General features: G+C 42.3%; 80 protein-coding genes and 5 pseudogenes (1 of these 85 running past the window's edge). 34 read left to right on the forward strand and 51 right to left on the reverse strand.

Annotation, left to right across the window (positions count from 1 at the left end; translation table 11 throughout):
* A pseudogene (locus DPF90_RS09840) lies at nucleotides 1-434 on the reverse strand (transketolase); the annotation flags it as partial.
* Between the two features lie 79 nt (nucleotides 435-513).
* Nucleotides 514-1,464, reverse strand: coding sequence for a transaldolase (tal, locus tag DPF90_RS09845; RefSeq protein ID WP_114786171.1), 951 nt, complete (start codon nucleotides 1,462-1,464; stop codon nucleotides 514-516).
* A gap of 445 nt (nucleotides 1,465-1,909) precedes the next feature.
* On the opposite strand from tal, the gene DPF90_RS09850 reads away from it, so the two are divergent.
* Both DPF90_RS09850 and DPF90_RS09855 read left to right on the forward strand, forming a co-directional pair.
* The gene (locus DPF90_RS09850; RefSeq protein ID WP_114786172.1) at nucleotides 1,910-2,890 is read left to right on the forward strand and encodes a sugar-binding transcriptional regulator; all 981 of its coding nucleotides are present in this window, start codon (nucleotides 1,910-1,912) and stop codon (nucleotides 2,888-2,890) included.
* Between the two features lie 255 nt (nucleotides 2,891-3,145).
* On the forward strand, nucleotides 3,146-4,207 hold the full coding sequence (locus DPF90_RS09855) for a hypothetical protein (RefSeq protein WP_114786173.1): 1,062 nt from the start codon (nucleotides 3,146-3,148) through the stop codon (nucleotides 4,205-4,207).
* Between the two features lie 176 nt (nucleotides 4,208-4,383).
* On the opposite strand, the gene DPF90_RS09860 is transcribed toward DPF90_RS09855, so the two are convergent.
* The 3 genes from DPF90_RS09860 to DPF90_RS09870 are packed head-to-tail and all read right to left on the reverse strand — an operon-like array spanning nucleotide 4,384 to nucleotide 8,897.
* The gene (locus tag DPF90_RS09860; protein ID WP_114786174.1) at nucleotides 4,384-5,229 is read right to left on the reverse strand and encodes a hypothetical protein; all 846 of its coding nucleotides are present in this window, start codon (nucleotides 5,227-5,229) and stop codon (nucleotides 4,384-4,386) included.
* 9 nt (nucleotides 5,230-5,238) lie between these two features.
* Nucleotides 5,239-6,582 carry a hypothetical protein gene (locus DPF90_RS09865; RefSeq protein WP_114786175.1) on the reverse strand — a complete coding sequence of 448 codons (1,344 nt, stop codon included), beginning with the start codon at nucleotides 6,580-6,582 and terminating at the stop codon, nucleotides 5,239-5,241.
* Nucleotides 6,582-8,897 (reverse strand): type VI secretion system Vgr family protein, encoded by a 2,316-nt coding sequence (locus DPF90_RS09870; protein WP_114786176.1) that lies wholly within the window; start codon nucleotides 8,895-8,897, stop codon nucleotides 6,582-6,584. The genes DPF90_RS09865 and DPF90_RS09870 overlap by 1 nt, the downstream gene beginning before the upstream one ends.
* Before the next feature lie 555 nt (nucleotides 8,898-9,452).
* Here DPF90_RS09870 and DPF90_RS09875 point away from each other — a divergent pair.
* From DPF90_RS09875 to DPF90_RS09895, 5 genes are all read left to right on the forward strand, one after another.
* Entirely contained in the window at nucleotides 9,453-10,040 is a 588-nt protein-coding gene (locus DPF90_RS09875; protein ID WP_114786177.1) for a ComF family protein, read from the forward strand.
* On the forward strand, nucleotides 10,040-10,594 hold the full coding sequence (locus DPF90_RS09880; protein WP_114786178.1) for a hypothetical protein: 555 nt from the start codon (nucleotides 10,040-10,042) through the stop codon (nucleotides 10,592-10,594). Before DPF90_RS09875 ends, DPF90_RS09880 begins: the two co-directional genes overlap by 1 nt.
* Before the next feature lie 185 nt (nucleotides 10,595-10,779).
* Nucleotides 10,780-11,679 (forward strand): hypothetical protein, encoded by a 900-nt coding sequence (locus DPF90_RS09885; protein ID WP_240314499.1) that lies wholly within the window; start codon nucleotides 10,780-10,782, stop codon nucleotides 11,677-11,679.
* Nucleotides 11,672-12,145 carry a hypothetical protein gene (locus DPF90_RS09890; protein ID WP_114786179.1) on the forward strand — a complete coding sequence of 158 codons (474 nt, stop codon included), beginning with the start codon at nucleotides 11,672-11,674 and terminating at the stop codon, nucleotides 12,143-12,145. The genes DPF90_RS09885 and DPF90_RS09890 overlap by 8 nt, the downstream gene beginning before the upstream one ends.
* A 253-nt stretch (nucleotides 12,146-12,398) precedes the next feature.
* Complete coding sequence (locus DPF90_RS09895; protein ID WP_114786180.1) at nucleotides 12,399-12,629, forward strand: hypothetical protein; 231 nt, start codon at nucleotides 12,399-12,401, stop codon at nucleotides 12,627-12,629.
* A 78-nt stretch (nucleotides 12,630-12,707) separates the two neighbouring features.
* On the opposite strand, the gene DPF90_RS09900 is transcribed toward DPF90_RS09895, so the two are convergent.
* Both DPF90_RS09900 and DPF90_RS09905 read right to left on the reverse strand, forming a co-directional pair.
* The gene (locus tag DPF90_RS09900) at nucleotides 12,708-13,265 is read right to left on the reverse strand and encodes a PhnA domain-containing protein (RefSeq protein ID WP_114786181.1); all 558 of its coding nucleotides are present in this window, start codon (nucleotides 13,263-13,265) and stop codon (nucleotides 12,708-12,710) included.
* A gap of 79 nt (nucleotides 13,266-13,344) precedes the next feature.
* Entirely contained in the window at nucleotides 13,345-14,133 is a 789-nt protein-coding gene (locus DPF90_RS09905; protein WP_114786182.1) for a M48 family metallopeptidase, read from the reverse strand.
* Between the two features lie 83 nt (nucleotides 14,134-14,216).
* On the opposite strand from DPF90_RS09905, the gene DPF90_RS09910 reads away from it, so the two are divergent.
* The 4 genes and pseudogenes from DPF90_RS09910 to DPF90_RS09925 all read left to right on the forward strand — a co-directional run bounded on the left by DPF90_RS09910 (nucleotide 14,217) and on the right by DPF90_RS09925 (nucleotide 16,931).
* Nucleotides 14,217-14,666, forward strand: coding sequence for a hotdog fold thioesterase (locus tag DPF90_RS09910; protein ID WP_114786183.1), 450 nt, complete (start codon nucleotides 14,217-14,219; stop codon nucleotides 14,664-14,666).
* Entirely contained in the window at nucleotides 14,667-14,900 is a 234-nt protein-coding gene (locus DPF90_RS09915; RefSeq protein ID WP_114786184.1) for a DUF3389 domain-containing protein, read from the forward strand. It begins immediately after the preceding gene.
* 76 nt (nucleotides 14,901-14,976) lie between these two features.
* Complete coding sequence (locus DPF90_RS09920; protein ID WP_114786185.1) at nucleotides 14,977-16,698, forward strand: SgrR family transcriptional regulator; 1,722 nt, start codon at nucleotides 14,977-14,979, stop codon at nucleotides 16,696-16,698.
* Nucleotides 16,682-16,931: pseudogene (locus DPF90_RS09925) on the forward strand (hypothetical protein). The gene DPF90_RS09920 and the pseudogene DPF90_RS09925 overlap by 17 nt, the downstream one beginning before the upstream one ends.
* A 360-nt stretch (nucleotides 16,932-17,291) precedes the next feature.
* Here the strand turns inward: DPF90_RS09925 and DPF90_RS09930 are convergent.
* Complete coding sequence (locus DPF90_RS09930) at nucleotides 17,292-19,427, reverse strand: TonB-dependent hemoglobin/transferrin/lactoferrin family receptor (protein WP_114786186.1); 2,136 nt, start codon at nucleotides 19,425-19,427, stop codon at nucleotides 17,292-17,294.
* Nucleotides 19,428-19,704: 277 nt separating this feature from the next.
* Here DPF90_RS09930 and DPF90_RS09935 point away from each other — a divergent pair, with 277 nt between their 5' ends.
* Nucleotides 19,705-20,577, forward strand: a complete 873-nt coding sequence (locus DPF90_RS09935) for a LysR family transcriptional regulator (RefSeq protein WP_420855749.1) — start codon at nucleotides 19,705-19,707, stop codon at nucleotides 20,575-20,577.
* Between the two features lie 8 nt (nucleotides 20,578-20,585).
* Here the strand turns inward: DPF90_RS09935 and DPF90_RS09940 are convergent, their stop codons facing one another.
* Entirely contained in the window at nucleotides 20,586-23,255 is a 2,670-nt protein-coding gene (locus DPF90_RS09940; RefSeq protein ID WP_114786187.1) for a bifunctional acetate--CoA ligase family protein/GNAT family N-acetyltransferase, read from the reverse strand.
* 220 nt (nucleotides 23,256-23,475) lie between these two features.
* On the opposite strand from DPF90_RS09940, the gene DPF90_RS09945 reads away from it, so the two are divergent.
* The 4 genes from DPF90_RS09945 to yciH all read left to right on the forward strand — a co-directional run bounded on the left by DPF90_RS09945 (nucleotide 23,476) and on the right by yciH (nucleotide 26,086).
* Nucleotides 23,476-24,015: an SPOR domain-containing protein gene (locus DPF90_RS09945; RefSeq protein ID WP_114786188.1), complete on the forward strand. Its 540-nt coding sequence runs from the start codon at nucleotides 23,476-23,478 to the stop codon at nucleotides 24,013-24,015.
* A gap of 157 nt (nucleotides 24,016-24,172) precedes the next feature.
* Nucleotides 24,173-25,168, forward strand: a complete 996-nt coding sequence (locus DPF90_RS09950) for a D-alanine--D-alanine ligase (RefSeq protein WP_114786189.1) — start codon at nucleotides 24,173-24,175, stop codon at nucleotides 25,166-25,168.
* Nucleotides 25,169-25,387: 219 nt separating this feature from the next.
* Nucleotides 25,388-25,768 (forward strand): DUF3319 domain-containing protein, encoded by a 381-nt coding sequence (locus DPF90_RS09955; protein WP_114786190.1) that lies wholly within the window; start codon nucleotides 25,388-25,390, stop codon nucleotides 25,766-25,768.
* A 6-nt stretch (nucleotides 25,769-25,774) separates the two neighbouring features.
* A complete protein-coding gene (yciH, locus tag DPF90_RS09960) occupies nucleotides 25,775-26,086 on the forward strand; it encodes a stress response translation initiation inhibitor YciH (RefSeq protein WP_114786191.1) in 312 nt (103 codons plus the stop codon).
* 212 nt (nucleotides 26,087-26,298) lie between these two features.
* Here the strand turns inward: yciH and DPF90_RS20260 are convergent, their stop codons facing one another.
* Both DPF90_RS20260 and DPF90_RS09965 read right to left on the reverse strand, forming a co-directional pair.
* The gene (locus DPF90_RS20260; RefSeq protein ID WP_162814016.1) at nucleotides 26,299-26,469 is read right to left on the reverse strand and encodes a hypothetical protein; all 171 of its coding nucleotides are present in this window, start codon (nucleotides 26,467-26,469) and stop codon (nucleotides 26,299-26,301) included.
* A gap of 123 nt (nucleotides 26,470-26,592) precedes the next feature.
* The gene (locus DPF90_RS09965) at nucleotides 26,593-27,015 is read right to left on the reverse strand and encodes a hypothetical protein (RefSeq protein ID WP_114786192.1); all 423 of its coding nucleotides are present in this window, start codon (nucleotides 27,013-27,015) and stop codon (nucleotides 26,593-26,595) included.
* Nucleotides 27,016-27,460: 445 nt separating this feature from the next.
* Here DPF90_RS09965 and DPF90_RS20265 point away from each other — a divergent pair, with 445 nt between their 5' ends.
* Nucleotides 27,461-27,613, forward strand: coding sequence for a hypothetical protein (locus DPF90_RS20265; protein WP_162814017.1), 153 nt, complete (start codon nucleotides 27,461-27,463; stop codon nucleotides 27,611-27,613).
* A 78-nt stretch (nucleotides 27,614-27,691) separates the two neighbouring features.
* On the opposite strand, the gene DPF90_RS09970 is transcribed toward DPF90_RS20265, so the two are convergent.
* Complete coding sequence (locus tag DPF90_RS09970; RefSeq protein WP_114786193.1) at nucleotides 27,692-28,417, reverse strand: DUF429 domain-containing protein; 726 nt, start codon at nucleotides 28,415-28,417, stop codon at nucleotides 27,692-27,694.
* 168 nt (nucleotides 28,418-28,585) lie between these two features.
* Here DPF90_RS09970 and DPF90_RS09975 point away from each other — a divergent pair, with 168 nt between their 5' ends.
* Nucleotides 28,586-29,128, forward strand: coding sequence for a hypothetical protein (locus tag DPF90_RS09975; protein ID WP_114786194.1), 543 nt, complete (start codon nucleotides 28,586-28,588; stop codon nucleotides 29,126-29,128).
* A 28-nt stretch (nucleotides 29,129-29,156) separates the two neighbouring features.
* Here the strand turns inward: DPF90_RS09975 and DPF90_RS09980 are convergent, their stop codons facing one another.
* From DPF90_RS09980 to DPF90_RS10030, 11 genes are all read right to left on the reverse strand, one after another.
* Nucleotides 29,157-29,621: a GNAT family N-acetyltransferase gene (locus DPF90_RS09980; protein WP_114786195.1), complete on the reverse strand. Its 465-nt coding sequence runs from the start codon at nucleotides 29,619-29,621 to the stop codon at nucleotides 29,157-29,159.
* A 481-nt stretch (nucleotides 29,622-30,102) separates the two neighbouring features.
* Nucleotides 30,103-30,255 (reverse strand): YoaH family protein, encoded by a 153-nt coding sequence (locus tag DPF90_RS09985; RefSeq protein ID WP_114786196.1) that lies wholly within the window; start codon nucleotides 30,253-30,255, stop codon nucleotides 30,103-30,105.
* Between the two features lie 79 nt (nucleotides 30,256-30,334).
* Entirely contained in the window at nucleotides 30,335-31,549 is a 1,215-nt protein-coding gene (locus DPF90_RS09990) for a conjugal transfer protein TraF (protein ID WP_114786197.1), read from the reverse strand.
* A 59-nt stretch (nucleotides 31,550-31,608) separates the two neighbouring features.
* Nucleotides 31,609-32,481 carry a DUF2861 family protein gene (locus DPF90_RS09995; RefSeq protein WP_114786198.1) on the reverse strand — a complete coding sequence of 291 codons (873 nt, stop codon included), beginning with the start codon at nucleotides 32,479-32,481 and terminating at the stop codon, nucleotides 31,609-31,611.
* On the reverse strand, nucleotides 32,481-33,140 hold the full coding sequence (vxrB, locus tag DPF90_RS10000; protein WP_114786199.1) for a response regulator transcription factor VxrB: 660 nt from the start codon (nucleotides 33,138-33,140) through the stop codon (nucleotides 32,481-32,483). Before vxrB ends, DPF90_RS09995 begins: the two co-directional genes overlap by 1 nt.
* Nucleotides 33,115-34,590, reverse strand: a complete 1,476-nt coding sequence (vxrA, locus tag DPF90_RS10005) for a sensor histidine kinase VxrA (protein WP_338062873.1) — start codon at nucleotides 34,588-34,590, stop codon at nucleotides 33,115-33,117. Before vxrA ends, vxrB begins: the two co-directional genes overlap by 26 nt.
* 124 nt (nucleotides 34,591-34,714) lie before the next feature.
* Nucleotides 34,715-36,091 (reverse strand): Re/Si-specific NAD(P)(+) transhydrogenase subunit beta, encoded by a 1,377-nt coding sequence (gene pntB / locus DPF90_RS10010; protein ID WP_114786201.1) that lies wholly within the window; start codon nucleotides 36,089-36,091, stop codon nucleotides 34,715-34,717.
* A 12-nt stretch (nucleotides 36,092-36,103) separates the two neighbouring features.
* Nucleotides 36,104-37,642, reverse strand: coding sequence for a Re/Si-specific NAD(P)(+) transhydrogenase subunit alpha (locus DPF90_RS10015; protein WP_114786202.1), 1,539 nt, complete (start codon nucleotides 37,640-37,642; stop codon nucleotides 36,104-36,106).
* A 245-nt stretch (nucleotides 37,643-37,887) separates the two neighbouring features.
* Entirely contained in the window at nucleotides 37,888-38,169 is a 282-nt protein-coding gene (locus DPF90_RS10020) for an HlyU family transcriptional regulator (protein WP_114786203.1), read from the reverse strand.
* A gap of 10 nt (nucleotides 38,170-38,179) precedes the next feature.
* Complete coding sequence (locus tag DPF90_RS10025) at nucleotides 38,180-38,551, reverse strand: late competence development ComFB family protein (RefSeq protein WP_114786204.1); 372 nt, start codon at nucleotides 38,549-38,551, stop codon at nucleotides 38,180-38,182.
* Between the two features lie 248 nt (nucleotides 38,552-38,799).
* Complete coding sequence (locus DPF90_RS10030; RefSeq protein ID WP_114786288.1) at nucleotides 38,800-39,732, reverse strand: GGDEF domain-containing response regulator; 933 nt, start codon at nucleotides 39,730-39,732, stop codon at nucleotides 38,800-38,802.
* 173 nt (nucleotides 39,733-39,905) lie between these two features.
* On the opposite strand from DPF90_RS10030, the gene DPF90_RS10035 reads away from it, so the two are divergent.
* Nucleotides 39,906-40,340 carry a DUF3069 domain-containing protein gene (locus tag DPF90_RS10035; RefSeq protein WP_114786205.1) on the forward strand — a complete coding sequence of 145 codons (435 nt, stop codon included), beginning with the start codon at nucleotides 39,906-39,908 and terminating at the stop codon, nucleotides 40,338-40,340.
* Nucleotides 40,341-40,377: 37 nt separating this feature from the next.
* Here DPF90_RS10035 and modC read toward each other — a convergent pair whose 3' ends face one another.
* Genes modC through DPF90_RS10055 form a run of 4 tightly spaced genes read right to left on the reverse strand, consistent with a single transcriptional unit; the run spans nucleotide 40,378 to nucleotide 44,409 of the window.
* Nucleotides 40,378-41,484: a molybdenum ABC transporter ATP-binding protein ModC gene (gene modC, locus DPF90_RS10040; RefSeq protein WP_114786206.1), complete on the reverse strand. Its 1,107-nt coding sequence runs from the start codon at nucleotides 41,482-41,484 to the stop codon at nucleotides 40,378-40,380.
* Complete coding sequence (gene modB / locus DPF90_RS10045; RefSeq protein ID WP_114786207.1) at nucleotides 41,484-42,170, reverse strand: molybdate ABC transporter permease subunit; 687 nt, start codon at nucleotides 42,168-42,170, stop codon at nucleotides 41,484-41,486. Before modB ends, modC begins: the two co-directional genes overlap by 1 nt.
* Before the next feature lie 11 nt (nucleotides 42,171-42,181).
* Nucleotides 42,182-42,940: a molybdate ABC transporter substrate-binding protein gene (modA, locus tag DPF90_RS10050; RefSeq protein WP_114786208.1), complete on the reverse strand. Its 759-nt coding sequence runs from the start codon at nucleotides 42,938-42,940 to the stop codon at nucleotides 42,182-42,184.
* Nucleotides 42,937-44,409: a cobyric acid synthase gene (locus DPF90_RS10055; protein WP_114786209.1), complete on the reverse strand. Its 1,473-nt coding sequence runs from the start codon at nucleotides 44,407-44,409 to the stop codon at nucleotides 42,937-42,939. Before DPF90_RS10055 ends, modA begins: the two co-directional genes overlap by 4 nt.
* A 162-nt stretch (nucleotides 44,410-44,571) precedes the next feature.
* Between DPF90_RS10055 and DPF90_RS10060 the strand changes: the two genes are divergently transcribed.
* The gene (locus DPF90_RS10060; protein WP_114786210.1) at nucleotides 44,572-44,937 is read left to right on the forward strand and encodes a YgiW/YdeI family stress tolerance OB fold protein; all 366 of its coding nucleotides are present in this window, start codon (nucleotides 44,572-44,574) and stop codon (nucleotides 44,935-44,937) included.
* Nucleotides 44,938-45,034: 97 nt separating this feature from the next.
* The gene (locus DPF90_RS10065; protein ID WP_114786211.1) at nucleotides 45,035-45,553 is read left to right on the forward strand and encodes a hypothetical protein; all 519 of its coding nucleotides are present in this window, start codon (nucleotides 45,035-45,037) and stop codon (nucleotides 45,551-45,553) included.
* An 81-nt stretch (nucleotides 45,554-45,634) separates the two neighbouring features.
* Here the strand turns inward: DPF90_RS10065 and DPF90_RS10070 are convergent.
* From DPF90_RS10070 to rtxH, 4 genes and pseudogenes are all read right to left on the reverse strand, one after another.
* A pseudogene (locus DPF90_RS10070) lies at nucleotides 45,635-48,568 on the reverse strand (chitinase C-terminal domain-containing protein); the annotation flags it as partial.
* A gap of 331 nt (nucleotides 48,569-48,899) precedes the next feature.
* Nucleotides 48,900-63,716: pseudogene (rtxA, locus tag DPF90_RS10080) on the reverse strand (MARTX multifunctional-autoprocessing repeats-in-toxin holotoxin RtxA); the annotation flags it as partial.
* An 82-nt stretch (nucleotides 63,717-63,798) separates the two neighbouring features.
* On the reverse strand, nucleotides 63,799-64,260 hold the full coding sequence (gene rtxC, locus DPF90_RS10085) for an RTX toxin-activating lysine-acyltransferase RtxC (RefSeq protein ID WP_114786213.1): 462 nt from the start codon (nucleotides 64,258-64,260) through the stop codon (nucleotides 63,799-63,801).
* Between the two features lie 25 nt (nucleotides 64,261-64,285).
* Complete coding sequence (gene rtxH, locus DPF90_RS10090) at nucleotides 64,286-64,645, reverse strand: protein RtxH (protein ID WP_114786214.1); 360 nt, start codon at nucleotides 64,643-64,645, stop codon at nucleotides 64,286-64,288.
* A gap of 542 nt (nucleotides 64,646-65,187) precedes the next feature.
* Between rtxH and DPF90_RS10095 the strand changes: the two genes are divergently transcribed.
* The 4 genes from DPF90_RS10095 to DPF90_RS10110 all read left to right on the forward strand — a co-directional run bounded on the left by DPF90_RS10095 (nucleotide 65,188) and on the right by DPF90_RS10110 (nucleotide 72,137).
* A complete protein-coding gene (locus DPF90_RS10095) occupies nucleotides 65,188-67,251 on the forward strand; it encodes a peptidase domain-containing ABC transporter (protein WP_420855750.1) in 2,064 nt (687 codons plus the stop codon).
* Entirely contained in the window at nucleotides 67,248-68,609 is a 1,362-nt protein-coding gene (locus DPF90_RS10100) for an HlyD family type I secretion periplasmic adaptor subunit (RefSeq protein ID WP_162814018.1), read from the forward strand. Before DPF90_RS10095 ends, DPF90_RS10100 begins: the two co-directional genes overlap by 4 nt.
* Before the next feature lie 2 nt (nucleotides 68,610-68,611).
* Nucleotides 68,612-70,759, forward strand: a complete 2,148-nt coding sequence (locus tag DPF90_RS10105; RefSeq protein WP_114786216.1) for a type I secretion system permease/ATPase — start codon at nucleotides 68,612-68,614, stop codon at nucleotides 70,757-70,759.
* Between the two features lie 229 nt (nucleotides 70,760-70,988).
* The gene (locus DPF90_RS10110; protein WP_114786217.1) at nucleotides 70,989-72,137 is read left to right on the forward strand and encodes an iron-containing alcohol dehydrogenase; all 1,149 of its coding nucleotides are present in this window, start codon (nucleotides 70,989-70,991) and stop codon (nucleotides 72,135-72,137) included.
* Nucleotides 72,138-72,173: 36 nt separating this feature from the next.
* Here DPF90_RS10110 and torS read toward each other — a convergent pair whose 3' ends face one another.
* On the reverse strand, nucleotides 72,174-75,062 hold the full coding sequence (torS, locus tag DPF90_RS10115) for a TMAO reductase system sensor histidine kinase/response regulator TorS (RefSeq protein WP_114786218.1): 2,889 nt from the start codon (nucleotides 75,060-75,062) through the stop codon (nucleotides 72,174-72,176).
* Nucleotides 75,063-75,142: 80 nt separating this feature from the next.
* Between torS and torT the strand changes: the two genes are divergently transcribed.
* Together torT and DPF90_RS10125 are read left to right on the forward strand one after the other, a co-directional pair.
* Entirely contained in the window at nucleotides 75,143-76,141 is a 999-nt protein-coding gene (gene torT / locus DPF90_RS10120; RefSeq protein ID WP_114786219.1) for a TMAO reductase system periplasmic protein TorT, read from the forward strand.
* Between the two features lie 10 nt (nucleotides 76,142-76,151).
* Complete coding sequence (locus tag DPF90_RS10125) at nucleotides 76,152-76,607, forward strand: methylglyoxal synthase (protein ID WP_114786220.1); 456 nt, start codon at nucleotides 76,152-76,154, stop codon at nucleotides 76,605-76,607.
* Between the two features lie 18 nt (nucleotides 76,608-76,625).
* Here the strand turns inward: DPF90_RS10125 and DPF90_RS10130 are convergent, their stop codons facing one another.
* Nucleotides 76,626-77,129, reverse strand: coding sequence for a flavodoxin (locus DPF90_RS10130; RefSeq protein WP_114786221.1), 504 nt, complete (start codon nucleotides 77,127-77,129; stop codon nucleotides 76,626-76,628).
* Nucleotides 77,130-77,282: 153 nt separating this feature from the next.
* On the opposite strand from DPF90_RS10130, the pseudogene DPF90_RS10135 reads away from it, so the two are divergent.
* The 3 genes and pseudogenes from DPF90_RS10135 to DPF90_RS10145 all read left to right on the forward strand — a co-directional run bounded on the left by DPF90_RS10135 (nucleotide 77,283) and on the right by DPF90_RS10145 (nucleotide 81,182).
* A pseudogene (locus DPF90_RS10135) lies at nucleotides 77,283-77,754 on the forward strand (CreA family protein).
* Between the two features lie 109 nt (nucleotides 77,755-77,863).
* On the forward strand, nucleotides 77,864-79,168 hold the full coding sequence (locus tag DPF90_RS10140; RefSeq protein ID WP_114786222.1) for an inosine/guanosine kinase: 1,305 nt from the start codon (nucleotides 77,864-77,866) through the stop codon (nucleotides 79,166-79,168).
* 250 nt (nucleotides 79,169-79,418) lie between these two features.
* A complete protein-coding gene (locus tag DPF90_RS10145; protein ID WP_114786223.1) occupies nucleotides 79,419-81,182 on the forward strand; it encodes a methyl-accepting chemotaxis protein in 1,764 nt (587 codons plus the stop codon).
* Nucleotides 81,183-81,253: 71 nt separating this feature from the next.
* On the opposite strand, the gene DPF90_RS10150 is transcribed toward DPF90_RS10145, so the two are convergent.
* From DPF90_RS10150 to nrdD, 7 genes are all read right to left on the reverse strand, one after another.
* Entirely contained in the window at nucleotides 81,254-82,165 is a 912-nt protein-coding gene (locus DPF90_RS10150; protein ID WP_114786224.1) for a LysR family transcriptional regulator, read from the reverse strand.
* 909 nt (nucleotides 82,166-83,074) lie between these two features.
* Nucleotides 83,075-83,914, reverse strand: coding sequence for a DMT family transporter (locus tag DPF90_RS10155; protein WP_114786225.1), 840 nt, complete (start codon nucleotides 83,912-83,914; stop codon nucleotides 83,075-83,077).
* A gap of 2 nt (nucleotides 83,915-83,916) precedes the next feature.
* Nucleotides 83,917-85,128 (reverse strand): aminotransferase class I/II-fold pyridoxal phosphate-dependent enzyme, encoded by a 1,212-nt coding sequence (locus DPF90_RS10160; RefSeq protein WP_114786226.1) that lies wholly within the window; start codon nucleotides 85,126-85,128, stop codon nucleotides 83,917-83,919.
* 650 nt (nucleotides 85,129-85,778) lie between these two features.
* Entirely contained in the window at nucleotides 85,779-86,324 is a 546-nt protein-coding gene (locus tag DPF90_RS10165) for a hypothetical protein (protein ID WP_114786227.1), read from the reverse strand.
* Nucleotides 86,321-91,885: an RHS repeat-associated core domain-containing protein gene (locus tag DPF90_RS10170; protein WP_114786228.1), complete on the reverse strand. Its 5,565-nt coding sequence runs from the start codon at nucleotides 91,883-91,885 to the stop codon at nucleotides 86,321-86,323. The genes DPF90_RS10165 and DPF90_RS10170 overlap by 4 nt, the downstream gene beginning before the upstream one ends.
* Before the next feature lie 351 nt (nucleotides 91,886-92,236).
* Nucleotides 92,237-92,710 (reverse strand): anaerobic ribonucleoside-triphosphate reductase-activating protein, encoded by a 474-nt coding sequence (gene nrdG, locus DPF90_RS10175; protein ID WP_114786229.1) that lies wholly within the window; start codon nucleotides 92,708-92,710, stop codon nucleotides 92,237-92,239.
* Between the two features lie 3 nt (nucleotides 92,711-92,713).
* Nucleotides 92,714-94,834 carry an anaerobic ribonucleoside-triphosphate reductase gene (gene nrdD, locus DPF90_RS10180; protein ID WP_114786230.1) on the reverse strand — a complete coding sequence of 707 codons (2,121 nt, stop codon included), beginning with the start codon at nucleotides 94,832-94,834 and terminating at the stop codon, nucleotides 92,714-92,716.
* Between the two features lie 277 nt (nucleotides 94,835-95,111).
* Between nrdD and DPF90_RS10185 the strand changes: the two genes are divergently transcribed.
* Together DPF90_RS10185 and DPF90_RS10190 are read left to right on the forward strand one after the other, a co-directional pair.
* Nucleotides 95,112-96,008 (forward strand): endonuclease/exonuclease/phosphatase family protein, encoded by an 897-nt coding sequence (locus DPF90_RS10185; protein WP_114786231.1) that lies wholly within the window; start codon nucleotides 95,112-95,114, stop codon nucleotides 96,006-96,008.
* A 168-nt stretch (nucleotides 96,009-96,176) separates the two neighbouring features.
* Nucleotides 96,177-96,809: an SDR family oxidoreductase gene (locus DPF90_RS10190; RefSeq protein ID WP_114786232.1), complete on the forward strand. Its 633-nt coding sequence runs from the start codon at nucleotides 96,177-96,179 to the stop codon at nucleotides 96,807-96,809.
* A gap of 53 nt (nucleotides 96,810-96,862) precedes the next feature.
* Here DPF90_RS10190 and DPF90_RS10195 read toward each other — a convergent pair whose 3' ends face one another.
* Together DPF90_RS10195 and DPF90_RS10200 are read right to left on the reverse strand one after the other, a co-directional pair.
* Entirely contained in the window at nucleotides 96,863-97,855 is a 993-nt protein-coding gene (locus tag DPF90_RS10195; RefSeq protein WP_114786290.1) for a HEAT repeat domain-containing protein, read from the reverse strand.
* Nucleotides 97,856-97,939: 84 nt separating this feature from the next.
* Nucleotides 97,940-99,262, reverse strand: coding sequence for an anaerobic sulfatase maturase (locus DPF90_RS10200; protein WP_114786233.1), 1,323 nt, complete (start codon nucleotides 99,260-99,262; stop codon nucleotides 97,940-97,942).
* Nucleotides 99,263-99,436: 174 nt separating this feature from the next.
* Between DPF90_RS10200 and DPF90_RS10205 the strand changes: the two genes are divergently transcribed.
* Complete coding sequence (locus DPF90_RS10205) at nucleotides 99,437-100,225, forward strand: formylglycine-generating enzyme family protein (RefSeq protein ID WP_114786291.1); 789 nt, start codon at nucleotides 99,437-99,439, stop codon at nucleotides 100,223-100,225.
* A gap of 132 nt (nucleotides 100,226-100,357) precedes the next feature.
* Nucleotides 100,358-101,338: an HAD family hydrolase gene (locus tag DPF90_RS10210; protein ID WP_114786234.1), complete on the forward strand. Its 981-nt coding sequence runs from the start codon at nucleotides 100,358-100,360 to the stop codon at nucleotides 101,336-101,338.
* 45 nt (nucleotides 101,339-101,383) lie between these two features.
* Here the strand turns inward: DPF90_RS10210 and DPF90_RS10215 are convergent, their stop codons facing one another.
* The 9 genes from DPF90_RS10215 to DPF90_RS10255 form a co-directional block, all read right to left on the reverse strand.
* Nucleotides 101,384-102,289, reverse strand: a complete 906-nt coding sequence (locus DPF90_RS10215) for a LysR family transcriptional regulator (RefSeq protein ID WP_114786235.1) — start codon at nucleotides 102,287-102,289, stop codon at nucleotides 101,384-101,386.
* Between the two features lie 406 nt (nucleotides 102,290-102,695).
* Entirely contained in the window at nucleotides 102,696-104,876 is a 2,181-nt protein-coding gene (locus DPF90_RS10220; protein ID WP_114786236.1) for a TonB-dependent siderophore receptor, read from the reverse strand.
* 192 nt (nucleotides 104,877-105,068) lie between these two features.
* Nucleotides 105,069-107,444 (reverse strand): GNAT family N-acetyltransferase, encoded by a 2,376-nt coding sequence (locus DPF90_RS10225; protein WP_114786237.1) that lies wholly within the window; start codon nucleotides 107,442-107,444, stop codon nucleotides 105,069-105,071.
* Nucleotides 107,441-108,631 carry an MFS transporter gene (locus tag DPF90_RS10230; protein ID WP_114786238.1) on the reverse strand — a complete coding sequence of 397 codons (1,191 nt, stop codon included), beginning with the start codon at nucleotides 108,629-108,631 and terminating at the stop codon, nucleotides 107,441-107,443. The genes DPF90_RS10225 and DPF90_RS10230 overlap by 4 nt, the downstream gene beginning before the upstream one ends.
* Entirely contained in the window at nucleotides 108,628-109,938 is a 1,311-nt protein-coding gene (locus DPF90_RS10235) for a lysine N(6)-hydroxylase/L-ornithine N(5)-oxygenase family protein (RefSeq protein ID WP_114786239.1), read from the reverse strand. The genes DPF90_RS10230 and DPF90_RS10235 overlap by 4 nt, the downstream gene beginning before the upstream one ends.
* Nucleotides 109,938-111,518, reverse strand: a complete 1,581-nt coding sequence (locus DPF90_RS10240; RefSeq protein WP_114786240.1) for a pyridoxal phosphate-dependent decarboxylase family protein — start codon at nucleotides 111,516-111,518, stop codon at nucleotides 109,938-109,940. Before DPF90_RS10240 ends, DPF90_RS10235 begins: the two co-directional genes overlap by 1 nt.
* A 249-nt stretch (nucleotides 111,519-111,767) precedes the next feature.
* A complete protein-coding gene (gene fhuB, locus DPF90_RS10245; protein ID WP_205395184.1) occupies nucleotides 111,768-113,765 on the reverse strand; it encodes a Fe(3+)-hydroxamate ABC transporter permease FhuB in 1,998 nt (665 codons plus the stop codon).
* Nucleotides 113,766-113,770: 5 nt separating this feature from the next.
* A complete protein-coding gene (locus tag DPF90_RS10250) occupies nucleotides 113,771-114,661 on the reverse strand; it encodes an iron-siderophore ABC transporter substrate-binding protein (protein WP_114786242.1) in 891 nt (296 codons plus the stop codon).
* A gap of 25 nt (nucleotides 114,662-114,686) precedes the next feature.
* Nucleotides 114,687-115,343 carry the 3' portion of an ABC transporter ATP-binding protein gene (locus DPF90_RS10255; RefSeq protein WP_114786243.1) on the reverse strand. The gene runs 111 nt beyond the window's last position, so the window shows 657 of its 768 coding nt (coding positions 112-768); the start codon falls outside the window, past its right edge; it ends in the stop codon at nucleotides 114,687-114,689.

Consider the following 115,343-nt stretch of genomic DNA (forward strand, 5'->3'; position numbering starts at 1 on the left):
GTCGTGGCGTCGTGGCCTGACTTGTTAAACTGCGCCGCTAGCGTTTTTTCCGCAAGGGCCATACCAACTGCATTGGTAATACCTTGGCCAAGAGGACCTGTAGTTGTTTCAACACCTGGCGCGTAACCATATTCTGGGTGACCTGGCGTTTTGGAATGCAATTGGCGGAAGTTTTTCAGCTCATCAATCGACAACGCGTAGCCTGAAAGGTGCAGCAGAGAGTAAATCAGCATAGAGCCATGGCCGTTCGACAGTACGAAACGGTCACGATCGGCCCATTCAGGGTTTGCTGGGTTGTGATTTAGATGTGAACGCCAAAGAACTTCAGCGATATCCGCCATGCCCATTGGGGCGCCTGGGTGACCAGAATTGGCTTGTTGTACGCCGTCCATGCTAAGGGCACGAATAGCGTTAGCTAGGTGTTTGCGATCCATAATTAATACCGAATATTATGTTTTTCTTAAAAAGGAAAAATAACAGGGAAGATAGTGTCTTCCCTGCTGATAATTTAAATTAAAGCTTAGCTTCGATCATGGCTTCGAGTTTGCCTTGGTCAACCGCGAAGTTGCGGATACCTTCTGCCAATTTCTCTACCGCCATTGGGTCTTGGTTGTGCTCCCACAGGAACTCAGCGTGAGTCATTGCTGCTGGACGCGCTTGCGCACCTTTAGAATCAACCAATTTTTCAGCAACGTGACCTTCAGCTGCTTCTAGCTCTGCCAATAGAGCTGGTGCGATAGTAAGACGGTCACAACCGGCAAGCTCAAGGATTTCGCCGATATTACGGAAGCTTGCACCCATCACTACTGTGTTGTAGCCATAGTCTTTGTAGTAGTTGTAGATTTTGCTGACCGATAGTACGCCTGGATCTTCTTCTGGAGAGAAATCACGGCCTTCTTTCGCTTTGTACCAATCCATGATGCGACCTACAAACGGGGAGATAAGGAACACACCAGCTTCTGCACAAGCGCGAGCTTGAGCAAACGAGAATAGAAGCGTGAGGTTACAGTTGATGCCTTCTTTTTCCAAGATCTCAGCCGCGCGGATACCTTCCCAAGTTGAAGCTAGCTTAATTAGGATGCGATCATTAGTAATGCCTGCGTCGTTGTACATTTTTACTAGCTGGCGAGCTTTTGCAACACTGCCTTCAGTATCGTAAGAAAGACGAGCATCAACTTCAGTAGAGATACGGCCTGGAATGGTTTTTAGGATTTCTTTACCAATGTTTACCGCCAGCATGTCGCAGGTATCTTGAATTTGCTGTGCTTTGTCGCTGCTTTGAGTTTTTGCGTAGTCAATGGAAGCATTGATAAGAGGGGCGTATTCTTCGATTTGAGCGGCTTTAAGAATCAGAGAAGGGTTGGTAGTGGCATCTTCTGGTTGGTATTTCTTGATAGCATCTATCTCACCAGTGTCTGCGACGACAGTCGTTAGTTTACGAAGTTGCTCTAATTTGTTGCTCATTTCGGTCATCCTATATCATGGGCTTTCACACTAAAACCATAGTGTGATTAGTACAATGTCAAACTCGTTAGCCAGCGTTTAAGCCAATGGAAATTGTGCCAACTCCGCTAACGATTCTCAATTATGTGGCGATAGAGCATCTGTAATGAACATTTGCTCTTTCATTGAGTAAATGATGGGTTCATATTTATCTCTTCGACGCAGAATGTCAATCGATAATTACCCTTCTACAGCAGGTTTGTGCGGGTTTTTTTTCCGGCATGAAACTAAGCGTGTAAATCAAACGTTTGCTATCGTCTGGCGGGCGTTCAACAGGGTTTTAGACAGGCTGATTTTTGGCTGAGAATTTGTAATGCAGATGAGCAAATGTTGCATTATTTTGTTAGCCTGACATATGCTACGTCTCTGAGCACATGTTTAGTCCTTGTTTAGGAGCTTGATTACAATGAGTAAGTCGCCCAATGATATGTCTGACGATAGCGCTGATCTGTTAACGGAAATTTCCGTTGCTTACTACCAAGATGGTGCGACGCAGGAAGAAATCTCAAAAAAATTTGCCGTATCGAGAGCGAAAGTAGGTCGTATGCTCAAGCAAGCGCGAGACGAGGGCATTGTTGAAATCACGGTTAAATACCACCCTGTATTCAGCGCCAAAATAGAACAAAGGTTGGTTGAGCGTTTTGGTGTTAAGCGCGCTTTAGTCGCACTTGATCAGCCAAGCGAAGAACAGCAACGCCTGCAAGTGGCAGGCTTGGTGTCCAAATTTATGGCCAGCTCAATTCAAAATGGCTCTGTCGTCACTGTGGGTCAGGGCAGAAATGTATCGGCTGTGGCGCACCATGTTGGTGTGATCCCGCAAAGAGACGTGAAATTCGTCTGTGGCATTGGCGGCATTCACCCTAGAGGTGGCATGTTCAACGCCGATCATATTTGCCGTCAGTTTGCCAAAACCTATGGCGGCACCTCCGAGACACTCTATGCGCCAGCCTACGCAGAAAACCCAGAACAAAAGCGCGCCTTTATGCAAAACGCGACCGTCAAACAAACCTTAGACTTAGCACGTAAAGCTGATGTCGCATTAGTGGGCATAGGGGATATGAGTGAAAACAGCTATATGGTCGATCTGGGCTGGTTTACCGCCAATGAAGTAGTGCAGTCGCGAATGAATCAAGGCGTAGTGGGCGACTTTGCTGGATATGACTTTTTCGATATTCATGGTAAATCCGCCAAAACCGTTATGAGCGATAGAGTAATAGGGTTGGGCATTGAAGAGTTTCGCCCGATCTCTCAAGTCATCGCCATTGCCGCCGAAAACAGCAAACCCCTCGCCATGCTTGGCGCACTAAGGACAGGCGTGATTGATGTGATCGCCACCAGTGTTAGCAACGCCTTGACCGTATTAAACCTTGACGAACAGATGAAATAACAAACATGTGACGGTGTAATGAAAGTGATTGGTTACCTTGTCGAGTTACCTACCAAATATGGAGGTAGAACTCTTCACCTGAAGGTCTATGAATGAGAGCAGTGGCAAAACAGTTTAATTACGGGCTGTCCAACGTTCTACGAGCTAAAGCGTATTTTTTGACAAGTTAGTTAGGTAAATGACCTTTACAATTTTGGTAGAAAATGGCACTAATAATAAAATTATAATCTAGACAAAGCGACATAGGGAAAAACCATGGTGTCTTCGATTACTAATATGCCACCCAATAGCTCGATTTATAGCGAAGGTGAGCACAATATAGCTATCAATAATTTAATTGCTTCAGCTACCCAAAAAGTGCCATTAAATGAAAGTCAAAAAAACGATTTGGATGCGCTGTTTACACTGGCTAAAAGCAATGTTCAAGATAGTATAGAATTACTTCAAAACTTATCAGTAAGCGATGGAGAAGTTTCTTCATATGCACAACATCTTTTATGTAAACTAATTGCTAAGGAAGATGGAGCATCATATGACGCAGCATGCTCTGCGCGTTCTGGCTGTCAGAGCATGATTACCAATTTTTCTGATCGCATCATTACTAATAAAATGTTAGAAGATAACCCCAAATTATTGCTTGTCGCTGGCTCTAAAATCGAAGGAGATGGTCCGTATCGAGAACCAATTCCACTGCAAGTCAAATCAAAAATCGTAAGCTTCGATGAAAAAGATGTTAAACCACAGTGGTGGCACGAGACAAAGCTGGAAGATGGTCAATTTGAAACCCCAAAGCCTTCAACCATCAAAGATAAAGATTATTGGGTAAAAGAGCATAAGTTACCTGATGACGGTGCTTGCCAATTTAGAGCCGCATTTACTTTAAGGGACAAGGATGCTAAGTGGTTATCTGCATCGAAAGAAGACATTCGTGATGAAATAGAAAAGAAACCAATGTCAGTAAAAAACGCTATATATGATTCTGTTACTTTCTTAAAAGAAGTAGACTTAATTCCTGACCGATTTAAACGTTTTTTTGATGAAGAAGGGTTTAAGGATCGTGTTTATGATAAGACCATCAAGTCTGGAGATTTCAATCTCTATTCCCCGCGAGGTATAGAGTCTGCCTTAGGTGAATTTACGACACTAACTAGTGAAGAGGAAGAGTTCTTATCAACTTTGGCTGACAGTATTGGTGAAAATTTAAAAAACGTTTTTAAATTGCCATTAATTTCTGATGGCTCAAGAGCATATTCAGTTCCAACGGGTAACCACTATAACTTAATCACACCAGTTGATTTTTTCACGAAGATTGATTAATTGATTTTCTTTTATTCGTCATTTTCGAGGGTTCTTCCACAGGCCCGCTTGATGGACAGATGAAATAGCACTCATGTGACGGCGTAACTAAATTCGTAGTTACGCCGTCACTTATAACCGATTCAAGCGAGTGTTTTTAGGGGCTAATGTTAGTGGTCATGACAAAAAGTCTATGTTTATCCGTTAGCATTAGAGCCTGACTCTGCCATTATCTCTTTAATCTTCTTATAGGATTTCTTTTTGGAGTTAAAGATTATCTTATGTTCACCATACTCTTTATCTATGCTTGCGACTAACTTACGCCATTCGGATAGGTATGTCATCATTGCATATACAATTACACCAAAGGTAAATAGAACAGGCACACCAAAGATAAAGAATAGGACACTATGAGTATCTAGATCTGGGCTCAGAATGTCAGAACGTGTAAGCAGCTCAGCGATGCCCATGGCAATACCTGCGCCACCGGTGCCCACTATACATGCTAATACAACGATAGCATTCTTAGCTTTTGTCAAAGGCTTTCTCAGGAAAGGCATTTTGGAAAAACTAAGACCTTCTACAATATCTACTTTTCTTATTTCAATTTCATTACCTCTTACCTTAATATTGTCATTCCTGTCAGAGAAACTGTCTTTAGTATGGAAAAAGCAACCAATAAAAATACCCATAACTAAGGATAAAATTAAAAAAGAGAACATATAGAAATTACTATCAAAAAATTTATTAGAATGAGTTATTACCGATGTTAATATTAACATCGTAGGAATAAAGATAAGATAAGAAAAGAGTGCTATTAGCATATCTGTTCTTTTGGATAGTAAGTTTTGGCCTTGTTTAGAAAAAAGGTAGGCTGGAAAGAAAAAGGTCACCAATGCTGTCAGCCCACAGACTAGCCTAGAGAAGAAAAAAATATCTGAGAATAAATATACTAACTGGAATGGTGCAAAGAAAATGGAAATAATAATAATTCCAAACCTAAGACCTTTAGGAGCGTATTCGTTGTCTGAGTAGATTTCCATTCAAATTTCCTAAAAACCGTAAAAGCCTGAATTTTGCATTGCGCTAGAACCAATGTAGCTGTCTACTTTGCTTTGGTTTCTTTCTATCTCTTTTTTTACCATAGATTCTACGGTTAAGTTAGGGAAAGCACTTTTTAAAAATTGCTTGACAGAATCTTTAACGCCCAGAATAGTGTCAGCCGAGTCAACTGCCCAACCGACTCCAAAGGATATACCAGCGATACTTATGAATAGAGTTGTAGCACTGATTGCTACACCACCTAAACCCAATGCCAGCGTAAGTAAGCCGATAAACAATGCTGTAAATAAACCAGCTATGAAAAGTTTGGCTACGGTCACACCAAGTGCTCCCAATAATTCAGCAATGTTTTGTTCGCCTATGTCTTTTTTAAAAAACTCATAGAGGTCAAATGAAGCGACAAATATAAAGGAAATCATATTTGTGCCTTTAAATGGATTTGCACTACTAACAGTATTTTTCACCAAGCTTCCGGCATTAGCTGACTTTAGGTCATCTGAAATTTGTATGGCGGAGCTTAGCATTTTCATCTTATCGCCATGAATGCCGTAATTGATGCCGGTTAAAAAGGTTCTGCTGGTGCGATCGCCTTTAAACACAACCCCGAGTTTATTACCCCACTGTGACATTGTTTTTATTGTGAACTTCCCTTTAACAATAAATTCTTTTAGGTATCCCTTTGCTGCCTCAATTCCGTATTTGGCTTTGTAATAGGCGTAAGCTTGTCCATGTTCTGTCGCTTGCACCATGGCGGTGGCCATGGCATTTTGGTCGCGGTTACTGTTTTGCAGATGTTCGTAGAATTCCAGCAAGGAATTTTCTGCTAGCGTATCAAACAAAGCAGAAATAACCGATTCGTCCATATCATCAATGTTATAGACCTCGCCAATAGGATTTGGAAGAAGCATCAAGCTATCACTGGCTTTGAGAATGCCAAGCACTTCATTGCCGTTGTCCCTGGGTCGAATCAAGGATTTTCTTGGCAAAGGATCAATAGGGCAGGTCATTATCGCGGCTCTTAAATCGCCAGGGGCTGTGATGGCTTCTGTTGGGATGCGATCCAATAAGGTAAAATTTTGGCCATTTACATACAGCTCTAATGAGTTACAGGTTTCGTCAACCGTATTGGGGATCAAGGTGGCCCTTGGCGTAAATTCTTTAGGCAGAGAAGGGCTTTTTTTGCCATTGACCGCAAATTGAATATCAAGATTTTGCCCGCTTTGATCATCGGCCCAAAACATATTGCCGGCAGGGGCGTGCATCACTACTGGTTCTTTATCTTTGGCATCGGTAGTTTGGGCATTGCCAGCGTAAATCCATAAATCGTCGCTCATTAAATTTCTCTCCAGTAAATATCAAATGAGGATTGTAAATCTTTGGTATTAATCAAGGATGTTTCCCCTTTAGCATTGGTCTTACCGTAGATTTCTTTACCATCTTCAAACACGAGTTTGTACGCTTTGTTGGCATGAACCGCCCCTGTGGTTTGGTCTTGCAACACAATGCGCTGGTTGTAACGCATAAAAGACTCATAAGGCGGCGCGACATTGAGCCTAGCACTTCCTTTATCTGGGTTTATTGCCACATTGCCGCCGTTGATTGTGGTTTGCGCTGCGCCGTCAATGGTAATTGAAGAGCCGTAAAGCTTTATATTACCACTACTTTTTAGGATTAATCCCGCGTAACCGACCTGAACTTTGATTTCATCTCCAGAAATAATGGTGGTTTCACCATCGGCGCGAAAAGAGGTGTTGCCTTGTACATCGACATTCAAATTACCGCCCACTTGCAATGAGTCATCGGCACCTATATTGGCCGATAACCCCTCAAGCACCGCAAGGCTCGCTTTGCCACCAATTTCGACAGACAGGTTTTGGCCTATTTTGGTTAGGCGGTTTTCATCAATCGATCTGTGTTGATCTTTTGCGACTTGCTTTTGCTCATTGGCGTTGTAGGTAACGGTTACGTCTTGGTCGACTTGCTCTTTAAACGTTTGTTTTGTCTCTGAAGTTTTATGGCCATGAATGGTTTCTTTGCGATCGCCATGGACGTTATTTTCTTGGTTTCGGCCCACTTCAAGCTCTTCATCATTCCCTATATCTCGGTAGCGATTATTCAGTACCTTGGTTTTCATGTCTTTTTGCGCGTGAAAATGCACCATTTCTTGGTCATTTTCGTCTTCAAAGTGCATTTCGTTGTAACCGTCTGCCTTATGGCTTTGGGTGCGAAAAACAGTGCGAGTTTTATGTTCGGGAAGTTCGTAAGGTGGGGTGTGTAAACCGTTATACACAGCGCCTGTAACAAGCGGCCTATCAGGATCGCCTTCTAAAAAGGTTACCACCACTTCGTGGCCGATGCGCGGCAGATACACGGCGCCCCAGTTCGGCGCGGCCATTGATTGGCTGACTCGCAGCCAGCATGAGCTGTGTTCGTCACTTTGTCCGTAACGGTCCCAGTGAAATTGCACTTTAATTCGCCCAAGTTCATCGGTGTAGATTTCTTCTCCCGCAGGTCCAACGACGACCGCCGTTTGCGGACCATCAACTACAGGGGAGGCCATTTTTGGCGCGCGATAAGTCACATCACGTGGCAGACAAACAAACTGATTTTGGTAGTGGGTTGGGGCATCGGCACCTTCTTCTTCGTGCACGCGAGGGTTTTCACCAAGATGCATCACAGAGAGCATTAGGTAATCACGATTGACCGAGGAGCGCGGATGTTCGCTTATCTCAAAACTTAAGCCTGAGGCCAAACGCATAATATTACTAGAGGCATGAATTTGATGGCTATCGACTCTGTATTCTGACATCCATTCACTGCTGCGCTGAGCGCCAAAGTCAGGAGAGGTGTAGCGCCCAGGGTAATCGAAGCGTTTTAAATCTGTATTTACGCCATCTTGGGCGGTTTTGTTTTGCGGTATTTTCGGGGTGAGGTAGTTGTAATCGCTATAACTGACATCACTGGTGAGAGCGCGATGTACCTGCTCTAAGTCGAAAATGTGCTCTTTGTCAGACACACCGCCACCTTGAGAGTGATACAGCATAGGTCCAAGATAAGAAGCGTTGAGCGGCGTGCTGACAAGCTCTGGAATCGCGTCGTTACTATCAACAATCACCATGGTATGTGCGGCATCGCTGTGCTCAAAGTAAAACCACATGCCATGCTCGGCTAAAAGACGCTGAACAAAATGGTGGTCATTTTCGCGGTATTGTAACACGTAGTCTTTTTCTTGATATTGGCCTGCCAGTTCAAAGCGGTAATCGCTCATCCCCGCATCATCAAAAACATGGCGAATAATATCTGGCGCGGTTTTGTTTTGGAAAATGCGGCAATCTTGGCGCTGGGTCAAAAACCAAAGTTGAGGCACCAAAGTGATCTGGTAACGAGAGTAGCGCCGACCAGAGCCCATATAACTTAGCTCTGAAATGCTGCCATTAAACTGGCGAGCCGCCGCTAAACCTTGACCATAAACACTCAGCACGCCGGTTTTTCTGCTCAGCGCCTCGAAGCTAATGTCATCATTGTCAGATAAGACGGTCAGGTTCATTTCAAACGGGGCAGACAGGGCTTCCGTCACCCGAAAACTTTCTACTTTGAACGACCCTAAAAACCCAGAGACTTCAAAGCTAAACTCAATATCATTCGCCATACAGCTTCACTCTTATGACCCAACCACTGCGGGTAATCAATCTACATGCATATTAAATGGCTGAACTGTAACAAGTTATGTGGAAATCATCACTGTGCTAAACCACTGAGTGAACGATAAAAGAGGCTGGTAAAGTAACTGGCTCAATAGTGTATTTGCCTAGAAGGGTATGTAAGGAGACCGCGAGGATAGTGAAAGTGTCGGTTTCTTCCCTCAGCAGAAATTTGTGGTTTTGTGATGAGGTTTGCAGTGTGGAGTGGTAGGGAAGTCTGTTAGTGGATACTTCTTTCTACCTTCGTAGTTTTTTTGTCTAACAGCGGAACCTTGAGTCTAGGAAATAGGTTAGGTTTGATATAGGAAAATTAATGATTAGTAAAGTCAAACCTTGAATATGGTGGCTTTGTGTTTGTTATTGAATTCAATCTTTATCCGTGAATTAAAATAAAACTGGCCATGCTAGATGGTGAAAAGTTACGACTTAAACCACTGTAAAAGTTGGCTTATAACTAGTAATACCTCTCAAATGATGACGAAAGTTAAGCTAGGATTGTAATTATGGATGTAAAAGAAATTATAGGAGTGTGGGACTTTGGTTATTCTCTTGATAAGCACTCTGTACGTAGCGTATATATAGGTGAAAACGCATGGGGCCACCCAGAGTTTGAAACCGTAAGAACAGATGTAGGTGAAGCCGTATTTCGTTTGAAGTATCGAAATGACTTAACCAAGTGTACTTATATTGCTCAAAAAATAAATGACTATATTTTATCGAAACTACCTTTTATATCTTTCATTGTGTCTATGCCACCCTCCAAAAAACGAACCAAGCAACCAGTACAAGAAATTGCCTCGGAACTCGCGCAGATCACTGGCAAGCCCTGCATTGAAGGTTTGTTAATTAAATCAAAGTCAACACCACAGATGAAAGATATTTCTAATAGACAGGAGCGCATAGATCTCCTAATGGATGCATTTGAAATTGATGAAAGAGTAGCAGCGAGATTGACGGAAACAGGTTATAACGTACTGATAATCGATGATTTATACGATAGTGGCACATCTTTAGAAGCTGCCACACAAACATTGCGTAAATGTGATAAAATTAAACAAGTGTTTGTTGCTACAGCTACTAGGAAAAAATAATGACTACGGTTTTTATTTCGGGCTCAATGAGAATTAAAAATTTAGACGATAATGTACGATTTCGCCTGAAGCATATCACGGAGTCTGGGTTCCATGTTCTAGTCGGTGATGCCAATGGTGTGGACGCCTCGATACAGGAACTCCTGCACCAATATTCCTACCAAAACGTTACAGTGTATTGTACCGGTGGACAGCCTAGAAACAATTTAGGTTGTTGGACAGTAAAGAATATCGTTAGTACTGCTCCTTCCGGTTCGAGGGAATTCTTTACCGCCAAAGACTTAGCCATGGCCAGAGAGTGTGACTATGGGTTTATGGTCTGGGATACTAAAAGCACAGGAACTTTGAGTAATGCTGTTGAGCTTTTACAACGTGAAAAAAAGTCTCGCGTATACGTAAACAAGGAAAAATCATTTGTGACGATAAGTGATGTACAAGACTTAGAGCACTTAATTACTTTCATGAGTGGATTTTCTCATAAAAAAGCAAACGAAAAGATTCGGCTAGATGACAAAATTGAATCTATTAAATATAAGTCCCTCGAGCTCTTTTAACCACTCCCCTTAAATCTTAAGACAGGTGCAAAGAATTTATTATTAGTGAATAAATTCAGGGGCACTTACTTTCCTCGACTCTACTGCTAGACTTATTTATCATCACTGTATAAAATAACAGTATAAACATAGAAGATATGAAGTTGTACACTTATGTTTTTTATATGTTAGGTAGTATAACGACAATGAATTTTTATGCTTTGAGAGTCTCTTTGGTAGCTAAAGAGCCACAGCTGTTTGTTGGTAAAAATATGTCAAAAGACATATTTGCTTTCGAGAATGCTCTTTACTGTTCTGTTGATAATCCGCCAGAAACCGAGCGAGGTGAGAAGTTGTTCTCGATAAAGATTATGATTGAAGGTAGAGACGAAGGGGTAATGGCTGGCATGGTTGCCAAAGCTAAAAGTATACATGGGCATGATGCAGACTTTAATGAGTACAGTGTCGAAGATTTCCCACCGATGGTTTGGCTTTGGGATCGTGAACAACAAGTTTTATTAGTAGAAAAGAAAACCAGCGTTTTTTCCACTCCAACTGCTGCTTGTAAAGCTTTTCAAGCTTTGTCCAATAATATTGAGTTGGCGGAGTTGAACTTGAGAGCAGAGATCGAACCAGTATTGAACACATTAGACAATACTTTTTGGGAAGAATACGATAAGTTCGAATCGGTTCAGTCAGTAAGATTTGATTTAAATCCACCAAATCTTTTCGGTGATACAGAGAAAGAAATGAAGAAGGCGCTTAATGATACATCCGCTGCTACCAATGCAAATACAGTCACCACAACATTCGAAAATAAAGACTCTACACTTAAGTTAAAGAGTGATGGCTGGCTGTCTAATCTCATAAGCTGGTGCAGGAAGGGGGGCGGGAACTGGATGATGAAAGGCCGACTTCGAGGGCATAAAACTAAAACTACTAGTATTAGTAGTGAGCGCACTGCAAAGATAGTTACAATGCAAGGCAAAGGTATTACAGAGATTGAACTTCATAACTATCAAGTTCAAGATGTTGTGCAAGTTATAGAATATTATCGATCCGAGTATGATTATCATGATGAGGTAGAAAATAACAAAGATGATTAAGGCTGTAATTATTACAGGTATTATATTTCTCATGTGCTTAGGCTTTGCTACTCCAAATGAAAGTGGCTATAAGCTCATTGAGTCTGCAACTCCGGGAATTTTAGGGGCACTTCTTGGTGGGCTTACCGCTGGCGTATCTGTAATTTTTAGTGTTTTAATCACTGTGTCGAGTAATGTAGGTTCTACTCATAAACTTGCAAACTTTTTTGTGTTTTTAAGAAGGCTCAAACATGACTTAGTAGCATTACTAATCTGCTTGGTTGCTTCACTCTTGCTTCCATACATGAGATTAGTCGGAATACCGCTTATTGTGTACCCTCAGCATGAACTACTACCGATGAGGGATACATTTTATACTGCATTAGAGCTAACTAGTATTGTAGTATCAGTAGCCGTTGTTTTTGAAGTGGTTAGCGTGATGTTTTTGTTGATTAGCAACTTTCCAAAGTTGATGGCCGACAAATAGTGTCCATATTTCGAAAGCAGCTTTGGTGCAGTGAGTAAAGCCCAATCAATCCATGTAAATATCGCATTTTATCTAAGTGAGCACATAGAAGTGCCATCTCAACCCCTCTAGCACGATAATTCCCCCTTTCTGGGCTGGGTATCTAACTTTAAACAAAGAACTTAGGAACTTATTTGATATAAAAAAGCAATTAGTTAGTATGGCAAAATCTCAGTATCGCATTGTTTTTAAAAAGATTTGAAGGGGTTTTGCTATGATTGTGGGCAAAGTTGATTGTAAGGTATACCCATATCACCCAGATTGTCGGGGGATTAATACCAATTTAACTGAAGGGGTTGAAGGGTTAGGCGCTGGTTATGATCAGGCTTTATCTTTGTTAGCCGATGATAAAGCGCAGGTTATCAGTTTTATTTCAACTCATATGAATACAGAGCTTATGTCTTCACTGCAAAGTTTGGTGGCGTCTTTTGGGTTAATCGGCTAACACTTTGGCTTGAATGCTTAAAACAACCAAGGCGCTCTAGTGAGCGCCTTGGTTATATCTGTCGAAAGTAACTTGTGATTACTTCTTACGGCAGAACTCTGCGATAACATACATAGATTGGCCGCCGTTGGCTTTGCCTGAAACAAGCTTTGGATCATCGCCAATACTGATGCCGCGAATCACAGTGCCTTGTTTGATGACTTGGTTGGTGCCGCGAACAGGCAGATCTTTAATTACCGTTACGTCGTCACCTTTTTTCAGTTCTACACCATTGCAATCAAGCGGCTTATCATCGTCCGACATGCCTTGCATGGCCCAGTTCATGGTTTCTTCTTCCATGTACATCATGTCTAGTGCATCTTGCGCCCAGCTTTCGCTGTTTAAGCGAGTCAGTTGTCGCCAAACGGTAACTTGAACGGCAGGGACTTGACTCCACATGCTGTCATTAAGGCAGCGCCAGTGGTTGATGTCTTCAGGGCTGTCTATCTCGCCAAGGCATTTATCACACGCCATTAACGCCTGATCAACGGTAACATGGCTGTGGGGCGGAACTGGATAAGCGGTAAGAGGGGTATCACTGCCGCACAGTTCGCATTTTGATTGGCAGCGTTCCAACATTGTCGCTTCTGAAGACATAATAGGCTCACATAATATAGGTAATTAATGAAGGGCGTTATTATCCATGTTATGGCTTGAAAATAAAGGCCTATGCTGATTATGAGCAGTTAGGCCGTTTAATGTTGTAATTGGGTAATGACGCTATTTTCGCTGACAGATCTTGAATGCGCGTGCTGTGCGATGGGTGAGTTGATAGCAGCTCGGGCGGTTGGCTGCCCCCAGAAGCTTTGGCCATATTTTTCCAAAGCTCAACACTTTGTGTAGGATCAAAACCCGCTTTTGCCATCAGTTCTAGGCCGACTAAATCAGCTTCAGATTCTTGGGTTCTACCATAAGGAAGCAGCACACCATATTGAATGCCAAGCCCTAAGGCGGCCATAGTGGCACTTTGATATTGGGCGTATTGCGAGGAACCAAGCGCGGCGCTGGTAATTTGTAACCCTGCATTGGCAAGTTGTGACTGTGATAGGCGCTCATTACTGTGATCGGCTAACACGTGAGCAATTTCATGGCCAATGACGGTGGCCAACTGGTCTTGGTTTTTCGCCACATCAAGCAGGCCGGTGTAAACACCAATCTTGCCGCCGGGCAGGGCGAAAGCGTTGACCTGTTCACTATCAAATACCACCACTTCCCAATCTTTAAACCCAGCCTGAGCGGGTACATGCGAAGTGACCGCCTTGGCTACACACTGGACATAGGCATTGGTTTTACGATTAGTACTGATTTTTTGATCTTGTTTCATTTGCTCAAAGGATTGAGCGCCAAGCGTGCTCATGTCTTGGTCTGAAAAAAGCAGCAATTGCTGACGACCTGTTGGTGATGAGCTGCACGCCATCAAGCCGATTGCACTCAATAAAGTGAGGCGTTTCAATGAATTATACATAAGTTATTCGGTATGATTGTTATTATTCCTTTAATCATATCATTTGACTAAAATGCTGTGTAATGAATCATGAGAGAACTTGTATGACAATCTGGAAACAATCGTTTGATCTCGATGGCTTAAATGCGACCTCAGAAAACACCTTAATGCGTCATCTGGGTATAGTGTATACCCAATTTGGTGATAACTTCATTGAAGCGACCATGCCTGTCTGCCATTTTACCCATCAACCCTTTGGTATGTTACATGGCGGTGCATCTGTGGCGCTTGCTGAAACGCTGGGTTCGATAGCGGCTAACATGTGCGTCAGCGAAGACTCCTATTGCGTCGGGCTAGACATCAACGCCAATCATGTGCGTTCAATGCGAGAGGGCACAGTTACTGGTCGCGCTGAGCCTGTGCATTTAGGGATCTCGACCCAAGTGTGGCAAATCGATATTCGTGATGACAGAGAACGGTTAGTGTGCACCAGTCGCTTAACCATCGCGGTAAAAAAGAAGCGTAATGCCAAGCATTCGTTTAAGGAAAGTTAGATGGTGATTGATTTCTCGGCGGGTAAAATCATTGTTACCCCTCATGAGCTAGTCATTAAACTGGCGTCTGAGCATATGATTACTCTGCAAGCTCAAACCGATGCGCTGCAACTGATTGGTCGAGGTGCCAATGTGGTAGCCGCTCATGGCGCGGAAAATAAATGGTCGATCAAGCTTGATAACGAAGCGCAACTCAGTCTTATTGCTGAACAAATGGGGCTAAAACTTCAATAACCTTATCCTAAGCTTGCCTAATTGCTCATAAATAAGGAAACTTAACAGAGTTCACTTTGATTGAGATTTCCTCTTTATGAGCAGTCCTAGACTACGCGTTCAATTTGAAACCTTGTTTGAACACTACAATGGTCAAAATTGTGGTATTCAATTAGAAGAGATCACTGATATTTTGTTTTGCACTAGGCGTAATGCACGGATTGTATTAAACAAAATGGAAGAGCAGGGGTGGATTGAATGGCACCCTTCGCCGGGCCGAGGTAAGCTTTCGCAGCTCAACTTTAAACGTAGCCGAACCGATGTAAGTGAAAACCTCGCCAGACGATATCTGGAAGAAGGCAAGATCACTCAAGCGCTTAATGCATTAGATCAAGACGCAGCTAAATTAGCGCAAATAGTCGAAAATTATCTAGGTGTGCAGCAGCAAGAAGGCGAGCAAGTGCTGCGTCTTCCGTATTACCGAGCGCTCTCAATGCTTAACCCGCGCAAGCCAGTACGCCGCTCTGAGCAACATATCGCAAGGCAAATCTTTAGCGGCTTAACCCGTTTGGATGAGAATGAATCGCTTAGTCCAGATTTAGCCCACAACTGGGACATGCTTTCACCCACACATTGGCGCTTTTATTTAAGGCCCAACGTGCGCTTTCATAACGGTGAACAGCTGACCACTGAAATAGTCGTCGACTCACTATATGAACTTAGAGGTAAACCTCTTTATCGGCATATTTGCGATGTAAGGAGTCCTAGCCGATATGTGGTGGATATTTTTCTCGATAAGCCCAATTATCATCTGCCTTTGATGCTGTCTGAGTCTGACGCCAAAATTTTGCTTCCTGAAAGCAGCCGGTCTGCGGATTACGATCAAATGCCGGTCGGGACTGGGCCATATAAAATCGTCAGCAACACCAAAACACACCTTGTTTTGCAAGCTTTTGATGGATATTTTGGGTTTAGACCTTTGATTGACAGAGTGGAAGTTTGCGTCATCAATGATATTTATGGGTCTATCTTATTTCCAAGTATGGAAAACACCATAAAACAAACCACTGAAAAACCCACATATGTCGAGTTAGACCCAGGCTGTACCTATTTCTTACTTAATCGTCGAAGTGGTCTGGCTAAATCCGATCAATGGGCAAACTACTTCAGCCAGCGGCTAGGGTCTTTAAATCTTTATAATCTGTTGCCGCAAGAAAAGGTGGTTGAGTTAGGCGTTCTCCCAGCACATGGCCTAAAGCCGGGCTGGTATCATCACACCGCTCAAGGGCACTATACTTCTCCGCCTTCTTATCGCAAGGTGACGATTGCTTATCACGGCCAACATCCGACATTTCCGGTTTTAATTCCAAGTGTTGAAGCGCTTCTCAAGCAAGATAATCTTGAGGTTGAACTGGTGAAATACGATGTTTCTTTACCCAACCCCGAGCAAGTGGATATTTGGTTAAAACCGATGGGAATTTCTACTCATCGCGACGATGGTTTGGCAGGTTGGCTGCTTAATTACAGTGATATCGAACAGTTTTGTAACCCTGAAGATTTCGACGATTGGCTCAAGTTAGTGCAAACATGGCAAGGGCAAGAAAATAGCCGCTTTCCAGCAAGAGAAATTGGTAAATCTTTGGTTGATCGTATGCAGATCATACCCATATTTCACTGTTGGCTCGGTATAGGTAGAGAGCAATGCGGCGCGCTGCAAAATGCCAAATGCAATGCGTTGGGTTGGTTTGATTTCAGTCAGGTATGGCTCAAACCTGAGCAGGTAATAGAAAGAGAGCAAGTAAATGGCGAAGCCGAATAAGAAGCAACCGAGCAAAACTGTCGATATTTATTGTGCCAAATGTCGCTGTGAGCTTTAAGTACCGAAAAGGTGGAAAAGGGGCCTTAGTGAAATGCTTTAAAGAGCGAATCGTGGCAGATTTTACCTCTACACCCTGTCATTGCCCTCAATGTGATGGGGAGTTTGCGCGCGATACTTTGATACGAGGAACGCCAGCATTCAAAATGATTGGTGGTAAGGTGGTTTTTAAATAAAAAGGCGGATAGGACACTAATATCATTTAACACATTATGGTAAAAATCAGCCTAATCAGGCTTTTTTACGGCGTGAGCCACAAAAAGTATAAAATTGTCATTTCGGGGTATCATTGATTTTTAAAAGTGATAGAATCGTGCTGTCTAAATTTTACTCCACTTAACTGTAACCAAATAGGTACTCCCAATGGAACTAGGTCTTATCATCGCTTTCATCGTCGCTTCCGCTGTAATGGTCAAGAAAGAGATGGCAAGTTCGAAATAAGTGTAGGTTCGTTCACAACCGTTTTTGATGTCCTTTTGAACGAATATAAGAAAAAAGCTCCCAAATGGGAGCTTTTTTAGTGGGTTAGAATTGGTCTAGAATTCATATTTTGCAGTGATGGCCCAGTTGCGACCTGCCTGAGTCTGGTCATCATATAGCTCGGTTTTACTCCTTACATCACTCCATTTCCAGTACTTGCGGTCCGTTAAGTTAAACAGGCCTGCCGACAAGGTTAGATCTTTAATTGGTCGATAGTAGGCGGTTAAATCTATCACTGTTGCACTCGGAGTAGCGGCTTGAACACCATTTGGTGAGGTGGTGAGATCTGCGCTAGGGTTTATGTCTGACATCTTTTTCTCAGCATAATAGTTGAGTGCAATGCTGCTTCCCCAAGTATTGTTCGGTGAGTCATAATCGAGAGACGTGACTGCATTCCATGGGTTAACCGAGTTAAGTGGCTGTTTGTCGCCATCTTCACCTTCTGTGTAACTGGCGGCAAAGCGGGTTGATATCCCCTCAGGAAGCTCAAAAACATCACTGACCATAACACGGCTCGAGAACTCGATTCCCTTAATGTTTGCTTTGCCAATATTCTGATATTGATAAGTATTGCTATCAATAGTCACTCGATCAATAAAGTCGCTGTAGTCACTGTAAAACACCGAAATTTCAGACTTAGAATAGCTATTGGTGAAGCGATAGCCCATTTCGTAAGTGATACTGTCTTCGGCTTCTAAGTTAGGGTTAGCTAGATTGGTATAACTTTGGTGTCCTCCTACCGAAGAGTATGAGTAATACAACTCTTCAAAAGTTGGCGCTCTATGACCTTGGCTTATTTGGGCAAAGACTTTAGAGTTGTCAGTTATCGAGTAAACAGTGCCAAGTCTTGCGGTTAAGGCAGAACTTGTACTGGTTTGATAATTGTCACTAGAGCTACCAGCGGTGTTGTTGTCTGGTTTGGTTTGAAACCTATCCCAGCGCAATCCTGGTGTGACAATAAGCTTATCTTCCAAAAGGGATATTTGATCTTGCAAGAATAAACCTACGCGAGTTTCTTTTGCATCGGGTTGATAAAAGTTCAGTGAGGCTTGATTGTTGTTTAATCGATCTATGTTCTTATTGGAATTTTTAATATCCTTATAAGAAGCGGCCATACCGTAGGTGACAAAATGTTCCGTATTGTCTGTCGCTAAATATTTATTAAACTCGAAGTCAGTTTGAACTCCTTGATCTTCATAAGAGTAGTCTTTTATTTGGTCCACTGGGCCACCAAATGATGTGCCTTGGCGGTCGGTAATATTGTTCTGTTTATGAGAAAGCCAAGTGATTTGACTATCAATCGAGTCTGCTAGTAAGCTTGAACCCTCCCAAATATGTTTAACACCTAGTTTGGCCCTTTCCGTAGTGTCATCAAGTTCGTATTTTGTGTATGAAGAATGCGCGACATTTCCGGTGCTGTTTTGATTGATCATCTCGCCAATCAACTCAATGCGGTTAGCATCATCAACTTGATACTGAAATTTGACCAACAAATTGTCTGCTTTGGCATCCAAATCTTTGACGGAGTTGTTCTGATAGTCACCATTGGCGAAATTTTCAATAAGACCTGAGTCATTGCGCGTGTAGGCAACCATAGACTCTAGACCTCCACTGCGATTGGCAAGAACAACATTTTCAGTGAAAGCGTCGTTTCGCGAGGCAAATCCGAGTTTAATCTGGCCACCAAATGTTTCGCCTTCTTTTAGGAAATCACTGGGATCTTTAGTTTGAAAGGCAACGATACCACCAATGCCATCAGAGCCATATAAACTCGACGCAGAACCTTTGACAACCTCAACTGATTTGATCATATCAATATTTAAGGCAAGACGCCCTGATGAGATAAAGTCATAAGTCTGGTCATATAAGTACGGCTGTGCAACCCCATCAACCAAAATATTAACTCGGTTACCTTCCATTCCTCGAATATTAATTTGCTGGATCCCCATGCGTCCATTAGACACTGCGTCAACACCAGGAGTGTATTTGAGGACATCGTCTACATTGGATGCGAGCGTTTTTTCAATCTGTTTGTCAGTAACGACAGAAACCGAACCAGCGACTTCTTCAAGTTGTTGCTCATTACGTGTGGCTGTGACGACCACTTCGTCGAAGAGGGCATAGTCATCCGCATAAACATTTGATGAGCAGGCCAAAAGTATAGAGGCTGACAAAAAGGATTTGTTATACATTTGCATTTACCTAAAGTACGTCTTAAAAATGATGCGGACTGAACTCTATAGGATCTAAATGATAATTACTATCGTTATCATTTCTGTTTTTGTGGTTTTTTTTTGCATTTTAATGCTATCGAAAAATGAGAAATCATCTAAAATACAGTAAGATATGAATTATTTGTCTAGCTTTTAAATAAAGTTGGTTTGGGCCAATAATGAGATCTTGATCTGTATTTGAATTTAACAATTAATCGTGGTGATAAATGTGAGAAATCCAATTACTCTTGAAGCAATGCATATTCTCGATGCTATTGACCGTCGAGGCAGCTTTGCGGCTGCAGCTAATGAGCTTGATAGAGCACCATCGTCTCTGAGTTACCAAATCCAAAAGTTAGAGCAAGACTTGGATGTCACCATCTTTGATAGATCTGGGCACAAAGCTCGTTTTACCGAAGCAGGGAAGCTTATTCTTGAGCGTGGTCGTATGATTTTGGCGGCAACAGAAAAGCTGGTTAATGATGCGAGTGTGCTTGCGAACGGTTGGGAGTTAGATATCACAATCGCATTGGATGGCATTTTATCCGTTGAGGACTTTTTTCCTATGGTGGAAGAGCTGGGTAACATCAGTTCTACCCGCATTCGTTTACAAGAAGAAATACTAGCTGGATGTTGGGAATCGTTAGAGCAAGGACGCGCTGATCTGCTGGTTTGCCCTAAGCCTGAAAGTATCCCTCAAGATGTAAAAGCGGAACCAATTGGATCAATGACAATGGTGTGGGTTGCGTCGCCTAAGCACTATGTCCATAAACGAAGTGGTGTGCTTGATGAAGCAGCCAGAGCAAAATATCGCGTTGTGGCAATAGCAGACTCAGCAAGAGAGCAACCAGCGATGACGGTCAATATTTTACACAAACAGCCAACATTAACCGTGTCTAATTTGGCAGCAAAAGTGTCGGCACTCAAATCAGGGCTTGGCATAGGAACGCTTCCACGAACTGTTGCTGAGCCTCTTATTCAGCAGGGAAGTTTGAAAAAGATCGCAGACACCCATGATCTTAAGATTGACATACTTTTGGCTTGGAAGCGAAATCAAATGGGTGAAGCCAAGTCATGGTGTATCCAATACCTTAAGAAAAACTGGCCTTTGAACAACCATAACAACTAAAGAGCGTCTTATTCGCTCAATTTTAAAACCATGTCAGCAGTGCCATCCTCGAATTGTACATCTAATTCGAAGCCTAGTTTTTGCGCCAGCATAAGCATGCCTCTGTTGGTTGGCATCGTCATACCGGAAATTTGCTTAGTGTCTTTTTGGCGACAATAGTCGATGATTTTTTGTAGCAACAGTTTGCCAAGACCCATTCCTTTAAGATCTGAGCGAACTAAGATTGCAAATTCAGCATCGGTATTGTCTGGATTAAGCAGAGCACGTGACACGCCAATAATTTCGGGGTTTGAGCCAGAGTTGGTAATGGCAATGAAGGCCATTTCTCGGTCGTAATCAATTTGGGTGAGATTGGCTAATGCTTCATGATTGAGTTCGCCAACATCACTAAAAAATCGATTATATAAGTCTTCTTTAGACACCTTACTCACAAAATGTGCATGGTTAGGTTCATCTTCTGGAAGAATAGGGCGCATGATAATGCTTGAGCCATCTTTAAGCTGGACTCTTTCTTCATATTCAACTGGGTATGGCCTAATTGCTAGGCGTTTTTGGGCTTCTCCCTGACTTTGTTTAAGAATCATGTCCGCATCAATCACTGTAAACTTGTCACCTGCGGCAAGCAGCGGATGAATATCTAATTCATAAACTTGCGGGCAATCAACGATCATCTGGGATATTCGCACCAATAATTCAGAAAGCCTGGTAATATCCATAGGTATTGGTAATCGTTGAGGGCGGATCTTTCCTTCCTTGATGGCGCGGGTAACTAGGTATCTTGCCAGCGCCATGTTTAGTGGCGGTAAGGCACAGGTCGCATCAATAGATTCATCCCACTCAGCCCCTCCTTGACCAAGCAGAATAACAGGGCCAAATGTGTGATCGGTTTTTACCTTAATACGGATTTCTTCCCCTCCGGCGAGCTTAGCCATTGCTTGGATCAACAGCCCATGTATGTTTGCCGATGGGTAATGGACTTCTGCGCGATCTAAAATCGCTTCAGCAGCGCTTGCCACTTCGTGATGATTGCGCAAATTGAGCATGACACCTTGGATATCTGACTTGTGTGCAATATCTGGTGATCGCAACTTAACTGCCACAGGGTAGCCAATCTGCTCTGAAATATGGACAGCTTCACTGGCATCAGAAGCGAGCCAAGTTGGCAGTACGTTAAAGTTGAAAAACTTTAAAAAAGCACCAATCTGATGAGTGTCTAACTCTAGGCTTACGTTATCCTGTAACTTATTCTCAATCCACTGCTTGGCATCACTGAGTTCACTGACATGCATGGGCTCGGCATTGGTTGGGGTTTCCATTAGTTGTTTTTGATTTCGCCGGTACTCGACTAAATGCATGAAACCAATGACAGCACTTTCCGGGGTTCGATAGGTGGGGATGCCAGCATTGGTAAAAATCTGACGAGCAGGTTTGACTGTATTCTCTCCCGACCAATTAGTCAGTATATTGAAATGTTGCCGGCGAGGGTGCTTGTTTATCGCTTCAACAATAGCTTGAGCGGTTTGTTGATTGTCTGTGCTCGCCGACGGACTGTGCATGATGAGTATCGCATCTGCGCAATCGCTATCCATGACAGCCTTGATGGCTTCAATATAACGTTCTTGTCCTGCATCACCGATTAAGTCTATGGGGTTATTGTGACTCCAATTGTCTGGCAATACTTCACTGAGCTTATCGATAAGGCTTGGTGGCAGGGAGGCTAACTGACCCCCCTTCATTAATAGTGTATCGACCGCAATGATGGCAGGGCCACCGCCGTTAGAGATAATCGCGAGTCTTTCGCCTCGTAACGGAATGGAATGCGTCAAGGTTTCAACGGCAGCAAACAACTCGTGAGAGTTATTAACTCTCAGCATTCCTGAGCGCTGAATAGCAGAGTCATAGATAATATCGAGGCTATCAAGTCCGCCAGTATGAGCATGCGCAGCGGTGCGACCAGCCTGTGTTTTGCCGCCTTTGAGCACTAAGATGCGCCGATTTCGCGAAGCCGCTCGAGCTGCCGACATAAAACGTCGGGCATTTTTTATCGTGTCCACATAAAGAAGTATCGCTTCGGTTTTCGAGTCCATACTTAGATAATCAAGCAAGTCGGCAAAATCGATATCCAAAGCATTTCCCAAAGAAATGATGGCTGAAAAGCCGATGTTTTTATCGTTGGCCCAATCCAAGATTGTGGTGCACATGGCGGCTGATTGGGAAACAAATGCAATTTTTCCTTGTTTAGCATTGATGGGAGAACAGGAAGCGTTGATCTTCATCCATGGCATGATAATACCGAGACTATTTGGGCCAAGCAGTTGTGTGGCGCTTCCTTTTGTTATGTCATTAAGTGGGACATTGTTTTCTTTCGTTAATCTAGTGGCGGACAGAAGGATAACATGTTTGACTTGACGAGCTACAAGCTGCTGCATGAGAGCTTCATTCCTAGAAGCATTAGTACATAAAATAGCGACATCAGGCGTGATTGGTAGTGAAGATACATCTGGATAAGCTAATACACCACATACCGAGCGATGTTTGGGGGTAACAGGCATGACGACACCTTCAAAACCCGCTTGGAGAAGGTTCGTCATAACAATATTGCCTGCGCTGCTCGGTTTAATCGAAGCTCCTACAACGGCAATGGATTTAGGTTTAAGTAGGGCACTAAGATTATTCATGGCAGGCTTTCCCAAAATATTTTTACTACCAGTCTAACGGACCTATCCGACGAAACCAGAATGAAATAAGTGTTGTTATACGCTGATCACCTGACACGCATCTGACTTTGTGTATTATGTCACAATGTAGGGGTAGATATTTCCAAAGTGAGCTTGATTATCAGACTTTCTAACGGCATGATTTACAGTAACTTCTACAAAAGGCATGTGAAGAATCCCCATGAAAAGAATCGCAATAGTTAGCTTACCCTTAATACTGTCAGCTTGTGTGTCGAGTGACTACGTCACTGATGTATCTTCTGAAAGTTACCATGAAGATTATAAAACGGCAGCAATGCAAGAACCACTGATGGCCGAACAAGACATGGGCAAAGGCATGATGGAAGAGGCGACTATGACAGTTAAGCCTATGAACAATAAGGCTAAGCCTGCAGTTGCGATCGTGGCACCTACAGAGAAGCAAAAAGCCATGAGCTCGCGATATGGCTTCACCATTCAAGTAGTTGCCGTAGGTACCCAAACAAAAGTGGATAAACTTGCACGCAAGCTACCAAAAAATGGTGAGCCTATCTGGGAAAACTACAAAGTAGTGAATGGCACTAAGTGGTACACCATCCTTTATGGTGATTACGCGACGCGGATGGATGCGAAAAAAGCGATCGCCAAGCTGCCTAATGAGCTGCAAGATATGAAACCTTTCGTAAAAAGTATTGATGCGATTAAAAAATCCCAATATCCAACACTTAACAAGCTGAACTAATTATTCTCAAAGGGGGCACTAGCCCCCTTTTTTACGCATAAAAATTGACCGTTTGAATTGTCAGTAATGACATACTTTAGTCAAATCAATGAATCTTTTCTGATTTTTGATTACTATCGGTTTTTAATACCTCTGTTATATCACGGAAAAATTTCTCATGGCGAATACAACGATTTTACTACTTTGTGGCGGTGGCTCTGCGGAGCATGAAGTATCACTAGTTTCTGCAGACTATGTTCAGGCCAAGTTGGAGTCCATTGAGAGCTTTGATGTCATTAGAGTTGAAATTAAGAAAGAAGCTTGGTTTTGCAGCGATGAGATAGTGTATCTAGACACCAATAAAGGCACACTGAATTTTGGTCATCGCGCTGTTAAGGTCGATTTTGTCGTGCCATGTATTCACGGCTACCCAGGTGAAACAGGGGATATCCAATCAATGCTGGAACTCGCTGGTTTGCCTTATCTTGGCTGTGGTCCTGAAGCGAGCACAAATTGCTTTAATAAAATCACATCAAAATTATGGTACGACACACTGTCTATACCCAATACGCCATACATCTTTTTGTCTGAGAACAGCCCGCAATCTTATGAAGACAGCCTAGCAGCATTTGATAAGTGGAGTGAGGTATTCGTTAAAGCTGCTCGCCAAGGTTCTTCCGTTGGTTGTTACAAGGTCACAGATAGAGAGCAACTTAAAGCGGCGATTGATGGTGCCTTTGGCTATTCCGATCAAGTGTTGGTTGAAAAAGCGGTTCGACCACGAGAGTTAGAGGTCGCTGCGTTTGAATTTAAAGGAAAACTACACATTACGCCTCCTGGAGAAATAAAAGCGCCGGAAGATGCGTTCTACTCGTATGATGAAAAATACAGCTCAACCAGCCAATCGATTACTGATGTCCAAGCGTCTGATTTGGGCGAGGAACAGCTTAGTATTATTGAAAAGTCATCGAGAAAAGTCTTTGAACAAATGAAGCTTCGTCACCTATCCAGAATCGACTTCTTTTTAACACCAGATGGGCAAGTCTACCTTAATGAAGTCAATACCTTTCCGGGGATGACTCCAATCTCAATGTTTCCAAAAATGTTAGAACACAGCGGCATTACAGTGATCGACTTTCTTAAAGATTGTGTTGAAACGTCACTTATTGAATGAAACAGGTAATTTTCGTAGTTGGTCATGTAAAGATAGAAAATTTTCTTATTTGAGAAACGGTTACAGTGTATCTTTGTTGAATTTGTCATTGCAGTATTATGATTTAACTAGATTTAATTTTATGGGATGAGCTTCAGTAAATTTGCCTTTTGCCGATAAACTTGAATAAGAGCGATATACAATTATTATTAAATTAACTGATAACTAAGATAAAATACTATGGCTGCTGCAACATATCGAGGATTTACCCTCAAAACTGCTGGAAATTCTACCGAGGTATGGCAAGTTCAGATTAAGAATCATACTTTGTCTGGAAGCATGCCTGCGGTTAAAAAGAGCATTGATTGGTTCTGTGACACTGCAAATATCATTGATCCAAAAGAATTTGGCTCTCTCAGTAATAAGAAAGAAACCAGTGAGGGAGGTCCAGTTCAAGAGGATTTCCATGGTTATACACTGAAGAACGATAATGGTAATCCAAATGAGTGGTACTGTTTCTTTAATGGCAAATTAATTAAAGGCGGAAAGGTTGCCATGCAAAAGCATATCGAGGCATACTTGGTCGCTAAGCAGAAAGCAGAACAACAACAGAAGAAATAGTTATTTATGAGTCTCGTATATTCGACAGAGGTCGGTAGAATACAGCCCGAACCGGACAAGGTTCAGCGCCCTAAAGGTGATGGTATTGTTCGTATACAACGCCAAACTAAAGGACGCAAGGGTAAAGGTGTAAGCATAATCACAGGCCTGGATTTAGAAGACGCACCACTCAAACTTTTAGCAGCCGAATTAAAGAAAGTATGTGGATGTGGCGGTTCAGTAAAAGATGGCAATATCGAAATACAAGGTGATGCCAGAGATAAAATCAAAGCGCATCTCGAAAAGAAAGGTCATACAGTGAAACTCGCTGGCGGTTAAGTTCTATAGTGACTCATTTCAAATAAACAAATTTTCAAGGCTAATATCTAACTTAAGCATCACGGATGAATAAGTTAGATATTAGCTATTTTATGGTAAATGGATTATGTTGAATACAACAGACATGTTGTCAGCAAAGAGACGAGGAGTGCAGATGCACTCTTTAATATTGGATCCTTTATTTAACATAATGCACGTAATGCGCACCAAGACTAAGGTAACTTGGACTTGGACCTGTATTTGTGTTGGTAATAGTAATGCTGAGCAACGAAAAACGGCATTAAACATAGACCTAGAAAAAAAGAAATATTAAACGCCACGATGAGCTTATCAAAGTCGTTAAGTTCATTAAACATGATCATAAAGGCTTCAAAAAAATTCATTGTGTATCTCCTAACTATTGAGGCATTTCTTTAACTCAGCACGGCCACTCCAAGCCGTTAGATTGTAGATATTCCGCCTTCAGTTCGCAAAGTAAGACTCGCTATCGCTCAAACACTGGCGCGCTAACCAAACTCATGAAGTAAATCAGAAAGAGTAGACCTAAGCTCTGAGCGCTCGTCATCAGAACAAGACTTGTAATAATTAGAAAGCTGCTTAAATTCATCAGCCAAGTCAGAAACCAACCTTACATTTTCAGTAGGTAGCCCCTTCTTACGGCCAGAACCTGAACGCTTACCGCCATGCATAGGTTTGGAATCTTTATTTTGCATAGAAGAACACTCGTTATTAATGCCAAGTGGAGTACCCCAACCATCAAGAAAGTAAAACTCAGGGTAATTATCCATGTAACTACGAGCGATACGAAGAGACAACTCTGGATGGTCCATATAGTTGTAACCCTCGCGGAACATACCCACTTCATGCTGAAACTCAGAAAGAAGCTTCTTAGTATCATCACCCATAGAAGCCTTGCATTGTACACTCATAATTTGATTCCTGTAACTCTTTTCATGATATTTGATTATTGTAACAGATATCATGGCTGAATCTTGGTTTTTGTAACACATTTCATGTGACAAGGGTGGGAATATTAGGTTTGATATTTGTAACAGGTTTCATGAAAGCCCTTAATGCGCATTACTCGACATTATGTTACGGGCTTGATTTGCTAATCGGTGCGCTGTCATGGCATGTACGCAGCAAGCTGCGACAATGAGCTATGCCCTCACCCTGTCTTAGTCTGCATCAAGGGTGTCAGTGCTGGCGCAATCGTACTGACACCAAACCACTCAACATAATGACGGACCACGTAATGCGCACCAATGATAATTGGTGAAATTTGAAACATTTAGATACAAAGTTTTGATTTACGATACGTTGACTTATTTATAAAATCTTTACTCCATTCAATCAATATGAGTCTTTTTGAATATGATAAAAATAAAAAAATTAATCTTGTTGAGCTTGGCTGTCTTTTCACTGTCGTCAGCAACCGCTTTTGCCGATGATAACCCTGACAATGACGATTCTTCTGGCGGTGGTGCTATACCATGCCACTTTAATCCTGTGTCTTGCTTCCCTTAGTTATTTAAGGCATATCAGTTATGATATGCCTTACTTTTTTCTCTTTTACGATTCAAAATACAGAGCGGGGGTTTATCATCATATACAACATATCTGAGGAACCCAGATATAACCGTCATTGGAGTCACCATAGGTAGTGCCTATGGTGTTAAGCTGGTAAAGCGCGGCTATATATAAGCATATTATCGCATCAAGCGTATCCTCGTTACTTTTAAGCGCTTTTCCTTTTCGCGACTGAATTGTTGATTCAGTCAAGAATGGTTTAAACTGCTGAGGAATTTCAAGTGCAAGCACTGGTGAACCTTGTAGCTCGGATATCAAGTTGGCCAATACCACCTGCCCTTGCCTCTTATCCGCGACATTGCCCTTTTTGTATAGCAACCTTTCTGTTAGCCCAAAACATTCAATAATACTTGGATGTGGATAACACTCAATTTGCCATCGTATTTTCCCCAAGTGTGCAAACCCCATTTCTTTCAATGCCACTGAAAGGTGCACGCTCATGGGATTTGGATAAAGTGACTGGTTAGAAGGATGACACGCGGCTTTTCTTGCACTGTAAGTGCGGCTTAACGCTTTTTCACATTCTCGTTGGCCAGTCTGATTATTTATTATTAAAGGCGCGTCGATAGCAACACCAACAAGATGTTCCTGACTTGATAAGTATTCGACTATTGTCTTCTGACCAAGTATGGCAGGTTCAACAGCTTCTAAGAGCAGTTTATTCCCAATAAGGCTTCCAACCGCTATCGCTGACGTATTCTTCTCCCCATTCCACGCAAGATCAACACCTGCTAGTCTCATATTTACTCCGAATAAAACGTCTAAAAAAGCGAGCCTAACTTAGTCTATCGAACATCTAAAATATGTCATGTATTATCAATCATAATTTGTTCGATTTGTTTGCTAGTATCTTGTAGCCAAATAAGAGAGAATATCGATGAATTTATCTATTGTTTCTGATTGTTTTCTATGAGAATACTCTCCGTATTATTGCTTTATACTCTTCTTGGTGGTTGCGTAAACCACCATATCAATCAGCGGCCTTTTCTTGACAACTTAGAGTATACGCATGTTTTTGGTGAGCCAACTTCAGATGGTCAGAAGGTACGTTTAGTATACACACCTGAAGGCAAGGCAAATAGAGAAGTAATTGTTAATATTGACGAGCCGGTTGACTCTATCTCCATGCACTTCCGGTTATGTGAAAACAATGGGGTTTACGACGGACTAACTGACGATGAACAAAAACACATCCAATCACAAAACGTGGATTGTGACTCCTGGCTTACAATCACTGCGTTGAACAACAACAAGTATGCCTTATCTTATGAGCTAAATATTTTAATTGGATTTAATGTTGAGTATTCAGACGCAAAACACAAGTTTACACCAGTTATGAAAAAGCTAGCTCAATATCGTGTTATCTATACGCCAAAGTCAGTGGCTTATCCTCTCCAACGATATATAGATGATATCGTTGTCGAGGAAACAAAAGTGGAGTTTATGCTGTAGCGTTTGAAAAATGGTGAAATCACACATTTTATGACAGCTCGAGCATCATTGGGACATCTACCATGCCTCCCCTAGTTCTTACCCCCGCGATGCGTCTGAAGCCAAAACTCTTGTATACATGTTCCGCGTTTACCGCCGAATTAACGGTAAAATGAGTATGTCTTGTTTGACGTAAACTGGCAGCTTTTGCCATTTCCCATAATTTACGTGCGATTCCTTGCCCCTGATAATCATCTGAAACGAATAAATGATATAGATGATTAGAATCACGCATACCGATGACGGCGATAATATTAGCTTCTGGATCTATGGCTATGTGATATTGATAACCTGATTGTATGTACTCTTTAATACTTTGACTTGTCATTGAACCAAGTAATGTTTCATGAAATGACTCATCGCAGGTAGGGCAGACATATTTTTTAGCTATCGCTTGTATAAGTTCACTAATCGGTTGAGCATGCTTAATCTCGGCTTGTATAAATCTAATCATATGTCCCTTTCGCTATGCAATATACAAATTAATCGTATCATACTGATATAGAGCATTTAATTTATCAAGACATAATTCATGAGTGACAGCGTAACTAAGTATCAAGTAAAATAATTAGTTACAATGTCACTATTGCTTTTCATCTTAAACAAAGTCACTACTTCACGTAGTCATTTCTATTTTCTAAAAAAACAGACCCAAATTGGTAACCAGAAACTACATAACGAGTCAGTCGCGCAGCAGAATATTATGCTGCGCGATAGTGAGCGCTCGCAGACTGACTCAAATTTTTTGTAATTAAATTACAGGCATTTTTTGGCGCATTATTGCTACAGAATATTATTCCGTCATAAGTTTATGTTTTATCGGGTTTTTATTGGTTCTATACCAGTGGATAGTTGGAGCCGGAGAGAGTTGAATTGCAGAACAACAAAAAGGGCTAACAAGTGCCCTCTTCTTGATTGATTATTTATTGAAGTGATTAAGTGGTAGAGTCGTTGGTCTGATTACGTATTTGCTCAGCGATTAACTTTATTGCTTGCGCTGTACTCATTCCTTGAGCCATAAGCTCTTGGATTTTTTCTACTGCTTCTTGTTGCTCGGCATGTGACAATGTTGGGAGATCATCAAACATAAGCTAGCCCCATTAAAATTTGGAGCTCACTATATTATTATTTAGTTAAGTCGGCCAGCTTTTTTGTCGTAATGAACAATTAGTAACTACCGAGAAAATTAATGAACGCACCCATAGAGTTCTCATTGGTGTAACTTGCACCTATATCCATTTGGAAAAGGTTTAAGGGTGACAATCCAATGCCGGCAGTAAACGTATCGTCTAAATTATCGTAAGCTAAATTTCGGCGCCACCCTGCACGCAATTTTAACTGACGCATAATATCGATCTCCCCCCCTACTCTTACATATTGGGTATTATCTCTAAAGCTGGTATAACGCTCATCTTCGTTAAGATCATAGTCGACACTAAATGCTGAATAATCTCCGACCAGCCCCAAGCCCACAGTATATTGAGGCCTTATTTTATAGGAATAGGATACGGCAGGAGTTGTTCTAAATTGGCTATCATCTATTCTAGATGTTAGAGTTTGTGCAGCCAGCTCTTGGGTCGTAATGTCACGAGGAACAATATTCATGGCTGATACCCCTACTCTTAACGGTCCACGAAACCACAAAAAACCAGCATCCATATTGAACATGGTATCGCCCGTGCCATTATCTCGCACATCTTTGATATCGTAATTGTTTAAATTGGCCGTATAAACATAGGTATAGATACGTTGTATTTTAGGAGATACGCCAAATGAAATATGTTGATCAAGAAACGTTTGGTATTTAGCTAATGATACACCGACTTCCGCGACACCAATTGCGACAGCATTAACCGCACTTAGCTCCGCGTTGACTGCGGTGTTGAGATCTGTGTTACCGGTATTAGCGCCAGTATAGATATCTGTTTGAGCAAAAGCTTCCGTATACGCTTTACCAAATAAGTTAGCCGCTACCCAACTATTTGGGATAGCTAAAGCTACAACCCCTCCCAGTTCTAACTTGGCAATGTCGTTTTCAAGTCCATTTAACGTTGTCTGTAACTGGGCTGCATCAGCTGAGGAAATGCTGTTTGAACTAACAGCACCATCTATTATCTTCGCCGCTTGATCAAGGCCATCGACCATTTCATGTTCATCATTATAATTTAAGCCAATAGAAGGAATGATCATTCCCGCATCATCATTGCGACGATAAATCGCGGTAATAGCGGGGTTGTAAAATGGAGCTGTTAAAAAGTTGGAGGATACAACGCCAGTGCCTCCCATTGAATCTCCCCGCGCTTCAACAGCATAGGTTGCCGCATAGGAATGAGCAGAGAGAAAGGCTATAGGTAATGCTACGATTTTTATTGATTTTTTCATATCGATATAAACTTCTTCATCCCTGTGGTTTATATCGTCTAATTGTGTATGAAGTTTATCTATTCCTCTACAGATATATCATATGTTTTACTAATAATTTGGGATTGTTCAACAATTATGGGACCTTGCCACCTTTGATGAGTCATCGACACCGCAAGAACGTAACGATCTGGAGGAACAATATTGGGCTCTAGTGAGGTTGGATAGTCAGACTCATAGGATTCTCCCCATACTTTATTATATTGACCGTCAACATAATCGTAGAGAGAGGCATCAAGCTTTGGTAATGGACAATGTTTGTTCAGCAAAGCATTTCGCTCAACACGCCACTGATCTTTAGATTGCCAACGAATACTCACTTTTGCCTTATATTCACCAAAAACCAGCCATGAACTCCATGAAGTCTGATCTTTTGCCGTAATATCAACCCGATATAAGCCCATTGGAATTTTGCTATTTAAGTTATAACGTTTGACGTAAGACTTGGTCGGTGAATCCTCTTCACTTAGGCTAATAAAAGATTGATCTGCAGAAATACTTTTTTGAACCCAACGCGTAAGAGAAATATCTGAGATTTCTTTACGTGATGAAACTTCTATGAGTGCTCGGTATGAGTCTCTTCCCGGGCTTTGAGTATCAATCGCCCTGACCGTGACATTTTTCAGCCATTCTGGAAATGGCCTTGAGTCTAGACTTTTACCGCAGTCAACTTGGAGTGATTGCTGAAAAAGCTCATTGAGATGAGGAGAAATGGCCTGATTTTTATCCTGCTGCCAGACTTCTACCAAAGCAACAAACATTGCTGGTAAATCGTTATTGAGCAGAAACTTATGGGCTTGAATCAAGGGTGAGTTGTTCTCAAACCATAAAGTGTTGGCAGCTGAGATGGGCGTACTAGCAAGCACGCCCAATAATAGTGCTTTTAGTCTCATTAGGCCTTCATTTTGTATCCAACACCCCGAAGAGTCTCAATCTCTAGCCCCGGCAACTTTTGGCGTAACTGCAAAACATGAGTGTCTACGGTTCGTGTCGTTGGAAAATGATTGTATCCCCAGACATGGTCCAATAACTCATCTCGCGTAAACACGCGCCCGAGGTTACTTGCTAAGAAGAGTAAAAGATCAAACTCCGTTCTGGTTAGCGTTATAGATTCCTCTTTATAAAATACTTCACGCGTCGCTTTATCGATTAATAGATGCTGCGTTTCTACTTTACTATCATCCTGAGCTTCTGATTCAGGAGCCCTTAGTTGTGCACGAATACGAGCAAACAGTTCTGCCTCGGCGAATGGCTTGGTTAAATAGTCATTTGCGCCTGCATCTAAACCAGTAACCTTGTCTTTTACGGTCACCAACGCCGTCAGCAAAATAACTGGAACATCTTTTATTTCTTTCCAGCCGACTAGGTGCTCTACGGAGTCGCCATCAGGCAGTTGGCGATCTAAAATCACTAAGTCTGATTTCTCCCAGTACTGTTCTACTTCTGCAATGCTTTCAGCGTGAAAACATTCATATCCTGCTTGTTCTAAGCTAACTAGCAGACCATCGGCCAGATTTTTGTCGTCTTCAACAAGAAGCAGTGTCTGTTTCACAAGGTATCTCCAATATAAACGTTGTTGGTGGGCCGACTAGGGACATTCGTCCCCCCATTCGACTCACCATAGATTCAACGATGGTTAAGCCTAAACCAAGACCGGCTTTACTAACAAATGGTTGACGCAATTGGCGCCAATCTTTTTGAGTTAACTCACCTTGGTCTATAAGCTTAACAGTAATTAAATTATCCTCTGTACCTATATCCAGTACAACAGGAGCAACCCCATATTTAATGGCATTGCGTATTAAATTATCAATACAAGTTCCAAGCCAATAGACATTTAGCTTTGCGGCTACATCTTGATTGATTTTAAGTTTAACTTTGCCGTTAAATTCCTCATCAACCTTAAACTCTAACCATTCTTTCACTGATGGAACCCATTCAGTGGCGAGCGGCTTGTTGTCAGACTGAAGATAATCTTTACTCGCTTCGGCAAGCTGTCTTAAACGGCGAGAATCTTCACAAAGTCGTCGAAACTCATCGTATACAGATTCAGGTAATTTTTCGAACTCTCGTCTAAACCCTTCGACTGTAAGAGATAGACTCGCGATCGGGGTTCTAAGTTCATGTGTGAGTATCTGAAGAATCAACATTCGACTCTTCATCTCTTGTCGTTTTGTATTCCATCGATACACTGCCCAGCCTAACACCAGAAAGATGTTGGCAATGACAAGCACAACCATACTAATACGTAGGAACTCTGAATGGTCTTGTACATCCCAACAGAGGTTTCCTCGTCTAACGAAGCAACTGTTCGAGTCACCTTTTAGCGCGACGCTTAACCCTGCTTCATCAGCATTTTTTCTCCAAGTGCTCTCTGGAAAAACAAGATAACTGTCATTTTGCCTTAACCACAGCTCGCCTTGCTCTAGAAACATGCTAGAACCGGAAATTAGCGCCATGATGGTTTCTTCGTCCATTCTTTGCAAACGACCCAACAATGTCACACGTGGTGCAAGCGGCCGCTCTTTTATGTGCATATATTGTTGTAACTGTTCTTGTTTTTCGGGATGAAGCTCAGCGTATCTTTTCGCATAGGTACCACCACCAGGGTGAATTAGCCCACTGCGAGCGAACCACTTTTGGCTTAACTTGGTACCTTTGCACATAGCTCGAGTAAAAACGAGAGGCTCTGTGATTAGTGGGCTGAGAGGCAGTTTACCTGTACAGTTTTGAGCAATTTGATAAAGGCGTTGTATGTCCCTCAACGGGTATGCAGACGTTTGCGGGAGCATTGAATTAGGTGTAATTAAACGCGTGGGATAGTCTGACTGCAAAATACGAATGTCATAAGATGCAGTGAAAATATCTTGATTGAACGAGTCGACAAACTGATCAATTCGCTCAGGTAATGAATTCGCGCTGGCCGTATTACATATAACTGCAATAGCGATCACCAATGTTTTTAAAACCGTTCTAATCAATGCAAAAATCTGTAAATCAATGGGTTAGATTTAGAGTAAAGTATTATCGCAAAAATATAAATTTCCAATGTGATATTGGTGTCAATAATGCTACCCGCAAAACGAAAGAAGCCAGCTAATGCTGGCTCCTACTCGTCAGGCTATACTACAGAGCTTTGGATATCGCGTCTACACTCTCTTTCGCGTCTCCGAACAACATTTGAGTATTTTCCTTAAAAAATAACGGGTTTTGTACTCCTGCATAACCAGTATTCATTGAACGTTTAAACACAATGACATTTTTGGCGTTCCAAACCTCTAGTACTGGCATGCCTGCGATCGGACTGGCTGGGTCCTCCTGCGCTGCCGGATTCACCGTATCATTGGCACCAATAACCAAAACAGTATCAGTTTCTTCAAAGTCTTCATTGATCTCATCCATTTCTAGGACAATATCATAAGGCACCTTAGCTTCGGCTAATAGCACGTTCATGTGACCAGGCAACCGCCCTGCTACTGGGTGGATACCAAAACGCACATTCACCCCTTTAGATCTGAGTTTTTCTGTTATTTCATGGACAGGATATTGTGCTTGCGCGACTGCCATTCCATATCCCGGTGTGATGATGACGGATTTAGAATTCTTTAATAGCTCTGCCACTTCATCTGCCGATGATTCACGATGTTCTCCGTGATCAACATCACTAGAAATCGAGACTTCTTGGCCAAAGCCGCCAGCAATAACGCTAATAAATGACCGATTCATTGCCTTACACATTATGTAGGAAAGAATCGCGCCTGATGAACCGACTAAAGCGCCAGTAACAATAAGCAAATCATTGGCAAGCATAAAACCTGCTGCTGCTGCTGCCCAACCGGAGTAAGAGTTAAGCATTGACACAACGACAGGCATATCTGCTCCACCGATGGACGCAACTAAATGATAACCAAAAGCCAAGGCAATCAATGTCATTAGGAATAAGGCAAGCAAACTTCCATCAGCTTCTACGAAACGTGTTAGCAACCAAGCAGACACAATGACAGCCGCCAAGTTCATTTTGTGCTTGTGAGGTAAGTTTAACGGAGATGAAGATACAACACCGCGCAGCTTTCCAAACGCAACCACCGAGCCAGTAAAAGTCACGGCACCAATGAATACACCAAGAAAAACTTCGACCAAATGAATGACATGCTCGGCATGAGTCGACGCTTCAGGGGCATCCAGATAACTGTTATAACCTACCAGCACCGCAGCAAGTCCAACGAAACTATGCAGTATTGCAACCAATTCAGGCATTTCAGTCATTTCGACTTTCTTAGCATAGTGAATACCTATGGTTCCACCAATTGCCATGGCAATAATGATCCAGACAAAGCCTTGGGATTCTGGACCAAAAATAGTGGCTACCAAGGCAATCGACATACCAGCAATGCCGTAGTAATTACCATATTTTGCAGATTCTTGTTTAGACAGACCCGCCAAGCTAAGAATAAAAAATAGTGCAGCAACAATGTACGCTGCTTGTGTTAGTCCTGCAGACATGTGTGTCACTCCTTAATCTTTACGAAACATTTCAAGCATGCGTTTTGTTACAGTAAAACCGCCGAAGATATTAATGCTTGCAATCAATATGGCGATGAACGCTAAGAAGGAAACCGCTCCATTCCCTTGACCTATTTGTAACAGTGCACCTACGACGATAATTCCTGAAATAGCATTGGTCACTGACATCAGAGGAGTATGTAAAGCATGTGTGACATTCCAGACAACGTAATAACCAACCACACAAGCAAGGACAAAAACGGTAAAATGACTCAAAAATGATGCTGGCGCAACAGAGGCCACCCAAGCAAAACTACATAAACCTACCCCGAGTGCAGCGAGCTTTTTAGTTCGAGACACTGGCTGATCTTTTTTCTCGGTATTTTTTGACACTTCTTTTGTTTGCTGCTGTGTTGGCTGAGCAGAAACCTGTATCGGTGGCGCTGGCCATGTAATTTCGCCATTCTTGACCACAGTCACCGCTCTTAGCACGACATCATCAAAGTCTATATTGATGTTGCCATTTTTTTCCTTACATAGCAGCTTAAGAAGATTCACTAGATTAGTAGCGTAAAGCTGAGATGATTGAGTCGGAAGACGCCCAACCATATCTGTATACCCGACAACTTTTACGCCATTTTTCGTCGTTACGACTTTATCTGGCTTGGTATATGCGCAGTTTCCTCCATTCGCCGCCGCGAGATCGATAACGACACTGCCAGGTCGCATGCTATCCACCATTTTTTTGGTAATGAGTTTCGGCGCGGGTTTGCCTGGAATGAGCGCTGTGGTAACAATGATATCGACATCTTTTGCTTGTTCAGCATAAAGCTCTTCCGCTTTTTTATTGAATGCCTCTGACATTTCTTTGGCGTATCCATCACCTGATCCAGATTCTTCCTTAAAATTCACTTCAAGGAACTCTGCTCCCATTGATTGGACTTGCTCTTTGACTTCTGGTCTTACATCGAATGCACGAACGATGGCGCCTAAGCTACCTGCAGCTCCGATGGCTGCCAAGCCGGCCACTCCGGCACCCGCAACAAGGACCTTAGCAGGAGGAACCTTTCCTGCTGCTGTTATTTGTCCAGTAAAGAAACGTCCGAATTCATGTGCGGCTTCAACGACAGCTCGATAACCGGCAATATTGGCCATTGAAGATAAAGCATCCAGAGATTGAGCTCTAGAAATACGCGGTACTGAATCCATCGCTAGGACACTAATCTTTTTAGAAGATAGCTTTTCCATAAGCTCGGTGTTCTGAGCCGGCCAGATAAAGCTTACCAGTGTTGCCCCTTCTTTGATTAATTCTATTTCTTTATCACTAGGCGCATTCACTTTAAGAATGATATCAGATAGCCATACTTCATCTTGGGTGACAATATTGGCACCGCTAGCCGTAAAAGCATCATCACCAAAGCTGGCTAGCTCACCAGCCTTAGATTCAATATTTACGCTAAACCCTAATTTCAATAACTGTTCTACCGACTTTGGAGAAGCGGCTACGCGCGTTTCACCCGCAAGTATCTCTTTTGGTACTCCGATTTGCATACTGGTTCCTTGACTGCTGGCAACAATGATTCATTGTTTTTATCGAACGCTTTCACGAACTTCAAGCACTTTGTATGGAAAATACAAAGTGCAGTCATATCTAGTTATCCATGGTGTGACAAGCTATAGATTTAGTGCAACAATTTTATCGCTTACATAAAAATATGAGAAACAAATCGGGTGGAAATGAAAAAAGGATCCGAAAATCACGAATCCTCTTCTTAAAGCTGGTGGGTCACTACTCTTTAAGTGAATATGTCGCCTTTAGTTTGATCAATGAACATTTTCGCTTTTGCAAGCATGAACTCATTAGCATCCGACTCTGAAGCAAGGACATCCGAGCGTATAAAGCGATGCTCTCTGACTTCCCCTTCTATATTCTTGGTGATACGGCCAGCGATGCGAAACTGTCCACCTTCGGCTTGCGCTTCTTGGTAGATGAGAAACCCTTTGTACTCTTCTGGCTGTATATCCTTACTACTCTGTTCTTTTTGATTGTTACCAAACAGTCGAGAAAATAATCCCACTACTAAACTCCTAAGTACCATTTTCATTTGATGCAAGCGGCTTTTCAAACCACTCTAGTTCGATGTCATCGTCAAATTTTGGTTTACTAAACACAACTGGGACTTCATCTTTGCGTTTACTTCTTCTGTCTTCAACTATCATAGATAAAGATGCTTTCACCGCGTCTTCAGAATAGCGTTTCAGCACCACGAGTCTCTCTTCCGATAAAGCCGAAAGAAAGTCTATATCATAGCGAATATATACAGGTCGCAATTGACCAAGTGCCAAGCAAGCTAAGTCGGCAAGCTGCTCATGATCAAATCTATTGGTATATTCGCTATCAGCTAATACTTGTCCAACTAAAGTTTCCATATAGTTATGAACGTCAACACTAATCTGCATAAACCTCAACCCCTTTAAGATTTAGATTTCCTTGAGCATTAGCTAATGGTAAAACATATACCTCATACACCTTTACAAAAACACCATGCTTAAGCCACTACCGACATCAATACTCACTTTTCATTATCTATTCTAGTAAAAACCATGGCATACCATCAAATAAAAGTGTCCAAATAAATTACCGCGCATCTTAGGATGCATGAGTGGGGTTGATAGTTTTTCAGGCGAATAAATAGTTGGGGGTACTATTACGACAAAAACGTGAAACGGTTTCTGCCCGCCTTTTTAGATGCATAAAGACCTTTGTCAGCCATTGCATATACTTCTTCTGGTTCTTCTTTACCTGTGGGAGTAAAACAACAAATCCCTTGTGACACCGTCACAATGTCAGAAACGCCGCTATACTCATGCTTTATTACCAAGGCTTCTATGGTCGACTGTATCCTCATCGCATGTTGTTTTGCATCTTCTTCATCGACATGTCCCAACACAACAACAAATTCTTCACCGCCATATCGGCCTACAATTTCACCACTGCGGGAGAAGAGTAAAGCTAAAGCTTGAGCCATTTCTATTAAACATTTATCGCCTTCAGTATGACCATAATTGTCGTTGTATAGCTTGAAATAATCGACGTCTAATAATATCAGACTAAGTGGCAACCCATGCCGACCATGAATTGAAATCATTTCTTTTAATTTTTCATCAACATAGCGACGATTTTTCACCTTAGTTAAACCATCTTCACTTGCAAGTTTTTCAAGCTCTTGATTTACCTTAGCAAGTTCAGCTGTTTTTTGGTTCAACTCTCTTCGCATAAACGCAATTCTTTGCATCGCAATAAGCTTTGAGCCTAACACTGTTTTATCAACGGGCTTGGTTAAGTAATCATCACCTCCAGCCTCGATGGCATTTGCGATCATTGCAGGTTCATCATGACTACTGAGGAAAATGATAGGTATCCATTCTTCATATAGTGAACGAATTCGTTGTGAAACCTCGAACCCATCCATTCCTGGCATAGAAATATCGAGTAAGACAAGATCTGGTTCAAAAACGGGATATAGTTCTAGAGCCTGCTCTCCTGATGCTGCCATTTCCACGCTATGTCCTAGTTGCTTGAGGCGAATAGCCAATTGCATGCGCTCCATTTGCACGTCGTCGACTAGGAGAATTTTCATCGAAGAACCAGAGATTTTCACGCGCATACCCTTTATTAACTAGACTGTAAAATCAGTTGCTTATAATGAAGGTTACTCTATGGAGGCCATTTCCTCCACTATAGTTGACATTTTATGTGGATTTTCTACGATAGCCGTCACTTATTTATTATAATCTAAGAGAAGTAAATCTGATGACTGAAGATACCCAAGCTCCCCCACTTATTGATCTTTCTACCGTTTCTGAAGAGCTACGTCGCGTTATAGAATTTGATAAGGTCCCCGAGCAAATGCATGCCATGGTGGCGTCAATTCATCAAGCTTCAGAAGATGCGGTTCGTGAAGCTTGGAGTCAACTACCAGCAAGTGCTCAAAACATTTTGGATAACTTTGAACAATTTCATGCACTTGTTTCAGTTAGCCAAGCATTTGCTGGACTAAGTGTTATCGAAGAGCTTCAAACACAAGAACTACCACAAACTATCGCTAGTGAAGATAAAGAAGCGTATCAAGCTGACGTTATTGAACAAGTCATGCACAACTGCATCAAAGATATGCTCAAGCAAATTAAAAAAGCTAGGCGCGATCCTCTGCTAAAGCGTGAATTTACTCAAGTGTTTGCAAAATAAATTCGTCTTGAATTGGTATAGTGTGATGGGTAGCGATTTACGTTTTGAGTACGATATCGTTTGTTGTCACACATACTCCTTTAATTTGTGCAAAAACGTCCAAGCCTTTCTTTAATTCCAGTTCATCTCTTGCCCACGCTGTTATTTCTGCCCATAGAAAGCGTTGCTCCGCTAATTCAAGCTTTACATAGACATTTTTGCTCTGGTCATCTTCATCTTGCTTAGAGATTTCAACAACTTTTGATGGCAATATATTACGGATTGAGGTTTGAGATGGTTTATCTAGGGTAATAGATACATCAGCAGCCCTAACTTGAATCCTAAGCTTAGACTCGAGCGGTACTTCGAGCTTTTGTACCCAAAGCTCGACATTTTCAGCAAGTTTAAGTCGTGATAAAGCATAGTGTTTATTGTGACTGGCTAAACTTGCTTCAAAGAGCGAACGATGATGGCTTGAAGTTTGCCATTGACTCAATGCTGGGGTTTCCCAGATTGCTTCAAGAGGCCCTGAAGCAACCACTTTACCACTATCAATCACAACGATATGATTAGCGAGACGTACAAGCTCATACAAACTATGCGATACATAGATAATCGGCAACTGTATTTCTTGAGCCAAATGCTCCAAGTAAGGCAATACCTCTTTTTTTAGGGGCATATCAAGTGATGCCAGTGGCTCATCCATCAACAAAACGGCGGGTTTATATAATAGAGCTCGACCGATAGCAACTCGCTGTTTTTCACCGCCAGACAGCTGGCTAGGATACCTGTGAAGTAATGATTGTAAGTCAAGAAGGTTTAGTATTTTGTTAAAGTGTTGAGTGTCAGGTTGAGTCACTCCGTATAATAGATTCCCTTTGACGCTGTAGTGTGGAAAAAGCCTTGAATCTTGAAATACGTATCCCACTTTACGTTTATGAGTAGGAACATTCAACTTAGTCTCAGAACAGAACAAAGTAGTTCCAGATACAATAACTTCACCTTGATCAGGCTGGTTTAGTCCCGCAATCACATTAATTAAGGAGGTTTTCCCAGCCCCCGACTTCCCGAATACAGATGTAATTCCTATATTTGGGATCGTGACGTCAATATCAAATTTTGTATGCCCCAGTTTTTGCTTAAAGCAAACACGTATATTGTTCATTATCCCTCCAATCTTCTTTGGCACTGTCTTGCAACGAGCTCGGAAATCATTAGTGAAGACAGCGCGATAGATAAAGAAATAATACATAAGCGCATAGTTTCAATTTCTGCACCGGGTGTTTCTATTGAAGAAAACATAGCGAGTGGAAGAGTTTGGGTTACTCCGGGGATATTGGAGACAAAACTTATCGTTGCCCCAAACTCACCTAAACTTCGAGCAAACGATAATAGTGTCCCGCTTACAACCCCAGGGAACATCAAAGGCAAAGTGATAGTAACAAAACGTCGGACCGGTGATGCACCTAATGTAGCTGCGGCTTGATCTAATTTAGGGTCAATGCTCTCAATACTTAGTCGAATCGAACGCACCATCAGTGGCAATGCAACAACAATGCTTGCGAGCACTGCACCCTTCCAATTAAAAGAGAATACAATACCCAAATACTTGTACAACCACTGACCAATAAACCCTTGTTGGCCCATTGAAACAAGCAGTAAGTAGCCAATAACAACAGGGGGTAATACAAGTGGTAAATGCAAGAAACTGTCCAACCAACTTTTTCCAAAAAAATGTTTTTTTGCCAATAACCAACCGAAACCAATACCAATCGGCAATAGCCACAAAACAGTGTAAAAAGCGACCTTCAAACTCAGTATTAGAGCCTGATATTCATATTCAGAAAGCAAGCTACTGACTCCTATAGAAAACCGTACTGATTTAGTAAGGCCATGCCTTGTTTACTTTGCACAAAGTTAGCAAAATCAAGAGTTTTTGTATCAGAATTAAGTAATGCCATAGGGTATGTAATCATTGTATGACTGGATGAAGGAAACGTCGCTACAACCTTAACTTTATTACTTGTTTGAGCATCAGTTTGGTAGACAATACCCAGCGGGGCTTCTTCTCGCTCAATAAATCTTAGCGCCACTCTAACATTACTTACAGGGGCCAACTTATCGTGCAAAGACTGCCACACGCCCATAGTCTGCAGAGCCTGTTTGGCATAAATACCAACTGGTACAGCCCGAGTGTCCCCTACCACTAATCGCTTGTCTTTTAAGTGAGTTAACCATTGCTCTTTGCTGCTCACATCTAACGCCACTAACTGATTGTTCGGTGCGATCACGACCAGTTTATTACTCGCAACACTAGTGACGGCGTCACTTTGTATTTTGTTTTTTTCCACCAGATAATCGACCCATTGGGTGTTCGCTGAAATGTAGATATCTGCAGGTGCTCCGGCCAATATTTGCTTTGCAAGAGAAGAAGAACTAGCTAAGACAGGAACAACTGTAACGCCTGTTTTAACATAATATGCATCACCTAATGCTTTGATTACATTAGTCAATGACGAAGCTGCGTAGACGTTGATCGATGTAGCATTAACGCCTGTCGAAACCAACAAAACAAGGAATAGGATGATGGCTCTATATGCACAGTACGTTTTTAGGTTCATTGATAGAGCTCTGGCCAAATTCGCGTTAAGTCGATGTGTTTTTCTACTGCATCTGCAATCCTATCTATTGCATTTTCTTGTTGCAGAGCATGGTCGATAGCTTTGATATGGCCTGAACCAGACCACTCACATATCAGCTCTAGCGCCTTTGGTGAGTCAAAAACTCCATGCAAGTATGTACCAAAGACTTGGTTACACTCACTGATAGCCCCGTCAACTGGATTCAAGTCATTCTCGTCAAAGATCGCAGCATTCTTTTCATCACTGGACGTTCGACCTACATGAATTTCATACCCAGTTACTGGTGTGCTTTTTTGATTTAATCTAAGTATTGCTTGCACCTCAGTGAGTTGTTTTCGCTTGGTAAGTTCAGTTTCAATGGGTAGAAAATTTAGTCCCTGTGACATCCCCTCTTCCCCTTCAACCCCGTACGGATCTCTTATCATGCGTCCCAGCATTTGGTAACCTCCACAAATCCCAATCAGCTTTCCACCAAGCCTCACATGGCGTTGAATATCTTTATCCCAATTTTGTGAACGTAAATAGTCAAGGTCAGATCTTACTGATTTTGTTCCAGGTAATATAACCAGATCAGCACGATCAATTCTTTCTCCTTTAGAAACATAGCGAAAGTGAATATTTGGGTGGGCTCTTAACGCGTCAAAGTCAGTATGATTACTCATTCGAGTTAATACAGGGACAACAACTCGAAGTTGTATAACTTCCCCTATATTCTGCTCACTACTGATACTATCTTCTGATTCCAACTCTAAGCCATGCAGAAAAGGCAAAACACCGAGTACTGGCTTTGATGTTTTTTCTTCTAACCAGTCAAGCCCTGATTGGAGCAGAGATATATCACCACGAAAGCGATTAATAACAAAACCTACAACGCGGTCACGTTCCGATTCGGACAGGAGTTCCAAGGTTCCAACAATGTGAGCAAACACGCCGCTACGATCTATGTCTGCGATAATGACCACAGGAACGTCTGCAACCTCAGCAAAACCCATGTTGGCAATGTCGTTGTGCCGAAGATTTATTTCTGCGGGACTACCAGCGCCTTCAATAACAACGGTCTGATAATTTCGCTGTAATATCGAAAAAGATTCTAGAACTTTGGGAAATACGGTTTGCTTGTAATTATCATATCCGACAGCTTCCATGTTTCCAATCGGTTGGCCTTGCAGAACAACTTGTGCCCCTGTATCGGAATTGGGTTTCAACAGAATTGGATTCATATGCACGGTCGTCGGTGTACATGATGCTTGAGCCTGTACCGCTTGAGCTCGCCCAATTTCGCCACCATCCTTTGTAACTGAGCTATTGAGCGCCATGTTTTGTGGTTTAAAAGGCGCTACTCTAATTCCCTTTCGTGCGAGAAGGCGGCATAACGCAGAAACAAAAACACTTTTACCAGCATCTGAAGTTGTACCTTGAACCATCAATGCTCTGGATGGAGTCTGCATATTACATTCTTTGGCTTTTCATGTAGTAGAGAACAATCATCATAACGTTTTTGTACCCTTTCTCTCAACTTTTGAATGTCACTTGCATCGTTTTGTCCGAGTCGTCAAATAACCCACATGGCATAATAATGTTGACCTTGTGGAATCAAAAGAGGAAAAACAGTGAGACAAATACTGTCATCGATTGCTATAACACTCTTGCTCCTGCCATTAGCAAGTATTGCCAGTAGCGAAACCCCCTCAGGAATTCAGTTTAACGGGCCGGTAAATTTAACAACCGTCGATTCTTTGTTAGATGACAATAGTGTATTTACTAAACGGAATGCAATTCTTGATGGGCATATTGTCCGGCAAATTAGTATTTCGAGTTTTATTTTCTCCGATGGTAAGAGAGAAATTCAAATTGAAGTCAGTGATAAAGTGAAGCTAGATCAATCCATTGATGCAAATACAGATTTACGGATTTTTGGCAAATTCTCTGGTGGAAATAGTCCAGAAATTGAAGTGGATCATATTCAAGTTTTGTAAACATAAAGTAATTCAGGTCCGATTGCGATAATATTTGGCTTACTTATTGCACAATATTTTAACCGTCAAAAACTTGATGTGAGTTGGAGTACTTACTTTGAAAAAGATCACCTTAATCAGCGCTCTTTTATGCTCTGGTTTTGCTAGCGCTGTAAATGCAAACAACTTTAACTACAACTTTATCGAAGTAAGAACGGCAATTAACCCTGAATTGTTCGGCGCTGAGCTTAGTACTTATTTTACTGATAACTCTCACTTTGTCATAAGAGCCGATACACTATTCGATAAGGATTATGATTTCGCCGGAGGCATTGGATTTAATGGCCCAATAAGCCAATTCGCGGATATATATGGTCAGCTTCTTTTGCATCAAACCAAGTACACTCGTGACTACCAAGAGCGTAGAGAAACAACCGGTGAGCTAAATATTGGTATCAGGTTATGGCTTGCCGATCAAATAGAGGCCACTGGGAGACTGGGTCGTAATGACGATAGCTCGGTCTTTTACGCTGGTGTGCGCTTTCATTCAACGGACCAACTCTCGATTGCTGCTGAAACTCGCAATAATGGTCTTTACGGCCCTCAGGTCACTATGTCTGTTAGATTTCATTACTAACTAATCCAATTCGGCGATTAAGAGGCTTTGGATTCCCAAAGCCTCTTGGGTTTGTCTCTACTGTTCACTTCGTTGTTGCTTACTACTAGTGCTCGCTACTGGTAAGTTTGGATGTTCAAATTTGAAGGCATAATCAACCCCGTTAACCTTCACGCTGTAATTAGCAGGGCCAGAAATAGGCAAGTAGTAAACCATATCAAGCTCATAAGAGCCCCCTACAGGTAAAGTCTTCCAACTGGGTAGAGTAAAAGACACGCGATGCATTGGTCCGTCAAGCCCACCAACGTTATCGGGGCGGGTATGACCAGATGATATAACCGATAAACCCGCGCCAGATTGGTCCTTAGCGTTGTCTGGCGTGGAAACAGGTATATCAAACTGGAATTCTGTTCCTCCAGGTAAAGCTTGGTCGCTATTATTGGTGAAAGTGATTTTAGGATTGATTGGGTAATTCTGATCACCCACTTTGAAACCCGTCACGGTCACATTGATATCCAGAGCCTGAGAAGCAATGGGGGTCGTTGATAGTTTGTTACCATATGGCGTAGCGGATTTAAACTTATCGTAGATAGTCTTGGTCATGGTCGAACCCATATGGTATTCACCTCGACCAGACAAGCATGCTTGCTCAGATTCATCAATTTGAGTTCTTGAGCCTTGGCTATCAAGTAAATAACAATTGTAATCGCCCGCAAGTTCCCAGAACATGATACCGCCAATTTCCTTATCAATTACATAGTCTGCTTTGAGGTTGACAGAAGTCTTATCTTCAGTTGATAGAAAGACTTTCTTCTCATTGTTCCATAGCCATGGCGCAACGGCGACGCTGTCATAATGGCGTGTATAGTTCCCCGTTAATCGATCGCTCGGATCATTAACAGGATCAAGCCCATATGCAGATGAGTATGTACCCCAAATTTGATTCTCCAAATTCTTAGCGTGCCACATGGGGTTTGAACCCGCCCCCATCTCATTACCGTTAGCGTCTTTATCGTGCCACATGTTGTCAATGCCAACGGCACCGTGCCCACAATTGTTTTTCTCACCTTCTCCAGTGCCTGGAGGGCACTGAGTTTGATCAGGTAATGCTGCTCTGCCCCATAATCCATCCGTTCCACCACTGACGCTCTGCCAGCCTCTCGTATAATATGGAACACCAATGTTGATGCGACCTGCTGGCATTGAGCCTCTGAAGTAGTGATAGGCCCAGTCTGTATTTAGATAGCCGATACCACCATATGCGGCGGTTTTGTAGACGTTCCATTGGATAAGTTCAGAATCTTTACCCGTATCATAAAGTGCTGCGTTATGCCCAACGTGATCGTTCCACGCACCGTGTAGGTCATAAGTCATGATGTTGACGTAATCCAAATACTTAGTCACATCAAAAGATTCCATTCCGCGCAGCAAGTACCCAGAAGAAGGGGCGGCAATAGTTAGCATGTAATGAATACCATCTTGTGCTGATGCATTATCCAGTTTCTTGCGCAGTACTTTCATTAACTCCTGGTATGAAGCCCATAAATATCGACGTCTTGGCTCCATAAAGTCTTTATCATCTGGATTTCCTGCACCTGCCATCGATGTTGGGTATTCATAGTCAATATCCAAACCATCAAACTTATATTTGCGCATCATTTCAATCGCAGATGTTGCAAACGTTTCAATACCCGCATGGTTTATCGAGCCATCAGCGTTAGTAGTCATCGTATAAAAGCCACCATCCGCGACTCGTTTACCATTTTTATCAAAGTGACCACCTGTTTCAGCCCAACCACCAACAGAAATCAAGGTTTTTACGTTATGTCTTTGCTTATATGTCGCAAGAGCGCCAAAATGGCCCTTAAAACCAAGAGAGGGATCAATATCAACATCGGACCAAGTTTTACCCACTGCTGGGTTATCGGGATCGTTCACATCACCTATGTTCATTTTTCCATCAGATCCAATGCTGACAAACGCATAGTTAATATGTGTCAGATGCTGCCAAGGAATGTCTTTTACTAAATATGAGGTTTGTCCATCATCTTCCGAGCGCCAGCTAGTGAAATAACCTATCACTCTTCGAGGATGGTCAGCCCCCATTTTTTCACGTCCGTTTTCGTCATAGATGGAGCAATAAGGTACATTTACACCTTCAGTTTGGTATAAACCATCAGGGCGGCAAGAGGCGATGGTTGGGGCTTCTTTTACTTCAAGTAATATAGCTGATGAACTTGAGGAAGCCCCCTTATCGTCAACTGCTCTAGCAATAACAGGCAGTACCCCTTTGCTGGAAGTCTGGTAATCCAGTGAATACGGTGCCATTGTTGCAGTGCCAACGAGTTCTCCCGCAACATAAAATTCCACCTTTTCAATACGGCCATCTTTATCTACTGCGTTTGATGTAAAAGTAACGGTATCGCCAAGATCAACACTGTTAGCTGATAACATAAGATCCACGGTTGGAGGTTCATTACCTGGCTGGGTTGTGGACACTTTTATATCAACACGACTAACAATACTTTGTGCGCCGCGATTGTCATGAGCTATCGCGGTAATATTGTGGTTACCTGCAACTGCTAGCCAATTAATCGAATACGGGTAAGTTTTATCTTCACCGATAGGTTGACCGTCAACAGAGAAAACCACTTTCTCTATAGAGCCATCGGAATCGTTAGCATTTGCAGCTATCACAACAGTTTGGTCGACTTGGATTGAATCTGAAGCCTTAGGAGAGGTCAAATCAACACTCGGTGGTTGGTTTGTATCAGCCAAACATGCGCCCAACTCTTTCCATTGAGACCATTGGCCAGAGTTAGCATCAGGTGAATCACCTTGCGTCCAATAATTTGCTTGATAAGCATAATCTAAGTGTCGGACTTTCTGCCCTCCGGTATAGACTGTTTGATTATCCCAATCGGATAAAGGTGCGCAATCAATCGCAGCATAACTTTGAAATGCAGTCAGACAGGAAGCGCTGAGTAAACTCAGCTGAAAGAGGCGTCGATGAGTCCTTGACGTTGTTAGGTACATTCTTGTTTTCCTTTAAGTTATTGTTTTATTTTTTGTTTGCTGACTTTATTGTTTTTAAGCCAACTTAAATTTCATCGTGAAATAACTTTAGAAAAGAACAGGACCGCTTAAGATTAAAAATGTAATATCTATAAAATCGCTCGCAAGTTTTTCTGTCTGAAGTGCAATTTCTCAGTAGTAAATTTGCGGCGAAAACATTCCATCTTATCGATTATAGTGACAGGTATATGAGATTTTATTTTAACAGTAACATAGAGTTTACTGAGTAACTCCCATTAGCAATAGGCCACCCTTTGGATAGAGTGGCCTATAAGATTATGTATGAGGATGCTTACGCTAAAGACCCCTTGTGTTGAGTAACATCAGCCCAAGCAGTGCTAATAGCAACTCTAGACTTGGTATTTATATTATCAATAAAGCCATTATCACCGGCCTGAGGGTCAAAGCCACTCATTGCTTGTACTAGAGCATCAATCGAACTTTCAGATAACGCTGTGTACTCACGTTCACCGTTTGCGTCTTTCTCGCCCATCGCGATAATCATCTGCGCACGCTTGCCGTCGAAGTAATCATTGAACGTCACCGAACCAATATGCTCAAACTTCGCTTGGTCAGTGTCGCTGACTGGGTCACGCAGAATAGATAATTTCAGATCGTACCCGCTACGTTCGAACCACAGTTTCTGCCAATCGATGCCATTGAAGACAATGTTATCTTCGCTGCTAATATCTTCAACAAGGTTGTCGATGACATCACCGCTCACCACAAAGCTGTCCACATCCGTGCCACCTTTGAAGGTGTTTTGATAACCACCCAACACCATCAGATCACGACCTTCTCCACCGTTGAACTGACTGAACTTGGAGATGGCAGCAGCGATGAGGTGATCATCGCCCTCACCACCATTCAGCACAGCGTGGTAGCCCATTAGCTTCACCACATCGTTACCCGCGCTTGCATTGATACGGTTATAGTTACCGAAGACATTAGCAAAGTCATTGCCCACGCCTAGCTCTACTTGGTTTTTGTTACCAATCGTCACCGAGTAGTCTTGACCGTCTCCCGTATCCACACGGTTGAAGTTGCCAGACGTCACGACGTAGTCGCGGCCTAAGCCAGTGTCAATTTCACCGCCCTCACCAAATACAAACGACTGGTCATCACCGGCGCCAAGGAAAACATGGTTAATGCGTCCAGCAACAACTGCAGTATCGTTACCATCACCACCAAACATCATGTTTTCACGTCCCATCAGAACGCCCATATCGCTGCCTTCGCCACCAGTGAAGATGTTTGACGTACCTGTTGCGTAGAATACGTCATCGCCTCGTCCGCCCCAGAAGTTGTTATTGTCTCCTAGATACGCACCAAGATCTTTACCATCACCACCCCAATTGAAGTTGTAGTTTCCTAGGGAGATGTTGATATCGCCATCACCTTGGAGATGGCCACTGTTGCGAAGGAAATCAAACGTTTTTTCCTTCATGTTCAGTAGATCAGCGGTGAGGTTCTCTTTGAGATTTTCCACAAGCGATTTCATCTCTTTCTGCTTGTCTTGACTGAAGATAGTCGCGAACAAATTGGGCAGGTTTAGCGAGTTAAAGCCAAAAGCACGATCTTGCGTTTCTGCTGTTTCGGTATTGCCATCAGAAGCAGTCGCTCCTTGACTATTATTCACACTCGTCCCATTGACAGAAACCGAGGACTTATTATCTTCCGCTTCTGGTGCTTTGTCTTTCAGTCCATGAGTTTCAGCAAAAGACTTAATGCCATCTGCCCCCATGTCGATACCCGACTTCAAGCTATCCAACAACTTAGCAGGGTCGACAAAGGCTTGCAGTTGATCACCACTGAACTCACCAATGACCTCTAACATCTCTGTGAGGATCGCTACGCCATCGACAGCTTCACCATTGCGCGACACAATTTGGCCTGAAGTGGTGTAATCCACACCAAAAATATCTGCCAGCGTGGTCTCAGCGCCGACTTCAGCAATCTGCCCTAGCAGCTTATTCTTAAGCTGACGAGGCAAATCTTCTGGCGTGTAAGTGAAGGTCGTTTTTGCCTGACCCGTCGCAGAGAACTGTTGTGTCATGAGGCCAAAAAGTGAACCTAAGTTGGTATCCAAAATAGACTGGATGTTGTCACCAAACATAAAGTTCCAGTTACCTGCCGTGACTTGGATATCTGCACCCTGACCACCCACGGCAAAGTTAAACGCTAGCTTTTCATTGGCTTGACGAAGCTTGTCTGCACGGCTTAGATTACTGCTATTATTGCCATTTCTGCTCAACCATTGATTGTAGTGCTTGTTCAATGTAGCCTCCGCATCGTGCTTCAAGCCACGGCTGCTACGCTCATTCTGTGAGTCTAGAGCGACTAAAGTGGTGTAATCAACGCTACTACTTAAATCTAAACCAGACATATCTTTGACGAATTTTTTCGCGCCAGACAGAGACCATTGCTGTTGTTGAGCCGCAAGCCAATCTTGGCCCTCACCCGAGGTAGCAATGCTTTGTAGCACACCCGAGATACGAGCTGCACCGTCGAAAGGATTGATCAATGGCGGAGTTGGAATTGACTTATCCATCATCACAACCAGATCATTACTTCGACCTAGGTTGAAGCTCATATTGCGATTACCGATGAACATTTGTGCACCTTCTAGCGCCTGATAACCACTAATATCGAAGCTGTATTCGCTCTCACCATTACCGATGTGAACCATGACGTTATTGTCACCAAAGGCTAACGACTTAAAACCACCAGTACCGACTTTAATGCCTACATTCGATGTCCCCCAGTTCACTGTAGTAAACTCGCCATCACCCACGTTGACTTGAATGTTACCTGAGTAGCTGAGTTTATTATCGCTCCCTGAGTTGGCTGAAATCTCAGCTTTCACCTTATGTTTTTCCGGTGCTTCGAAAACATTATTATTGTCTCCGATTGCACCACGGGCAAGCTCTTCAACGCCGCTGACACCAATACGAGACAGATCGACATCGCCTTCGGCAATACCATTGCGAATGCGTTCATCTTTGGCAATCACTTCGCCTTGCTCATTCCAGCTTAGCGACACCTTATTGGTTTCGGCTTTTTGAATCCAATCGCCATTGACGTCCTTTGTATGCTTGCGACCCGTTGCATCCACTGCTAATTCAGTGCTGCGAGCAGAAACATCGACGCGAAGACCATTGGCATCCATCGCATTAATAAACTGATGACCAAAGCCTTTTTGCTTGTCATCACTCACCAATGAACAACCAACAATACTAATATGATCAGGCGTGTTGTCGATGTTTTCCGCTTGGCTAAACGACTGCTGGAAATTGGCTAATTTCGCTGCCAGATCTTCGGCACTGTAACCACTCAAATGTGTGTTGTTACTGTCTGAATCATCACGACCATGACCCACTAACTGCCAACGCATCTTTCCATTCAATGTTGACGGGTCGCCATACACAATTCGGTAGTTGCCATCTGAATCCAGCTGCACCACCACACTGCTTTCTGCGTGCTTACCCGCGAGGTTCGCAGCCGCTTCTGCAACAACGGCATCGTTTTCTATTTGGACGATGATTTGACCATCAAAACGAGTTTCTCCGCCGTCCGCTCTTGGGGTAACAGCAACACGTTCCCAGTCATTGACATTTTGGTTGTGGATAGCCGTATCTGCACCTGCAGGCTTTTTAATATCTTCCTGTAGTCCTTTAAGCACTGCGCCTGTCTCACTGCTTTCGATATAAGGCGCGGTAATTTTTTCCCATTTATCAGCATGCTGCGTCATCAACCATTCGGCTTTGTGGTTTGCTGAAGCACTGAGTTTAGGCTTTTTAACTGGCGGCTGGTCTTTGCTTGCTCGATACTCCTGATACCAAGCATCGAAATCATCACTACCATTAACTAAAGCGTTCACTTCAACAATGATGGCTTTGCGGCTTGCAGAGTCAAAATGATCGAGTGCCTTCACATCAACTTTTGCCGTAGATTCTATTTTAGGCACAAATTCGCTTAACTCGCTCGGTACGCTGCGGAACTCAAACAAAATTGCGGGCTCTGGCCGTTCCACACTTCCTGTCGTAGCGTTGTTAATGCCATGCCCTGCCACTTCGCCGCCATACTGGAAATATTCAAATACATTCTTAGCAAGGCTTTCTGAATATGAGCCTTTCAACTTGCCAATGATTTGTTGTCTCACGTATCGTGAATCATCTGCACTGAGAAGTTCCAGCATTTTGACAGGCTTAGTTCTTGGCAAAATCTCCCAAGCATTTTTTACTTTCGGATCGGTTAACCCTTGAGCGTTTGGAGAGAAACCCTCCGATGCAGGATCCCAATCATTGATGTTGATGCCGAACTCTTTAGCTAAATCTGCCGTTTTTGAATACACCGACGTGAGATAGGCATACACGTTTTGCGCAGTTGCTGGATCATCTAACTTATGTTCATTAGCGTTGGCGATAAACTCATCTCGCAGTCCCGACTGATACCAAGGTGCCGACTCTAGCAGTCTGACTTCCTGTGACGAGCTTGAACCAAATTCTTTCGCACTAATACCCATCGTAGCTTGTTGTCCACTAGGGGTCATCCCTATGGTCTGCCCTTGAGCTTCAACCGCAGTACCGTTACCAGCCGCGATGAGATGCTTCGAATTCGATATAACCAGCGTAAAGCGGCCATCATCACTCGCCAACTGAGGTAAGCTTTGGTGGTTTGACTGGTTGATATGTCCTGTAAACTCTCTCGCTAACCAAAGCATTGCTTCTTTACGGCTTTCAATCGCCGCCGTATCACTGGTTTCACTCGGATAGGTAACCAATTCAATGGTGTGCGTTTGCCAGTTATTCACCCCATTGATATTCGCAATACGAGCTGGGTTGCTGTAACCGCCTTGATTCATATCTTTGGTTAACATGAACAATGGGTTACCCTGTGAATCATGCACATACCCAAATGTTTGCGCTGAGTTCTTAGGTAAAACCACAACTAGGCCAGAGAGTTCGTTTTCTATACCAATTGATGTCGAGTCAAAATGGCTACGGAATCCAAGAACACTTTTGGTTTTATGACCCAATGCTTTGAGATCGCTTGTGCCTCCACCTGCAGGCTTTTTAACTGGCATTTGCGGAGACTCTTTATCGCGCGGTGGCGTACCATCATTTTCAATCGCCACATTGCCTTTGCGCTTCTCACTGCCTGATAAGTCATCAGAGTTACCGAGAGCGACTAGTTTATCACCCTGAGAGTCCAGACTATCAGTCGATAGCTTTCTAAGTATCTGATCTCTTTTGTTTAAAAATTCATGAGACAGTTTACGCTTTGTCGTAAACAAGGGATCATCTAACCCATGGTTCCACTTATCGTTAAATGAAGCTCGATAGCTTACATTAATTGCGACTTGTTGAAAGTTAGAAAACTCCTGCGGACTGCGAATAACAACAGCCCCCTGTTCATTAACATGGAAGTAGTGTTGGATAGAACCTTTGCCTTCACCTAAACCATCTTCGGCAAAAAAACTTTTCGGGACAAAGAAAGTCGCAGGGAAATTATCTGCCATAACAGCATAAGGATTTGCATCATCTGCTCCATGATGAACCATCTCGAGACCATTGGTTCGACCTAAGCCAACATTAATTACATCCTTCAGCTCTTTTAAGCGGCCGCTCACATTACCAAGGCTTGCTCCATCTTTTTTGTTATAGAGGTCTTCATTGCTATAGAGCTCCTTATATTTAGGAGTTAAGTCTTCATAAGTAACAGAGTCTTTCCACTGCTCCCATGTTAATGGCTGTTTTACCTTATCCTGTGGACCTAGATCACTATAGGAATACATCACCGTAAGCAAATCATAATCTGCCGTCATCGGCTGCTTTGATACCGGGTCACCAATGACTTTGAACGGCGCCAACTCCCCATTTTTGATGTAATGGACTTGCCATAACTCCTTACCGTCTACCATCACTTTATTTAGAAAAAAGGGGACTGTTTGCTCACCATTGGTCGCAGTTGTTTTATACATACCGCTCTGTTCATCTAGTTCCAAAGGTGTTAACGAGTGATATTTTGAGACCAGTTCTTCTATCCGAACTTGATTTAGGTACAAATCGGCACCTACCGCATTACCAGACTGAATAGATTGCTCTGCATGACTATTAAACGTTTCAAGGTCTCTTCTTGCTGATGCTTTTGCAAACGATTGGTCAACTGGGATAAAGCCTGACATTGGCCCCCAATCAGAACTTTTTGCCTTGACGAAGAGACCTTTACTGCTGTACATCTTAGAAGCGATCAGAGATTTAGACTTCTCGTCAACAGGACGCACACCAATGATCACATTTTTACGCTGTGCAATATCTGCTAGTACTTTTTGATCCGCCTCTGGCATGCCAAGTTCAACCGTTTCAGGCTGCGAAATTGGCTTTAGGATAAGATCTCGGGACTCATAGTTCTTGCCGTATTTTGCTTCATTATGTTTGATGTGTTGTGTATCAAACAAATCAGACACAATTTTTCCCGTATATTGGCTCATTAAACGATTGCTTGCTTCATGGCCATAGGAGGTTTGTTCGCCTGACACCTTGTAGCCAGAAATGGCCAGTTTGGCACGCAGTTTCTCGCCTTCTTCACCTAAGCCTTCGTTGTCCGTGAGTAGTAGAATTGGTGTCTCTTTTGGCAAGCCTTTTAGGTTCTTCTCCACTGAGAATTGACCGTTAACTGCCTTCGCAATCGCACCCACAATACCAGCAGGGTTCGCCACCTCATGAGCGGCGGTGGCTTTGGTCATACTTGGCATAGGACGGTCAAGTAATAAGCCCGACACCGCTTGGCCATTTTGCGCAGCATAACGTGCTAAATCTGCGGCAATTGGACCGCCCATTGAGTAGCCGTGAAGGATGATGTTGCTTGGGTCAATACCCTTGTCATTCACTAGGTAGTTGAACATGGTGCGAGCGTCTTGGTACAAGCCTTTTTCGCTTGGTCCGCCATCGCTTTCACCATAGCCACGCAGGTTGACTGCAAGCATGTCGATACCTTGTTTCTGGTAGTGGCTGCGAATCGAACTCGCCTGCTCTTCAGCAGACGAACCAGAGTCATGCAGGAACAATACGACTTTGCCGCTTGTCGCGCTCATGTCATCTTCATTAGAGCCAGCACCCTGATGGTAATAACCCGTTAGACGGCCCGCTTCCCCTTTCAGGGTGACTTTCTGCGACTCACCCTTTTCTACCGCATGAGCAAGTAGGGTTTGCGTGATGTTTCCTATCTTACGACGCGCGTCTTTCTCACCGTATAATTCATTGTTGAGGAATCGAGTCAACGGGCTAAGAGACTCTTTATCGCGCGGCGGCTTACCACCATTTTCAATCGCCACCTTGTCTTTGTTCTTCTCACTGCCTGACAAAACATCATCAACATCATTGACTTGATGCCTTTGCTTCTTCGCGGCAATATCAAGCTGAGCTTCCTGCAGTGCCTGACCAAAGTTGAAAAGCTCTGTCGGCGTCCAAACACCAAACTTAGGCCGCCATGTATGACCGATAAGCTTGTCAGCCCCACCCGCTTTCAACACTTTTGCGACTGTAGTCGAGCAGTTTTTGGTCAACAACTGATAGCGAGCATCTGGATCGTTACTTATACGATTCCACTCTGCTTGCATCGCCGCGACATCCAAGCCTTCTAGGTTGATTCGGAACACTCGGCCTTTGTCTGCTTGGCTAGCCTTAAAGGCTTCGATTTCTTCCAGCGCTCTCTTAGCAAACAGGTGAACCACGTTGTCGATGCGTTTTGCCACAAGGGCTGGATCATCACTCGCTTGAGCTTGTTTCTGTAGCTCTTGAGCAAAACGGTTTGCTACGTCCATCATGTCGTAGCTGGTGTCATTCCATTGATCGACGAATGGCTCGAAAACATGCGCTGGAATGCCTGTCGATACAAGCATATCCGGATTGCCCAGTAACACACTCGCATATCCTTCAGAGGCATTTTTGTAAGCAGCGTCAATACCTTTCGCGGCATTGAGCTTTTCTATAAAGCGTTTCAGCTTAGTTTCGCCGTCGCTCAAGCCAAAGCCATCGTTTTCTTCGGATGCCATATCATACTCAAGCGTATCATTTTGACGCGCCGGTTGACTGAAGTCGCTCCAGCGTAGTTTGAGGTCCGGCTGATATTCTGTCGCCACGTTGAAGATATTGCGGATGTTGGATGACTTGCTACCAAGTGGCCACCAACTGACGTAATTTTGTTTGTTGAAGTCAGCCGCGGCTTGAGCGTCGATCTGCGTACGCCCTTGGCCAATTTGCAATGCGGCGTGACCCAACGCGCTGTGATCACTCGGCTTCCAGATGTACATGGTTGCGCTCACTGGCGACATGTGTTGTTCAAGCGCTTGGTGTACTCTGTTTAGCCCAGAGATATCAATGCCTTTGCCATCTCTTGCAAGTTCGTTGGCAGAAAGCTCAGTGAAGATCGTATCTGCAATGGCTTGACCATATTCATGACTTACGGCTGCTTTTACTTTTTTAAGTACAGCATCGCCACCACCTAGCTGATCGATCTTGGCAAGATTGCCTCTGCCCTTAGTAACGAAATCGCCATTCCCATCCAGATACAGATGTTTACTCTGTTTTAAATTGGCATTGTCAAGCTGCTCATATATGCGGCTAAAGCTATCATGAGCATTGATTTTTTTCTCAGATACAGCAAGAGTAGAGACTTCTTCCACACGACTATTCACCTGTTCTAGCAATGAGTTCATTGCTTTCACACGGCCAGAATCCGGATGCCCGAGTACATAACCCTCAATCTGTTTACGTAGGTTGAGTAGTTTTTCCATAGACTCTGGCTCGTAGTCTGCGTGTGAAACCGTACTACCATGATACTCAGTTAAAGCGTCGATCACTTTTTGGTAGCTTTCACCACGAACCTTGCCCCGTACATGAGCCGAATCGAGTAGCGCATTTACCGACATCAACTCTATGTTGGAGTTGTAGACCCATGTACTGTCTTCTTTTGTCGCCAAAATTCGCGTGCGACCATCTTGGTGCGAAAGTATCTTGTTATCGACTAAAAAGAGTTCATCTGGCATCTGCTCGAAATTGTCGAAGTTTGCCAAAATAAAGCGCTCAATGGCTTTTTGTTGAGCGGTATCTTCAGGAGTGTCAATAAGGATGGTTTTGGTCTTATCATCGGAACCCGGCCATGAGCGGACTTCGAAACCTTCATCACTTTCTTGCACCAAGAGGTTGCGCTCGGTACGAAGTGAATAGAAGGGCAGAGAGTCACGCAATATGGTATTGACTAGCGTTCCGACCCCAGTTCCATCACGCGAAGCTTCACCAAGCCCTGCTAAGTTCACTCCAGAAATGCGAACCTCTTTTCGAGCCACATCCTGAGACATTGTAGTGTCTACCACAATGCTGTCAGCGTTTACTCCGGTGAGCATTGAGGTGATGGTGCTACCGCTGTTCTTGCCGCGAATACCTGCGTTAATTTGCAGACGGTTCACGGCGTTTGTCGCCCCTTCCAGCGCTTCCAGCTCTTGCTCGGTCAAGCCGTCACTGAATCGACCATCGGCGCTTGTTTGACTGTCGGTGTTAACAAGGCTGCCCGTTTCGCCAGCCCCTTCCACGCTATGAGCGTTACCCGAAAGGCCGCTGCCAGCCACGCCTTGACGGTCTGGACGATCGCCTTCGTTTTGCTTCGCCCCTTTTGCATCATTCTGTGCTTGGTTGGCTTTGCTTTCGGCATTCATCGCATCGCGATCACCACGTGATTGCGCGTCGTTTGCTGCGCTGTGTGCGTCAGATTCGGCCTTTTTCGCGTCGTAACTTTTCGCCACAGCATCGGCTTTGCGTGTTTCTGCATCGGCTTTAGCTCTGGCGATGTCTTGCTCTGCACCTGCTCGATTTTGCTCACCTTTTGCGACACCCGCTTCAGACTTGGCAACGGACGCTTTAACTTTGCTGTTATTGTCAGATTGCGTCTGCTTCGCCGCCGCCATCTTGTCATTGGCTAGCTGCTTGGCCTCGTCGAGCTGGCTTTGAACGCCATCGAGCAAACCGCCGGCAAAATCGTTTCGCCATTGTTCACCTGACTCACCGGAGTGCATTGCTTGATCATTTAGCACATCCAGACCTTGCGCCAGTTTTGTTAACTCGGCAGTCACGGCTTCCGATTCTTCTTTCACTGCGTCACGTTGAGCCTGACCGTTATTTTCTAAGGCTTGTTGGTCGGTCGACTCCAATTGACTTTGTGAACCCGCAACGGCATCCAGCTGTTTCTGCTTTTCTTGTTCAAGGCGTTGGCGGTCTGCTTCTGCGCGCTCTTTATCTGATAGGGCATTCTGCGACGCTTGATTTTGTGTCGCGTGCTCATTCACTGCATTGGCTTGTAGTGACGATTCCGATTTCGCCACGACATTATCTAGGATATAGACCAGCCCATCATTGTGGCCTGTGCCTTTGAATTCGATACGGTTACTGCCAGCATGGGCGGTCAGTTTTAAGGTTTTTTGCTGCCAAGCAGAGGCGTCACCAGATGATGAGAAGACAACTTCACCGTTCCAAAGTACTTCAATGCCTTCGTTATTCAATAGACCTGCACGTTTTGCAAAATCAAAGCTCACTGAAATGACTTCGCCTTCTGTAAGATCGGTCAAATCTTGATAAAGACTGGTGTTGGTGTGAGTATCAAGCTCAGTGACGCGTGTGCCGTGGCCTTCGCCATTAACGCCATACACGCTGCCCGAGTATGAGGCTTCAACACCGTGTGTCGATTGCCAACCACGATCACCTTGCTCAAAATCACCATTCACAATCAAATTTGGAGCTTGGGCTTGATCAGAAGTGTCATCAATGTTGAGGTCGTTGTGCATCTTGCTGAGATCTGGGGTATCCACCTTGGTGACACTACCTGTTAGGCTATCACCCAAGTCCGAACCGACTTCTTCAATGGCATCCATTTGGAAACCATCCAGCTTGGTGATTTCAGGTGTTGCAATTGCACCACGGCCTTTTTGCGTACCAGACGACGAGGCTTCATCACCGTGAACCAAGTAGCTAATGGCCTGGCTGCCACCGACACCCAATAGTGTTTGTTTGATGTTATCAAACAGTGCCGAGAGCTTGTTGCTACTGGTGTTACTCGATGCAACCGCTAAACTGTAAAAATCGCCATTACCGACTTTAATTGCCACGTTATTTCGTGCGTAAGAGGCGTTGATGTTGAGACCGTCACCGATGTGGATATTAGCGTTGGCTTTGCCTTTCATGACTGCGACATTGAGGCCATCCCCCACTTTCGTGTTGATGTTGTATTTGCCCCAGGCTACGTTAACAGAAATACCATTGCCCACTTTGGTGTTAATGTTAGCATCAGCATAAGCAACCGTCACACTCAAACCGTCACCGACCGTGGTGGTGATATTGGCTTTGCCTTTCGCAGCGGTAACCTGCATACCATCACCCACTTTGGTCACAACGTTGCCTTTACTCCAAAGGGCGTTGAAGCTGTCACCATCACCCACTTGGGTCACAATGTTGGCTTCACCTTTTGCCAGTACCACGTTGCGGCCATCGCCCACTTTAGTGATGACGTTCGCTTTACCCCAAGCTCCGGTGTAGTCGTCGCCATTGCCCACATGAGTAATGATGTTGGCTTTACCTTGCACCACGGAGACTTCTTGGCCATCCCCTACTTTGGTTATGATGTTGGCTTCACCTTTGGCAAAGTTATAGCGATCACCGTCGCCCACTTGGGTAAACACGTTGGCTTGCCCCCAAGCGACATTGACGCCCAAACCATCGCCGACCTTGGTCACCATGTTGGCCTTGCCTTTGGCAATACCTATGGTTGTGCCATCTCCGATATGGGTCATCACGTTGCCGATATCAGAGATCAGTAAACCAACCGTGGTGCCTTCGCCTACTTTGGTGAGGATATTGCCTTTACCAGCCAACACCGATGCGGTTGTTGCATCACCAACATGAGTCACGACGTTCGCTTTTGCTGCCGCCACCACGCCCATGAAATCATCACCCACTTTGGTGACAACATTTGCTTCGCCCAGTGCTAACACGCCCGTGAGACCATCACCAACGTGCGTCATGATGTTTGCTTTACCAAACATCGCCGCCAAGGTTGTGCCGTTACCGACTTTCGTCATCACATTCACTTCACCGGCGAACAATCCTAGGCTGGTTCCATCACCGACATGCGTGTAGATGTTCGCTTTACCGACCATTAGCGCCGCGGTCAGATCATTACCGACTTTGGTCATGACGTTGGCTTGACCAATCATCGCAGCAAACGTGCTACCATTGCCGATATGAGTAAAGATATTGGCGTTCCCAACCATTGCAGCAAGTGTTGAGCCATTGCCCACTTTTGTCGCAACGTTGCCTTTGGCAAGCATCAGTGCCACAGACATGCCATCACCAATGTGAGTGAAGACGTTAGCTTCTGCTACCATTAGGGCCAACACATCACCGTTACCAACTTTAGTAAAGACGTTACCCAAACCGCCCATCAGTGCCCAAGCGTTCCCTTCGCCAACATGGGTGAAGATATTGCCCGCACCAATCATAGCCGCAATAGACGTTCCATCACCCACTTTGGTGAAAATGTTACCTGCCGCCCCCATCACACCGAGAGTTTGACCATCACCGACATGCGTCAGAACGTTGCCAATACCAAGCATAATGCCTGTCGTATCACCGTTACCCACTTTGGTGAGGATGTTCGCACCACCCACCATCACACCGGTTGTCGTACCATCACCAACATGAGTCAGTACGTTTGCGCCACCGCCCATCACAGCAAGGGTATCCCCTTTACCTTTTTTGGTCAGAATGTTGGCTCCGCCTAGGGCTACCGCTGTGGTATTCGAGGCTTGTTCATCACCACTAATGTGAGTTATCACGTTCGCACCGCCCAACATGCCTGCGGTAAGTTCGCCGTCACCCACTTTGGTTAGTACGTTCGCCCCACCCGCTAGCACGGATGTTACATCACCGTTACCGACTTGCGTCATCACATTGAAGCCGCCCGCCGCCAACCACAAGCCCTTACCCGAGCCGATTTGAGTATGGGTGTTGTAACCGCCAAACATAACGACTCGGCTATTACCATTCCCTTTGTGCACAGAGATATTGCCGTACGCCAGCAAGTGCGCAAGGTATTGACCATCTCCAATACGAACCAATACGTTGACCGCACCACCCGCATACACATCCATCTTGCCTTGCTTGCTTTGATGTACCAACACGTTCGCCAAACCCGCACCGCGGAAAGTGAGATCCCCTTCCTCACCACTTTTGACAATCACGTTTGCCGCGCCAGCACCGTTAAATTCGGTATTACCAAATTGCGAACTGTGGAGAATAACGTTAGCGACACCGCCACCATTAAAGTAAACATTGCCGCGAGTCACATTAGACTTAATGACGTTACCACCACCCGCACCATTGAAACGCACATCACCAGAGCTTTCACCACTATCTGTCGCTGGCTTAAACAAGGTTTGATCGGTGTACTCATCGATATCGGCCACAGTTTCGCTGGTGCTTCTTACCACGTTTACGCTGTACTGCAGATCGCTGAGTGAATAGCCACCTTTGCCCATCGGCTGATATCCGTTTGCAGACGAAATATCTTCATTGGCTAGGTTTGCGGTATAGTTACCTTCTTTGTACCAAGAACGAGCTTGATACTTAAGCACCCCTGTTTTGGGATCATTAGCAAGTTCAACCACCACAATTTTTGTGTAAGGCCCAAGCACTTTTGCGTAAACATAAGTGTTTGGTTTTCGGTTTGATTTAACCGCTTGAACATCGACTTTCGTCCCATGGGTCGAGATAGCGTGACCACCCATTTTCGCATCTGACAATACCACATCTTTGGCATCAATCAGTGCACCATCGGCGTAGGTCACCCACTCATATTCAGTCAGGTCTTTCTCCACCGCATGAACGGTCAACGATTGCTGATGTTCAACGGCAATATTAGAAAGGGTGTAACCGCCATTGATTGGGTTGACTTCAAAACCACCTGCAGAAGACACATCGGAGCGAGCAAGCTCAGATAAATGATTCCCTTGCTTGTACCAAGCTTCAGAGTAGTATTTGAGTTTGCCCGTTGTTGGATCGTTAGAGAGACGAACTTTGTTGATTTTAGTGTAAGTACCATCTGCGATAGCAAACAGGTAAGTATTTGACTCTCGTTCTGATTTTACAGCAGTAACCACATGGGTGCCGCTATCAATCCATGAACCATGCATTTTCGCCGTGGTTAGAACGATGTCTTCCGCTTTCGCATATTCCATGCCTTGAACATCAAAGCCACTGCCACTGCCTTTCCGTGTAATGGTATTGTAAGCACCACCACCAGAGAAATGAATGTCGCCGTGTGCCACATTGGAATAAAGACTGTTGTAACCACCTACGCCTTCAAAGCGAATGTGACCACGTGTTTGCGTGTAAACATCTTCCGCTTGGCGTGTACGCTCAATACGGTTTGATGCGCCAGCACCTTGCAAGGTAATATCACCTACTTTGCCTTTACGGACCAAGTGGTTGTCAGCACCTGCTCCACGGAAAGTAATATTGCCAGCTTCAACACGTGAACTGATGCTGTTTGCAGCGCCAGCGCCATCAAACGTCACATCACCGCGAGAGCCTTGATAATGGTTAAACCAAGTACGGTCTAGTTTATTGCCCGCTCCTGCACCCGCAAAATTGAGGTTACCTTGGTTGGTTTCATGCCAAAGCGCATTGTAACCACCAGCGCCTTTAAAAGTGACATTGCCGCTCAAACCTTTTCTTTTAATGCCATTATAAGCCGCTGCACCGCTATAACTGACATCACCATGATGACCCATGTGATCAATCGACACACCACCAGCGGCACCAGAGAATGACACATTGCCATCGCCACTTTTGTTAATGTCTGCATACCCAGCAGCGCCTTTTACAGAAAGGTGCCCAGTGGTGTCTTCCACTCTTAGGTATGCCGAACCACCTACGACCGTATCGTTACCGCTGCCGGTATAAACCGTTGCTCCAATCGATCCGACTGTGACATGATCATCACCACCGTAGGCATGGATTTCTCCACCAAAACCAATGGCAACAATATCGTTGTTTCCATTATCGGCGGACAAGTTCCCTGTAAAGAAATATTCAACACTTCTCCAAAATGGTTTTCCCATAAGCCATACTCTTGTTTAGAAGTTAAATGGAAAACCACTGTATCTTTCTGACACAGCGGTCATTTTGAGCATCCACTTTGCCGCGGACAGTACAGACCTTCTGCCCTTTCCACGGTATAAATACACGGCGACGAAGATCGTTAACGACCCCATGGCCATGCCCGAATGGAGCAATCATCTCTGGAATGTAGATATGCTGACCAGAACGCCAGTCAGATGGAGATATTTCGCGCACTCCAGATAACAACTCATCTCGGATCTGCTCAGAGACAAACGCCCAATTACAAAATGCAATTGGGCGTCCATGCTCATCTTCGTAGTAGCAAAACTGGTTTAGCTCAAAGGCCGGCATAATACGCTGTTGCCACTCAGCAACCACGTATCGGCGATGAAGGGACGAGTGTTGACTCAGTAACATGACACCACCTATCATCTGTTGGATTTGAGCTAATGTGAGGCTTGCTGGTTGATGTTTAATAGACACCTACCCTATACCAACCGATATGGCGTTACTTTTTTGCTCGGGAAGTGCGTTTTTTCGGAGCGGCTTTCTCTTCCACGTGAGTTTCCGCTGGTGACTCTTCCGCCTGACTTACCTCAGCATCACCCGCTGGTAGAAAACCAGCTGCCACTAGTTTGTCAAATTCAGCTCCCATTCTTGGGTCCTCTAACATGTTCTTAACCATAGATACCATGTACATAAAACCAGAGGCAGGCATATGGACAACTTGCTTGAGTTCAAGATCATTATCGCTTTCAGCCATTACGCCATTCGCCATATTGTTTTGATCCTGACCTACGAAATAAAGAGAAAAAACACCTTTATTATAATTAACACTAGATACAGTCTGAACAAAGTTCTCAGTCATAACCTTCCCTCAAATGTTTAATATTAAGTGGCGACACTTATTAATTTAAAATAAAATTAATAAAAATGATTATTTACAAAGTAAAATTCATCTTTACTTATTAACATAAAAGTCAATATTTGGTTATCATAATTAGATATCTATTAAAGTCAACGTTAAAAACAAGGTAAAATCTAATTTAATTACCACAATGAAACTAATTTTATATTTCGTGTTTCATTCTAAGTTGCATATAAATATCGACATCTCAAACTTAAGTGAAAAATCACTAATTAAAATAAGAAAAAACACTTTTAACTTATAGTTAACGGAATAATAAAACATTGATTATTATGCGTAAAATTATAAATTTATTTAATTTTACGCATGAGTAACCTTCATGTAATATCGAAGAACAAAATCCAAAAAAACATATCCATAATTTACTCTAGAGCACATCCCAAAAGGATGTTATTGTTACATTGAATGTAAATAACTATTTAAATTCATCTGAAACTTTTATTATGTCCAAAAATGAAGAATTAATTCTGCTCTATATAGAAATGCACTTAAGTTTAACTGGTTGCAGAAAAGAGCCTAGAAGATATGATAAAAAAAAAGTATCTTCGAATTTTAAAACAGAGCTAGCGAGAATAGAAAAAAACAACAAGGTAAAAATCAAAAAAAAATTTTCACAGTTTAGAAAAATAAACAAAATTAAAACTCCATCAATCCTATTCGATAAGAATGACGCCCCCTTTATTTTAGCAAAATACAATAAAGATAAATGTTTAATTAAAAAAACAAGCCAAGAATCACCTGAAGTTATCTCGACCCATGAACTAAACACAACTTGGAATAAAAAATGGCTTGAAGTAAAGCAAACACAATCCCGCTTTGATATTACCTGGTTTATTCCTGAGTTTCTTAAACATAAACGTTGTTTGAGTGAGATTCTTTTGTTTTCTTTTGTTCTACAAATCCTCGCGTTGATCTCTCCACTCTTTTTCCAAGTCGTTATGGATAAGGTGCTAGTTCATCAAGCCTGGTCGACACTAGATGTACTTGTGTTTGGATTAGTGATTGCCGGCTGTATCGAGATAGTATTGCGTGGTTTGCGTGAATATCAATATGCCCATACGGCCAACCGAATAGATATCCAGCTTGGGTTAAAGATGATAAGGCACCTATTTGGCTTACCATTAATGTTTTTTAAATCTCGCCAAATAGGTGCAATTGTTACACGTGTCCGAGAACTGGACACAATTCGAGAGTTTTTGACTGGCTCTATGTTTACCCTGACAGTCGAGTTACTATTTCTGTTCGTATTTCTTTACGTAATGAGCTTACTTTCTACTGCCCTAACTTGGGTGTTTATAGCAACCATACCGCTATACGCCCTTTTAGCATGGTGGTTAACCCCAAAGATGCAAAGCGCTGTTGAAGAACAATTTACCTATGCAGCAGCAAACACCTCATTTCTTACCGAAACCATTTCAGGAAGCGAAACACTAAAAAGTTTGGCAGTGGAGCCTCGTTTTGTGCGCAAGTGGGATGAACAAACCGAAAAAATAGTGACTACGGGCTATAAGGTACAACAGCTTAATAACAAGTCAAATCATATTGTTCAATGGCTGGAAAAAACCACCAGTGTTGCCATATTATGGTTGGGAGCAATGCAAGTACTTTCGTTAGAAATGACCATAGGTCAACTCATCGCATTTAATATGATGTCAAATCATATTGCGCAGCCATTAGCTCGTATGGTCGACTTATGGGGACAGTTTATTCAAACTCGAGTCGCAGTGGAAAAACTGGGTGACATGCTCAACCTCCCTGTAGAACAACATACAGGTAAAGATATGGTCACAATTCAAGGAGCTATATCTCTTCACAATGTTGTCTTTCGATACCAACCCGATGTTCCTCCAACTATTAATGAACTATCTCTAGATATTAAGGCTGGTGAATCTCTTGGCGTGGTAGGCACATCTGGCTCAGGAAAAAGTACTCTTGCTCGTTTGTTGCTACGGTTGTATAGCCCAGAACAAGGCTCTATCACGATAGATGGCATTCCATTGACTCATATCCACATTGAACAATTGAGAAATCAAGTGGGCGTGGTCCTACAGGAAAACTTTCTATTTAGTAAAAGTGTCAGTGACAATATTACTCAATCAAGGCCAGAAGCAAGTTTAGAAGAAATAATTAATGCCGCCAAACTGTCTGGTTCACATGAATTTATCTTAAAGTTACCCATGGGATACGACACTATATTAGCTGAAGGTGGTCAATCGCTTTCAGGAGGCCAAAAGCAAAGGCTCGCCATCGCACGTACCTTGTTGTCCGATCCCAGAATATTAATTTTGGACGAAGCGACCAGTGCTCTTGATGATGAGTCCCAAGCATTGATTCAATCTAATATGGCTAGCATAGCCAAAAATCGAACTGTCGTCACGATCGCTCATCGGCTATCTACAGTGCGAGATTGTGATCGAATAATTGTGCTTGATAAAGGTAAGATTATCGAACAAGGATCTCATCATCAACTTCTAAGAAACAGTCGAAAATACAAACAACTATGGCAACTTCAACAGGAACTGAAACAGGAGAGCCCCACTGCATGATTGTCAGTTTCAGGAACTTGTTAACCAAGTTCAATTTACTATCAAGCTCAAAAAACTACTATGAGTTTCTGCCAGCACACTTAGCATTAACTCAGCGTCCTCCTTCCCCCTTTGCTCGCTTAACAGCAATCATATTAAGTATGGGTGTGATCGCTGTCCTAGTTTGGGCCTATTGGGGCAAACTAGATGTACAAGCTACAGCTTCTGGCCGCCTTGTAGTGTCAGGCCGATCACAAGTTATTCAGTCATATGAACAGAGTCGAATAATAAAAATTCACATCAAAAATGGCCAACGTGTCAAAGCAGGAGATTCATTAATCACTTTGGATACTTTGGGTGTAAATCAGGACGTGAATCGTTTGATCACTCAGTCAGAGTTTAAAACCAATGAACTCATTCGTTATAACGCTTTAATGGACGAAAAAAAGCTTGATGCCAGTTCTATGTTCATTGCCTTACCCACGAAACAACAAGACCTGGTCAAAGAGAACTATCTCAGCGAAAAACGCGAGTATAATGCGACAATAGCAAGTATCGATGCAGAAATGCAGGTGAACACAACCTCTCAAGCCGCACGCCAAAGCGACATTAACGTCTTAATTCGCTTGATTGAAAACATCAGCCAAAGACTCGAGGCAAGCAAAAAGCTCAATCAGGCCAAGGTAATAGGTGATATTGAATATTTGAGACAAGAGAAAGAATTACTCGAAGCACAGCGTCAAGTAAACCAACAACGAGCCGACTTAAAAGTGCTAAAATCTCAACACCTTAGGCTTGAAGAAAGGTTAAGTGGATTTAAAGCGCAAAAGCACAGAGAATGGATGGAAAAGCGCAGACAAGCTAAGCTCCAACTTGCCGCTCTTAATCAGGAGCTGTCTAAGGTGCGTGAACGCGAGCAGTTAGAAATTATTCGCTCTCCAGTCGATGGAACAGTACAAGAGCTAAGCGTGTATACCATAGGAGCTGTCTTACAACCCGCGCAAAACCTGATGGTTATTGTACCAGACAAAGGCGTACAAATAGCCGAAGTTCAGGTTCTCAATAAAGATGTAGGCTTTATTTATCCCGGCCAATGTGTAACCGTTAAAGTAGATGCCTTCCCCTATACACGTTATGGCACAATCGATGCCGAACTTCTGAGTGTTTCCCGTGATTCAACCATAGACAACGAACACGGCTTAGTTTTCCCTGCTCAAATTAGATTGGATAAAAGCGTTATTGACATCGGTGGCCAAATCATTGAGCTCATACCAGGAATGTCGGTTGTCGCTGAAATTAAAACTGATAAGCGACGTGTTATCGACTATATCCTTAGCCCAATTAGGGAATATCAAGCAGAAGCACTCAGAGAGAGATAACCATGAGCATCGCTTTACCAGCCGATGAAACCAAGCAAAATACACAACCAGAGAATAACTGGGGCATTGAGGCCGTCGTATATGCTGGTCAGAAGTTTCACAAAAAATCCACTAGCGAACAGCTAAAATCCGCATTAGGGACTCATCACCCTCAACTAACGGATATGGAAACCAGAGAAGTAGCTAGCTATATAGGGCTAAAAAGTCAGATTACTAAGGTTATCGGCAGCAAACTTAATACATTACCATTACCCGCTCTCATTTATCTTGATAATCGCTGGAAAGTCATCACTGAATTAGACCAAAACAGTTGGACAGTCTTCGATCCCAAAAGTCAGGCCCAGCAAAAAGATTCTCTAACTTCATATGAGAAATCGCCAGTGTATAAGGTCATGTTGCTTGCAGATGAACAACTTAGCAGCAAAGAGGTAAAATTTGGTTTAAGTTGGTTTATACCTTCAATTTTCAGACAAAAAAGTCAACTAAGGGACGTTTTTCTTTATGCCATCGTACTTCAGATCTTTGCCTTAGCGAGCCCTTTACTGTTCCAAAATGTCATTGATAAGGTTCTCGTGGGCCGCAGCCTAAATAGCTTACATATACTCGGTATAGCGATGTTAGCCATGGCCATCTCGGAGCCAATATATAGCTATTTACGAAACACAATATTTGGCCATCTAGCCAGCCAAGTAAATGCAGAATTATCAGGTCGTCTTTATCGCCATTTAGTCGGGCTGCCTCTCAACTATTTTAAACAGCGTCAGACAGGACAGATCATAGCACGTGTGCGTGAAATGACTCAGATCCGTCAGTTTTTAACCGGTTCAACATTAATGTTGCTGCTAGACTTAATATTTGTCATCGTATTTATTGCGGTAATGTTTAATTACGCAACAATGCTGACCTTTATAGTCATTGGCTCCTTGGCAATTTACTTTTTACTTTGGGTGTTAGTCGGTCCATGGATTCGTAAGAAAGTAGAGTCAGAATACGAAGCTGATGCTGATGTGACCGCCTTTCTTACTGAAGCAATCACAGGTATAGAAACCATCAAAACTACAGCTACTGAGCACAGGTTTCTACATCAGTGGCAACGTGTTCTCAGCCATCAGTTGAACCGAAATTTCGACGCACAAAAATTGGAGTTAATTGCAGGGCAAAGTATCGCGCTGGTACAAAAGCTTACTAGCGCATTACTTCTATGGTGGGGCGTGAGTGCTGTTCTAAACGGCGAAATCACCCCTGGACAGTTAGTTGCGTTTAATATGCTGGCGGGCCATGTGACTGGACCTATTTTGAGGCTGGCGCAAGTCTGGCAAGACTTCCAGCACACACTAATTGCACTTCAGCGAGTTGGGGATATTCTCGACGAACCAAAAGAAGCCAGTAAACAAGGTTTAGCATCCGTACCTGAATTAAAAGGAGGCATCGAATTTAATAACATTCGTTTTCGTTATCACGAAGATTCCCCAGAAGTTTTAGCTAATTTATCACTCGAGATTAAGCCAGGACAGTTTATCGGTATTACAGGACCCTCTGGATCAGGTAAAAGTACCCTAACTCGTCTATTACAACGCTTATATGTACCCCAACATGGAAAAGTTTTAGTCGATGGTATGGACCTAGCTATCGCCGATCCCGTATCGTTACGACAAAATATGAGTGTGGTACTACAAGAAAGTATCCTATTCTCCGGAAGCATTGCCGACAATATCCGACTTTGCAAACCTCAAGCCAGTGAAGATGACATCCGTTATGCGGCACAACTCGCCGGAGCATTGGAGTTTATTGAGCATCTCCCTCATGGATTGAATCAACCAGTGGGAGAAAAAGGTGTTGCCTTATCTGGAGGTCAAAGACAACGTATTGCTCTAGCGAGAGCTCTTCTTGTTAAGCCGAGAATTTTACTACTCGATGAAGCAACCTCGGCACTCGACTATAACTCTGAAGCCGCGATTATGAGTAACATGGATGAAATATGTAACGGTCGAACAGTCGTAAGCATAGCTCATAGGCTCAACACTATTCGTCATGCTGATACCATTTTTGTTATCGATCAAGGTCAAGTCCTTGAAAAAGGCTCTCATGAACAATTAGTCACCAAACAAGGCCTATACGCACAACTTTGGAAGCAGCAAACTGGTCAGTAAATTTGCTGAACCACGATAGGCTTATGCTGAGACTCTCGCGCTCCTCACGATATAAGACACCCATGTTACATGCAAAACAAGGCTAAGAGTATTATCCACTGGTATTTTGCTGATGTTGTCCCCATATATTCTTACATGCTGGATTGACCGTACAGTTAGTAAAGGTCAACATCAACGCTCAGTACCGATAAAATTCGGGCCTCTAACTACAGATAACAAAGGAATGGCAATGCGTTTTAGTTATGTTAATACTACCCAAATTTTCTTTGGCCAAAGCCAAATAAGTTCAATTCAATCATCCATCTCACCAAGCGATAAAGTTTTGGTTATTTATGGCGGTGGCTCAATTAAGAAAAACGGTGTTTATGACCAGGTCGTCAACTCGCTTAAAGACCACCAATGGGTTGAGTTTTCAGGTGTTGAGGCGAACCCAACCAAGGAAACATTGGATAAAGCGGTCAACATAGTCAAACAACAGAACATCGACTTTATTCTCGCTGTTGGCGGTGGCTCAGTTATCGATGGCTCAAAATATGTTGCAGCCGCAGCAAAATACCAAGGCGATGGTTGGGATATATTGACAGGTGACTATCAAGTATCAGATGCCACTCCTCTTGGCGCAGTGCTTACACTCCCTGCAACAGGTTCTGAATCTAATTCGGGAGCTGTAATTACTAAAGCTGCAACCCAAGATAAGTTGTCTTTTGGTAGTCCACATGTTCAGCCCAAATTTGCTGTGATGGATCCTGATGTAATGAAAACATTGCCTGAAAAACAACTAATTAATGGTATTGTCGATGCTTGGGTACACGTCTGTGAGCAGTATTTAACCACAAGTCATGGTGCCATGGTCCAGGATGGTTATGCTGAAACCTTATTGCGAACGTTGAAAGTGCTTGGTGAAAACTTTGAACAACGTAATAGCGATGCTTGGCGTGAAAACCTGATGTGGACAGCAAACCAAGCACTTAATGGTCTAATTGGAACGGGCGTTCCTCAAGATTGGGCAACTCACATGATAGGCCACGAACTTACCGCGCTGTGGGGTGTCGATCATGCCCGTTCACTCGCAATAGTACAGCCTTCCCTACTTAGAAATCAGCTTGTGCATAAACGTGCAAAACTGGAGCAAATGGGTGTTAACGTTTTTGGCCTAACTAAATCAGACGATTTAGCCGAAAGAACCATCAATGCAATCGAAAGGTTTTACCAAACTATGCAGATATCTACTCAATTAACCGAGCATGGTAATAATAAGCAGAAAGCGATTGATGCTGTAGTCTCTCAGTTAGAACACCATGGTTTGAAAGCTCTAGGTGAGAATAAAACGATCACCCTTGAAGCCAGTCGCCAAATACTAACGAGCGCGATTGCGTAAGATAGATAAAAGCAGCATTTGCTGCTTTTACTTTAGTTAGCTTGAAACTTCGTTGACCAATCGATGTAATGAGTCACTAGACTGTTGAGTCAAGTTCGGTAACTGTGACTTGATTTTCTGGTATGCGATAATTGGTTGGTCTGCCTTTTCGATATCTAAGCACATATCATACAGAGCCAGAAGACCAAGGCTTCCTGAAGAACCTTTCAACTTGTGTGCTAGCGCCTTCAGCTGGCTTGAGTCCCCATTGTTTTCCGCTTCCTGCATAAGCAGCAATATATCTTTCGCCATCTCATCAAATATGTCTATAATTTCCTTCATTTTGGCTTGACCTAAAATCGATATATCTTGCTCGATTGTTTTGGCATTAACAATATGAGTTTCATCGTCTTGATTTTGTTCAGGTGGATTAAAAATCGGTTGATTTGAGACTGAATCGGTCAAGTTTATTTGCAGCATGTCGGACAATGCCTCTTTATCAAGAGGCTTGGGTAAAAAGCCATCAAAGCCCGCACTCAGATAGGTTTGTACTTCTTCGTTATACACATGTGCCGAAACTGCAATCATCTTCGCTACGCTGTCACTTTTAATACGTTTTAACGTGGTGAGAAGGTCCATTCCATTACAATCGGGAAGGTTAATATCAATCAATGCAATATCGTAATGGTTCTTACCATACAGTTTCTTCGCTGATTCTCCATCATGGGCGGTATCAACCGTATGACCTAAACTTCCCAAAAAGCCCTCAGCAACCATGCTATTGACGGGGTTATCTTCAATAAGCAGTACTCGTGCTAGTCGAACCATCTCTGAAGACAGGTATTTGGGAGAACGTTGGCTTCCCTCTGGTAGGTAAAGACTGAAACTAAACCGACTGCCCAACCCTATTTTAGACTCTAGTCGTAGATCACCATCCATTGCCTGAACAATCCGCTTACTGATAGCCAATCCCAGCCCTGTTCCTCCCATACTCTGAATGCCTCCCGATGCTTGTGTAAAAGCATCAAACAAGCTCTCCTGATCACTTTCCGCAATACCTATTCCGGTGTCTGACACGACAAAGTGTGTATTCTCTGGTTGAAATGGATCCGGTGAGACACTAATAGTGACATGTCCAGCGTCGGTGAATTTGACCGCGTTGCCGACTAAGTTCGTCAGCACTTGGCTTATACGGGTCACATCGCCAAGTAAGTATGGCGAAACCCTACTATCGATAGAAACGCGAATTTCGATACGTTTTTCTTTCGCCTTACTATCGAGTAACTGTTTTACTTCTTGAACTGTCTCATAAATTCCAAAATCTACAGGCCTTATTTCTAAAAAGCCAGCTTCGATTTTTGAGTAATCTAACACATCATTTAAGATTGCTAATAAGGTTGAACCACTACGATTAATTACATCGATAAAGTGATTTTGTTTAGAGTTAAGCCCTGTATCTTTGAGCAGCCGAGCGGTTCCTAATACGCCATTCAAGGGAGTTCGAATTTCGTGGCTCATGGTGGCAAGAAATGTTGATTTTGCCCGATTGGCTTTTTCTGCAGTCGCTCTCGCGAGTTCATGATTGATCACTTCTTGGTTGAGCTTTTCATTGCTCTCTTCAAGTTGACGTGTTCTCTGCGCGACAAGTTCTTCGAGATGCCCTTTATGCTGCTCTAATTCTCGCTTGGCTTGTGCTTCACTCTCAGCGACCAACTTAAGTGACTTAGCAGTATCTCTCGCATTGACTATGGCTTTTCCCATATCAGCGAGTTCGTCGTTACCTTCGACGTTAATATCTATATTTAACTGGCCATTGGCAACGGCCAACAATGCCGTTGAGTACTCGGCTAGACGCTTTACCACTGAAACATAGACAAGTTGCCAAAGAATCACAGCAACGATAAGCATCCCCATTAGGGTAATGAAAGCCAAACTAAACTGTGAATATTGAAGTGTTGTGTGTAACTTTGTCACAGCATCGGTCGTGGCCATGTTAGATTCATCAATCAGTTTGGCAACAGTTGCATTTAGATCTGTCAACTGCACTAAGGTGTTACGCAATAGCATTTGAGCTGTATATTCGCTTTGGTAGCGCTCAACCAACACATCAAACACGATACTTCCATGGTCTAACTCTGTCAAAAGCTGCTTCATTTGGATAGAACGAGTGGGATCTTCAATCGTTTGTATACGACGTTTCATGATCTCAAGGTTGGTTTTAAATGCCTCTTTAATGCTGTTTATTCGGTCGATGTTAGAGGTAGTTCTTGTTTCTTCAATGTGGTTGAGTAATTTAAAGGCCAGTAAATGCAGCTCATGTAAACGCTCAGCGCGATCTAGATCAACTTCGACTAAAGTATCTAGCGCTTGATAGACTTTAGCTGTATTTTTGTTATCCAACAGATTATAAATTTGCGTAACATTCGCTACAGCGTTGGTGCTGGTATTTGCTACCTGCGTCCCTGTCAGCATCTCTAGCTCAGACGCTTGTTGTCGAAGTGACCCTGTAATACTAGATAACTGTTTCTCAAGAAACAGTTTTTTCTCAACCACAAGTCCAAGCTCAGCCAATGTACTAATCACGATTTGCAACTCATCTTCTAACTGGGTTAACAAGTTAGAGTCAAATGAATCAGATCCGAGCTGTTTAATATGTGAGAGTAACTTTTCTAACTGAGAAAATAGAACTTTTCCAGATTGCTGCCGCTCTGCTTCCGTTTTTGCACTCGAAAGCGTTTGAACGGAAGATATAATGAGGGCACTGAGCTCAGAGACTTGTCTGGCTTCTATCATCGAGGGAATGGCTAAGTTAACCACTTGTCGCTCTGTTCTGGCAACTGACGAAAAACCAACTACCCCAATCGCTGAAGAGATCATCACTAAGGCTGCCATCGCGACAAACGCAAACAGTAATTTTCGACCAATACTGGCCTTTTCTAATAACATTTCTCAGTTACTCTTCTGTGGGTGTTGACAATAGGTTATATTCTGCAATGTTTATGGACTTATTCGCAACGGTGTACCTCATGCTTTCAGCCTTAAACCTTAAACATTCTTCGATAGCCGTGCTTCTAGTCAGCTGCTTTTTGACGGGCAATACAGCTGCATCGACAAAGCCGTTAAAGCTATGCGCTCTATATCCACACCTGAAAGATTCGTATTGGTTATCCGTAAATTATGGCATGGTTGATGAGGCGGCAAGACTAGGCATCACACTCAAAGTTTTCGAAGCTGGAGGTTACCCTAACAAACAAAGACAACAAGCTCAGCTAGAAAAATGCCACGAATGGGATGCTGATGCCATTATTTTAGGTACGGTCAGTCCAGATCTTTATTTGCACAAAATCCATCAGCTGATTGGGAACACACCTGTTTTCGCCAGTATCAACCAACTCACTCTCGACCCAAAATCTCACCAGCTTAAAGGCCAAGTAGGTGTCGATTGGTATTGGATGGGCTATTATGCAGGACAGTACCTCAAAGATAAACACCCCAAGAGATCAGGAAAAGCTAATGTCGCACTATTACTAGGCCCGAAGGCAAGCGGAGGAACTGATCCTGTGATGCAGGGTTTCATTAATGCGGTTCAAGATAGTGATATTCACATTATTCAATCCTACTGGGCTGACAACGACAAAGAGTTACAGCGTAACTTGGTACAACAAGTCATCGAGCGCGATGACATAGATTATATCGTGGGAAGCGCAGTTGCGATTGAAGCTGCGATCAGTGAATTACGAATCGCAAATAAGTCTGGTGAAATGGGTCTTATAGCTACTTACTTAAGCCATGGGGTTTATCGCGGTTTACTTCGTAATCGAGTCGAGTTCGCTCCCACTGACAAAATGGTGCAGCAAGGGCGGATGTCGGTTCAACAGGCAGTCAATTATCTTCGCGGATTACCCTATCAATCCAAGCAAACTCCTGTTATTGAACCGCTAACGCCCGAAAAGCTTAATCCAAATGTGATATCTCAATCTTTGTCACCGTCAGAGTATCGCCCAACTTTTCATGTCAATAACTAGGACGGAAACGATGAAAAAAACCACACGAACGATGTCAAAAAGCAAACACATAGCACTTGTTGCTCATGACAACTACAAGCCCGAACTACTTCGGTGGGTCTTGGAACACAAGACTAAGCTACAAAGTCACACTTTGTATGCCACAGGTACAACGGGAGCAATGCTGAATAAAGAAACAGGCCTAAAGATAAAAAGTATGATTTCTGGTCCTATGGGAGGTGATCAGCAATTAGGAGCACTTATTTCTGAAGGTAAGATAGATATCCTGATCTTTTTTTGGGATCCACTTAATGCCGTACCCCATGATCCCGACGTCAAAGCACTATTAAGAATAGCAAGTGTGTGGAATATCCCGGTTGCGGCCAACCGAGCTACCGCAAATTTTCTTGTTGCTTCAGATTTGATCGAATCTGAGGTCAGTATAGAAATTCCAGATTATCAAGCCTATCTCGCTGAAAGACTTTGATTAATGCAGCTCTGGCGGTTAATTTGATTCAACAAAGATATGGGCGTACTTATGAGCTGCAACCGCAGAGTGGTTTAGCAAAGTGGAGAGAAAAGCCGTTGAATCGTCGGAGTTTGTAACAATATCAGATATCAAGATAGAATCGTCTTTTATTGTTACAACCGCTGCTGCCGAAGGCTCACCTTGATGGAAGCCGACATATAAGTCACAAGGTTCAGAAAAGATTATCTGGCTCAAAAATTCAATCACCAAGGCTTGATCTTGTTCACTATTCCAGCGCTTAGCTTGTAACAACGAAAACATGACCGTTAATCGGTGAAAATCCACTTTATAAATGTCGTCCTCAGCAAATTCTGCATTTGCAGTGGGCAACGTTTTTATATGACTACAAGAACGAGAATGAGCCGAAGATAAATACAGCTCTCTTCCCAACAGGCTCTCTTGGGTAGGAAAATCGACCTCTACTTGCTGGCTGAACCAATGATTTTTGATTTCAAGAAGTTCATTTGGACTTTGGTCCATATTTCAGGCCTTATGGGTAAACATGGGGCAAGCTTATAGGCAACGACATGACGTCACAAGTATTTTTAACCATCCACTCAAGTTCCATCTAGAATATTTGGGTTCAACCTGTTTTAATTTGCCTAACCAAATGAAAAAGTGACAGATAAAATCATGTTAAGGAAAATAGCCGCGGTAACTATGCTCTCTCTTGGACTCACAGCTTGCGATAACAATGAGGTTGGCGATGTGTCTTTGGGTTTGTTTACATTAAAAGATATCAAAATCGAAAATTTAAAAGATGATGTGGTAACCGGCGTAACCTGCCATATCCGCTTCGGTGGAAGCCGACTTTAGCTTAGCTGATCCAAGTGATAGCTCTATTTCATGTCGTCAAACTGGAGATATAACACCAGAAATGATCGCTAAAATAGACAAGAGTAAGTCGGGCGAAGTAGTATTTAGAAAGTCAAAAAGTATCTTCTTTAAGTCGATGAAAGTTAGACGAATTTATGATTCAGAAAATCAAACTTTACTCTATTTATCCTATACAACAAAAGAAACAGAAGGTAGCTTCAAGCACAGTTTATCAACGGTTCCACTCTGGGGTACGAAAGCATATTCTGCAGCGGTTGTAATCGAATAGTAGATAGGGCCAGTGTATGAAAAATTGGCCCTATTTCCTGTAAATAAAATGGAAGCAATCCTATTATAATGTGATATGATGCGCCAAAATTTCTAACCCTGTTCAAAAGATGAAATTTCCTGGACAACGTAAATCGAAGCACTACTTCCCTACTCACGCTAGAGATCCACTTGTCAACCAAATGAAGCAGACACCAAAGCTTTTTAGACCGATCATTGTCGGTGTTGGTCAGACAATCGTTGATATTGAAGCGAGAGTTGATGACGACTTCTTGGCAAAATATGATTTGAGTAAAGGTCATTCATTGGTCGTTGAAGAGAGCACAGCAGACGAATTGTATGCAGAGCTGGTTAATCGAGAGCTGATCACGCATCAATACCCCGGAGACACTATCGGTAATACATTACATAACTACTCTGTGCTTGCAGATAGTAAATCTGTTTTACTCGGTGTTATGTCTAAGAATATCGAAGTAGGCTCGTTTGCTTATCGCTATTTGTGTAGAACATCATCGCGAATGAACCTCAATCATTTGCAAATGGTGGAAGGTGCTATCGGACGTTGTTACACCCTAATCTCTAAAGATGGTGAACGAACCTTTGCGATAAACGAAGGGCACATGAATAAGCTCCGTCCAGATAGTATTCCGGAGGATGTATTCGATAAAGCCTCTGCACTTATCGTTTCGTCCTATTTGATGCGCGGTAAACCCGAAGATCCAATGCCTAAAGCGGTAGCCAGAGCGATAGAAATTGCTAAGTCTAAAAATGTCCCAGTGGTTTTAACTTTAGGAACAAAATGGGTCATTGAAGGTAATGCCGAATGGTGGCAAGACTACATAAAAGATAATATTTCGATTGTTGCGATGAATGAAGAGGAAGGAGAAGCTCTTACTGGTGAGAAAGACCCTCTTCTGGCTGCCGACAAAGCTCTTGAATGGGTTGATCTTGTGCTATGTACCTCAGGTCCTGTAGGTTTATACATGGCAGGCTACACGGAAGATTCGGTCAAGCGGACAACTGAACTGCCATTACTTCCCGGTAATATTGCTGAATTTAATAAATATGAATTTAGCCGCGCTATGCGCAAAGACGATTGCACTACACCTATCAAAGTATACTCTCATATCGGTCCATACTTAGGCGGTCCACTTGAGATAAAAAATACCAACGGCGCAGGGGATGCGGCACTGTCGGCACTTTTGCATGATATGGCAGCAAATAGTCATCACCACATGAATGTACCTAATTCATCTAAACACGATCATCCCTACCTGACCTATTCTTCTCTATCGCAAATTTGCAAGTATGCAAACCGTGTGAGCTACGAAGTATTAACGCAGCATTCCCCCCGTTTATCAAGATCTTTGCCTGAAAGGGAAGACAGCCTAGAGGAAACTTATTGGGATCGTTAATCTATTTACAGAGAGCAGTTCTTAACTGCTCTCTCGCCAAACTAAGCTCTCTCTCATTACTCCCTACCTAGACTAAACCTCTATTTTCGTCACTTATACCAAGTCTAAAAAGACGATATATCATAGCCTTACAATAAAAGCATTCCGACATGGCATATCCTAAGAGTGCATAATTGATATATCTATAATTAGCAACTATTCTTCAAAGAGTTGCTAATCAACCGATCAAACCAATAACTTAGGTAGTCACATGAATATCAAGAATAAGCTATATTCATTAGGTGCAGTCGCCGTTTTAGGAGTTGCCTCATTGCTCTTGACGACCTCCCATTTTGCTCAAACTTCTGAGCAGCTTAATCAAGCGACCTTACTTGTCGCGAAGCTCGAAATTCGCCTCCTTAACTTAAGACGTAACGAAAAAGACTTCCTCCTACGCAAGGATATGAAGTACCTCGATAAGTTTGATAAGAACATGGATATTTTCCTCGGTTTGGAGTCTGAATTATCACCTGTATTAGGCGCCAACGACCTGCCCTCCAGCGCTTCTGTTCGCGATGGCATACTAAAGTATCAAACCGGATTTACTAACTTGGTCAATGGTTATGACACATTAGGCTTAAAATCCGAAGACAAATTGCGAGGTAAATATAATTCCGCACTGTCTAATACCAAGTCGTCACTCTCGAGTGATCAGCTTGTAAGCCTTGCAGAATTTGACTCGGGCGTGGCGAAAGGTGAAGTAAAAGAAAGCCTGTTACCCTACAACTCACGCCAAGTACTCTCCGCAGCTAAAGACGTAGTCGCGCAGATGAAAGTTATTGGCCTCAAGTATAACGAAGGACTTTTAGGCGAAACTAGGGGCTTATCGCACAACGTTGAAAAGCAATTTAAAACATTCGCTGCAGCACTAGCCGAGCAAAGTGAAGCCACTCGAAAAAGCCTAAACGCCATTAAACAAGGTGTAAGCTTCGTGGTGATGATATTCATTTTAGTGTTTATTTGGCAGATATCACGCTCAATCAACCAACAAGTTTCAGCCTTGCTTGGAATAATACAAGAGATTGCACAATCAAATAATGTGTCCCTTCGTTCCCAGCTTAAAGGCAACAACGAGCTCGTCTCTATCGGCACTTACTTCAATCGTTTATTGGACAAGCTGGAAACGCTGATCTCGGGTACACAGGCTAAGTCGTCTGAACTTTCTAGTAGTACACAAAGTATGCACGATGAGTTACAAGGTGTGATTGAACAATTCCACATTCAAGCGGATCACACCTCAACAATGGCAACATCTGTGCAGGAGATGGTATCGACTATCAACGAGATTTCTGAAAGTACTGCTGTCGCTGTAGAAGGCGTTCAACAGGCAACGATTAATGCACAAAATGGCCGTTCTGTTGTTGAAGAAACCGTAAGAAATATTGGTGAACTGTCCCAAATTCTCTCTGACAGCCAAGGCTCTATCAGTTCTCTCAATGACCACGTCGATAAGATTGGCGATGCGGTAAACATTATCCAAGGCATTGCTGAACAAACCAACCTACTCGCCTTGAATGCTGCAATAGAGGCAGCTCGTGCAGGTGAACAAGGTCGAGGGTTTGCTGTCGTGGCTGATGAGGTACGAGCTTTAGCAAGCCGAACGCATCAATCAACCGAGGAAATCACTAAAGTCGTGACCGATATCCAGACTCAAATGGCGACAGTTGTCACCAACATCGACCAATGTAATGAACAAGGTCAGCAAACCTTAACGGCCTCTGAAACATTGGACGACAGTCTCGGTCAAATCATAACAGATATGACCAACATCCAGGCCAACTCGGAGCGTATCGCCTCTGCAATTGAAGAGCAAGGCAGTGTTATGAATCAAGTGAGCGACAGCATTACTGAGCTAAATACTATCTCAGAGGGTAATATGCAATCTGCTCAGAATTGTCTTGAAGAAGTTGACAAGGTATCCAATCAAGCTGGAGATATGGACCAAGCAGTTGCTGAGTTCCAAACTTCAAACTAGTTAACTGCCGTTTATATAAAGCGCTTCATCAGTGAAGCGCTTTTTTGTTGCAGTAAGTAAACACTGTTATATCAAGACGACTGTAATGACTTAATTGATTGACCTTTAAGCTCAAAGTGAGATTTTAAGTGATCGATGACAATCCTGACCTTTTTGGGCAATACCCTACTGGCAGTAAGAATCTGAACTTCAACAGAAGGCCAAACGATGTCCTCTAAAAGCGTAACAAGCTGACCAGATTTCAATGCATCATTAACAAAACATCGTGGCAAAATGGTGACTCCCTGATGAGCAATCGCAAAGGAAAGGCACACCATAATATTATTGCTTTCAATTTTAGTATTGAATTTTAGAGGTTTAGAATCTGTCAGCATCTCATTAATTCTGCTTTCCATGGCACACGCTGTACCTGTAAGCCAACAATGCTCCACTAAATCTTCTATAGTACTTGGTATTCCGTGTTGCGCTAAATATTTGGGGGAAGCGACTAATACGGTTTCCAGCTGACCGACGGGTCGATACACTAAGTTACTGTCTTTCAGCTTTCCAACTCTGATGGCGATATCGATACCATCATTGATGGCATCTCTTAACTCATCATCAGCAATAATATGAAAACTCAGTTGCGGGTATTTTGGCGTAAAGTCCTCAAGCGCCCGCGCAAGAACAGCCTGAGCCATGCCGTTACTGGCCGTGATTTTAATACTCCCAGACATGTGCTCCTTGCAATCGGTAATCGTCTGTTTGAATTGACAAAAATGATCATGCATTTTTTGGTATTCACTGACCAACACCCTGCCTGCCTCACTCAAAGAAAAGCCACGAGTCGAGCGGTAAATTAATGTCACACCTAAAGATTCCTCCAATATAGATATATTCTGACTAATCGCTGATGGTGACATCCCTAAGCGCTTTGATGCAGCAGTCATGCTCTCAGATTCTGCAACAACAGAAAATATGCAGTAACGTTTCATGTTTTCCATAGGCTTCCTCTACTGACAAATATTATCGTAGTATTTTTAATTCACTTCTTAAAGTCATGGAAATATACATCATATTTATGAATTTTATTATATGCACAAAAAAACATAATCATAATAAATGCAAGCTCATCTACTTTATAAAATAAAAAATTCTACTATTTTCATGCAATTACAACATATATGATAATTTTTCATTCATAACTATTTTATTTTTTTCTTTGAAATAAAAGTGTAATATTTTATTTCTTATTAATTACCATCGATTGAAAACAAAACTTAAATCAACATAAAGCATTGATTTTAAATGATTATTTTAGATTTAAATTTATGAATGCATCATAGAAGTCAAAACGACCGTAGTCTGATTGGATACTCCCTCTGATTATTTTGGTGGGGCGCCTTATAAATAACATGAATACTTTATTATTGGTTAAATTAATAGTGTTTTAATTTTTAGTTAAAAGTAAACATCATTAACAAAAGGTTAATTATGTTTTAATGAATATATGATGGATTATATTTTGCAATTTAATAAATAGCGTTTAATATAAATACGCAATTATGAATAAAAATCAAATATTGCGATAAAATACTTATCAACAACAAACATGGTGATGCCTATATAAACGGAAAGCGGTTCGATAAAATAGTGGCATCAAAAGTAAAAGAAGTAGAAACCGGACTAAAAAATGCCCCGTTTTCAAGGAAAAGTGTATCGCGGAACTTTGACAAAAACAGGCCTGATTGTAAAGTAGCAAGAAGGTGTAACGTCAACTGATTCGGAAGTTATCTAGAGGAAATCTATTAAGGTAATAGATAAACTCAGTTGACAATAGCTACCCCTAAAATTAAACAGGTCTCGCAATAAGAGACCTGTACTTAGATACTAACGACAACAGAAGCGATGAACTATAGCGTCTTCTGAGATCCTATAATGATCAATGCCGCACTAAATATTAGCCCAATTATACATATCCACTGCCTTTTGGTTACCTCTTCACTTAAGAACAATAACGAAAATAGCGCTGAAAAAAATGAAGATAAGCGTCTGACTACAGAAACGTAAGCCACATTACCCAAGGAGGATGCCCAATAAAATGTTATCAACGTTAAGAAGTGCGAAATAGATGCCAAAATACTACCTCTTATTCCTGATACTTTAAGGCTTTCTCCAGTGAATAGAACCATATATATGCTGATATATATCATTGAGGCGGTGACCACCAGACTTGTCCACAGTACAGGAGACACGATTAGAGCGCCTTCTCTATGCAGAATCGAGCTTACCGACCAGCACAGTGCCACACATAACATTAGCAAAAAGCTTCTGTTAGATAGCATTTTTTTCCAATTCGCCCCTTGACCATAAAAGACAAATATCAGAGAACACAATACACCGAAAAAGCTGATAATCGATGGAGTAAAGCCCTGAAAAAAGTAATTAAGCAACAGCTGAAAAACAGGAATTAGACATAAAATTGGAGCTACTTCCGATACTTTTCCTAACTTAACTGCCAATGCATAACAAACAATAGCAATCGTATCCAAAAAAGATGCTAAAGATAGTAGTAAGACTAACTGACTGTCGATGTCTTGAATGCCAAAATAGCTGATAATGACAATAGATATAGGTTGGATTATAAGCAATATAAAATAAGCCGACTTAATCCCACTCACATCTGTTTTTTTAGTCGATATATCTCTTAGCGATAGAAAAAAAGCAGAACATAGCGCAGCAAAAAACCACATGGCTAGCTCACTGCTTTATGAGCAAATGTATAAGCTTTGTAGAATTCGTCGATATCATCCGTCGTCATATCTGCCCTTAGCGTAACACGAATGGAAGCTTGCCCCCTCGGTACAACAGGAAAGAAAACTGAAGAGGTAAAAAAGCCTTTATCAAGTAGCAAAGAACAAACTGAGTTCGCTATTGAGTCATTGTACAATCTCAATAGTCGTATTGGCATGATGTTTCCTTTCTCTTTAGTGTCAAATAGAGAATCAAAATACTGTATGATATTTTGCAGATGTTTTTGTAGATGAATTAATTCTTCCGATTCATGGATATCCAGTGATGCCATGCCAGCACCAATACCAGCAGCATTTAAACTTTGAGACCAATTACTTGGTCCTCCATATCGATTAATCTTCTCTTTCATTCCATTATTTGGCAACATAGCGAGGCCTCCGCTGGCTCCATATGCTTTGCCTAAAGATGATACTACGATCGTACGGTCATTTAACTCACCTAAGCTGCTTTTTACGAAACCTTCACCTTCGCACCCTATTGCTGATAGAGAGTGAGAGTCATCCAGATAAAGGAAAAGTCCATATTTATCTTGCAGATAAATAAGATCGTTGATTTTCGTTAACCCTCCCATGCTATATGCTCCATCAGCCACATAAGCAACAAATTTTTCTCTACGACATAACTCTTCTAACTGGTTCATATCATTGTGGTCAATCGTAACTATGTCTGTCTCAGCTGAGCATGCAGCTTTAGTATGATTCATTGAATAATGAGCATATTTGTCAAACACAATTACTGGTACTTTGTTCTCTGTCAAAACTCCCGATGATAAAAGAGGCAAAATCCCGGAGCTTGCAGCACTACAAGAGAGCGTAACTAAAGCATGACAAGAAAAATAATGTGATAGTCGTTGTTCATAGTCATGTAAATATGAAAGTTTTAATCTGTTTCTCGAGTTTGGTATACGCAACAAGCCTGTTTGTTTAATACCTTCTATTGCCCCTTGTACAATCTTAGGATGAAACTCTAGACCCAAGTATGATGTCGTACAAAAATGTCTAAATTCCGTACCACTGTTCAGACTATATTTATTAACTCCGGTAGCACATGCATTCAAAGAAGTAATTCCATGACTCAACGCATCATCCCATGATGACTCAGCTAGCGTTAGGACTTTCTGGTAGTTCGTTCTATGATTTTTAACTAGTTCCACTTTTTTACTCCTACATAAAATGGAAAGTATTTATAGTCATTTAAATCAATAAAATACAACGAAATAGTCAACAAATTGGATATGAAACATATTTTATTTAATTTATTTCAATTAGTTGCATAAACATTACTTAAAATTGTGATAAATAATTTAAAATTAGAAATGTAACACCCTGAAACATTATAACTTTTTAGCCCACTTTTTAAGCATTAAACTTTACCAAGGTGTGCAAAACTCATTCAAAAATAGACAATTACAAAGAAAAAACTCAACCGTAATCGGCTCAAAAGCTCAGGCTGGCGCACTAAAACCTATCCTCAACAAACAAAGAGTTCATTGTTATTTTCTTGAATAACTTCCTATCAGGCACTCGCTCCCTTACCGTTTACTTCATTGCCAACCTACTTAAGTGAAGCCTTAAATCTACAAGGTCTAACGTCCACGACAAAAACTCAGATAAATTGATATGAATTTTGGATAGCAACTGATTGAAGCAAACCAGCCATGGTTACTAGGGGAAATCTATTGAGGTGTGTGTCCTTGTAATTTTAAAGTAAAAAGGCCTCGCATATTGCGAGGCCTTGGGTTTTAGTTCAGCACACTATAAGATTGAGTGTGTGTCCTCATAATTCTAAATAATTAACCTTCATTTAAACTGCTGATTTTAGGCATATCATTTCTCTATCACCAATACTGATAATAGAGATGTTAGCCAGAATACCACGTCTATCAATACCAAAAATTACATTGTTATTTTTTAGGTACTCTAAAGGTTGATCACTCTCAGGAAATGATATTGATAAATAATCTTTCCCAATTATAAGATCAAACTCTAAGTTGAAATCATCAATGAAGTTGTCCTCAAAATTTCGAGACACTTTGTGTTTTAGACTATTCCAATTACCTAAGTCAAAAGCAGGCAAACAATTAGTCTTAGAATAGTTATTCCCATAGGGGTAAGCATCTTCATGTAAGTGAATGTTTTCTTTTTTCATACTCACAAGTGTAATGCTCTGTATAGTACCTGTCTCTCTAACAAAGCCAATTTCCATAAGTGAGTAACGACCATCGCCAATTCTCCAGTATAATGGCTGCATCGACGAATCACATTCAAATCTAACGCTAAATGGCACATACTCATCAAATTCGATTGACGTACCAGCACATTCAGTTTTTTCTTTAAGCTTTATCATCATTTATATAGTGCATGTTTAATTACAGGCAACGTGTCTCCCGACTTTCCACTACCAACCATAATTTCCCAGCGGCCGACTTGGATCATCTCATCTCTCTTATAGCCCTGAGATAATGCCTTATTGACAGAAACCTGAAAGCTTTTCAGCATTAATTGGTTATTAATAGGATCTGTGTGCGACATCCCATTCCTCGTCAAATACTCAACCATGTGTTTTGTAGCATTTGGGTGTACCCAAAATTTACCACTATCTACGCTCAACTCAAATGATTTGGGAATCAAAGTACCAGGAATAGTACCTTGCGTTGCCTTAATCGAGTCCCATACCTTTCCGGATCCCAACGCAACATCAGTCGCCTTAGTCGCATCATGGACCTTTGAACTCGCGGTGAGCATATCAACCGCTTCGTCTGAGTGTTTCGCTACCGTATAAGCTACTTTACCCGTTTTAGCTGCTGCTTTACCGACTGGGCCTAACAGTATCGTTGCACCTGCAAGGTTACGATCTACGTCACCAAGCTCGACCCCACCAAATATCGTCTCACCAGTACTAAACTCATAAGCCGCTTTAAGGTTACTGACAACAGGAATAAAGTCCATCGTCAGTTCAATAGCTTCAACTAGGCTGAAGTCAAAGTCGAACATTCCCCCGAGCTCATTATGAGTATAATCGATATATGAACCAATAAAGCCATGCGCGAAATTGGTCGCAAAGTCTCCACCATAAATTTCGCTGGTTATCATACCCCCGACAACGCCAGAAACAAAGCTCTGAGCCAGAGTTGTAAGATTTTGCGTGTATTGATGAATATATCCATTTACCGTAGTTTGCAAAAACGATGCAAGGAAAGTATCAGAGAAATCTCGGTCATAGATCAGGCTGTCAGCACCTGCCATTCCAACACTTTTAATGACATTACTGACCGTGTTTGCTAGCGTGGTTCCTTCACCAACTAAATCGATCATATACTGAGTTTCCATCAAACCATGAGCAACACCAGCAGCAATTCCACCAGTAAGGGCTCCATGTAAGATAGACTTTTCAATCCCTTTAAGATCTCCCTTATTGCTGATCACATGACTGGTCGCTGCAACAGTTGCTCCTGTTGCGGCCCCCGCCAATGATGTAGCAACCATGCCTGCACCAAACTGCGCTACCATCACTTCAGAGAAGTAGGTCATTGCATATGGGCTAACCCACGCAGCCACCGCCATCGCGAGCACCATTTCAGGGTTTTCTTTGATCATTTGACCAACGATCTTAACCCCATGGCGCACATCCGATTCCCAGCGACCAACTTCATGACGAGCCCGCCTTTCGAAGCGTTTCGCTTCGTGACGAATTTGACGCTCTACCCGCTGAACTTCATTACGAACGCGGCTTTCGGCACGTTTTACCTCGTTACGCACTCGACTTTCAGCACGCTTCGCCTCTGCCCGAATTTGATTGGCGACTCGACTGCCTTCTCGCGCGAGTTTTTTAAAACCTCTCCCGATTTCTTTGCCTAATGATTTGAAACCTCTCCCAATTGATTTAAACCCTCCACCAAATGAAAAATAGCCGCTTGGGTCAATAGTGTTGACTGGGTTATTTAGGTTAAAAGTATAACGATTGTAATTCGCCACTGACTCTTTGCCTTTAATAAAGGCGTCAGCTTGAATAAACCGTGCTAGATAAGGGTCATACACTCTACCCTTCATATGAATCAGGTCAAAGCCTGCAACACCCACATGACCGAACATAGAGCTATAAGTTGGTGAAACGGCAAACGCATCATCCATTTCAGGCATGAGTACATTATGCGTTGAACCAAACGGGTCAGTGAAGGTTTGTGAAGTAATCGTACCTTCAGCGTTAGTGACCATTATCTGCTGACCGAGCCGATCAGTATGAGAATAAGCGACCGAACAAGAAGACTCACTACAGGTCAGCGCAAAGCCATTGCCCCCATAGGTCTCGTATTGCTTGTTACCTGACGTTTGATTGTAGGTATAAGCGCCGGATGAGAACGATTTTTCTGTTACCCACTCAAGGCTTGATACATCAAAACGCTTATCTGTGCGGACAATCTGTTGACCGTCTGGTCCGTAGGTAAAGCGAGTTTCATCTCTATCAACGACTGTGTTGTCTTGATTGTCTGAGACGCGACCAACATAGACAAGGCGATTGCTCTCGTAACGGAACTGTCTAAGTCCATCTGATAACATGTTGCCATTTTTGTCATAAGTAAAGTGACGAGTCTCACCATTTTCCTCTTCAAGGCGAGTCAGCTTAAACGGATCAGCGGATTCATAGTAATAATCACCCACACCAGTTTTGTAAGTAATGTTGCCATACTTATCATATTCAAACTCGGAAGTGGCTGAGATAAACCCGTTTGCGTTGATCTCTTGGCAAATACCGTTGGCACAGAATTGCTTAATGGTATGAGCTTTTAGCCTGTCTTGTTCATCATAACTGTATTCATCTTCAAATGAAGTTTCGCTACGATTACGGTAGTAAAAATGGCGTTTACGACTAGACAAGAGATCGTTAGAATTATACCGATATTCATAACGGTACACCAAGGTGCCACTGCGTGTTGCCGATTGCTCTAAGAGTTGGCCTGATACACGATCATAGCGATAAAACTCTTCTAAACCATTACCAAAACGCACATTAGTGACACGTTGCTGGGCATCTTTGGCTAGGACTTCTTTATACAGTTCACCGGTTTGAGCATTGGTCCACTTATATGGCGAGCCATTGCTGTAACCAATTTCAAGTGCAAACTCATTACCTAGACGAGAGGGTGTCGTCTCCTTTTTAACTTGACCGTTACTGTTATACTCGTAGTGAGTCGTCTGCGTGTAGCCGTCTTCTAGAGTAATCTCTCGTTTTTTAAGCCAGCCATTGGGCCACTCGTAGGTGTTAACTTCCTCGTATACTGTCTCTTGATTAGCACAGGTTTGTTGTCTACCTGCCACCTTAACAACACGCTTTGGCTCGGCAAGTGGCAGCTTAGTTGGGAACTCGTAACACACGGTTGACTCAGGAGTCGACATACGTATTACGCGGTTAAAATTGTCGTAACTAAACTCGGTGCGGTCGCCGTTAGCATCCTGCTGCCAAGCAAGCTGTCCTTTTAGATTGTAGTGATATTTCCAATGTCCACGAGATGGGTCAATAGTTTGTGTTCTTTGCCCACGCGCATCATAAACATAAACAATCTTGGTTTCTGGGTTACTGTTAAGTTCAGATGACGTCAGCTTACCCATCGCATTGTAGGTAAAGCGAATGGTATTACCAAGATGATCATCAACCTGATATAAAAGCCCTGTAATGTCATGATAACGTCGGACAACATTGCCCCACTTGTCATATGACTCGGTCACATTATCAAGTAGCTCTGAACGGCTTTCACTTTGGCCATTGACCTCATATTCGATTTCACGTGTTTCAGCATCGCCTTTGACAGCGTATGTTACTGCTTCATCACCTTCAAAATGCGGTAATAGTAGCTGTTTCGAATATTTGTCTTGTTTGAGTTCGGCTGAGATAATGAACCTGTCGTCCATACCTTTTAGGATTTGGTACTGCCCACGACTAGTCACACACGTCATTGCACTTGGCGTAGCGTTATATACAACCGAGACTGTGTCACTAGGACAAACTGCCACCCACTCATTCAAGCGTGCTGGCACATCGTCAATTGTGTAAAACTCTGTCTTTTTGGTGATACCACGAGCTGTTTTTGCAACCATTCGGTTTTTGTCATCATAATGGGTTTCCTCATAAGGAGTTCCATTAATTGACGACGTTTCCACTCGACCTGTCGCAGTAGTTCGATACTGATAGTCTATACATTGACCATTTTCACATCGCTGCGTGAGGTTATCACCTGTATATTTGCTTGTCTCACGCAATACAACCTGGCCATTGACCTTTCTAACTCGCGCCGTCACTCTGCCTTTCGCATCCTGAGTGACTGCATCACTTGTGGTATAGCTGCCCTGACGCGTGATCTGTTCAACCAGCTTATCGTCTCGATAAACATACTCAAACTCTTTAACCAATTGATCGCTAACGCCGTTTTCATAGGCTGGACTGATGATACTACGACGTTCAATCTTACCCACTGCATAATCATTTTCAAATCGATAGTCGACTTGGTCTTCGATCTGCTCACCATTGTTGTTATCAGTAATGGTGATGCGTTTTTCTAAGCGGTTTTGGTCGTCATAGCTGTTTTCAATCGTTTTAGTTTGGCTGATATTGCCGTCAATATCATACACTGACTCAACAACGCGCGCTTTCTGGGCTTGACCATTGGATGTCAGTCGCCATTCGATATCGGTTTCAGACAATCGATATTCAGTATTATCGATATGCCCAAAACGTTCGATTTTATTGGCAAGCCCAGCATAGTCACCATGAGTGATATAAGTGGTCAAGTTACGTGTGTTACTGCTCGGGTTCGGCACACTTTCTTGACTCAAAAACTGAGGCTGTCCCGATGCATTAACGCTATAGGAGTATGTCGATTTAGCTCTGCTAGAATCAGAAATTTGCTTGGTATCACGGCTTACAATTGCCATCACACCACCCATGTATTTATAGTTGTTGGTGACGACTTGTTTATCATCCTTCCAACCTGCTAAATATGGGAATTTGTTTAAATTCGCGGAACGCCCATAGTCAAGCTGAATCGGTAAGTAACAACTTGGTTCACTCTGAGATTTTAAGCGTTCACATTGGCCAATCGCCGATAGATAGTTAGCTTGATATGGCGCCTTTTCCCAGCCAGAGCCACTCGCCTTCTTAACACCGGAGGTATCATCGACCCAAGTTTGTGTCTTGAAGAAGTATGAGACAACCTTATCTTCATGCTCAACATCGATTGTGGTAAGATTACCCGCCGTATTAACCGTTACACTTGGATCGGCTTTTAGAGACTCCAACCCTTCAATTCGGTAACTGTTTTCAACAAAAGATAAACGAGCCTGTTTTTGCGCAAAAGGAATCGATAAAGAGAGCGCAGCTTGTCCACCATCAGTCACATAAGAATCAACACTGATACTGTTTTCAGTTTGGGCAAATGAGGCATAAGGATAGGCAAACTGACTTTTAATCAGGCCAGAAACAATGCCTGACTGAACGACACTGGGAGAAGATTTGTAATTATTAATCGCAAACTTGTAGCTTCCCATCCTTACATATACGGATGAGCTTGAACTATATGAGTTGTGGGCTGCGCGCGCCAATTTATTTTTTTGGCTTGTGCGAACAAACTCATTGTACTGAGTCGCTTGTTTAGGAGTAAAACGTTCTGCTTTCCACTGACTGCCTTGTTTCCAAACACGCAGGTAGCTGGTTCTTTCAATTTCTGGCGTTTCAGGCCCCAGAGGGATGGGAGTAACAACGTCTCCATGAATTAAAACCATGGGTCTAGGTTCTACCAACTTTGCATAAAATTGGTAGGTGTCTCTACTTACATCTTTCATGTACACATCAACACGCGTTGCATGGGCTGATGAGACAACAAACATGAGTAGGAAAAATATAAATTTATGTATTTTCATTTTATTTGTATTTATCCAATAATTTCCACTGCGCTTCGTAAACCAATATCTTTAAAGTCCTTATTCCCTCCAATTTCAGTCAATTAACAAAAAACGACTAACCAAACAAAGTTAACCAAATAAAAAAAAGGTAAAACAATATCATTTACAAATACTATTTTACATATCAATAGCTAAGGAAAACAGTAAGATATCAGGATTGAAAAGAGGTAATTTATCCATCTCGAGTTAATAGGATGAAGATGAGAGAACCATTGAAAATGGCTTAAAAGAGGTAGTTCTTAAGATTTGGGAGTAATAACGTGAAAGTTAGCAACATTTTTGGCCAAACTAGAGTAAAACCATGAGCGCTTAACCAAGATCCCTCACCCAGTAAATTATTTGGTTTGAGCTGCCACGCCATTTTAGGGTGAGATCTTTTTTGTCTTGCTCAAATTTGCCGTCAATAAGAACATCGACTTGCTGAACAATAGCGCGTTGCTTTGGAGAGAGTGACTTGAGTGTATAACCCGTCCATAACCAAATATCTTTATCAGGGCACTCTTGTTTTACACGTTTTACCAGAGCCAATATCGACTCTACATTAGCAGGATGAAGCGGATCACCGCCCGATAAAGACAGCCCTCTTCTCTTTATCCGCGTATCATTCAAATCAGCGATAATCTGGTCTTCGAGCTCTTTTGTAAACAAATGACCAGAATCAACTCGCCACGTTGACTGGTTATAACAGCCTTTGCATTGGTGCTCACAGCCGGAAACAAATAAAGTGCAGCGCGTTCCCTCGCCGTTAACGACATCTATTGGATAATAGGCATGATAATTCATTATTTATAGATGCTTCACTCGGCGAATGACTTCTTGTTGCTTACCCGCATTAAACGGACGAGCATCAGGACTGCCTAAATAGCCACATACTCGCCTTGTCACAGACACTGTCGACGAATCATGATTGCCGCAGTTAGGACAGCAAAACCCTTTGCTGGTACAATCAAACTCCCCGCGATAGCCACATTGGTAACATTCATCAATTGGAGTGTTGGTGCCATAGTAAGGCACGCGTGAATAACTGTAATCCCAAACATCTTCTAGGGCTTCTATATTGGACTCCATATTAGGAAATTCGCCATAGCAAATAAAACCGCCACTTGAGAGCTGAGGGTAAACCATTTCAAAGTCAATTTTATCGTAAGGGTTAACTTTTTTTTCCACATCAAGATGGAAGCTATTGGTGTAATAACCTTTGTCCGTCACACCTTTAATCACACCAAATTCTTTGGTATCGATAGCGCAAAATCGGTGACATAGGTTTTCACTTGGCGTGGCATACAAACTGTAGCCATAACCAGACTCCTCACTCCACTGCTTAACTACGTATTTAAGGTGCTGCACTATGTTGAATGCTTTGGCTTGCAGGTCAGTGTTGTCATGTATATGGGTCTCATTACCATACAAGGCGATAATCGTCTCATGAAGACCAATGTAACCAAGAGAGATTGAGGCACGCCCATGCTTAAAAATGTTTGCTATTGGTTCTTGTGCTTTTAGCCTCACTCCGCAAGCCCCTTCCATATACAAAATGGGGGCAACGCGAGCTTGAACGTTTTCTAGCCGAGCAATTCGAGTCTCTAACGCCCTGCGAGCAAGCACAAGTCTTTGTTCAAGTAATGCATAAAACTCGGCTTCATCTTGATTTGATTGCAAAGCAATTCGAGGAAGGTTTAGGCTCACAACACCCAAGTTATTGCGTCCATCATAGATGAACTCACCGTTTTCTTGGTAATTGTTAAGGAAACTACGGCAACCCATTGGGGTTTTAAATGACCCTGTCACTTTTACCACTTGGTCATAGTTGAGAATATCTGGATACATGCGTTTTGACGCACACTCTAGGGCGAGTTGCTTGATATGATAACTGGGATCGTTGCGACTACGATTTAGCCCTTGTTTGATGGTAAATACTAGCTTAGGAAATACCGCCGTTTTGCGGTTTTTTCCAAGCCCCGCTAAACGATTTTTTAATATGGCCTGCTGAATCAAGCAAGAGGCCCAGCACGTACCCAGTCCAAAACCAAAAGTCACAAACGGCGTCTGCCCGTTGGCCGTGTGCAAGGTATTCACCTCATATTCCAAGGACTGGAAAGCATCAAAACACTCTTTTTCGGTACGACTACGAGCAAAACTTTGAGAATCTTCTATGTTCCACTCTTTGGCAACCGCGAGATGCTTGTCATAACTTGCCAAAACGTAAGGCGCAAGCACTTCATCAATACGATTGACGGTTGTACCACCGTATATATGGCTAGCCACTTGAGCAATAATTTGTGCCGTCACCGCTGTAGCAGTAGAAATAGACTTGGGCGTATCTATTTCAGCATTACCCATTTTAAAGCCATGAGTTAACATGCCTTTTAAATCAATCAGCATACAGTTAAACATGGGGAAAAACGGCGCATAGTCTAAGTCGTGATAATGGATATCGCCTTTGTCATGAGCAGCCACAATATCTCGAGGAAGAATTCGAGTTTTGGCGTAATGCTTAGCCATAATCCCTGCCAGTAAGTCTCGCTGAGTCGGAATAACTTTGCCATCTTTGTTGGCATTCTCATTGATCAAATCAAGATCACTTTGAGCAATTAATCCTTCTATTTCCCTCGTTAACCCACTTTGTTTTTCTCTGGCAATATCACGGTCATGACGATACTCAATATATGAACGCGCGAGCGACGGAAATGGGCCTTTCATCAACTCATTTTCAACTAGGATCTGGATATCAGATATATCGATCTGGTGATGAACCATAAGCTGAGCTTCTATGTTAAGCGCTACCTCAAGCGCATAAACCGCAATATTTTTGCCTTTGACCTCTGCAGCAGCCTCCACGGCTGATTGAATACGCCCACGACAAAAAGGCACCTTTGAGCCATCACGTTTAATTACAACTGGTTTCACTTATCCTCCTTAACCCAATCCACAACCGGTCTAAAATCGCAATATAATGATAATAACTATCAGACAGACACTATATGCTGTGTATTTAACGAAGATCGGTAGAGGTGTGTATTGATATCGATCAACAAAGCTTTGTACCTGATGAACAAGACATCAATCGTATTGGCAGAGATCTCACTCTAGTAAGAAATTCTTCTCTTTGTTTGAAGTGTTTATCACTGAATCCGTGTTAATTTCATGTAGAATTGAATGCTTTAATCAATAGCGCTCTTTTGTTATGGCTAAAGCTTACTCTAACTGGAAGTACTTAACACTTGTGCTGATATTCTGTTTCCTCTCTACCTATGTCACGGCATCTTCTCTTTCAGTTACGACGTGGAATATAGAATGGTTAACGACGACGCCTTCCAAACAGTTTATTGAGTCAAAACGAACACAAGCAGACTTTGACGCACTAGCCAACCATTTTGCAACTACGGATACTGACATTCTCGCCTTTCAAGAGGTCAACGACATAGCGGCGCTTCGCGCTGTGGTAGGTAAGGACTATGATATTTACTTATCAGAGCGAGCCAACACGAACAATAAGCGACATCAGTTTGAGGATATAAATCAATACACGGGGTTTGCTATTCGTAAAGGATTATCTGTCGAGAGACAATCTGACGTTAGGCTCGACAAGCGTAAAAACAGTAAGCTTAGATTCGCCACTTATATGATAATCACACCCAAACAAAAACCATCCTTACATATATTGTCGCTTCATCTAAAGGCGCGTTGCAGCGGAGCATATAAAAACAGCAAGGATTGCCAAGTCCTTATGTCTCAGGGGAAAGCATTGAACCAATGGATTTTAGATCGCGAAAAAGCAGACGAGCAATATATGATTTTGGGAGATTTTAACCACAACCTGAGTTATCAAGGTGACTGGCTATGGAATGAGATCACGCAAACTTCTTCAGCCAGCCTTGCGACACTGTCCACTCAACCACGTTGTAAAGTCCGCTCTAGGAACCAACCTAAGCGCCTTCACCAATTTCGCTCTTTGATTGACCATATCATAGTCAGTCAAGAGCTTTCACTGAGCACGCCAAAGCAGGTCACTTTTCCAAGTGAACAAGTGCTTAAATACCACTTAAGTGATCATTGCCCATTACAAACAACGCTTGAGTGAGCAGAGTACAATACGGGTTAAGCATCCGTTAAATTAAAATTTATTAAGCTCTAACATCGAAACGTCTAACATTTGGACCATATTGGTTGGTACAGACTATGTCATTGACTGGAATGATATTTAGATGCAGACTGCCTTATGTAATATGTATATGGGGTTAATGAAAATATGAACATTGCTATCTGGGGTGCAAGTAGTGGATTGGGCGCTGCTATGGTCAAGTATTACCATCAACAAGGCGCTAGTGTCATTGCGATAGCTAGGGATCCAAACAAAAACCCTGACTTATCGACATACGACCTACCTCACATATCTTGTGACGCGACAGTTGAACAACAAGTAATAGACGCAGTAAAAAAACTGCCTTCGGACACTATCAATATTTCTACTATGGGCAGTTTTCGCTCAGATCATCCTGTCGATTACATCGGGCATCGTTATCTAATCAATGCGCTAGAGCAGAGCAATTCTAAACGCTTACTCTTAGTCACCTCTCTAGGATGTGGAGACTCATGGCAGTATCTCTCAGAACGGGCCAAGATGGGATTTGGTGATGCTGTTAGGGAAAAATCTCTCGCAGAGTCATGGCTGCAAACTAGTCGCTTGGATTACACTATTTTGAGACCCGGTGGCCTGAAAGATGGTGATTTAACCTATACCGGAGAGCTTTCAGAAGGTGGTGAAGTACATGGCGCAATTACCCGCGAAGAAGTCGCAAGACTGAGTTTTGAGTTGCTGCAAAATAAAGATAGCTCAGGCAATATCTATCAGTGTATTGATCCCACGATTCCACCGTATTAACGCCCTTGGTTCAATTAAAAATACTAAATAGGCCAACTTGTTGGCCTATTTACTTATCTACGTAACCCATCAATGACCGATTTTGGCGCAACCTTGGCTAGCTCACTCAAACATTGATCTGTTTTTGGATTGCTGTGGCGAACATAGATATCACACACGGCATATAGCTGCTCTGGAGCACCGGAAATTAAATACGCCTGCTCAAAAGATCTGATTGACTTTTGTAAGTCATAATTCTCTTGTAACACACCATTTAGATACCAATAATAACTATTATCTTCTGCCATCTCTGCCGCTTGCTCAATTTCAAACGCAGCACTTTTCTTATCATCAAGCCTGACCAAGGCCAATGATTTCGAATAGTGAAGAGGCGCATTATTGGGGTTTAGCGTGATCGCTTTGGTTAGTGTTTCTACGGCAATACGATCTTTTTCTTGAGCACGATAATTATCCGCTAAGCTCAACCAAGCTTCGGGATTATTAGGTTGTGCCTTTACCAGAGTTTGATAGATGTCGTCTGCCTGTTTCCAATCCTGATGCCAGCGGTAAATGTCTGCTAACAGTAATTGCGAGCTTTGATCCTTGTCGGCTTGTAAATCTGTAATAAGCTCTGCGACTGGTTTTTCGAGTATCTGCTGCTGTTTTTTATTCAGATTTGAAAAATCTCGAACCAGATTGGTCGCCGCGGTAATGCGAACTCTCGCCTCATCGTCTGTAAGTAAAGGCTCAATCAAACGCCAGCGATGTTCAATGCTGTACGGTGCCGCTCCAACAATCGCTGCCTCTCGAACCTCTGGCTCGCTATCTTGTAAGCTTCTTACTACCGCAACCAGCGCATTTTGACTGGGATAGTTGGCTAACTCCCGAAGCGCTTGAATACGTTGATCTTGAGGCTGCTTAATATCCTGCGCTTTGTAAGAGAGCGCTGCTATTCTCTGCTGAGGCGTCACCTGCTGCTCTTGATGCTGTGCTGGAAGGACCGATTCTTGGCCAGTACTCGCTGCAAGCGAAAGCTGGCAGATTGAGGCGCCAACTAACAGAATCATCAATTTTTTATAAACCCGAGCGTGTTTATTCACTGAGGTATGAGTTGTTGGGCCATGGTTTGAATACAATCGCATCACCACACCTCAAAACTTAGTTTCAAATACAGAGGGTTTACCCAAATGCTTACGCAATACGGCATCACTATATTTTCCATGCGCAACAGGGTTACCCGTTGCTCGGAGAATATACGCCATAGCTTTATCAGCATGAGAAAAAAACTTCTTCCAGCCAGCGCACAAATAGTTCAATCCATGCTCACCCTCTTGAGTGCGAATAAAACGGTTTTTAGGGCATTCACCATAGCAAGCAAATTGATAATCACAGCTCTGACATTGACGCGGCAATGTGCGCTTTTTAGCAAAACCAAATTTTTGTTGCTCGGTGCTATAGGCCAAGATGTCTAGTTTTTGATGATGAATATTGCCAATTTTATATTCGGGATAAACATAGTGATCACACGAATACACGTCACCATTTGGCTCCATAGCCAAACCTTTACCGCAAATTTCACCCAAGGTGCACAAAGGATTTTTTCGTCCCATCCATGCCTCAATACTGGCTTCAAAGTATTGGACAAACACTTTACCTATGTCGTTTTGAATCCACTCATCAAAGATTTCAATAAGGAAATTACCCCATGCTTCATCTGCCACACACCATGGTTCCACAATTGAATCTTTATGACCGGGGATCAAACGCTTATCTCCTTGCTTTAACTGTTCCTGAGGTTGCCAAGTTTGGGGAGCGGTAGTGCGGAACGTTTTTTGTTCAACAATGGGAATAAACTGCATTTGAGGAGAACGCACTTCATCGCGCAAAAAGCGATAAACTTCGAGCGGATTACGACTGGTTAAGTTGTTCACGCAAGTTAGAGTTGCAAATTTTACTTGGTGCTTATGGAGTAACTCAACAGCCTTCATCACTTGGTTGAATGTACCGCGACCAGCACGATTGGTTCTATGAGCATTGTGCAACATTTCAGGCCCATCAATACTCAAGCCCACTAGAAAGTTATGTTGTTTTAGAAACGCACACCACTCATCATTAAGTAAGGTGCCGTTTGTCTGCAAATCGTTCGAAATAGTAATACCTTGAGGCTGGTATTTAGCCTGGAATTCGACAATTTTTTTGAAATAGTCCAAACCTAGCATAGTAGGTTCACCACCCTGCCAAGAGAAAATAATTTCGGGTGTATTTTGCCCTTCAATATATTGTCGAATATAGGTTTCTAAGGTGTCATCGTCCATTACAGGCGAGCAACCCTGTTTGTACTCAAGTAAGTCCTGTTTACTGAGGTAATAGCAGTAAGTGCAGTCAATGTTACACACAGCGCCGATAGGCTTGGCCATTACATGCAGCCGTTTAGACGCTTTACCATTAAATTGAGGACCCTGAGTAATATGCATAAATCACCTTTCTCTGTTTAAGTCAGTTAAAAACAGTCTTAGCCGCCCTGCTCTTAACTTGGTACAGCAATCATAAATGTCATTAATGCCACAGGCTTGTTATACCGGATATAACCTTTTTTCATGGCTGTTGCTGTTAAGCTAAGGTTTCGAAATATGAAAGAGAACTCACTGATGAAAGTTAATAAAAACGTAGTCTTACATTCACTTTCCATTATTTTATCAAGTCTATTGGTCAACGGCTGTACGACAAAACCCACTCACCCTATTGCTCTCAACATTGATCAATATATGGTTAAGGTAGAAGGAGGCTCTTACATCAGGGGTTCTGACAGCAAAAGCGCCAACAAAGCCGAAAAACCCGCCAGAAAGGTAGAAATCGACAGCTTTTATATTTCTAAATTCGAGGTCACACAAGAGCTGTTTGAGTCCGTAATGGGATCATCATTGAGCTACTTTCATGGCCAAAACATGCCAGTAAATAATTTAAGTTGGCAGCAAGCAAATTACTTTATTCAACGGCTTAATCAGTTAACCGGTGAACACTATCGACTTCCCACAGAAGCAGAATGGGAGTTTGCCGCCAAAGGTGGTAATAAGAGTTTCGGTTATACCTATTCAGGTTCAAATAGCATTAGCGATGTCGCTTGGTATGCAAACAATTCAAACAACCAAGCACATCCTGTTGGGCAAAAACAACCTAACGAGCTTGGACTTTACGACATGACGGGCAATGTCGGAGAGTTTGTCATCGACGCTTATGACGATACCTTTTATCGATTTGGTCCAACAACTAATCCTAATAATGCAAAAGAGGAAAAAGCTGGCTTAGCACACAAGGTCGTACGAGGCGGAAGTTTTGCCTATGATGCTGATGAGTCGGAAAATTTCCGCCGAGATTTCGCAAGTCAGTCTATTATTATGTCGGACATGGGGCTTCGGCTAGCAAAAGATACTCAGTAGCGAAAACGCATGCCCAATGCACGATAAGTTTTTACACACGTTTTTGGTTAGGTTAGACAAACGTATATCACCTTATACGTTTATCTATCGCTGCACTCACATAAGTACAACAAACACATAGGTAGCCTATAAATGAACAAGAACATCTGTACCCTCGCCGTTTTATCGAGTCTTTCCTTCTCAGCAATGGCTGTCGATTGCGACCCAAATTTATTACCTTCTTGGAAAGATGGTGCGAGTAAAACGGAGATTACTCAGTTTATCTCTCAATCTACTGATAAGTCGCAAAACACATTTATCCCAGAAAAAGATAGGATTGCTGTTTTTGACAATGACGGCACACTTTGGTCAGAAAAACCCTATTACTACCAGCTTGCTTTTGCTTTCGATCAAGTCAAGTCTATGGCTGACCAGCATCCAGAATGGAGTGCAGAAGAGCCGTTTAAGTCAGTGCTCAAAAATGACATCCCGAGTGTATTTCGCGGTGGTGAGAAAGCACTTTTAAAAATCGTTACCGCCACACATAGTGGTATGACGGTCGAAGAGTACCAAAGCCGCGTGGCCACATGGCTTGAAGCAGCCAAAGACCCGCGATTTAGCAAGGCCTATACTGACCTAACCTATAAGCCGATGCGAGAGATGCTTAGTTATCTTCAAGACAACGGCTTCAAAACTTATATTGTCTCTGGTGGCGGTGTTGATTTTATGCGTGTCTGGGCACCGGATGTGTACAACATCCCTCAAGAACAAATCATCGGTAGCGCGCTTAAATATCAATATGATTACAACGATGGTAGCCCAACCGTAACCAAACTTAATGAAATTCTTAGCATTGATGACAAAGCAGTAAAAGTTGAAAACATTCAACATGTCATAGGTAAAAAGCCTGTACTTGCTGTCGGAAATTCCGATGGTGACCACGCCATGATGCAATGGGCAACAAGCCAGCCCAATTCGATGGCGATGATCGTTCATCACACCGACAAAGACAGAGAGTGGCAATATGACCGTAAATCAAGCGTTGGACATCTTGATAAGGCCATGGATGAAGCAAACAAACGCAACAATTGGCACCTCATTGATATGAAAAACGAATGGTGCACTGTTTATTAACTCCCTCATCGCTCCCCATTCTGGGGAGCGTTAAAATCAAAACGCCTATTTTCGGATCGCTTTACCCGCCCGCTTGATTTGTGCTCTTAACCACTGATGCGCACTTTCGTTAGTTCGACTGGAGTGCCAAATAGAATATAAATCATGCACACTATCGCTAAAAGGAAGAGGAAAGGATTTAAGATCATAGGTGTTAGAGAAATGCTCGATAGTCGACTCTGGCAAGGTACCAATAAGCTCACTACTATTAATAACAGGCAACATTTCCATTGCACCTGCCGCACGATAAACAATATTTCGTCTGGCTAGGTCTTCTATATCTTCACCGGTAAGCAAACTATCCCTTGCCTGCCAACGAGCCACCACCACATGTTCTTCTGCTAAAAACTGGTCAACGGTACAAGCATCTATCAGACGAGGATGATCAGCACGACAAACCACCATCAAACGCTCAGAAAATATCGCTTCGGTTTTGAGTACAGTTCGCCCTCTTGGCGGCAAATCTATGATTAAATCATAACGTTGAAGGCGCAAATCAGCCTCATAATCCTCGGTAAATAGCGGGTGAACCTCTAAAGCAATGTTTGGGGCTTGATCGCGAATTTGACACATAAGTTGCGGCATTAATTCGTAGCTGGCTACAGACAAACAAGCAATAGAAAAAATTCGATTGGATACTTTAGGATCAAAACTACTTGAAGCCGATAAGGTCGAGGTAAAGTTTTTTAGCGCGGTTAACATCGCAGGGTAAATATCCATTGCAAAACTGGTTGGATCAACGCCTGAAGGGCTGCGATGAAATAAAGGCTCATCATAAATATCTCTAAGGCGAGCCAAAGCCTTACTCACGGCAGGCTGGCTAATATCCAACCTAGCTGCGGCTTTAGATAAATTTTGTTCCTCATAAATCGCCACAAAAATGGGAATAAGGTTTAAGTCTGTATTCTTCATGGCACCAACACAAAATCCAACACCGCTCTATTCTAACCAACTTGCCTACTGACCACGACTTAAAATCAAGAAATTGAGCGGCGATACAGATTTCTTCGCATACTGTGTTGATTTCATCGGCTTTCCTTTAACAAAGTTCGCTACGAATTACTTTCGTTTTGTGGATCTAACCCAAAGATACGGAGAAAAATAGTCTAGTGTCATATTCGACTAACACAAGGGTGTGCTAATTGTTCTCAAATAAAAAACATATAGGGATATATATGAACAAGTTAAAAGCAGTGTTATTCGCTCCAGCCGTGCTGGCATTGGAATGGGAAGCTGACGGGATTGATATCGATTGGGAATGGGGTGATTAAAAATTGACAGCAGCCCGACTTGGGCTGCTTTATCTATACCAATATGGTTACATTTGATATTTTAATGTTAAAGAAATACTTCTCTCTTCACCATACCAGCAATTGCTATTGTCGTAGCAAACATAATTTTCTTCGTCAAAAACGTTATTAACAAACATATTTGCTGATGCCCCAGTTAAACTGCTACTTAGCTCACTTAAGTCATAGCCAATAGATATGTCAGCAACGGTATAAGCAGGAACATTACCTTGGGTATTAGTTGCATCCATTTGCATAGTTCCCACATAACGTGCACCACCACTAAAACGTGTCCCTGCAAGCGGCCCTGTGTAAATATGATAATTAGCCCAAACAGAAGCACTATGTTCTGGAACATAAATAGGTGTCGTGCCCTGTAAATCATTGGATGGATCTTCTGTTACCTCCTTATCAATATAGGTGTAATTTGGGGCAATATCAAAGGCATCAGTTAGCTGCCAGCGACCTTGGAGCTCAAATCCTTGTGATACCACTTGCCCTACTTGTAGTTTATTCTGCCTATCGCTAGGGTCAGTAACTACTCGATCGTTTTTTTCTATATAGAAAATTGAAGCTGATGCACTCTTTGTCATGTCTTGCGACTGGTACTTTACCCCAAGCTCAATCTGTTGACTGCTCTCTGGTTTAAATGCTTCACCATTCTTATCTTGATCTGTAGTCGGCTCGAACCCTGTCGCATAGCTCACAAATGGAGCGACACCATTGTCAAAGGTGTATAACGCACCGACTCTGTATGTAAACTGGCTCTGTTCACTAGAAGATATATCAGTGGTGGTTGAAACTGTTTTTTTGTTGTCTGATTTATACAGATCAAATCTTCCACCAGCTAATAAAACAAGACGATTTTTTTTAATTTGGTCCTGAAAATACACACCAAATTGATTGAAACTGATATCATTATCCTGATTGTAATCTGAGTTTAGAGAATTGGGGTCCGAAATAATATTGTTATTCGGAGAGAAGATATTAAAGTCCCCCCAGCCACTGATATCACCTGTGGCATAATTTTTATAGTTAGACTTTCCACTTAACTCCTGATAGTCGATACCCACTAATAGGTTATGCAACCAACTTTTAGCTCTAATATTCCCTGAGATCTGATTGTCGATGGCAAATGACCGCAGCTCTTCATCCGTGCTATAGATTGAACGTGCTAATATTCCATTATCAGACAGGCCATTATTATATGTATTTCTTTGGTGAAACGAACCATCCGTATAGCGAGTATTTTGCATGAAAGACCATGTTTCATCAAACTGATGGTCTAACTTATAGCCAAACATCAAAAAATCACGTTCAAGCGTATTCCATTTAACATCACCGGCAAATGTGGAAGAAGAGAGAGAGCCGTTTGGATTACTAGTGATCATACCGGATGCTGGTAAGCCGGAGTTAATTCCCATTGCTGGGTCTTTTTGATAATAAACGTTAAAGTTAACCAGTGTTTTATCTGATATCTGCCAGTTTAATGAAGGCGCCAGCACATACCTTTCACTTTCAGCATAATCTGCTTGGGTATCTTGCTGTCTTGCTAAGCCTATTAAACGATATGATAAATTGCTGTCTCCGATTTGACCTGTTGTATCAATCGACGCTTCCATAAGATCACGTGAGCCACCACTGATACTAACTGTGGTACTTGGCTGCATTTGTGGTGACTTCGCCACCATATTTACCATACCTCCTGGATTCATAGCACCATAAAGCACGGATGTTGGACCTTTGAAAACTTCGATTTGCTGTACGGTAATCGGGTCAGGTTGGAATTGTAAGTTCCAGTTAGTAAGATACGGTAACGCAAGACCATCGTAATAACTTTTATTTACCGCAAAACCCCGCACATAGTAATTGTCAAGTAATGTAACGTCTGTGCCTTTTGTTTCTGTCACAACCCCAGGAGTATAGCGAAGCGCTTGGTTCAGTGATTGTACTTCTCTATACTCCAATTCTTCACTCTCAATGAAACTTAGCCCTTGAGGAGTCTCCTCCGCAGCGAGTGATGTTTTAGTAGTTGCATTACGATGCATTTGGCCGACAACGGTAATGGTTTCATCTTGATTTGTCGCTCCATTGGTTTCTTGAGACTGTATAGCATCATCCGTTCGTTCAGAAGCCCAAGTGGGAGATGAAAATAATGCTAATAACGACGATGATATAAAAGTTCGTTTTAGACTTGGTGAAATGTACATGTTTTTCCTCGATTAATAGAAAAAGGATAGAAATAGCAATACGTTTACAATTGATAATAATTGTTATTTTTATTTATATGTAAGGACTCGCCCTCTTAGGAATACGATGACAAGTCCTTAGAAAACATTTATTGGTGTACGTTAAAACTCCGTTTAAAAGCAATAGTAAACACAGCTACTATGCTTGTTACTTTATGCGAATTGAGAAATTGGATTTATTAAGGTTCCGGCAAACTTAAGGCTTCCCGCAGGATCTGTAAGATCCACCATTTGTTGGTTATTAGCAAGCTGCAAACGGTTTAGACAAGAGTGGACAAACTCTGGAGAGAACAGACTATGCTGTTCGAATTTCTCTCTTAATTCTGGATGCTCAGTTTGATACCGATGAATATTGTCAGCTACAACTTTCCAGAAATTTTGCTCTGGAAACCCAATATGCTCAACTAAAATCGCACTCATATAACGGAAGAAACAATCGAAAACGTCAGTGTAAAAACATAAGGTCTCTTCCTCCGGTGGTACTTGAATAGAAATACGCTGGACACTGTCGGGTAACTCTGTATTTGAATTAAGTAAGTAAACTTCCTCACCAATATCTTTCATAATAGCTTTCACAGGAACATTGTTTTCAAAAATCAGGATCAAGTTTTCCCCATGTGGCATAAACACTAAGCTATGCTGGTAATAGCAGTGCAATAAAGGTGACAAATAGATATCCATATATTTAGACAGCCAGTCTTCCGTCGAAAGTTCTGATGCTTTTATCAAAGTGGGAAGTAAGGCTTTATTGTTTGGATCAACATGTAAAAGAGATGCCATAGTCATCAAACGTTGACCGGGACCAAGTAAAGGCACAGGGCTTTCACGCCACAGAGCAGCGAGCATTTTTTTGTAAGGGTTATCTTGCAAAGCTTCATGCTCATAATAAGGGTTTCGGTAGCCTGTCGCTGCAATTTCCCTAAGAATTTTAAAACCATTTTTCTGTAGATATTTATCGCCCTGTATCAACTGATACACCCAGTCATTAATAGCTGGTGTTGAGCGCATATAATTGGCAGATAACCCTCGCATAAAGCCCATATTAAGAACGGACAGTGCAGTTTTGACGTAAAACTTGTTCGGATTACTTCGATTAAAAAAAGTCCTGATAGACTGTTGGGCTTGATAGCTATCATCACCATAACCCAAACAGATCAAATGACCTGATGCAATATCAGGGGCAAACACATTGGCCAGCTTATTATACCACTGCCATGGATGCACCGGTATTAACGTATAGTCATCTGGGTTTTTCTGCTTACTGACAATCTTTTTAGCAAACTCATCTTGTGTTGAAAGATCCAATTCTTGCATCATCAAATCATCGTAGTTGATGTCTTGACCATGAGAAAAGTCCGCTCGACTCTTATGTGCAGCTATCCAAATCAAAGAGATAGGATAACCAGCTTCTGGGACATAGCGAAGAAAATCTTGAGCATCAAAACCTATTCTACCATTGTTTGCAATGAATGCGGGATGACCCTCAATCATAGCAGACTCTACTTGCTGGAAATCAGCATTCAGAAGAGCCTCAGCGCTTAACCAATCTTTCTTCTCCTTAAAGGCTGCTGAATACAAGGTACTTGTAATCTCTTCTAAATAGGTGGGTAACAGCTTTTTTGGGATATTAAGTGTCTGAGAAAATTCAATCACAAAGCTTATTGAGTCTAAACTTTTCTCTTGATCACCAAACATTTTAATAATTGAACTAGTTTCAATTAACCAGTGATCCAATTTAAGTAGTTTAGCTTTAAATATGTATTTTATTTCTCCATCATCAGTCTGGAGTTGATATATTCCCCACTCTCCTGCATGATCTATTTTTTTTGGTGTTAGAATTCTTTCGTGACAGAGCTCAGCTAAGCATTTTCTAACATGCTGCCTATTAACCTTTGTCCAAGATTTCGGGTCTATAGAGGTGATGGCCATTTCCGGGTCGTGATGGATATCCATGTTTTTTTTCTCATATTCTAATGTTGAGGCTGTATGAAATTGCTCTCGGGTACAAAAAGCCAAGTTAGCTAGTTTTTCACCAATTTGAATACGTTTAATATGTTGAAAACCCACCATCTTATTCAGTCGATGAATTTTGTAATTACGGTGATCAGGTTCAACCACGACTCGCATGAGCATAGGATCCTGAAACATAAATTCCATCACCGCTTTAAACACGTTGGAGGTAAAACCTGATTTTGGTTTTGTAGTTGGAGCAATAAGTATATGCATACCCATATCACCAGATTGGACATTATAATGTTGTCCAACCTGATCATAATTTGGGTCATAGGTTTCAACTAAAAAGCTCGGAGTACCATTAACCAAACCTATGAAAGCATTACAATGATCGTTTTGTAGGATGTCCTTATAAAAGACACACACTTGCTCAACAGAGTAACCTTGCATACCCCAAAACTCAGCATAGGGTTCGGTCACCCAGCGAAAAACATCTTGTGCATAAAGATCTAAATTAAATGAGACTAAGCTTATGTGACCTAATCCAGAATCTGTTATAGTAAATGGCGTTCTCATTTCGCCTCCTGAACGTTTATAGAAGTTGTATGTGAACGTTTTTTAAATACCATAGCAAAATAAATCGTACTTACTATTAGGCCCAAAGTACCAATATAAAATGGCGTAACGAGCGAACCGTGATCCACAATATAACCGATAGCGAACGACGCTCCGATAACCCCTATGTTTTGGAAAAGGTAAACGCGAGAGAAGTCTTTAGCGTAATTATCTGGGGTAGATCGAGCGAACATAAATACTTCCAGTCGTACTGTCGCTTGAAAAAGTCCCCAGCCGAAAATACCTCGACCCAAAACAACAATCCATGCTTGCTCGGAACTTTGGATCATCAAACCAGCTATCGCAATGCAAATCGCTGCCAATATGCTCTGTATATGACGTTCTGAATGTTTTGACCTATTGTTAAACCAAAGGCCAACTAGTGCTACCCAGCCCGGAATCGAATAGACGAACCCAGACAGCACCTCACTTTGTATCTCTGATATTGATTGCCAATAAAGAGAGAAAAATGGCCGAATCAAAAATACACTGAAGTAGAACAACATCGACACTACCCCAAGATTTAGAATGAAACGTTTATGACTAGTTGAAGTGACACATGGCACTGTTTCTAAACGCTTCTCTGCCGAAAACGGTACCTTAAGCTTAAGGATAATAAATATACACACTACAACTTGTATTGCATCACTAAAAGGCATAACCAAGTAAGCATCTTTTGCGTTAAACATTTGCAGGATAACGCCTCCTAGTAGCGCACCTCCAATAGCACCAAAATGCATTAATACTGAGAAAAGACTAACCATATTCACGTGCTTTTCTTTTTCTTCTAAGCGAATCACAAATGGATAGATAAGTAAGTAACTTGCTTTAAACATCAACATAAGTTGTGAAAGGATCCAAAACTGTAATAGTGATGTCGTGTAGTAACATGCTAGTCCTAAAATGCCTGCAATAATTTGTGTATATATCCACAAATGTACTTCATTGACTTTCTCAGCAACTCTTGTCCAAAAAGGAAAACTTACGGTAACGGTTAGGCAGCTTACCGCAATGTAGTAACCCACCATTTGACTTGAATGAACATCAAACGCCTCAGCAAAAAACTGTGAGTAAAAGGGTAACAGCATAGAATCTGCAACAACTGATACTAACGTAAGTATAATTAGGGAGTACTTGAGATTGTTCATGCTAAGGCCAGCGCTCCCTCTGTAACTGGCGTAGCAAATTCTTGAAATGCAATACGCTTTTCAATCGAATAGTGCTCCACTCCCGTAATATTTTTAATCAACACAGAGTTTCGATAGCATGCCATACCCAAGTCAGGCGTCACAAAACCATGAGTATGAAGCTCAGCATTTTGCACAAAAATACGACTACCACTTTTGTCAACGCTGTAATTACGATTAACATCAAAACGGCCTTGATTATCCCATTGAATATGCGAACGAATCCCTTCTAGGAACTCTGGAAGCTGATAGACATAGCCTGTGGCTAGAACAACGCCTTGAGTATCAATATTAAACAACATACCTTGCTCATCTTGACTCATACCTAGAGTAAAGCGTCCGTGATGGTAATGGGCAGTTTCTAATGTAGTATTAGTCATTAAGTGAGTATTAACCTCTGCCGAAAGGCGCTTAACATATAAAAGGTCAAAAATATCATTAATTAAGCTGACATTGATTCCTTTGTATAGATTCTTTTGTTTACTAATCAATTCCTCTCGCTTCGCAGCAGGAAGATGATAAAAATAATCGACATATTCTGGAGATGTCATTTCTAAGGTAAGCTTACTGTACTCAAGCGGGAAAAATCTTGGAGACCGCGTCACCCAATTTAATTGATACCCCTTAGTATCAATATCTTGCAATAAATCATAATAAATTTCAGCGGCACTTTGTCCACCTCCGACAATAGTAATAGATTCCTTCTGCTGTAACCGCTCCTTATCAAATAGATATTTCGAAGTGTGAGTGACTTCTTGTGTGATTTCTAGACAAGAGTCTGGGATGTGAGGAACTGGCCCGGTTCCCAGAACAATATGCTTACAATAAAAGTTAGCGATATTACCCACAGCTAAATTTTCAGCATCTACTTTGTAGAGCTCAGTTTCCTCATTGAATGTGACCTTTGTTACATTGTGCTGAAAACGTATCTCTGACATTTGCTCAGCCGCCCACTGACAGTATTGATTATATTCCTTACGCATCAAAAAGAAATTCTCTCTAATATAGAAGGAATACAACCTACCTTGTTTCTTGATATAGTTAAGGAAACTCAACGGATGTGTTGGGTCGGCAAGTGTAACTAAATCGGATAAAAAGGGAGTTTGTAAATGAGCGCTCTCAAGCATCATACCTGGATGCCAATCAAAGCCCTCGTTTTTATCTAAAAATAAACCATTAACATCATCCAATGTATGCGTAAGCGCTGCAAGTCCAAGGTTGAATGGTCCAAGACCAATAGCGATGAAATCAAAGATTGGACTATTCATTAAATTGACTCCATGCTCACTAGGTGTGGTTGACTCTCGTCAATATTATTTAATACCTGTTGAGGTGAAAAATACTCGTGTCCAAACAGTTTTATAAGCGCCATAACATCGTTAATATGAGTAATATTTGTGGCTGGATTGAGCAGTGTAAATTTTAAATAGCGCTTCCCACGAACTTTGGTACTGGCAACCACAGCTTCACCACTACGAAATATTGCTTTACGTATATATTCGTTGGCTTTATCTATATTACTATCATCTGCATCAAACTCTGGAATGTAACGAAAAACTAATGTGCTTAATTCTGGTTGGTGGATTAGTTCGATGTTTACGTCAGATTGATAATGTTGGTGGCTAAGTTTTGCAAGGCCTATAACTTGGTCAAAAATTCGGCCTATATTGTCTGCCCCCATAACTCTTAGTGTTAGCCATAGCTTTAATGAATCAAAACGACGAGTTGTTTGAAGGCTTTTGTCAACTAAGTTTGGTGTTCCTTCTTGTCTTTGGCTAAGTGGGTTTAAATACTCAGCATGGTGAGTAATAAGGCTAAGCTTAGACTTGTCTTTGACAAAAAAAGCTCCACAACTAACAGGTTGGAAAAAAGATTTATGGTAATCAATAGTTATTGAGTCCGCTTTTTCTACTCCAGATAGGAGATGTCGATACTGCTTGGAGACAAGGGTTCCACAGCCATAGGCTGCGTCAACATGCATCCAAATTCCATACTGCTGACAAATATTAGCTATTTCATGGGTGGGATCAATACTACCAAAATCTGTCGTTCCCGTAGTAGCGACGACGGCTAATGGAATCAGACCTAGCTCTATAGTGTTATTTATCTCTTGCTGTAGTTCTTGAGTATCCATTCTGAAGTTCTCATCGACAGCAACAGAAACCACAGCGTCGTAGCCGAGACCAATTAATGCTGCGGACTTTTGAATACTAAAATGACTAAGTTCGGAAGTAAAAATTCGAAACTTATGGCTAAAACTAGGTAAGCCCTGTTCACGAACATTATGTTGATATTCTTTCACGCAGTAGTTATCACGAGCTAACAGCATCGCCATCAAGTTAGATTGAGTTCCACCACTGGTAAAAATACCGTCCGCTTTAGCGTCAAATCCAATTTTCTTAGCTGTCCAGTCAAGTAGTTTTTGCTCAATGAGCGTACCACCTGCACTCTGGTCCCAAGTATCTAGTGATGAATTGATAGAAGAAAGTATTTGCTCTGCCAAAATCGCGGGGTAGACAATTGGACAATTCAGATGTGCCATATATTTAGGATGATGGAAATATACAGCATCGTTTAAATAAAGTGACTTTACTTCCTCAAGAGCATCAGCTACGGAATGTAGTGGCTGATCGATATCTACATTCAAAAACCTTGGTGCTAACTCGTCAGGAAGAATCCCACTAAATGGCTGATGAGTCGCTTCAATTTGACTTTTAATTAAGTTTAAACCCTGTATAACACTGGCTTCATAAGAGTGAAGGTTGTTTCGATTGAATACAAAGTCGATCGGTTCGAGGGGAGCTCTTAGTTCGGAATGTACCGCAGTAAATGAGTCAGCACTGATCATTTTGTGTTCCCTATATCATATGGTGTTTAAATGTTCTTAGGCTATCTGCTTTTATCATGCCAAAAACAGAAATACGCATTATAATGATAATTATTATCATTTCAATAGTTGTAATGATTTGTTTATCTTTAGCAGTAGAGACTTAGAGAACTGGGTAGCAGGTGCAAGCCTTATAAGACCATATCAAATCTTCTGGAAACTTGAGCTAAAACAGGTGTAGCAAATCGCTCAGTGGTTCCATGATAACGTTTATTTACTCATTAGGTACAAGAAATAAACACCTCCTAATAAAGAAGCCAACAAGCCGGCGGGGAACTGCCAAGGAAACCACAGGGTACGCCCTACCCAATCAGCGATAACCATAATAGTCGCTCCGATGAGAGCCGCGGAAACCAATTGATTCCGTGCCTGATATTGACTTAGTGTTTTTGCCATATGTGGAGCAAGTAAACCAACAAAGCTAAGTGGGCCAATAACGATAGTACAAAGTGTGGTTATTGATGCAACTAATGCCAAAAGTAGCAAGCGAGCTTTTCGACACTCTAAACCAACACTACCGGCCATTATTTCTCCGATACTAATTAAATCTATCCAACGTGATACTAGCAAAGCGGTGCTACCTAATAAGACCATACCCATAAGCAAGAACTCAATATCATTACTGGCAACAAGGTACGTTGAGCCTGAAAGCCAAGCGATTAATGCAAGTGCATTGTCTTGACCTAAAGCAATCGCGATACGCAAGGCCGAATCTAAACTAGCACTGAGAGCAATACCAGTTAGTAATGTTTGAGACGGAGAAAAATTATGTTTGCGGCCAAAAAACCATACGAACCCAGTCGAAATTGCTGCGCCGAATGCACCAATTAGCATTTGCTCATAACGCTCGATTGCTATCCCCAAAATGGCACCTACGACAAGCGCAAACGCCGCTCCCGAGCTAATGCCCAATATCTCTGGGCTTGCCATAGAATTGTTCGATATACGCTGGATAATGCAGCCAGCAAGTGCCAACCCTACACCAGCTAATAAAGCAGCGAATACCCTTGGAAAGCGAAGTTGAAATAATGATATTGAAAAGTCTAATGACCAGCCTAGTTGATTTCTTCCAACCAAAAGAGCAATGACAATGGCAATAGTAAGGGTCAACACCAACCCCGAAACTACTCTAGCAACACTACGATGATAGTAGTGTTCAACTACTTGGTCTCGCACCTTAAGTTCAGATTGTAAGAATTTTCTTTGCAGTAACCAGAGCAGAAAAGGTGCACCCAGCAAAGCTGTCATCGCCCCTGTGGGTAACAAGTCTCCGCTAGGTCCTGATAAAAGCTGGATAATCAGATCAGCAAATAATAGCATCAGGGAGCCTATAACACCGCTGACAAAAAGCTGCCACTGGAGAATTCTAACGCGCAAAAATCTTGCTATCGCTGGCGCTACAATTCCAACAAACCCAATCAATCCTGCTTCACTAGTTACAGCAGAAACAACTAAAATAGTTAACGTTAGAGACACAAGTTTGATCTGCTTAATATTAATACCAAGAGAAGAACCAACCCTATCCCCGAGTTGAAGTGCTGATAATGGCCGTTGTAGCACCAACAAACATAAAATTGGGAGCATAACTAACGGTATTAACGTCGTAACACCAGACCATCCATTTTGGTTGAGTACCCCAGCTCCCCATACAAATACACTTGTAAGTTGTTGTTCATTCAGCAACAGCAACATTGTATTGAGGGCACCCAAAAAAAGACTCACAACCATGCCAGAGAGAACCATATGCAAAGGCGAAAAACCTCGCTTAGCACTCAATAAGAAAACCAATACAGTGGCTAAACAGCCACCGAAAAAAGCAGGAAGAAAATTAGGAATAACGTTATTTGTCGGTAACAGAAGTATACCTAATACCATGCCTAATTCTGCGCCTGAAGAAACACCTAATGTTGTTGGCGATGCAATAGGATTACGCAACATAAATTGCATAACACAACCTGCAACACCCAGCGCAAAACCACAAATAACAGCCATTGCTAAACGGGGTAGATAGGTTAAATAGGTAACAAGATGCTGATAGTTCGACTCATCATAATTGAACAATACATCCAATAGTATTGACCATCCCTTTGCATAAGGAACCGTGATTTGGATAAGCCAAACTAATAAGACACCAAACAGAAACCCAATCATGGACACTTTTAGCCCGATCATTTTATGACTAAAAGGTAAAGTATTAGTTACATTCATTAAATTTATCTGGTCAATTGCTCAGTGATGCTATCGCTAAACCTTTGAGCTGAAATAAGACCACCAAAAGTCCAGATTGCAGGCAGTTCATATACTGAATGAGTTCGTGTGAACTCCATTGCTTGCCATAATGGTGACTGAGACAATTGTCTGCGTTCAGTATCCTTAAGTGGTCCAAAAATAAGTATATTCACTTTCTGATGTTCAGCTAATTTTTCAATTCCTGCTGTAGTAAAACCCCAATCATTAGTCTCTTCTTGCCAGTCATTTTTCAGACCCATTTTTTCGATTATGGACTGAACCAGTGAGCCAGTATTATGAACTCGAATAGTACTAGCATTCATAAATCGGATAAACATGAGAGGTTTGGTATTCTGGTTAGCCGCATTTATCTTTTCAGCATTAGCTTTTAAACGCGCTTCCGTTTGTTCAATCACAACTTCTGCATTTATCTCTTTTCCTAGTAATGAGCCCAAAGAACGAGTTATATCCGTTACTGATTTAAGCGGTAACTTCTTATCATTATATATTGTGTAAACTAACACTGGAGCTATCGTTTGCAATCGTTGGTAGGCCGATGACATGTGATCGCTAATGAGAATAACATCAGGTTTTAGATCAGATAATAACTCAAGGTTAGGTTCCCGACGTGAACCCACATCTATTACACTCTTTGCAAGTACTGGCTTTGTTACCCAAGTATTGTATCCTGAAACATCAGCGATACCTTGGGGCTGAACCCCAAGACTAATAACCGTTTCTGTCAACGCCCAATCAAGCGCAATTACTTTTTTGGGTATCTCGTCAAATGTCGTAGTACCCATATCATGTTGAACTTCAAATGCGTTGGAGGATAACGCAAATAGCGATATCAAAAGAGTTATTACTGGTTTCATTGCCGGGTTCCTTATTGATAGGAGCTTATGGAATATAGCTGATAGGTTGATTGGTTACTGGATGCAAAAATAACTCTAGTTTCATTCCATAGATTTTCATCAAAGTATCAGGTTTCATTAGCTCTTGTGGTGTACCCTCTGCGATGACTCTACCAGAATGCAACGCCACCAATTGATCACTGAACTTTGCAGCCATATTAACATCATGTAGAACCATGATAACTGTCAAGCCGCTCGTCTTATTGAGCTCTTGGATCAAAGAAAGCAGCTCATACTGGTGAGCAATGTCCAATGCGGAGGTAGGCTCATCAAGTATTACACATGAACTTTGCTGGGCGAGAAGCATTGCTACCCATGCACGTTGCCTTTCACCGCCAGATAAAGTTGCCACAAACCGGTCATGAAGGCTTGTTAACCCTACTTTTTCAATAGCCTCATCTACCAATAGATGATCTTTTTTACTGTAACGCCCAAAGATACCTTTCCATGGGTAACGACCAAAAAATACTAACTCACGCACGGTCACACCATCTGTAATAGGCGGGTGCTGAGGAAGATAGGCGACATTCAGTGCAAAATCCCGACTGGAAAATGAAGATACGGGCTTATCATTAAACAAAACATCACCGCTAGCGGGCTGATTTTGTCGACCCAGAAGCTTAACCAAGGTTGATTTTCCACA

This window comes from Vibrio tetraodonis, from assembly GCF_003350295.1.
Taxonomy (GTDB): domain Bacteria; phylum Pseudomonadota; class Gammaproteobacteria; order Enterobacterales; family Vibrionaceae; genus Vibrio; species Vibrio tetraodonis.

Coding starts and splice junctions, on each gene's coding strand:
- modA (WP_114786208.1), bottom strand. CDS start 42,940: ATGAACCTAAAAACGTACTGTGCATATAGAGCCATCATCCTATTCCTT.
- DPF90_RS10025 (WP_114786204.1), bottom strand. CDS start 38,551: ATGCAGATTAGTGTTGACGTTCATAACTATATGGAAACTTTAGTTGGA.
- DPF90_RS09985 (WP_114786196.1), bottom strand. CDS start 30,255: ATGTTTGATGATCTCCCAACATTGTCACATGCCGAGCAACAAGAAGCA.
- DPF90_RS09970 (WP_114786193.1), bottom strand. CDS start 28,417: ATGAGACTAGCAGGTGTTGATCTTGCGTGGAATGGGGAGAAGAATACG.
- yciH (WP_114786191.1), top strand. CDS start 25,775: ATGAGTCTCGTATATTCGACAGAGGTCGGTAGAATACAGCCCGAACCG.
- DPF90_RS09910 (WP_114786183.1), top strand. CDS start 14,217: ATGACAATCTGGAAACAATCGTTTGATCTCGATGGCTTAAATGCGACC.
- DPF90_RS10185 (WP_114786231.1), top strand. CDS start 95,112: ATGGCTAAAGCTTACTCTAACTGGAAGTACTTAACACTTGTGCTGATA.
- DPF90_RS10035 (WP_114786205.1), top strand. CDS start 39,906: ATGACTGAAGATACCCAAGCTCCCCCACTTATTGATCTTTCTACCGTT.
- tal (WP_114786171.1), bottom strand. CDS start 1,464: ATGAGCAACAAATTAGAGCAACTTCGTAAACTAACGACTGTCGTCGCA.
- DPF90_RS10210 (WP_114786234.1), top strand. CDS start 100,358: ATGAACAAGAACATCTGTACCCTCGCCGTTTTATCGAGTCTTTCCTTC.
- DPF90_RS10230 (WP_114786238.1), bottom strand. CDS start 108,631: ATGAACAATCTCAAGTACTCCCTAATTATACTTACGTTAGTATCAGTT.
- DPF90_RS10015 (WP_114786202.1), bottom strand. CDS start 37,642: ATGCAAATCGGAGTACCAAAAGAGATACTTGCGGGTGAAACGCGCGTA.
- DPF90_RS20265 (WP_162814017.1), top strand. CDS start 27,461: ATGATAAAAATAAAAAAATTAATCTTGTTGAGCTTGGCTGTCTTTTCA.
- DPF90_RS10235 (WP_114786239.1), bottom strand. CDS start 109,938: ATGAATAGTCCAATCTTTGATTTCATCGCTATTGGTCTTGGACCATTC.
- DPF90_RS09880 (WP_114786178.1), top strand. CDS start 10,040: ATGACTACGGTTTTTATTTCGGGCTCAATGAGAATTAAAAATTTAGAC.
- DPF90_RS10100 (WP_162814018.1), top strand. CDS start 67,248: ATGATTGTCAGTTTCAGGAACTTGTTAACCAAGTTCAATTTACTATCA.
- DPF90_RS10155 (WP_114786225.1), bottom strand. CDS start 83,914: ATGTGGTTTTTTGCTGCGCTATGTTCTGCTTTTTTTCTATCGCTAAGA.
- DPF90_RS10195 (WP_114786290.1), bottom strand. CDS start 97,855: ATGATTCTGTTAGTTGGCGCCTCAATCTGCCAGCTTTCGCTTGCAGCG.
- DPF90_RS10095 (WP_420855750.1), top strand. CDS start 65,188: ATGCACTTAAGTTTAACTGGTTGCAGAAAAGAGCCTAGAAGATATGAT.
- DPF90_RS09980 (WP_114786195.1), bottom strand. CDS start 29,621: ATGATTAGATTTATACAAGCCGAGATTAAGCATGCTCAACCGATTAGT.
- DPF90_RS09990 (WP_114786197.1), bottom strand. CDS start 31,549: ATGAAAAAATCAATAAAAATCGTAGCATTACCTATAGCCTTTCTCTCT.
- DPF90_RS09950 (WP_114786189.1), top strand. CDS start 24,173: ATGGCGAATACAACGATTTTACTACTTTGTGGCGGTGGCTCTGCGGAG.
- DPF90_RS09900 (WP_114786181.1), bottom strand. CDS start 13,265: ATGTCTTCAGAAGCGACAATGTTGGAACGCTGCCAATCAAAATGCGAA.
- pntB (WP_114786201.1), bottom strand. CDS start 36,091: ATGTCTGCAGGACTAACACAAGCAGCGTACATTGTTGCTGCACTATTT.
- DPF90_RS09975 (WP_114786194.1), top strand. CDS start 28,586: ATGAGAATACTCTCCGTATTATTGCTTTATACTCTTCTTGGTGGTTGC.
- DPF90_RS09855 (WP_114786173.1), top strand. CDS start 3,146: ATGGTGTCTTCGATTACTAATATGCCACCCAATAGCTCGATTTATAGC.
- DPF90_RS10205 (WP_114786291.1), top strand. CDS start 99,437: ATGAAAGTTAATAAAAACGTAGTCTTACATTCACTTTCCATTATTTTA.
- DPF90_RS09945 (WP_114786188.1), top strand. CDS start 23,476: ATGAAAAGAATCGCAATAGTTAGCTTACCCTTAATACTGTCAGCTTGT.
- DPF90_RS09865 (WP_114786175.1), bottom strand. CDS start 6,582: ATGAGCGACGATTTATGGATTTACGCTGGCAATGCCCAAACTACCGAT.
- DPF90_RS10130 (WP_114786221.1), bottom strand. CDS start 77,129: ATGGACCAAAGTCCAAATGAACTTCTTGAAATCAAAAATCATTGGTTC.
- DPF90_RS10105 (WP_114786216.1), top strand. CDS start 68,612: ATGAGCATCGCTTTACCAGCCGATGAAACCAAGCAAAATACACAACCA.
- DPF90_RS09905 (WP_114786182.1), bottom strand. CDS start 14,133: ATGTATAATTCATTGAAACGCCTCACTTTATTGAGTGCAATCGGCTTG.
- DPF90_RS10030 (WP_114786288.1), bottom strand. CDS start 39,732: ATGAAAATTCTCCTAGTCGACGACGTGCAAATGGAGCGCATGCAATTG.
- DPF90_RS10145 (WP_114786223.1), top strand. CDS start 79,419: ATGAATATCAAGAATAAGCTATATTCATTAGGTGCAGTCGCCGTTTTA.
- DPF90_RS10250 (WP_114786242.1), bottom strand. CDS start 114,661: ATGAAACCAGTAATAACTCTTTTGATATCGCTATTTGCGTTATCCTCC.
- DPF90_RS09885 (WP_240314499.1), top strand. CDS start 10,780: ATGAATTTTTATGCTTTGAGAGTCTCTTTGGTAGCTAAAGAGCCACAG.
- modC (WP_114786206.1), bottom strand. CDS start 41,484: ATGAACAATATACGTGTTTGCTTTAAGCAAAAACTGGGGCATACAAAA.
- DPF90_RS10200 (WP_114786233.1), bottom strand. CDS start 99,262: ATGCATATTACTCAGGGTCCTCAATTTAATGGTAAAGCGTCTAAACGG.
- DPF90_RS20260 (WP_162814016.1), bottom strand. CDS start 26,469: ATGAATTTTTTTGAAGCCTTTATGATCATGTTTAATGAACTTAACGAC.
- DPF90_RS10215 (WP_114786235.1), bottom strand. CDS start 102,289: ATGAAGAATACAGACTTAAACCTTATTCCCATTTTTGTGGCGATTTAT.
- DPF90_RS09965 (WP_114786192.1), bottom strand. CDS start 27,015: ATGAGTGTACAATGCAAGGCTTCTATGGGTGATGATACTAAGAAGCTT.
- fhuB (WP_205395184.1), bottom strand. CDS start 113,765: ATGAATGTAACTAATACTTTACCTTTTAGTCATAAAATGATCGGGCTA.
- DPF90_RS10240 (WP_114786240.1), bottom strand. CDS start 111,518: ATGATCAGTGCTGACTCATTTACTGCGGTACATTCCGAACTAAGAGCT.
- DPF90_RS09935 (WP_420855749.1), top strand. CDS start 19,705: ATGCATATTCTCGATGCTATTGACCGTCGAGGCAGCTTTGCGGCTGCA.
- DPF90_RS09940 (WP_114786187.1), bottom strand. CDS start 23,255: ATGAATAATCTTAGTGCCCTACTTAAACCTAAATCCATTGCCGTTGTA.
- rtxH (WP_114786214.1), bottom strand. CDS start 64,645: ATGACTGAGAACTTTGTTCAGACTGTATCTAGTGTTAATTATAATAAA.
- torT (WP_114786219.1), top strand. CDS start 75,143: ATGCTTTCAGCCTTAAACCTTAAACATTCTTCGATAGCCGTGCTTCTA.
- DPF90_RS10055 (WP_114786209.1), bottom strand. CDS start 44,409: ATGCAGACTCCATCCAGAGCATTGATGGTTCAAGGTACAACTTCAGAT.
- DPF90_RS09930 (WP_114786186.1), bottom strand. CDS start 19,427: ATGTATAACAAATCCTTTTTGTCAGCCTCTATACTTTTGGCCTGCTCA.
- DPF90_RS10110 (WP_114786217.1), top strand. CDS start 70,989: ATGCGTTTTAGTTATGTTAATACTACCCAAATTTTCTTTGGCCAAAGC.
- DPF90_RS09870 (WP_114786176.1), bottom strand. CDS start 8,897: ATGGCGAATGATATTGAGTTTAGCTTTGAAGTCTCTGGGTTTTTAGGG.
- DPF90_RS10125 (WP_114786220.1), top strand. CDS start 76,152: ATGAAAAAAACCACACGAACGATGTCAAAAAGCAAACACATAGCACTT.
- DPF90_RS09920 (WP_114786185.1), top strand. CDS start 14,977: ATGAGCAGTCCTAGACTACGCGTTCAATTTGAAACCTTGTTTGAACAC.
- DPF90_RS10220 (WP_114786236.1), bottom strand. CDS start 104,876: ATGTACATTTCACCAAGTCTAAAACGAACTTTTATATCATCGTCGTTA.
- DPF90_RS09875 (WP_114786177.1), top strand. CDS start 9,453: ATGGATGTAAAAGAAATTATAGGAGTGTGGGACTTTGGTTATTCTCTT.
- nrdG (WP_114786229.1), bottom strand. CDS start 92,710: ATGAATTATCATGCCTATTATCCAATAGATGTCGTTAACGGCGAGGGA.
- DPF90_RS09890 (WP_114786179.1), top strand. CDS start 11,672: ATGATTAAGGCTGTAATTATTACAGGTATTATATTTCTCATGTGCTTA.
- DPF90_RS09995 (WP_114786198.1), bottom strand. CDS start 32,481: ATGAGACTAAAAGCACTATTATTGGGCGTGCTTGCTAGTACGCCCATC.
- DPF90_RS10140 (WP_114786222.1), top strand. CDS start 77,864: ATGAAATTTCCTGGACAACGTAAATCGAAGCACTACTTCCCTACTCAC.
- DPF90_RS10170 (WP_114786228.1), bottom strand. CDS start 91,885: ATGAAAATACATAAATTTATATTTTTCCTACTCATGTTTGTTGTCTCA.
- DPF90_RS09895 (WP_114786180.1), top strand. CDS start 12,399: ATGATTGTGGGCAAAGTTGATTGTAAGGTATACCCATATCACCCAGAT.
- DPF90_RS09915 (WP_114786184.1), top strand. CDS start 14,667: ATGGTGATTGATTTCTCGGCGGGTAAAATCATTGTTACCCCTCATGAG.
- DPF90_RS10150 (WP_114786224.1), bottom strand. CDS start 82,165: ATGGAAAACATGAAACGTTACTGCATATTTTCTGTTGTTGCAGAATCT.
- DPF90_RS10190 (WP_114786232.1), top strand. CDS start 96,177: ATGAACATTGCTATCTGGGGTGCAAGTAGTGGATTGGGCGCTGCTATG.
- DPF90_RS09860 (WP_114786174.1), bottom strand. CDS start 5,229: ATGGAAATCTACTCAGACAACGAATACGCTCCTAAAGGTCTTAGGTTT.
- DPF90_RS10225 (WP_114786237.1), bottom strand. CDS start 107,444: ATGAGAACGCCATTTACTATAACAGATTCTGGATTAGGTCACATAAGC.
- DPF90_RS10165 (WP_114786227.1), bottom strand. CDS start 86,324: ATGATGATAAAGCTTAAAGAAAAAACTGAATGTGCTGGTACGTCAATC.
- DPF90_RS09955 (WP_114786190.1), top strand. CDS start 25,388: ATGGCTGCTGCAACATATCGAGGATTTACCCTCAAAACTGCTGGAAAT.
- DPF90_RS09850 (WP_114786172.1), top strand. CDS start 1,910: ATGAGTAAGTCGCCCAATGATATGTCTGACGATAGCGCTGATCTGTTA.
- torS (WP_114786218.1), bottom strand. CDS start 75,062: ATGTTATTAGAAAAGGCCAGTATTGGTCGAAAATTACTGTTTGCGTTT.